At 69.9% G+C, this 115343-nt stretch carries 94 protein-coding genes, 1 tRNA gene and 1 pseudogene (1 of these 96 running past the window's edge); 43 read left to right on the forward strand and 53 right to left on the reverse strand.

The window, feature by feature from the left end:
• Positions 1-27: the 5' end (the start) of a proteasome ATPase gene (gene arc, locus P3G67_RS07155; protein WP_269855027.1), read on the reverse strand. Its footprint begins 1740 nt before the window's first position; the window shows 27 of its 1767 coding nt (coding positions 1-27); its start codon is at positions 25-27; its stop codon lies off the left edge, out of view.
• A 240-nt stretch (positions 28-267) separates the two neighbouring features.
• Between arc and P3G67_RS07160 the strand changes: the two genes are divergently transcribed.
• Complete coding sequence (locus tag P3G67_RS07160; RefSeq protein WP_269855028.1) at positions 268-558, forward strand: ferredoxin; 291 nt, start codon at positions 268-270, stop codon at positions 556-558.
• A 26-nt stretch (positions 559-584) separates the two neighbouring features.
• Here the strand turns inward: P3G67_RS07160 and P3G67_RS07165 are convergent, their stop codons facing one another.
• From P3G67_RS07165 to P3G67_RS07175, 3 genes are all read right to left on the reverse strand, one after another.
• Complete coding sequence (locus tag P3G67_RS07165) at positions 585-1133, reverse strand: hypothetical protein (protein WP_276092684.1); 549 nt, start codon at positions 1131-1133, stop codon at positions 585-587.
• A 201-nt stretch (positions 1134-1334) separates the two neighbouring features.
• Positions 1335-2246: a tRNA (adenine-N1)-methyltransferase gene (locus tag P3G67_RS07170; RefSeq protein WP_269855030.1), complete on the reverse strand. Its 912-nt coding sequence runs from the start codon at positions 2244-2246 to the stop codon at positions 1335-1337.
• A gap of 30 nt (positions 2247-2276) precedes the next feature.
• On the reverse strand, positions 2277-3506 hold the full coding sequence (locus P3G67_RS07175; RefSeq protein ID WP_276092685.1) for a site-2 protease family protein: 1230 nt from the start codon (positions 3504-3506) through the stop codon (positions 2277-2279).
• Between the two features lie 131 nt (positions 3507-3637).
• Between P3G67_RS07175 and P3G67_RS07180 the strand changes: the two genes are divergently transcribed.
• Positions 3638-4528, forward strand: coding sequence for a RecB family exonuclease (locus P3G67_RS07180; protein WP_269855032.1), 891 nt, complete (start codon positions 3638-3640; stop codon positions 4526-4528).
• Positions 4529-4563: 35 nt separating this feature from the next.
• Positions 4564-5235: a response regulator gene (locus P3G67_RS07185; RefSeq protein ID WP_269855033.1), complete on the forward strand. Its 672-nt coding sequence runs from the start codon at positions 4564-4566 to the stop codon at positions 5233-5235.
• Positions 5236-5295: 60 nt separating this feature from the next.
• Here P3G67_RS07185 and P3G67_RS07190 read toward each other — a convergent pair whose 3' ends face one another.
• The 8 genes from P3G67_RS07190 to metH form a co-directional block, all read right to left on the reverse strand.
• Positions 5296-6894: an ABC transporter substrate-binding protein gene (locus P3G67_RS07190; RefSeq protein ID WP_276092686.1), complete on the reverse strand. Its 1599-nt coding sequence runs from the start codon at positions 6892-6894 to the stop codon at positions 5296-5298.
• Positions 6895-6993: 99 nt separating this feature from the next.
• Positions 6994-8352, reverse strand: a complete 1359-nt coding sequence (locus P3G67_RS07195; RefSeq protein WP_269855035.1) for an oligopeptide/dipeptide ABC transporter ATP-binding protein — start codon at positions 8350-8352, stop codon at positions 6994-6996.
• Positions 8336-9430 carry an ABC transporter ATP-binding protein gene (locus P3G67_RS07200; RefSeq protein ID WP_276092687.1) on the reverse strand — a complete coding sequence of 365 codons (1095 nt, stop codon included), beginning with the start codon at positions 9428-9430 and terminating at the stop codon, positions 8336-8338. Before P3G67_RS07200 ends, P3G67_RS07195 begins: the two co-directional genes overlap by 17 nt.
• Positions 9427-10803, reverse strand: coding sequence for an ABC transporter permease (locus P3G67_RS07205; protein WP_276092688.1), 1377 nt, complete (start codon positions 10801-10803; stop codon positions 9427-9429). Before P3G67_RS07205 ends, P3G67_RS07200 begins: the two co-directional genes overlap by 4 nt.
• Positions 10803-11834, reverse strand: coding sequence for an ABC transporter permease (locus P3G67_RS07210; RefSeq protein ID WP_276092689.1), 1032 nt, complete (start codon positions 11832-11834; stop codon positions 10803-10805). Before P3G67_RS07210 ends, P3G67_RS07205 begins: the two co-directional genes overlap by 1 nt.
• 75 nt (positions 11835-11909) lie before the next feature.
• Entirely contained in the window at positions 11910-13457 is a 1548-nt protein-coding gene (locus P3G67_RS07215) for an ABC transporter substrate-binding protein (protein ID WP_276092690.1), read from the reverse strand.
• A 388-nt stretch (positions 13458-13845) separates the two neighbouring features.
• Complete coding sequence (locus P3G67_RS07220) at positions 13846-14547, reverse strand: HAD family hydrolase (protein ID WP_276092691.1); 702 nt, start codon at positions 14545-14547, stop codon at positions 13846-13848.
• A gap of 413 nt (positions 14548-14960) precedes the next feature.
• The gene (gene metH / locus P3G67_RS07225) at positions 14961-18464 is read right to left on the reverse strand and encodes a methionine synthase (protein ID WP_276092692.1); all 3504 of its coding nucleotides are present in this window, start codon (positions 18462-18464) and stop codon (positions 14961-14963) included.
• Between the two features lie 271 nt (positions 18465-18735).
• Here metH and P3G67_RS07230 point away from each other — a divergent pair, with 271 nt between their 5' ends.
• The 6 genes from P3G67_RS07230 (at position 18736) to P3G67_RS07255 (ending at position 25516) form a co-directional block, all read left to right on the forward strand.
• Entirely contained in the window at positions 18736-19500 is a 765-nt protein-coding gene (locus tag P3G67_RS07230; RefSeq protein WP_269855042.1) for an IclR family transcriptional regulator, read from the forward strand.
• A gap of 188 nt (positions 19501-19688) precedes the next feature.
• The gene (locus tag P3G67_RS07235) at positions 19689-20480 is read left to right on the forward strand and encodes an MIP/aquaporin family protein (protein WP_276092693.1); all 792 of its coding nucleotides are present in this window, start codon (positions 19689-19691) and stop codon (positions 20478-20480) included.
• A 72-nt stretch (positions 20481-20552) separates the two neighbouring features.
• Positions 20553-22076, forward strand: coding sequence for a glycerol kinase GlpK (gene glpK, locus P3G67_RS07240; RefSeq protein ID WP_269855044.1), 1524 nt, complete (start codon positions 20553-20555; stop codon positions 22074-22076).
• 5 nt (positions 22077-22081) lie between these two features.
• Entirely contained in the window at positions 22082-23689 is a 1608-nt protein-coding gene (locus P3G67_RS07245; RefSeq protein ID WP_276092694.1) for a glycerol-3-phosphate dehydrogenase/oxidase, read from the forward strand.
• Positions 23690-23796: 107 nt separating this feature from the next.
• The gene (locus P3G67_RS07250; protein WP_313879702.1) at positions 23797-24804 is read left to right on the forward strand and encodes a PLP-dependent cysteine synthase family protein; all 1008 of its coding nucleotides are present in this window, start codon (positions 23797-23799) and stop codon (positions 24802-24804) included.
• A gap of 40 nt (positions 24805-24844) precedes the next feature.
• Complete coding sequence (locus tag P3G67_RS07255; RefSeq protein ID WP_276092695.1) at positions 24845-25516, forward strand: FadR/GntR family transcriptional regulator; 672 nt, start codon at positions 24845-24847, stop codon at positions 25514-25516.
• A gap of 9 nt (positions 25517-25525) precedes the next feature.
• Here the strand turns inward: P3G67_RS07255 and P3G67_RS07260 are convergent, their stop codons facing one another.
• The 7 genes from P3G67_RS07260 to P3G67_RS07290 all read right to left on the reverse strand — a co-directional run bounded on the left by P3G67_RS07260 (position 25526) and on the right by P3G67_RS07290 (position 33228).
• Complete coding sequence (locus P3G67_RS07260) at positions 25526-26377, reverse strand: amidohydrolase family protein (RefSeq protein WP_276092696.1); 852 nt, start codon at positions 26375-26377, stop codon at positions 25526-25528.
• A 3-nt stretch (positions 26378-26380) separates the two neighbouring features.
• Positions 26381-27379, reverse strand: a complete 999-nt coding sequence (locus tag P3G67_RS07265) for an aldo/keto reductase (RefSeq protein WP_276092697.1) — start codon at positions 27377-27379, stop codon at positions 26381-26383.
• A 12-nt stretch (positions 27380-27391) separates the two neighbouring features.
• Positions 27392-28432 carry an ABC transporter permease gene (locus tag P3G67_RS07270; protein WP_269855049.1) on the reverse strand — a complete coding sequence of 347 codons (1041 nt, stop codon included), beginning with the start codon at positions 28430-28432 and terminating at the stop codon, positions 27392-27394.
• Positions 28429-29949 carry a sugar ABC transporter ATP-binding protein gene (locus tag P3G67_RS07275; RefSeq protein WP_276092698.1) on the reverse strand — a complete coding sequence of 507 codons (1521 nt, stop codon included), beginning with the start codon at positions 29947-29949 and terminating at the stop codon, positions 28429-28431. The genes P3G67_RS07270 and P3G67_RS07275 overlap by 4 nt, the downstream gene beginning before the upstream one ends.
• Positions 29949-30986, reverse strand: a complete 1038-nt coding sequence (locus tag P3G67_RS07280; protein WP_276092699.1) for a sugar ABC transporter substrate-binding protein — start codon at positions 30984-30986, stop codon at positions 29949-29951. The genes P3G67_RS07275 and P3G67_RS07280 overlap by 1 nt, the downstream gene beginning before the upstream one ends.
• Before the next feature lie 137 nt (positions 30987-31123).
• Positions 31124-31903 (reverse strand): SDR family NAD(P)-dependent oxidoreductase, encoded by a 780-nt coding sequence (locus P3G67_RS07285; protein ID WP_276092700.1) that lies wholly within the window; start codon positions 31901-31903, stop codon positions 31124-31126.
• A complete protein-coding gene (locus P3G67_RS07290) occupies positions 31903-33228 on the reverse strand; it encodes an enolase C-terminal domain-like protein (protein ID WP_276092701.1) in 1326 nt (441 codons plus the stop codon). Before P3G67_RS07290 ends, P3G67_RS07285 begins: the two co-directional genes overlap by 1 nt.
• 339 nt (positions 33229-33567) lie before the next feature.
• Here P3G67_RS07290 and P3G67_RS07295 point away from each other — a divergent pair, with 339 nt between their 5' ends.
• A complete protein-coding gene (locus tag P3G67_RS07295) occupies positions 33568-34548 on the forward strand; it encodes a PAC2 family protein (RefSeq protein WP_276092702.1) in 981 nt (326 codons plus the stop codon).
• A gap of 126 nt (positions 34549-34674) precedes the next feature.
• Here P3G67_RS07295 and mshC read toward each other — a convergent pair whose 3' ends face one another.
• The 4 genes from mshC to P3G67_RS07315 all read right to left on the reverse strand — a co-directional run bounded on the left by mshC (position 34675) and on the right by P3G67_RS07315 (position 38247).
• The gene (mshC, locus tag P3G67_RS07300) at positions 34675-35904 is read right to left on the reverse strand and encodes a cysteine--1-D-myo-inosityl 2-amino-2-deoxy-alpha-D-glucopyranoside ligase (RefSeq protein WP_276092703.1); all 1230 of its coding nucleotides are present in this window, start codon (positions 35902-35904) and stop codon (positions 34675-34677) included.
• A 142-nt stretch (positions 35905-36046) separates the two neighbouring features.
• Entirely contained in the window at positions 36047-36883 is an 837-nt protein-coding gene (locus P3G67_RS07305; RefSeq protein ID WP_276092704.1) for an SCO1664 family protein, read from the reverse strand.
• A complete protein-coding gene (locus tag P3G67_RS07310; protein WP_269855057.1) occupies positions 36847-37446 on the reverse strand; it encodes a DUF3090 domain-containing protein in 600 nt (199 codons plus the stop codon). Before P3G67_RS07310 ends, P3G67_RS07305 begins: the two co-directional genes overlap by 37 nt.
• Positions 37447-37545: 99 nt before the next feature.
• Entirely contained in the window at positions 37546-38247 is a 702-nt protein-coding gene (locus tag P3G67_RS07315) for a histidine phosphatase family protein (protein WP_269855058.1), read from the reverse strand.
• 513 nt (positions 38248-38760) lie between these two features.
• Between P3G67_RS07315 and P3G67_RS07320 the strand changes: the two genes are divergently transcribed.
• On the forward strand, positions 38761-39366 hold the full coding sequence (locus P3G67_RS07320) for a hypothetical protein (RefSeq protein ID WP_276092705.1): 606 nt from the start codon (positions 38761-38763) through the stop codon (positions 39364-39366).
• 98 nt (positions 39367-39464) lie between these two features.
• On the opposite strand, the gene P3G67_RS07325 is transcribed toward P3G67_RS07320, so the two are convergent.
• Positions 39465-40514 carry an LLM class F420-dependent oxidoreductase gene (locus P3G67_RS07325; RefSeq protein WP_269855162.1) on the reverse strand — a complete coding sequence of 350 codons (1050 nt, stop codon included), beginning with the start codon at positions 40512-40514 and terminating at the stop codon, positions 39465-39467.
• Between the two features lie 258 nt (positions 40515-40772).
• On the opposite strand from P3G67_RS07325, the gene P3G67_RS07330 reads away from it, so the two are divergent.
• The gene (locus P3G67_RS07330) at positions 40773-41753 is read left to right on the forward strand and encodes an aldo/keto reductase (protein WP_269855060.1); all 981 of its coding nucleotides are present in this window, start codon (positions 40773-40775) and stop codon (positions 41751-41753) included.
• Positions 41701-43725: a helix-hairpin-helix domain-containing protein gene (locus P3G67_RS07335; protein ID WP_391858212.1), complete on the forward strand. Its 2025-nt coding sequence runs from the start codon at positions 41701-41703 to the stop codon at positions 43723-43725. The genes P3G67_RS07330 and P3G67_RS07335 overlap by 53 nt, the downstream gene beginning before the upstream one ends.
• A 20-nt stretch (positions 43726-43745) precedes the next feature.
• Here the strand turns inward: P3G67_RS07335 and P3G67_RS07340 are convergent, their stop codons facing one another.
• Positions 43746-44348 (reverse strand): hypothetical protein, encoded by a 603-nt coding sequence (locus P3G67_RS07340; RefSeq protein ID WP_276092707.1) that lies wholly within the window; start codon positions 44346-44348, stop codon positions 43746-43748.
• Between the two features lie 47 nt (positions 44349-44395).
• On the opposite strand from P3G67_RS07340, the gene P3G67_RS07345 reads away from it, so the two are divergent.
• Complete coding sequence (locus P3G67_RS07345; protein WP_276092708.1) at positions 44396-44584, forward strand: DUF5703 family protein; 189 nt, start codon at positions 44396-44398, stop codon at positions 44582-44584.
• A 102-nt stretch (positions 44585-44686) separates the two neighbouring features.
• Here P3G67_RS07345 and P3G67_RS07350 read toward each other — a convergent pair whose 3' ends face one another.
• From P3G67_RS07350 to P3G67_RS07360, 3 genes are all read right to left on the reverse strand, one after another.
• Positions 44687-45544 (reverse strand): chaplin, encoded by an 858-nt coding sequence (locus tag P3G67_RS07350; RefSeq protein ID WP_276092709.1) that lies wholly within the window; start codon positions 45542-45544, stop codon positions 44687-44689.
• A 181-nt stretch (positions 45545-45725) separates the two neighbouring features.
• Complete coding sequence (gene chpH, locus P3G67_RS07355) at positions 45726-45959, reverse strand: chaplin ChpH (RefSeq protein WP_276092710.1); 234 nt, start codon at positions 45957-45959, stop codon at positions 45726-45728.
• A gap of 149 nt (positions 45960-46108) precedes the next feature.
• A complete protein-coding gene (locus P3G67_RS07360; protein WP_276092711.1) occupies positions 46109-47434 on the reverse strand; it encodes a M20/M25/M40 family metallo-hydrolase in 1326 nt (441 codons plus the stop codon).
• 208 nt (positions 47435-47642) lie between these two features.
• On the opposite strand from P3G67_RS07360, the gene P3G67_RS07365 reads away from it, so the two are divergent.
• Positions 47643-47730, forward strand: a tRNA-Leu gene (locus P3G67_RS07365).
• An 83-nt stretch (positions 47731-47813) separates the two neighbouring features.
• Here the strand turns inward: P3G67_RS07365 and P3G67_RS07370 are convergent.
• Positions 47814-48353 (reverse strand): hypothetical protein, encoded by a 540-nt coding sequence (locus P3G67_RS07370; protein ID WP_276092712.1) that lies wholly within the window; start codon positions 48351-48353, stop codon positions 47814-47816.
• A 122-nt stretch (positions 48354-48475) separates the two neighbouring features.
• On the opposite strand from P3G67_RS07370, the gene P3G67_RS07375 reads away from it, so the two are divergent.
• Positions 48476-49369 carry an IS3 family transposase gene (locus tag P3G67_RS07375; RefSeq protein WP_276092713.1) on the forward strand — a complete coding sequence of 298 codons (894 nt, stop codon included), beginning with the start codon at positions 48476-48478 and terminating at the stop codon, positions 49367-49369.
• Between the two features lie 324 nt (positions 49370-49693).
• Here the strand turns inward: P3G67_RS07375 and P3G67_RS07380 are convergent, their stop codons facing one another.
• The 4 genes from P3G67_RS07380 to P3G67_RS07395 form a co-directional block, all read right to left on the reverse strand.
• The gene (locus P3G67_RS07380; protein ID WP_276092714.1) at positions 49694-51052 is read right to left on the reverse strand and encodes a condensation domain-containing protein; all 1359 of its coding nucleotides are present in this window, start codon (positions 51050-51052) and stop codon (positions 49694-49696) included.
• Between the two features lie 19 nt (positions 51053-51071).
• Entirely contained in the window at positions 51072-51809 is a 738-nt protein-coding gene (locus tag P3G67_RS07385; RefSeq protein ID WP_276092715.1) for a response regulator, read from the reverse strand.
• Between the two features lie 2153 nt (positions 51810-53962).
• Complete coding sequence (locus P3G67_RS07390) at positions 53963-55789, reverse strand: non-ribosomal peptide synthetase (protein WP_276092716.1); 1827 nt, start codon at positions 55787-55789, stop codon at positions 53963-53965.
• A 1-nt stretch (position 55790) separates the two neighbouring features.
• A complete protein-coding gene (locus tag P3G67_RS07395) occupies positions 55791-56513 on the reverse strand; it encodes a thioesterase II family protein (protein ID WP_276092717.1) in 723 nt (240 codons plus the stop codon).
• A gap of 334 nt (positions 56514-56847) precedes the next feature.
• Between P3G67_RS07395 and P3G67_RS07400 the strand changes: the two genes are divergently transcribed.
• The 7 genes from P3G67_RS07400 (at position 56848) to P3G67_RS07430 (ending at position 68837) form a co-directional block, all read left to right on the forward strand.
• A complete protein-coding gene (locus P3G67_RS07400) occupies positions 56848-58884 on the forward strand; it encodes an AMP-binding protein (RefSeq protein WP_276092718.1) in 2037 nt (678 codons plus the stop codon).
• A gap of 3 nt (positions 58885-58887) precedes the next feature.
• Complete coding sequence (locus P3G67_RS07405) at positions 58888-64788, forward strand: type I polyketide synthase (protein WP_276092719.1); 5901 nt, start codon at positions 58888-58890, stop codon at positions 64786-64788.
• Positions 64789-66588: a non-ribosomal peptide synthetase gene (locus P3G67_RS07410; protein ID WP_276092720.1), complete on the forward strand. Its 1800-nt coding sequence runs from the start codon at positions 64789-64791 to the stop codon at positions 66586-66588.
• A complete protein-coding gene (locus P3G67_RS07415; RefSeq protein ID WP_276092721.1) occupies positions 66585-66806 on the forward strand; it encodes an MbtH family protein in 222 nt (73 codons plus the stop codon). The genes P3G67_RS07410 and P3G67_RS07415 overlap by 4 nt, the downstream gene beginning before the upstream one ends.
• Positions 66806-67789 (forward strand): beta-ketoacyl-ACP synthase III, encoded by a 984-nt coding sequence (locus P3G67_RS07420; protein ID WP_276092722.1) that lies wholly within the window; start codon positions 66806-66808, stop codon positions 67787-67789. Before P3G67_RS07415 ends, P3G67_RS07420 begins: the two co-directional genes overlap by 1 nt.
• 15 nt (positions 67790-67804) lie before the next feature.
• A complete protein-coding gene (locus P3G67_RS07425) occupies positions 67805-68041 on the forward strand; it encodes an acyl carrier protein (protein ID WP_276092723.1) in 237 nt (78 codons plus the stop codon).
• 586 nt (positions 68042-68627) lie between these two features.
• On the forward strand, positions 68628-68837 hold the full coding sequence (locus P3G67_RS07430; RefSeq protein ID WP_276092724.1) for a hypothetical protein: 210 nt from the start codon (positions 68628-68630) through the stop codon (positions 68835-68837).
• A 15-nt stretch (positions 68838-68852) separates the two neighbouring features.
• Here P3G67_RS07430 and P3G67_RS07435 read toward each other — a convergent pair whose 3' ends face one another.
• A complete protein-coding gene (locus P3G67_RS07435; protein ID WP_276092725.1) occupies positions 68853-70136 on the reverse strand; it encodes an IS256 family transposase in 1284 nt (427 codons plus the stop codon).
• A 32-nt stretch (positions 70137-70168) separates the two neighbouring features.
• Between P3G67_RS07435 and P3G67_RS07440 the strand changes: the two genes are divergently transcribed.
• Complete coding sequence (locus P3G67_RS07440) at positions 70169-71278, forward strand: MFS transporter (protein ID WP_276092726.1); 1110 nt, start codon at positions 70169-70171, stop codon at positions 71276-71278.
• Between the two features lie 121 nt (positions 71279-71399).
• On the opposite strand, the gene P3G67_RS07445 is transcribed toward P3G67_RS07440, so the two are convergent.
• On the reverse strand, positions 71400-72368 hold the full coding sequence (locus tag P3G67_RS07445; RefSeq protein ID WP_276092727.1) for a LysR family transcriptional regulator: 969 nt from the start codon (positions 72366-72368) through the stop codon (positions 71400-71402).
• 109 nt (positions 72369-72477) lie between these two features.
• Between P3G67_RS07445 and P3G67_RS07450 the strand changes: the two genes are divergently transcribed.
• Positions 72478-72672: a hypothetical protein gene (locus tag P3G67_RS07450; protein WP_276092728.1), complete on the forward strand. Its 195-nt coding sequence runs from the start codon at positions 72478-72480 to the stop codon at positions 72670-72672.
• A gap of 227 nt (positions 72673-72899) precedes the next feature.
• Here P3G67_RS07450 and P3G67_RS07455 read toward each other — a convergent pair whose 3' ends face one another.
• Both P3G67_RS07455 and P3G67_RS07460 read right to left on the reverse strand, forming a co-directional pair.
• Positions 72900-73691: a hypothetical protein gene (locus P3G67_RS07455; RefSeq protein ID WP_276092729.1), complete on the reverse strand. Its 792-nt coding sequence runs from the start codon at positions 73689-73691 to the stop codon at positions 72900-72902.
• 127 nt (positions 73692-73818) lie between these two features.
• Complete coding sequence (locus P3G67_RS07460; protein WP_276092730.1) at positions 73819-74895, reverse strand: asparaginase; 1077 nt, start codon at positions 74893-74895, stop codon at positions 73819-73821.
• 213 nt (positions 74896-75108) lie between these two features.
• Here P3G67_RS07460 and P3G67_RS07465 point away from each other — a divergent pair, with 213 nt between their 5' ends.
• Together P3G67_RS07465 and P3G67_RS07470 are read left to right on the forward strand one after the other, a co-directional pair.
• Entirely contained in the window at positions 75109-76551 is a 1443-nt protein-coding gene (locus tag P3G67_RS07465; RefSeq protein WP_276092818.1) for a family 2B encapsulin nanocompartment shell protein, read from the forward strand.
• Between the two features lie 48 nt (positions 76552-76599).
• On the forward strand, positions 76600-77640 hold the full coding sequence (locus P3G67_RS07470; RefSeq protein WP_391858213.1) for a family 2 encapsulin nanocompartment cargo protein polyprenyl transferase: 1041 nt from the start codon (positions 76600-76602) through the stop codon (positions 77638-77640).
• Positions 77641-77643: 3 nt separating this feature from the next.
• Here P3G67_RS07470 and P3G67_RS07475 read toward each other — a convergent pair whose 3' ends face one another.
• A complete protein-coding gene (locus tag P3G67_RS07475; RefSeq protein WP_276092731.1) occupies positions 77644-78090 on the reverse strand; it encodes a nitroreductase family deazaflavin-dependent oxidoreductase in 447 nt (148 codons plus the stop codon).
• Positions 78091-78307: 217 nt separating this feature from the next.
• Here P3G67_RS07475 and P3G67_RS07480 point away from each other — a divergent pair, with 217 nt between their 5' ends.
• Positions 78308-79540 carry a phosphodiester glycosidase family protein gene (locus P3G67_RS07480; protein WP_276092732.1) on the forward strand — a complete coding sequence of 411 codons (1233 nt, stop codon included), beginning with the start codon at positions 78308-78310 and terminating at the stop codon, positions 79538-79540.
• Here the strand turns inward: P3G67_RS07480 and P3G67_RS07485 are convergent.
• The 3 genes from P3G67_RS07485 to P3G67_RS07495 form a co-directional block, all read right to left on the reverse strand.
• The gene (locus P3G67_RS07485) at positions 79487-80434 is read right to left on the reverse strand and encodes a carbohydrate kinase family protein (RefSeq protein WP_276092733.1); all 948 of its coding nucleotides are present in this window, start codon (positions 80432-80434) and stop codon (positions 79487-79489) included. The genes P3G67_RS07480 and P3G67_RS07485 overlap by 54 nt on opposite strands.
• Positions 80431-81345 (reverse strand): pseudouridine-5'-phosphate glycosidase, encoded by a 915-nt coding sequence (locus tag P3G67_RS07490; protein ID WP_276092734.1) that lies wholly within the window; start codon positions 81343-81345, stop codon positions 80431-80433. The genes P3G67_RS07485 and P3G67_RS07490 overlap by 4 nt, the downstream gene beginning before the upstream one ends.
• A gap of 88 nt (positions 81346-81433) precedes the next feature.
• Entirely contained in the window at positions 81434-83041 is a 1608-nt protein-coding gene (locus tag P3G67_RS07495) for an ABC-F family ATP-binding cassette domain-containing protein (RefSeq protein ID WP_276092735.1), read from the reverse strand.
• A 331-nt stretch (positions 83042-83372) separates the two neighbouring features.
• Here P3G67_RS07495 and P3G67_RS07500 point away from each other — a divergent pair, with 331 nt between their 5' ends.
• Positions 83373-84035 carry a nitroreductase family protein gene (locus P3G67_RS07500; RefSeq protein ID WP_269855074.1) on the forward strand — a complete coding sequence of 221 codons (663 nt, stop codon included), beginning with the start codon at positions 83373-83375 and terminating at the stop codon, positions 84033-84035.
• Positions 84036-84051: 16 nt separating this feature from the next.
• On the opposite strand, the gene P3G67_RS07505 is transcribed toward P3G67_RS07500, so the two are convergent.
• Together P3G67_RS07505 and P3G67_RS07510 are read right to left on the reverse strand one after the other, a co-directional pair.
• A complete protein-coding gene (locus P3G67_RS07505) occupies positions 84052-84444 on the reverse strand; it encodes a recombinase family protein (RefSeq protein ID WP_276092736.1) in 393 nt (130 codons plus the stop codon).
• A gap of 107 nt (positions 84445-84551) precedes the next feature.
• On the reverse strand, positions 84552-85739 hold the full coding sequence (locus P3G67_RS07510; protein WP_276092737.1) for a helix-turn-helix domain-containing protein: 1188 nt from the start codon (positions 85737-85739) through the stop codon (positions 84552-84554).
• Between the two features lie 236 nt (positions 85740-85975).
• Here P3G67_RS07510 and P3G67_RS07515 point away from each other — a divergent pair, with 236 nt between their 5' ends.
• From P3G67_RS07515 to P3G67_RS07525, 3 genes are all read left to right on the forward strand, one after another.
• Positions 85976-87010: a fatty acid desaturase family protein gene (locus P3G67_RS07515; protein WP_276092738.1), complete on the forward strand. Its 1035-nt coding sequence runs from the start codon at positions 85976-85978 to the stop codon at positions 87008-87010.
• A gap of 88 nt (positions 87011-87098) precedes the next feature.
• Positions 87099-88673 (forward strand): acetolactate synthase large subunit, encoded by a 1575-nt coding sequence (locus P3G67_RS07520; protein WP_276092739.1) that lies wholly within the window; start codon positions 87099-87101, stop codon positions 88671-88673.
• Positions 88674-88754: 81 nt separating this feature from the next.
• On the forward strand, positions 88755-89459 hold the full coding sequence (locus P3G67_RS07525) for a MerR family transcriptional regulator (protein WP_276092740.1): 705 nt from the start codon (positions 88755-88757) through the stop codon (positions 89457-89459).
• Positions 89460-89645: 186 nt separating this feature from the next.
• Here the strand turns inward: P3G67_RS07525 and P3G67_RS07530 are convergent, their stop codons facing one another.
• From P3G67_RS07530 to P3G67_RS07550, 5 genes are all read right to left on the reverse strand, one after another.
• A complete protein-coding gene (locus tag P3G67_RS07530; RefSeq protein ID WP_276092741.1) occupies positions 89646-91817 on the reverse strand; it encodes a 3-hydroxyacyl-CoA dehydrogenase NAD-binding domain-containing protein in 2172 nt (723 codons plus the stop codon).
• A gap of 71 nt (positions 91818-91888) precedes the next feature.
• A complete protein-coding gene (locus P3G67_RS07535; protein ID WP_269855081.1) occupies positions 91889-93103 on the reverse strand; it encodes an acetyl-CoA C-acetyltransferase in 1215 nt (404 codons plus the stop codon).
• A gap of 42 nt (positions 93104-93145) precedes the next feature.
• Entirely contained in the window at positions 93146-94288 is a 1143-nt protein-coding gene (locus tag P3G67_RS07540) for an acyl-CoA dehydrogenase family protein (protein WP_276092742.1), read from the reverse strand.
• Between the two features lie 72 nt (positions 94289-94360).
• Positions 94361-95488 carry a CaiB/BaiF CoA transferase family protein gene (locus tag P3G67_RS07545; RefSeq protein WP_276092743.1) on the reverse strand — a complete coding sequence of 376 codons (1128 nt, stop codon included), beginning with the start codon at positions 95486-95488 and terminating at the stop codon, positions 94361-94363.
• Between the two features lie 284 nt (positions 95489-95772).
• A complete protein-coding gene (locus tag P3G67_RS07550) occupies positions 95773-98181 on the reverse strand; it encodes a Tex family protein (protein WP_391858214.1) in 2409 nt (802 codons plus the stop codon).
• A 181-nt stretch (positions 98182-98362) separates the two neighbouring features.
• Here P3G67_RS07550 and P3G67_RS07555 point away from each other — a divergent pair, with 181 nt between their 5' ends.
• Positions 98363-98863 carry a VOC family protein gene (locus P3G67_RS07555; RefSeq protein WP_269855085.1) on the forward strand — a complete coding sequence of 167 codons (501 nt, stop codon included), beginning with the start codon at positions 98363-98365 and terminating at the stop codon, positions 98861-98863.
• Positions 98864-98875: 12 nt separating this feature from the next.
• Here P3G67_RS07555 and P3G67_RS07560 read toward each other — a convergent pair whose 3' ends face one another.
• The 3 genes from P3G67_RS07560 to P3G67_RS07570 form a co-directional block, all read right to left on the reverse strand.
• Entirely contained in the window at positions 98876-99532 is a 657-nt protein-coding gene (locus P3G67_RS07560) for an NAD(P)-dependent oxidoreductase (protein ID WP_276092744.1), read from the reverse strand.
• A 97-nt stretch (positions 99533-99629) separates the two neighbouring features.
• Positions 99630-100640, reverse strand: a complete 1011-nt coding sequence (locus P3G67_RS07565) for an isopenicillin N synthase family dioxygenase (protein ID WP_276092745.1) — start codon at positions 100638-100640, stop codon at positions 99630-99632.
• Positions 100641-100989: 349 nt separating this feature from the next.
• On the reverse strand, positions 100990-102975 hold the full coding sequence (locus P3G67_RS07570) for a Xaa-Pro dipeptidyl-peptidase (RefSeq protein ID WP_391858217.1): 1986 nt from the start codon (positions 102973-102975) through the stop codon (positions 100990-100992).
• A 112-nt stretch (positions 102976-103087) separates the two neighbouring features.
• Between P3G67_RS07570 and P3G67_RS07575 the strand changes: the two genes are divergently transcribed.
• Together P3G67_RS07575 and P3G67_RS07580 are read left to right on the forward strand one after the other, a co-directional pair.
• Positions 103088-103840 (forward strand): polysaccharide deacetylase family protein, encoded by a 753-nt coding sequence (locus P3G67_RS07575; RefSeq protein ID WP_276092746.1) that lies wholly within the window; start codon positions 103088-103090, stop codon positions 103838-103840.
• Positions 103840-105030, forward strand: coding sequence for a YncE family protein (locus P3G67_RS07580; RefSeq protein WP_276092747.1), 1191 nt, complete (start codon positions 103840-103842; stop codon positions 105028-105030). Before P3G67_RS07575 ends, P3G67_RS07580 begins: the two co-directional genes overlap by 1 nt.
• A 72-nt stretch (positions 105031-105102) precedes the next feature.
• Here the strand turns inward: P3G67_RS07580 and P3G67_RS07585 are convergent, their stop codons facing one another.
• Positions 105103-105393, reverse strand: coding sequence for a hypothetical protein (locus P3G67_RS07585; RefSeq protein WP_269855090.1), 291 nt, complete (start codon positions 105391-105393; stop codon positions 105103-105105).
• A 288-nt stretch (positions 105394-105681) separates the two neighbouring features.
• On the opposite strand from P3G67_RS07585, the gene P3G67_RS07590 reads away from it, so the two are divergent.
• Complete coding sequence (locus tag P3G67_RS07590; RefSeq protein ID WP_276092748.1) at positions 105682-106125, forward strand: hypothetical protein; 444 nt, start codon at positions 105682-105684, stop codon at positions 106123-106125.
• 152 nt (positions 106126-106277) lie between these two features.
• Positions 106278-107453, forward strand: a complete 1176-nt coding sequence (locus P3G67_RS07595; RefSeq protein WP_276092749.1) for a sensor histidine kinase — start codon at positions 106278-106280, stop codon at positions 107451-107453.
• A gap of 120 nt (positions 107454-107573) precedes the next feature.
• Here P3G67_RS07595 and P3G67_RS07600 read toward each other — a convergent pair whose 3' ends face one another.
• Positions 107574-108626, reverse strand: a complete 1053-nt coding sequence (locus P3G67_RS07600) for a LacI family DNA-binding transcriptional regulator (protein ID WP_276092750.1) — start codon at positions 108624-108626, stop codon at positions 107574-107576.
• Between the two features lie 190 nt (positions 108627-108816).
• Between P3G67_RS07600 and P3G67_RS07605 the strand changes: the two genes are divergently transcribed.
• The 6 genes and pseudogenes from P3G67_RS07605 to P3G67_RS35990 form a co-directional block, all read left to right on the forward strand.
• The gene (locus tag P3G67_RS07605; RefSeq protein ID WP_276092751.1) at positions 108817-110124 is read left to right on the forward strand and encodes an ABC transporter substrate-binding protein; all 1308 of its coding nucleotides are present in this window, start codon (positions 108817-108819) and stop codon (positions 110122-110124) included.
• Between the two features lie 10 nt (positions 110125-110134).
• A complete protein-coding gene (locus tag P3G67_RS07610; RefSeq protein ID WP_276092752.1) occupies positions 110135-111025 on the forward strand; it encodes a carbohydrate ABC transporter permease in 891 nt (296 codons plus the stop codon).
• On the forward strand, positions 111022-111852 hold the full coding sequence (locus tag P3G67_RS07615; protein WP_276092753.1) for a carbohydrate ABC transporter permease: 831 nt from the start codon (positions 111022-111024) through the stop codon (positions 111850-111852). Before P3G67_RS07610 ends, P3G67_RS07615 begins: the two co-directional genes overlap by 4 nt.
• Positions 111853-111893: 41 nt before the next feature.
• Positions 111894-113156, forward strand: coding sequence for a glycoside hydrolase 5 family protein (locus P3G67_RS07620; RefSeq protein WP_276092754.1), 1263 nt, complete (start codon positions 111894-111896; stop codon positions 113154-113156).
• Entirely contained in the window at positions 113153-115201 is a 2049-nt protein-coding gene (locus P3G67_RS07625; RefSeq protein WP_276092755.1) for an endo-beta-N-acetylglucosaminidase, read from the forward strand. The genes P3G67_RS07620 and P3G67_RS07625 overlap by 4 nt, the downstream gene beginning before the upstream one ends.
• Positions 115186-115326, forward strand: a pseudogene (locus tag P3G67_RS35990) (glycoside hydrolase family 38 C-terminal domain-containing protein); the annotation flags it as partial. The gene P3G67_RS07625 and the pseudogene P3G67_RS35990, both read left to right, overlap by 16 nt.
• Positions 115327-115343 lie beyond the last annotated feature (17 nt).

A 115343-nucleotide genomic window follows, 5' to 3' on the forward strand; every position in this document is an offset into this window, starting at 1 on the left:
GTTGATGTCGTCGTCGTGGGCTGCCACGGTCCTCACCTCCTCCAGGGGGAGCTGGACGCTTTCAGACCCTACCTGGGCCGGTGGGGGTTGAAACCCCTAGATCACAAACCCGGTCGGGGTGTGTCCGATCTTCACCCTTGCGCACGTCCCCACGCCAGGGAGATACCCACCCAACAACATCGGAAAGCGACCGGTTGTATCGTCGTTTCGGTCAACAGCCGCCAGGGGCTGTTACTTCCCGATGGACGAACGGCAGGCGAGGTACCCGTGAGCGACGCAGTCGGCGAGGCGCTGGAAGTCTGGATCGACCAGGACCTGTGCACCGGCGACGGGATCTGCGCGCAGTACGCGCCCGAGGTCTTCGAGCTCGACATCGACGGCCTGGCCTACGTGAAGGGCGACGACGACGAGTTGCGCACCGAGGCCGGCGCCACCGCCCCGGTACCGCTGCCGCTGCTGAACGACGTGGTGGACTCGGTAAAGGAGTGCCCCGGCGAGTGCATCCACGTACGCCGGGTCTCCGACGGCGCCGAGGTGTACGGCCCGGGCGCGGAGTAACGGTTCGACGGGCGGGGGGTGACGGCTCAGACACTCCCCGCATGCGGCCCGGGCACCGCGTTGAACCGGCCGTCGCGCCAGTCCCAGTCGAACTGCCGCCGCAGGTCCGGGCAGCAGCGCGGCACCGTGTCCGACGAGTAGCCGAGCAGGGTCGCGCTGACGGTACGACCGGTCACCGCGAGGTCCTGCACGCTGAGTTTGCGCGCCGGGTCCACCAGCGTGGCCACCACCCTCGGCGGCACGCCGGGGGACGTACCGGCGGAGAGCACGTAGACGCCGCTGGGCGGGGTTCCGAAGTCGGTGTGACAGCGCACCACCGCGACGGTGTCCGGGCGCCCGTCGCCCTCGATGTCGCCGGACGCCCTGGCGACCACGTCCACCGGGCCGCCACCGCAGTTGACCGGATAGTGCGCGGCGGCCGCGTCGGGACCGCTCCCGGCGTCCGTCGCCGAGGCGCCCGCCGGCCGGGTCAGGGTGGCGATCCCGATGACGGCGGCGACGGCCACACCGGTGGCGAGCCAGTGTGCCGGGTGGGTACGCGTGTGTGGGAGGTCCTGGCCTGCCGAAGGCTGCACGCGGCTGTCTCCTGGGGCTTGAGCCGAGCGGCTTGATCGTTTGGCGGTGCCCAGCATCGTGCCACACGTCACACGGCACCGGAACACCGGGTACCGGGTTCCTTACGGGTCCCGTTCCGGGAACGAAACGGCGCCGCCGCCGGTTCCCGTCTGATGCGGAACTCGGCGGCGGCGCCCGGGAGTTGGGGTGGCGCGGCGTTGCTACGCGGGCGGCGGCGAGCCCGCGCTGCCGCTGCCGGGGCCGGCGTAGTCCTCGCCGTACGCGCCCTTGGCGGGGCGGCGGCGGCGCATCGGCGGCTCCACGCCGTCGGCGAGGCGACGGGCGGTCAGCAGGAAGCCGGTGTGGCCGATCATCCGGTGGTCCGGGCGGACCGCGAGGCCCTCGATGTGCCAGGTGCGGACCATCGTCTCCCACGCGGTCGGCTCGTTGAACGTGCCGTGCTCGCGGATCGCCTCCACGGTACGGGCGAGCTGCGTGGTGGTGGCGACGTACGCGCAGAGCATGCCGCCGGGGACCAGCGCCTTGGAGACCGCCTCCAGGCACTCCCAGGGCGCGAGCATGTCCAGGATGACGCGGTCGACGTCGGTGTCCGAAAGGTTGTCCTGGAGGTCGCCGACGGTGAGCTGCCAGGCGGGGTGCTCCTCGCCGAAGTAGCGGCGGACGTTCTCCGCGGCGATCTCCGCGAAGTCGGCCCGGCGCTCGTAGCTGTGCAGCATGCCCTGGTCACCGACGGCGCGCAGCAGGAAGCAGCTGAGCGAGCCGGAACCGACGCCCGCCTCGACGACACGCGCGCCGGGGAAGATGTCGGCCATCGACAGGATCTGCCCCGCGTCCTTGGGGTAGACCACGGCGGCGCCGCGGGGCATGGACAGGACATAGTCGGGGAGCAGGGGTCGCAGCGCGAGATACGCGATGTTCCCCGTGGTACGCACAACAGTGCCCTCGGGAGCGCCGATCAGCTCGTCGTGCGGGAAGGAACCCTTGTGGGTGTGGAAGCTCTTCCCGGCTTCGAGCGTGAAGGTGTGGTGGCGTCCCTTGGGGTCGGTGAGCTGAACCTGGTCCCCGACCTGGAAGGGCCCGCGACGGCGGGCGGCACCGGTCGGTTCGGACATGTGACCAGGGTATCCGAGGTCTGAGGGGGTCTATGCCCGGGAGGGCTGCGCCATGGCCGCGACGAAGGCCCGCTCCACGTCCGCGGTGGACAGCACGCCGTAGATCTCGCCGGTGGGTTCCACGACCAGGTACTCGGTGGCGGGGGTGGCGCGCAGCGTCTCCAGCAGGTCCTCGCCGTCCAGTTCGGCGGAGACCCGCATTCCGGGCCGGAGTTCCTGAGTCAGCCCACTCACCGCGACCCAGGGGCGGCGGTGCTCCGGGACGCCGACGATGGCGGCCTCCCTGACCAGTCCGGTGGCCTCCCCCATGGCGTCCACGACCACCAGGGCGCGGGCACCCGCCTCGTGTGCCCGGCGCAGCGCCTCGGACAGCGGGGTCTGGGCGGTCACCGGCACCGCCCGGCGGGTCAGCGAGCGGGCCCGCAGCTCGGGCAGCCGCTCGCGCAGCCGGGCCATCCGCAGGCTGTTTCCGGCGCCGGTCCAGATGATGGCCGCCAGGATCGCGGCGAGCAGGGCGTCGGTGAGCGAGTCGGCGCCGGTCTTGGACTCGCTGACCCCGCCCGCGTAGCTGAGCAGCGGCAGCCCGACCAGGACCGCGACGGCGAGCGCCCGGCCGGTCCACGCGGCGGCCACGGTGCCGGTCATCGGCTTGCCGCTGATCTTCCACACCACCGCCCGAAGCATCCGGCCGCCGTCGAGCGGAAGGCCGGGCAGCAGGTTGAAGACGGCCACGATGAGGTTGCTGACCATCAGCCCGGCGAGCAGCACGCCGGGCACCGTGTCCGGCTCGACGCCGCGCATGCCGAGGTAGAACAGCCCGGCCAGCACCAGAGAAAGCAGCGGCCCGACGAAGGCCAGCACGAACTCGCGACCCGGGGTGTCGGAGTCCTTCTCGATCTCGGAGACCCCGCCGAAGAACTGCAACTGGATGCGGCGCACCGGCAGCTTGAAGCGCAGCGCGGCGACCGTGTGCGCCAACTCGTGTACCAGCACCGAGGCGTAGAAGGCGACCGCGAAGAACAGCGACACCAGATAGCGGAGGGCGCCGAGTTCCGGCAGCACCCGGTCGAGTTGGCCGCCGAACACCCAGGTGATCAGGGCGGCGACCAGGAACCAACTGGGCGCCACATAGACCGGGACGCCGAACGGGCGGCCCATCAGGATCCCGCCGCCGGTCTCCCGTGGCCGTTTGCCGTTGCCCCGGCCACCCCCGGGAGCCGCTCCCCCGGTGCCGGACTGCGGCTGCCCGCTCGTGTTCATGCGTCCCCTCGATCCCGGATCCTCCTGGCCCTGACCGATGATGACCGATCATGCGGTGCGGAGGCATGTGCCGTCGATGGTAACGACGAGTGGCGGACGGTTGTCAGTGGCAACCCGTAGGGTCGTATGCCATGACCAGCACCCCCGAGTCGGGCTCGGCCGCGCCGTGCGCCACGCCCGCGCCCCCTTCGTCGCTCTCGCCCTCGCGGGCGGCGGACTTCATGCAGTGCCCGCTGCGGTACCGGTTCCGGGTGATCGACAAGCTGCCGGAGAAGCCCAGCGAGGCCGCCACTCGGGGCACGGTGGTGCACGCGGTGCTGGAGCGCCTCTTCGACGCGCCCACGGCGGAGCGCACCGCGGTGCGGGCGCGGGCGATGGTGCCGGTGGAGTGGGAGCGGCTGCTGGCGGCGAAGCCGGAGCTGGCGGAGCTGTTCGCCGACGAGGAGGCGGAGCCGGGTACCGAGCGGTTGGCGCGTTGGCTGGAAAGCGCCGAGCGGCTGGTGGACCGGTGGTTCTCGCTTGAGGACCCGACGCGGCTGGAGCCCGCGGAGCGCGAGTTGTACGTGGAGACCGCGCTGGAGTCCGGGTTGGTGCTGCGCGGCTATGTGGACCGGCTGGACGTGGCGCCCAGCGGCGACCTGCGGGTGGTGGACTACAAGACCGGCAAGGCGCCCCGGCCGGAGTACGCGGCGGACGCGCTGTTCCAGATGAAGTTCTACGCGCTGGTGCTGTGGCGGCTGCGCGGTGTGGTGCCGCGCCGGCTGCAACTGGTCTATCTGGGCAGCGGCGATGTGGTGACCTGTGATCCGACGGCGGACGAGTTGCGGGTGGTGGAGCGCAAGCTGCTCGCGCTGTGGGACGCCATCCAGCGCGCCACCGAGTCCGGGGACTGGCGGCCACGGCCGAGCAGGCTGTGCGACTGGTGCGACCACCAGCCGGTGTGTCCGGCGTTCGGTGGCACTCCCCCGGTCTATCCGCTGCCCACCATGCGACGGCCACCCGGCGCGGGCGAACCGTCGTAGGGAAGAATAGGGGCGGCCTACCGATAGGAGATCACGTGGCAATCCGCGTCCTGCTGGTCGACGACCAGCCGCTGCTGCGCACCGGATTCCGGATGATTCTGGAGGCGGAGCAGGACCTGGCCGTGGTCGGAGAGGCCGGTGACGGTCTGCAGGCGCTGGACCAGGTGCGTGCGCTCCAGCCCGACGTGGTCCTGATGGACATCCGGATGCCGCGGATGGACGGCGTCGAGGCGACCAGGCAGATCACCGGGCCCGGCCGGGACGGTCCGGCCAAGGTGCTGGTGCTGACCACCTTCGACCTGGACGAGTACGTGGTCGAGGCGCTGCGCGCCGGCGCCAGCGGCTTCCTGCTCAAGGACGCCCCGGCGGACGAGCTGGTGCAGGCGATCCGGGTGGTGGCGGCCGGTGAGGCGATGCTGGCGCCGAGCATCACCCGGCGACTGCTGGACAAGTACGCCGGGCATCTGCCGTCCGGTGAGGAACCGGTGCCTCCGGCGCTGAACACACTCACCGAGCGTGAGGTCGAGGTGCTGAAGCTGGTGGCCCGCGGGCTGTCCAACGCGGAGATCGCGGCGGAACTGTTCGTGAGTGAGACCACGGTCAAGACCCATGTCGGCCATGTGCTCACCAAGTTGGGGCTGCGCGACCGCGTGCAGGCGGCGGTGTACGCCTACGAGAGCGGTCTGGTGCGACCGGGCGCCCAGTGAGCCGGTGAAGCCGAAAGGGGCCGGGGCGGCGTTCGCCCCGGCCCCTTCACGCTGTGCGGGTCAGCCCTTGACGCCCTTGCCCAGCTCCCAGTACTGGAGCTCGGAGGAGGCGTTCATCGCCCACTCGGTGCCGGTGATCTGGGACTGCGCGGCCAGGTACTGCTTGCCCTGCCACAGCGGCAGGAACGGCACGTCCTTGGCGATGTCGTCCTGGATCTCCTGGAAGGCGTTCACCGCCGTGCTGCGCTCGGCGACGGTGCGGGTCTGCGGCAGCAACTGCGACTCGATGGCGTCGTTGTGGTACGGGCTGCCGAGGAAGTTGTCCTTGCCGAAGAACGGGCCGATGTAGCTGTCCGGGTCCGGGAAGTCGGGGAACCAGCCCATGCCGTAGACCTGGTACTGGCCCTTGCGCTCGGCGGGCCGGAAGGCCGACCACGGCACGCCCTGGAGCGTCACCTTGAACAGGCCGCTCGACTCCAGCTGGTTCTTCAGCTCGGTGAACTCCTTGGTGGTGGACTCACCGTAGTGGTCCGTGGTGTAGCTCAGGGTCAGCGGGACCGGGGTGCTGATGCCCGCCTTCTCCAGGGTGCTGCGGGCGGCCGAAACGTTCGGATTGTTGTAGATGTTGAAGAACGAGTTGGTGTGTCCGGTGATGCCCTGCGGAACCATCGAGTACAGCGGCTGCGAGGTACGCGCGTACACATCCCGCACCAGGGCGGAGCGGTCGACGATCTGGGCGACCGCCTTGCGCACGGCGGGGTTCTTCACCGTCGCGTCGTTGGTGTTGAACACCAGGTAGCGGATTTCGGTGCCGGGCGCCTCGACCAGGTTGATGTTCTGCGAGGTGCCGTTGCTCAGCCCGGAGATCTCGTCCGGCGTCATGGAGCGGTTCATCACGTCGATGTGACCGGCCTTGAGCGCGGCCTCCATGTCGCTCGAACTCTTGAAGAACTTCAGCTCTATCTTGCTGTTGTTGAGCTTGGCGTTGCCCTTGTAGTGCGGGTTCTTCTGGAACACCGCCTCGTTGCTGGAGTCGAACGAGGCCAGCGTGTACGGGCCGGAGCCGAGCACCGAGGTGCCCGAGTAGACCTTGTTGGCCGGGTAGATCTTGCTGTCCACGATCGAGGCGGCCGGGGTGGCCAGCTTGAACGGGAAGGTGGCGTCCGGGGTCTTGAGGTGGAACACCACCGTCGAGTCGGTCGGTGTCTCCACCTTGTCGACGTTGTCCAGCAGCCCGGAGGGGCCGTTGGGGTCGCGGATCGCCAGCATGCGGTCCACGGAGAACTTCACGTCGGCGGCGGTCAGCGGGTCTCCGTTGGAGAACTGCAGCCCGGTGTGCATGGTGCACCGGTAGGTCTCGCTGAGCTGGTCGGTGAAGCCGCATCGCTCGGCGGCCTCGGGTACCGGGTCGGTGCCGGTGCGGGGGTAGCTCAGCAGCGTCTGGAAGGTGTTGCGCAGCACCGTCCACGCGGCGACGTCGTACGCGGCCGCCGGGTCGAGCGGAGCCGGGGCGTCCTTGGTCGCCTCGATCCGGTCGGTAGTGCCCACGACGATGGCATCGCCGCCGCCTCCACTGCTGCCGCTGGATCCACCGCACGCGGCGAGGGCGGGCGCGATCAGACCCACCACAGCCGGCAGCACCAGTAGCTTGCGATTCATCCTCGTTGGTCTCCCTGTTCGGCGCTGGTAGTTCACAGCTGCGGGTGGCGCTACGCCTGCGCCACCCGCTCCCCCGGATTTCTACGTCATCTTCTGTTGTTACTCGTCACCGGTGCCGTCGTAGAGGTGGCAGGCCACCCGCACCCCGGTCTCCGGCAGCAGCCGCAGCCGCGGATCCCGCGACTGTTCGAACTCCAGCACAACGTGGCCCCCCTCGGCCTGCATGGCCACCACGCCGCTCCAGAACGGCTCGCGCGGCTGCGCGGCGGAACCCTCTTCGCGAAGGTTCCGGAGGTATTCCAGCACCTCTTCCTCGGTGTGCCCACGCCCGGGTGCGACTGTGAGCCGGGGGACGTCCGGTTCGGCGAGCGCGGCGAGGTCGGCGAACAGCGCCTTCTCCTTCGCGTACTCCTCCACGGGCATCTCCAGCCAACGCCGCTCCAGCAGCGCGCGCAGGTCACGCGCCTCCCAGCCGCAGGTCGCCAGCGCCACCGGGCACCGGGGGTGGAAGGAGCAGCCGAGCGGCGGACGGGCCGCGTCGGGGATCTCGCCGCGCGGCAGTTCGCGCGGCACGGCCCGGTTCGGGTCCGGTTCCGGGATCGCGGCCAACAGCGCCTTGGTGTACGGGTGTTTGGGGTCGGCGAAGACCTGTGCGGTGGGCCCGTACTCCACGATCCGGCCCAGGTACATGATCGCGATGTTGTCGCAGAAGAACTTCGCGCTCGCCAGGTCGTGGGTGACGTAGACGTACGTGAGGTCCAGGTCGCGCTTGAGGTCCAGCATCAGTTGCAGGATCTTGGCGCGCACGCTCATGTCGAGCATCGAGATCGGCTCGTCGGCGACGAGCAGTTCGGGCTCGGCGATGATCGCCCTGGCCAGCACGGCGCGCTGCTTCTGGCCGCCGGACAGGTCCGAGGGGTACTTGGTGAGATACCGCTCGGGCGGCGTCAAACCCACCCGGTCCAGGGCATCGACCACCTTCGCCTCATACTCCGCCTCGTCCTGGACGAGGTTGTGGATGAGCAGCGGGTGGCCGACCGCGGTACGGATGTCCATGGCCGGGTTGAGCGAGGCGTGCGGGTCCTGGAAGACCATCTGCAGCTTGCGCCGCAGCGGCCGCAGTTGACGCTCGCTGTACTGGGCGATGTCCTCGCCGCGGTACCGGATGGCGCCCGCGGTCGGCGAGTTGAGGCCGAGCAGGGTGCGCCCCAGGGTGGTCTTGCCGGAGCCGGACTCGCCGACCAGGCCGAGCACCTCGCCCTTGCGCAGGGTGAGGTTGATCCCGTCGACCGCCTTGACCGCTCCGGCACCGCGGCCGGTCACCCGGCTGAGGAAGCTGCCGCGCAGACCGAAGTGGACCTCGAGGTCCTCGATCTCGACGAGCGTCCCGGCCTCGGCGGACTCCTCGGCCGGCTTGTCCAGGGCTACGGCGGCGTCCGTGTCAGGCTTCGTCGGCAACGCTGATCTCCTTCACCGCGGCGAGCGGCTCGCGCCCGTCCGTTCCCAACTCGTCGGCCAGCGAGGGGTCCACCTCGATCGCCTGGTGCCAGCAGGTGCTGCGCACACCGGACCGCAACTGCGCCTCGGGCGGCTCCGCGGTCGCGCATCCCCGCATCGCCACCGGGCACCGCTGGTGGAACCGGCAACCCTCGGGGGGGTTGCCGAGGTCCGGCGGACTGCCCGGAATGTAGTGCAACCCGGTGGTGGACAGCGAGATGGTGGAGCGGAGCAGCTCCTTGGTGTAGGGGTGCTGCGGGTTGGCGAACACTTCGCGGGAATCGCCCTGTTCGACGATGTGCCCCGCGTACATCACCGCGACCCGGTCGCACGCCTCCGCGACAATACCTAGATTGTGCGTGATGAGAACCAAGGCGGTGTCAAAGTTCTTGCGGAGGTCCGCGAGAATTTTGATGATCTGCGCTTCAACCAGGACGTCGAGCGCGGTCGTCGGCTCGTCGGCCACCACGAAAGCGGGTCGCAGCACCAGGGCCAGGGCGATCATGATGCGCTGGCGCATACCGCCGGAGAACTCGTGCGGGTAGTTCTCGTAACGGCTGGGCGGAATGCCCATTCCGCGCAGCGCCTCCAGCGAGCGCTCCCGGATCTCCTGCTTGGACAGGCTCTTTTCGTGGGTGCGCAGGGTCTCCTCGAACTGTTCCGAGATCTTCATCAGCGGATTGAGCCGGGTCATCGGCTCCTGGAAGATCAGCCCCAGTTCGGGGCCACGCCGCTTCTGCAGTTCCCTGGGCGTGAGTTCGACGAGGTTCGTACCGCGCAGCAGTACTTCGCCGTCGACGGCGGAACCGGGCGGCGTCAGTCCGAGCACACCTCGGCCGAGGGTCGACTTGCCGCAGCCGGACTCGCCGACCAGACCGAGGGTCTCTCCCGGCCGTACGTCGAAGCTGACGCCGTCGACAGCGCGGACCGGGCCGCGCTCGGTCCCGTACCAGACGCGCATGTCGCGCACGGACAGCACGGGTTCGCGGGCTTCGCCCGCGGCGGGCGCGGGCTGGGCGGCCGCATCTGTGGTGGTCATCGACCCTCCTTCGGGGTCTCGGCGGACTCGCCGTCCGACGCGGGGTCGGCGTCCGGCACGGATTCGGTGTCGCTCTTGGCCTCGGCGTCGTCGCTCTTGGCCTCAGCGTCCGGCTCGGCCTCGGACTTCGCCTCCGCGCCGGGCTCGGCTTCGGTGTCCGCTTCGGCCTCCGGCTCCGGCTCGGCCTCGGCGGTCGGCCCGGACTCCCGCTTGGCCTCGGCGTCCGGCTCGGGCTGGGCCTGCGGCTCCGGCTTCGCGGCAGGCTCGGGCTGGGCCTGCGGGGCCTCCTCGGCGGTAGCCGCCTTCGCCGCGGGCTCGGTCTCGACAGCCGCCTCCTGCGTCTTGGCGGCCGGTGCCCCGGCCGTGACGACGCGGCGGGTTCCGGTGCGGGCAGGGAGGATCACCCTGGTGATACGACGCTTGCGCAGTGAGGAGTTGAGGGTGTCGTTGAGGCCCTCGCCGACCAGCGTGAAGCCGAGGATCGCCAGGATCATGGCGATGCCCGGGAACAGCGCGGTCCACCACATGCCCGCGTTGACGTCGTCGATGGCGCGTTGCAGGTCATAACCCCACTCGGCGGCCTCGGTGGGCTGGATGCCCAGGCCGAGGAAGCCCAGCCCGGCCAGCGTGGAGATGGCGTCGGCGGCGTTCATGGTGGTGATGACCGGCACGGACTGCACCACGTTGCCGAACAGGTACTTGCGGATCACCACGGACGGCTTGGCGCCCATCGCCCGCGCCGCCTCCACGTACAGCGCCTCACGGGCGGAGAGCGCCGAGGAGCGCACCACCCGGAAGTACTGCGGGATGTAGACCACGGTGATGGAGAGCGCCGCGGTGACCACACCGCCGCCGACGACGCCGGAGAACACGAATCCGGCGACGATCGCCAGCAGCAGGTACGGGAAGGCGAACAGGGCGTCCATCACCAGTACCAGGATCCGGTCCAGCCAGCCGCCGAAGTAACCGGCCAACAGGCCGAGCAGCACACCGAGGATGAGCGAGAAGACGACGGCGAGCACCATCACCTCAAGCGCGGTGCGCGCGCCGTAGATGGTGCGCGAGAGCACGTCCAGGCTCTGCACGGTCGTGCCGAACAGGTGGGCACCGTCCGGCGCCCCCTGCTTGGGGAACGGCTTCCCGCCTGACTGGTACTGGGCGAATCCGTACGGCGCGATCAGCGGCGCGAACAGCGCCACCAGCACGAACAGTCCGGAGATCACGAACCCGGACCAGAGCATGAACTTGGGGATGCCGTGGGCCTGGGCGACGGGCGCGAAGGTGCGGCGCAGTCCGCGCAGTCGGCCCGGTTTGACGGTGGGCTTGGCCACCTCGTCCGCGTCCGTGGGCGGAAGCAGGGCTGTCTGGGTCATCAGTACCGCACCCTCGGGTCGATCAGTGCGTTCACGAAGTCGATGAGCATGGAGATCACCACGACCACCAGGGCGAAGACGGTGACGATGCCCTGCACCGCCGCGTAGTCCCGCGCGTTGATGTACGTGATCAACGCCTGTCCGATGCCGGGCCAGTTGAAGGTCTTCTCGGTCAGCACGGAACCGCCGAGCAGCATCGCGACCTGGAGGCCGAGCACGGTGACCACGGGCACCAGAGCGTTGCGGAAGGCGTGCCGGGTGACCACCGAGGTCTCCTTGATGCCGCGGGCGCGGGCCGCCTCCACGTAGTCGCCCTGGAGCGTCTGGATCACGTTCACCCGGATCATGCGGATGAAGACACCCACGATGATCAGGCCGAGCGTGACCGACGGCAGTACGAGGTGCTGGGCGATGTCGCCGACCGCGCCCCAGTCACCGGCGATCGCCGCGTCCAGGATCAGGATGTGGGTGGTGGTCGGTACGTTCAGGCCGACCAGCAGCGAGGACTGCCCCGAGGTCGGCAGCAGGTTCAGCCCGTTGGGCCCGAAGGCGAGTTGGGCCAGCAGACCCAGCACGAACGCGGGGGCGGCGTACGTGATGATGGCGAACAGCCGCCCGGTGACGTCGATGCCGCGGTCGCGGAACCGGCCGGCCACCAGCCCGACCGGGACCCCGATGACGGTGGCGACGAGCAGGGCGCCGAAGCTGAGCGAGAGGGTCGCTCCGCCGCGCTGGATGATGACGTCGCGGACGCTGAGGTTGTCGGAGAAGGTGGTGCCGAAGTTCAGGGTGGCGACCGACTTCAGGTACTCCCAGAACTGCTCGTACAACGGCTTGTCGAAGCCCGCCGCGTGCCTGCGGATGGCGAGTTCGGCCGCGGACAGCTTGCCGCCCTGGGACGCCGCGATGGGGTCGCCTGGCGCGACCCGCATCATGACGAAGACCAGAACCAGCAGGATGAAGACCATGGGTACCGCGAGCGCGATCCTGGTGAGGATGTAGCGGCGCAGCGACCCGGACTGCTTGCTCATAGGGGACGTCTTTCTTCACCGGGCGACGGGGCCGACCCGTGGCTGTCGCCATGGGTCGGCCGACGTCACATGCCGCTACTTGCTGAGTTCGTAGAAGCGGAACATCGACGGGTCGAGGGCCTTGTCGGTCCCCTTGACGCCGGTGCGGACGATCGCGGTCTGCTTGCCCTGCCAGACCGGAATGATCGGCGCGTCCTCCGCCTCGGTCTTCTGGATGTCAGCGAGGGCCTGGTTGCGGGCGTTCGGGTCGGTCGAGCTCTCTTCCTTGGCCAGGTCGTCCTGGATCTGGGAGTTCTGGTAACCGGTGCCCAGGAACGGCTGCTTGGTCAGGAACGGCGCCAGGTCGTCATCGGGGTCGGGGAAGTCCGGGTACCAACCCATCATGTACGAGGCGTAGTTGTCGGCCTTCTCGTCCTTCTGGTACTGCGTCCACTCGGTGGTCTGGACGTTCACCTTGAACAGGCCGCTGGCTTCGAGCTGCCGCTTGATGGTCGTGGCCTCGTCGGCGGAGGCGGGACCGTAGTGGCTCGGGGTGTAGAAGTACTGGATCGTGACCGGGGTGCTGATGCCGGCGTCCTTCAGCAGCTTGGCGGCCTTGTCCTTGTCGGGCGCGCCGTACTTGTCCTTGAAGGCCGGGATCTGGCCCTGGAGGCCGTTGCCCACCATCGAGTACAGCGGCTCCACGGTGCCGTTGTACGCGCTCTTGGCGATCTCCTCGCGGTCGATGAGCTGGGCGATCGCCTGCCGAACGGGCTTTTGGTCCGCAGGCTTCACCTTGGCGTCGAAGACGATGTAGCGCTTCTCCGTGCCGGAGCCCTGCACGACCTGGACGCCGCTGGCGCCCTGCATCGACTTGACGTCGGTGGGCGAGAAGGTGCGGAACGCGACGTCGACGTCGCCGGCCTGGATGGCCTGCTTCAGCGGCGAGGAGTCGGAGAAGTACTGGATGACGAACTGCTGGTTCTGCAGCTTGTCCGGACCCTTGTAGTCCTTGTTCGCCACGAACTCGGCCGACTGCTTGGCGGAGTACTTCGCCAGCGTGTACGGGCCGGATCCGACCACCTTGGAGCCGTCGAGGAGCTTGTCCTTGGGGTAGACCTTGCTGTCCACGATCAGTCCGGCGTCGGTGGCCAGGACCATCGGGAAGGTGGCGTCCGGGTTCTTCAGATGGAAGATGACCTGGTCGTCGCCCTTGGTCTCGGTGTGGTCCAGGTTGGCCAGCAGACTTGACGGCCCGTTGGGTGCGGCGATGCCGACCATCCGGTCGAAGGAGAACTTCACGTCATTGGCGGTGAGCTTGTCACCGTTGGAGAAGACAAGCCCCGCCTGGAGTGTGCAGGAGTAGGTCTTCGGGTCGGTGAAGCCGCAGGACTTCGCGGCGTCAGGCTCCGGCTTGTTTCCGCCGGTTGGGAGGTGCATCACCTTCTGGAAGACGCTGTCGAGAACCTCCCAGGAGCCGTAGTCATACGCGCCCGCGGGATCGAGGGACGACACCGTTTCGGTGGTGCCGACCACGATCGCTTTGCTACCGGACGCTGATCCCTTGTCGCCTCCGCATGCGGATACACCGATGGCCAGGAAGGCAACGGTGGTGGCAGCGACGACACGCTTCGTACGTGACATCTCGTGAATCCCCTTGCTCAAACGCCGATCGGTTGATTCGGCATTGACCAGCAAGGACCCTAGTGGGAACGCTCGACTCCGCTAAGGCACAGTGCAGTTGAGGCGATATCACGCACTGATAACGGCATGCCGCGTCCCGATATCCGAACACTGGAGCGATCTACTCTCCGTGTGACCAATCAGGACACAAGGGCAGCGGGCGAGAGGGCGGGATCAGACGGCGCGCCGACTGTCGACTGGGCGGGAATGTGATAAGTATCACGGAACCAACGGGCCGGACAGGCACGGAATTTCGGCCACCACATTCGTCACGGAAAACAGTCGGCCGACCGCCCACAGTTTCCGCCGCGCGCCCCGCCGAATTACCAGGCGCGCGGAAGTTGCACGGTCAGTGCGCGGCCGTGACCAGAGAGCGCAGAAAAGCGAGGTCCACCTCTTCGAGCGACCCCACGATGGTGCGGCCGGGGCCCGGCGCGATCGGCACCAGCGACGGTACGGCGACCACTCGGCAGCCCGCCGCCTCACCGGAGGCGACACCGGTGGCGGTGTCCTCCACGACCACGCATCGGGCGGGGTCCGCACCCAGCCCGGCGGCGGCCAGCAGGTACGGATCGGGGTGCGGCTTGGTGTGTTCGACCTCGTCACCGGCGACCGACAGGGCGAAGTTCTCCGGGCCCAGGGAACGCAGCACGGTGTCGATGATGTGCCGGTGCGAGGCGGAGACCAGCGCGGTGGGCACCTCGTGGGCGGCTAGTTCGGTCAGCAGCCGCCGGGCACCGGGCATCAACGGCACGCCGTGGCTTATGAGTTCGGCGAACCGCTTGTTGATCAGTACGGACAGTTCGGAGAGCGTCAGCTGGACTCCGGTCACGTCGATCAGATGATTGACGCTGCGGGTCATCGGGCCGCCGATGACGATCTGGCGGTGCTCCTCCTCCAGGATGTGCCCGAGTTCGGCGAAGACCTCGGACTCCGCCTTCCACCAGAATCCCTCGGTGTCCACCAGGGTGCCGTCCATGTCGAGGAGCACCGCCTGGAGGGCGGAGCCCTCGGCGCGGGCCGTCGTGACGGCGGGGATGCTGCTGGTCATCCGGGTCGCACCTCCGTACGGGGAACAAGAGGCCGGTCGCCTTCGCGACCGGCCTCCACCGGACCGTCCATTCTACGACGCTCGCGGATCAAGCGCGCATCTCGCCGATGGCGATCCGTAAAACCCCAGGTGAGGAGCCGGGGCCCCGGCCGGTTCACCCCGCCGTCCCCGCCGTCGTGGTCACTCAGCGCCACGGCGGCAGGACATTGCGCCACCCGGCGCCGGGACGTCGGCCGGTCCCCGCCGCGACAGCGAGCACCCCCACGGCGCGGTCCGGCAGTGCCACACCCGCCGCAGCCCCGGGGCAGGGCACCGCGGAAGGCCCGGGGACCGGGGGCGGCCCGCCAGATGATCCCGGGGGCAGGGACGCGTGGGGCCGGGGGCCGCGCCCCCGGCCCCCTCCCCCCGCGCGCTCAGCGCGCGTTGAAGTACTTGGCCTCCGGATGATGGATCACGATCGCGTCCGTGGACTGTTCCGGATGGAGCTGGAACTCCTCCGAGAGCCGCACGCCGATCCGTTCCGGTTCGAGGAGTTCCGCGATCTTCGCCCGGTCCTCCAGGTCGGGGCAGGCCCCGTAGCCCAGGGAGAAGCGCGCCCCGCGGTACTTCAGGGCGAACATGTCCTCCACGTCGGCCGGGTCCTCCCCGGCGAACCCCAGCTCCGCCCGCACCCGGGCGTGCCAGTACTCGGCGAGCGCCTCCGCGAGCTGCACGGACAGCCCGTGCAGCTCCAGGTAGTCACGGTAGGAGTCGGTGGCGAACAGTTCGTTGGCCGCGTCGGAGACCCTGCTGCCGACGGTCACCACCTGCAGGCCCACGACGTCCGTCTCCCCGGACTCCCGCGACCGGAAGAAGTCCGCCAGGCACAGCCTGCGGCCCCGGCGCTGCCGCGGGAAGGTGAACCGCGTCCGCTCGCTGCCGTCCTCGTGCAGGATGATCAGGTCGTCGCCCTTGGAGACGCAAGGGAAGTATCCGTAGGTGACCGCGGCCTCCAGCAGCCCGTCGGTCTGCAACCGGTCCAGCAGGCCGCGCAGCCGCGGACGGCCCTCGGTCTCCACCAGCTCCTCGTAGCTGGGGCCACCGGCCCGGGACTGCTTGAGGCCCCACTGGCCCTTGAACAGCGCGCCCTCGTCCAGCCACGACGCGTAGTCCTTGAGCGCGATGCCCTTGACCACGCGGCTGCCCCAGAACGGCGGGGTGGGCACCGGGTTGTCGGTGGCCACGTCGGAGCGGATCTGACCGTAGTTGGCCTCGGGCTCGTCGATCTCGACGGTCCGCTGCGCAACCCGGCGCGGCTTCAGCTCCGGCAGCGTCGCCCCGGGCACCCCGCGCTTGACCGCGATCAGCGCGTCCATCAGCCGTAGTCCTTCGAACGCGTCGCGGGCGTACCGGACTTCGCCCTCGTAGATCTCGTGCAGGTCCTGTTCCACGTAGGCCCGGGTGAGCGCGGCGCCGCCGAGGATGACCGGGTAACTGGCCGCCAGGCCGCGCTGGTTGAGCTCCTGGAGGTTCTCCTTCATGATCACCGTGGACTTCACCAGCAGTCCCGACATGCCGATGACATCCGCCCGGTGCTCCTCGGCCGCCTCCAGGATCGCCGAAACCGGCTGCTTGATACCGAGGTTGACCACGGTGTAGCCGTTGTTGGACAGGATGATGTCGACCAGGTTCTTGCCGATGTCGTGCACATCGCCGCGCACCGTGGCGAGCACGATGGTGCCCTTGCCCTCGTCGTCGGTCTTCTCCATGTGCGGTTCGAGGTACGCGACCGCCGCCTTCATCACCTCGGCGGACTGGAGCACGAAGGGCAGCTGCATCTGGCCCGAGCCGAAGAGTTCGCCGACCACCTTCATGCCTGCCAGCAGCGTCTCGTTGACGATCTCCAGCGCGGGACGTGCCCCCAGCGCCTCGTCCAGATCGGCCTCAAGGCCGTTGCGCTCGCCGTCGATGATGCGCCGCTGCAGCCGCTCCTCCAGCGGCAGCGCCGCCAGTTCCTCGGCGCGGCCCGCCTTGACCGACTTGGTGTCGACGCCCTCGAACAGCTCCAGGAACCGCTGCAGCGGGTCGTACCCCTCACGCCGCCGGTCGTAGACCAGGTCGAGGGCGACCTCTCGCTGCTCCTCGGGGATCCGCGCGACCGGCAGGATCTTGGCGGCGTGCACGATGGCCGAGTCGAGCCCGGCTTCGACGCACTCGTTGAGGAAGACCGAGTTGAGCACCATCCGGGCGGGCGGGTTGAGGCCGAAGGAGACGTTCGACAGTCCCAGCGTGGTCTGGACCTCGGGGTGGCGCCGCTTGAGTTCGCGGATCGCCTCGATGGTCGCCACCGCGTCCTTGCGGGACTCCTCCTGGCCGGTGGCGATGGTGAAGGTCAGGCAGTCCACGATGATGTCGCACTCGCGCACCCCCCAGTTGCCGGTCAGATCGGCGATCAGCCGCTCGGCGACCGCCACCTTGTGCTCGGCGGTACGGGCCTGGCCCTGCTCGTCGATGGTGAGGGCGATCAGCGCGGCGCCGTGCTCCACCGCCAGCTTGGTGACCTTCTGGAACCGGGACTCGGGCCCGTCGCCGTCCTCGTAGTTGACGGAGTTGATCACCGCGCGCCCGCCGAGCAGCTCCAACCCGGCCTGGATGACGGCCGGTTCGGTGGAGTCGAGGACGATCGGCAGGGTGGAGGCGGTCGCCAGGCGGCCCGCGATCTCCCTCATGTCGGCGACGCCGTCCCGGCCCACGTAGTCGACGCACAGGTCCAACAGGTGCGCACCCTCGCGGATCTGCTCGCGCGCCATCTCCACACAGTCGTCCCAGCGGGCGTCCAGCATGGCCTCGCGGAACTTCTTGGAGCCGTTGGCGTTGGTGCGCTCGCCGATCGCCAGGTACGAGGTGTCCTGCCGGAACGGCACGCTCTGGTAGAGGGAGGCGGCGCCCGGCTCGGGACGCGGGCGGCGCCCGGTGATCTCCTGGCCGCGAACCCGCTCCACGAGCTGGCGCAGGTGCTCGGGTGTGGTGCCGCAGCAGCCGCCGACCAGCGACAGGCCGTACTCGCGGACGAACACCTCCTGGGCGTCGGCGAGTTCCTCGGGCGTCAGCGGGTAGTGCGCACCGTCCTTGCCGAGCACCGGAAGGCCCGCGTTGGGCATCGCGGAGACACCCACCCGGGCATACCGCGACAGATAGCGCAGGTGCTCGCTCATCTCGGCGGGCCCGGTGGCGCAGTTGAGCCCGATCATGTCGATGCCCAGCGGCTCCAGGGCGGTGAGCGCGGCGCCGATCTCGGAGCCGAGCAGCATGGTGCCGGTGGTCTCCACGGTGACCTGGCACAGCAGCGGCAGGTCGACGGCCGCGGCGCGCAGTGCCCGGCGGGCGCCGATGATCGACGCCTTGGTCTGCAGCAGGTCCTGGGTGGTCTCCACCAGGATGGCGTCCGCCCCGCCCGCGATCAGTCCCTCGACCTCGGTCTGGTAGGCGTCGCGCAGCGCGGTGTACGGGGCGTGTCCCAGGGTCGGCAGCTTGGTGCCGGGTCCGACGGAGCCGAGCACCCAGCGTGGGCGGTCGGGGGTGGCGAAGCCGTCGGCGACCTCGCGGGCCAACCGGGCACCGGCCTCGGACAGTTCGTGGATGCGGTGGGCGATGTCGTACTCGCCGAGCGCGGCGAGGTTGGCGCCGAAGGTGTTGGTCTCGACGCAGTCGACGCCCGCGGAGAAGTACGCCTCGTGCACCGAGCGGACGATGTCCGGGCGAGTGACGTTGAGTACCTCGTTGCACCCTTCGAGGCCCTCGAAGTCGTCCAGTGACGGGTCCTGGGCCTGGAGCATGGTCCCCATCGCGCCGTCGGCCACCACGACACGGGTGGCGAGCGCCCTGCGCAGGGCGTCGGCTCGGGACTGCTGGGCGGTCTGCTGGGACGGCGAGGCCATGGACATGCTCCCTGGGATGCGACGGCTGTCGGCTTTGCGTGCCCTGTACAGGGGCACGCACCCGGCCAGGGTAACCGTCGTCGGCTTGGGTTTCGCCAGGCGTTTCAAGGGGTGGACCGACTCAATCAAGCCACCTCGCCCGTGGATCGGCCACCGCACCGCACCGCCGAGGGATTCGGGCTACTACGATGGGTGGTCGGCATCGCCCAATGGTGTTCAGCATTGCCGACCCTGTGCTGACGCCCGGCAGAACGCAGACGGAGGTTGCCCGATGGCAGGAAGCATCCAGTCGGTTGAGCGCGCGGCTGCGGTCCTGCGCCTGCTCGCGGGAGGCGAGCGCCGACTGGGCCTGACCGATGTGGCCTCCGCCCTTGGCCTGGCCAAGGGCACCACGCACGGCATCCTGCGCACCCTCCAGCAGGAGGGGTTCGTCGAGCAGGACGACGCGTCGGGCAAGTACCAGCTGGGCGCGGAGCTGCTGCGGCTCGGCAACAGCTATCTGGACGTGCACGAACTCCGGGCCAGGGCGCTGGTGTGGACCGACGACCTGGCGCGGGCCAGCGGGGAGAGCGTCTACCTCGGCGTGCTGCACCAGCAGGGCGTGCTGATCGTGCACCACGTCTTCCGCCCGGACGACAGCCGCCAGGTGCTGGAGGTCGGCGCCATGCACCCGCTGCACAGCACGGCGCTGGGCAAGGTGCTGACCGCGTTCGACCCGGTCGCCCACCGGGAGGCCCTGGAGCTGGAGCGGGAGCGCTTCACGCCCCGCACGGTGACGGCGGCCGACGAGTTGGAGGGGGTGCTGGACCTCACCCGGGCCCGGGGGTGGGCCGCCGACCTGGAGGAGACGTGGGACGGCGTGGCGTCCGTGGCGGCCCCGGTGCACGACCGGCGGCGGATGCCGGTGGGCGCGGTGGGCATCACCGGCGCGGTGGAGCGGGTGTGCGAGGACGGGGAGATAAGGGCCCGTCTGGTGGCGGCGGTCCGGGACTGCGCGCGCGCCGTGTCGCGCGATCTGGGAGGCGGACGCTTTTAGGATCTGACCGCTTTCCCGGCACGAAGGACCAACCGGACCTTCGGCGCTTTTGGAGTCCTGGGTCACTCCTAGGTTACGAACCCTTGACGCGTTTCCTACGGAGGATAAAACTGCCGTTCGGCGGTCGACAATGTCGAACACCGGACGGGACCCGGTCCGCCACTTTGGACGAAGACAAAGGAGTCGCGATGTCCAGCGGCCACATCTTCATCGGCGAGACCATTGGCACCGCCGTTCTCATCCTGCTTGGCGGTGGCGTCTGCGCCGCCGTCACGCTCAAGAAGTCGAAAGCCAAGGACGCGGGCTGGCTCGCGATCACCTTCGGCTGGGGCTTCGCCGTACTGGCGGGCGCCTACATAGCCAACGGCTACTCCGGCGGACAGCTCAACCCGGCCGTCACGATAGGCATAGCCATCAAGACCGGCGACTGGAGCAAGGTGCCGGTGTACCTCGGCGGCCAGCTGCTCGGCGCGATGATCGGCGCGTTCCTGGTCTGGGTGACCTACCTCGGCCAGTTCACCGCCCACCTCACCGACCCCGAGGTGATCGCCGGACACGACGTCGACCCGGCCGGCCCGGTCACCAGGGACGGCGCCCGCAACCCCGGCGGCCCGGTGCTCGGCGTCTTCTCCACCGGCCCGGAGATCCGCAACCCGGTGCAGAACCTGCTCACCGAGATCATCGCCACCACTGTGCTGGTGCTGTTCATCCTCACCCAGGGCATGACCAACGGACTGGCCCTCAACGGCCTGGGCATCCTGCTCACCTCGCTCCTCGTCGTCGGCATCGGCCTGTCGCTCGGCGGCCCCACCGGCTACGCGATCAACCCGGTACGCGACCTCGGCCCGCGCATCGTCCACAGCCTGCTGCCGCTCCCCAACAAGGGCGGCTCGGACTGGGGCTACGCGTGGATCCCGGTGGCCGGACCGATCATCGGCGCCGTCCTCGCCGGCGGCATCTACCACCTCGCTTTCGCGTAGGCCGTCCGCTAAGCCATTCGTATGAACCAGCCGCGCACCGCCGCCGAGACCTCAGACCCCAGGAGCACCCACGTGACCGACAACCACACCGCCGGGCCGTTCATCGCCGCGATCGACCAGGGCACCACCTCCAGCCGCTGCATCGTCTTCGACCGGGACGGCCGGATCGTCTCCGTCGACCAGAAGGAGCACGAGCAGATCTTCCCCAAGCCGGGCTGGGTCGAGCACGACGCCGCCGAGATCTGGACCAACGTCCAGGAGGTCGTGGCGGGCGCGCTGTCCAAGGCCGGGATCACCAAGGAAGACGTCAAGGCGCTTGGTATCACCAACCAGCGCGAGACCACCGTGCTGTGGGACAAGAACACCGGTGAGCCGGTGCACAACGCCCTGGTCTGGCAGGACACCCGAACCGACGCCCTGTGCAAGGAACTCGGCCGCAACGTCGGCCAGGACCGGTTCCGCCGGGAGACCGGTCTTCCGCTGGCGAGCTACTTCGCCGGCCCGAAGATCCGCTGGGTGCTCGACAACGTCGAGGGCCTGCGGGAGCGCGCGGAGGCGGGCGAGATCCTCTTCGGCACCATGGACAGCTGGGTGATCTGGAACCTCACCGGTGGCCCCAACGGCGGTGTGCATGTCACCGACGTCACCAACGCGTCCCGCACCCTGCTGATGAACCTCCAGACCCTGGACTGGGACCAGCGGATCCTGACCTCCATGGAGATCCCGGCCGCCGTGCTGCCGCAGATCCGCTCCTCCGCCGAGGTCTACGGCCACGCCAAGGGCGCTCTGGAAGGCGTCCCGGTCGCCTCCGCGCTCGGCGACCAGCAGGCCGCGCTGTTCGGCCAGACCTGCTTCTCCAAGGGTGAGGCCAAGTCCACCTACGGCACCGGCACCTTCCTGCTGCTCAACACCGGTGAGACCCCGGTCAACTCGTACAACGGCCTGCTGACGACGGTCGGTTACCGCATCGGCGACCAGGCGCCGGTCTACGCGCTGGAGGGTTCCATCGCGGTCACCGGCTCCCTGGTGCAGTGGATGCGCGACCAGATGGGCCTGATCAAGAGCGCCGCGGAGATCGAGACGCTGGCCAGCTCGGTGGAGGACAACGGCGGCGCGTACTTCGTCCCCGCCTTCTCCGGACTGTTCGCGCCGTACTGGCGCTCCGACGCACGCGGTGTCATCGCGGGCCTGACCCGCTACGTCACCAAGGCGCACATCGCCCGCGCGGTGCTGGAGGCCACCGCCTGGCAGACCCGCGAGATCGTCGACGCGATGAACAAGGACTCCGGCGTCGAGCTGACCGCCCTCAAGGTCGACGGCGGTATGACCTCCAACAACCTGCTGATGCAGACCATCGCCGACGTGCTGGACGCCCCCGTCGTCCGCCCGATGGTCGCCGAGACCACCTGCCTCGGCGCCGCCTACGCGGCCGGGCTGGCGGTCGGCTTCTGGCGGGACACCGATGAGCTGCGCGCCAACTGGCGCCGCGCGGCCGAATGGACCCCCCGTATGGACGCGGCCACCCGTGACCGCGAGTACAAGAGCTGGCTCAAGGCCGTCGAGCGGACCATGGGCTGGATCGAAGAGGAGCACTGAGACACATGAGCACCCTGCAGAGCGTCCCCACCCTCGGGACGCATCCGGCCAACGGCCGCAACCCCAGCCGCAGCGAGACCCGGGACCTGCTAAGCCACGCCACGTACGACCTACTGGTCATCGGCGGCGGGATCCTCGGCACCTCAGTGGCCTGGCACGCGGCCCAGGCCGGGCTGCGGGTCGCCATGGTGGACGCCGGCGACTTCGCCGGCGCCACCTCCTCCGCGTCCTCCAAGCTGGTCCACGGCGGTCTGCGCTACCTGCAGACCGGCGCGGTCAAGCTGGTCGCGGAGAACCACCACGAGCGCCGGGTGCTGGCCAAGGACGTGGCCCCGCACCTGGTCAACCCGCTCACCTTCTACCTGCCGGTCTACAAGGGCGGACCGGTCGGCGCGGCGAAGCTGGGCGCGGGTGTGTTCGCCTACTCGGCGCTGTCCGCCTTCGGCGACGGCGTCGGCAAGGTCATATCGCCGGCCAAGGCGCAGGCCGCCAACCCGGCGCTGCGCACCGACAACCTCAAGGCCGTGGCGGTCTACTACGACCACCAGATGAACGACTCGCGGGTGGCCGTCATGACGGTCCGCGCGGCAGCGGAGTCCGGCGCCGTGGTGCTCAACCACGCCGAGGTGACCGGTCTGCGCTTCGCCCAGGGCAGGGTGTCCGGCGCCGAGCTGAAGGACCGGCTGGACGGCACCGAGTTCGGCGTCAACGCCCGGGTGGTGCTCAACGCCACCGGCCCCTGGGTGGACCACCTGCGGGCCATGGAGGACAAGGGCGCCGCCCCGTCCATCCGGCTGTCCAAGGGCGCGCACATCGTGTTGAAGCGCAACTCGCCGTGGCGGGCGGCGATGGCCACCCCGATCGACAAGTACCGCATCACCTTCGCTCTCCCGTGGGAGGACCAGCTGCTGCTGGGCACCACCGACGAGGCGTACGAGGGTGACCCGGCGGAGGTGAGGGCCACCGAGTCCGACATCCACCAGATCCTGGACGAGGCCGCGTTCTCCATCCGCGACGCCGACCTGGACCGCTCGCTGATGACCTACGCCTTCGCGGGCCTGCGGGTGCTGCCCGGTGGTCCTGGGGACGTGTCGCAGGCCAAGCGCGAGACGGTGGTCACCGAGGGCAAGGGCGGCATGCTGTCCGTCGCGGGCGGCAAGTGGACCACCTACCGGCACATCGGCCGCACGGTGATGGACAAGCTCGCCAAGCTGCCGGGCAGCCCGCTCACCGAGGACATGCAGCCGGTGGGCGACCTGGTGCGCCGGGTGCCGCTGCCGGGTGTGGCCAACCCGAACGCGGTGGCGCACCGACTGCTGGTCGACCGGGAGCCCGGCACCCGCCTGGACCCGCTGACGGCACGCCACCTCGCCACGCACTACGGCGCGTTGTCGTTCGACATCGCCCGACTGGCCAACGAGGACCCGTCGTTGGCCGAGCGGATCCACCCGGACGGCCCGGAGATCTGGGCGCAGGTGGTGTACGCCCGCGACAACGAGTGGGCTGAGACGGTGGACGACGTGCTCCGTCGCCGCACCACCTTGACCATCCGCGGCCTGGACACCGACGAGGTGCGGGCCAAGGTGGAGGAGCTGCTGGCGAAGCGCGGCTGACGCGTTTCACCGCGAGGGCCCGGGAGCTTGCTCCCGGGCCCTCGCTTGTTCCGGCTGGAGGTCCGGGGGGCACCCCCGGAAGTGACACAGTCCGGCAGACTGCTGCGATGGACGTCTACGAATCACTTGTCGACGTGGTCGGCAACACCCCGCTGGTACGGCTGAACCGGATCGCCTCGGGCCTCGCCGCCCCCGTCTACGCGAAGTTGGAGTACGTCAACCCGGGCGGCAGCGTCAAGGACCGCATCGCGCTGGCCATGGTGCGGGCCGCGGAGGACGCCGGACAGCTGCGGCCGGGCGGCACCATCGTGGAGGCCACCTCGGGCAACACCGGGGTGGGGCTGGCCATGGTGGCGGCGCAGCGCGGCTACCGCTGTGTGTTCACCCTGCCGGAGAAGAGCAGCGCCGAGAAGGTGGCGGTGCTGCGCGCCTACGGTGCCGAGGTGGTGGTCTGCCCCGGCGACGTGCCCCGTGAGCACCCCGACCACCCGAGGTCGGCGGCGGAGCGGATCGCGCGCACGACTCCCGGCGCATGGCTGGCCGACCAGTACAACAACCCCGCCAATCCCCGCGCGCACCGCGGCAGTACCGGCCCGGAGCTGTGGCGGCAGACCGACGGGCGGATCACGCACCTGGTGGCGGGCGTGGGCACCGGCGGCACGATCAGCGGCACCGGCGGCTACCTCAAGGAGGTCAGCGGCGGGCGGGTACGGGTGATCGGCGCCGACCCGGAGGCCTCCGTCTACTCCGGCGGGCCCGGCACCGCGTACGCGGTGGAGAGCATCGGCCTGTTCCGTCACCCGGAGACGGTTGACGACTCCTGGCCGGAGTCGTTCGACACCGATGTGGTGGACCGGTTCGAGCGGATCGGCGACCGTGAGTCGCTGCTGACCGCTCGCCGACTGGCCCGCGAGGAGGGGCTGTTGGTGGGCGGTTCGGCCGGTACCGCGGTGGCCGCCGCGCTCCGGGTCGCCGCCGGGCTCGGCTCCGAGGACCTGGTGGTCGTGGTGCTGCCTGACTCCGGCCGCAACTACCTGAGCAAGGTGTACGACGACGAGTGGCTGCGGGAGCAGATCGGTGACACCCCGGCTACCGCCACCGTGGGCGGGGCATAATAAGCCGATACATCGGAGGTCTGGGACGAGGAGGTCGCTGATGGCGGTCACCGACGAGGCGATCGAGAAGATCAAGGAAATGATCGTCTCCGGCGCACTGCGACCCGGCGACCGGCTGCCGAAGGAGAGCGAACTCGCGGCGGAGCTGGGACTGTCCCGCAACTCGCTGCGCGAGGCGGTGCGCGCCCTGTCACTGATCCGGATCCTGGACGTCCGGCAGGGCGACGGCACCTATGTGACCAGCCTCGACCCCCAACTGCTGTTGGAGGCGCTGAGTTTCGTGGTGGACTTCCACCGCGACGACACGGTACTGGAGTTCCTCGCGGTGCGCCGGATCCTGGAGCCCGCCGCGACCGCCCTGGCGACCCCGCGGATCAGCGCGGCCCGACTCGACGCCCTTGAGGAGCAGTTGGACGCGCTGGGGGCGCGGCCCTCGGTGGAGCAGTTGGTCGCCTGCGATCTGGAGTTCCACCGCGGCATCGTGCAGTCATCGGGCAACTCGGTGCTGTGCTCGCTGCTGGACGGCCTGTCCGGACCGACCACCCGGGCCCGGGTGTGGCGCGGTCTGACCCAGGAGGACGCCGTGGAGCGCACCCTGCGCGAGCACCGCGCGATCCTCGGCGCACTGCGCGCCCGGGACGCGGAGGCGGCACGTTCCTGGGCGACGGTGCACATCGCGAGCGTGGAGCAGTGGCTGCGCGCGACGCTGTGACCGCGGGCGTCAGTCCGGACGGTTGAGGCCGTAGACCCGGGCCGCGGTACCGCCGAGCACCGCCGCCCGCTCTGTGGGGCCCAGATCGGCGACGCACCGCTCGGCGAGCGCGAGCACCTGGCCGTAGCCGGCGGCCAAGGTGCACACCGGCCAGTCGGAGCCGTACATCACCCGCCCGGGGCCGAAGGCGTCCAGGACGTGCCGGGCGTACGGAAGGATCCGCTCCGGCGTCCAGGACCGCCAGTCGGCCTCGGTGACCAGGCCGGACAGCTTGCAGACGACGTTCGGCGCGGCGGCCAGCTCGGTGATCAGACCGGCCCACGGCTGCCACTCGCCGCGCGCCACGGGTGGTTTGGCCGCGTGGTCGAGGACGAAGACCAACTCCGGAAGCTCCCGTACGGTGTTGACGGCGGCGGGCAGTTCGCGCGGGGTGACCAGCAGGTCGTAGACCAGGCCCGCCTCCGCGACCCCTGCCAGGCCGTGCCGTACGTCGGCGCGGCACAGCCAGCGCGGATCGGGCTCGTCCTGCACCTGGTGCCGGATCCCGGCCAACCGGTCGCCACCGGTTGCGGCGGACAACCGGGCGAGTCGGTCGCCGAGTCGGGAGTCGGTGAGGTCGGCCCAGCCCACGACCGCGGCGATCCGGTCCGACTCCCCCGCCAGCGCCAGCAGTTCCTCCGTCTCCGCCGAGGAGGAGCAGGCCTGCACCACAACGGTGGCCTGGATGTCGTGGGCGTCCAACTCCGGTGCCAGGTGGTGGAGATGGTAGCTGCGGCGGATCGGGTCGGCCCACGGCCCGTCCATCCAGGGCTGCTCACGCCGGGACAGGTCCCACAGGTGGTGGTGTGCGTCGACGCGCATCGGTCACCCTTCGGTCGGCAGCGGAACGCTCTCGCCCAGCAGTCCCCGGTCCACCAGGTCGTACCACAGCGCGTCGGGGATGTGCCGGCCGAACAGGGCGGCGTTGTTCCGCACTTCGGCGGCACCGGCCGCGCCCACGACAGCCGCCGCCACGGCCGGGTGCCCGAACGGGAAGCGCAGCGCCGCCGCCCGTAGCGGCACGCCGTGCCGCGCGCACGCGTCGCGTAGCGCCAGCGCCCTGGCGACGAGGTGCGGCGGTGCCTCCCGGTAGTCGAACGGCGCCCCCGGCCCGGGGTCGGCGAGCAGGCCGGAGTTGTAGACCCCGCCGACCACGACCGAGGTGCCCCGCCGTAGGCACACCGGCAGCAGGTCGGCCAGCGCGGACTGGTCCAGCAGCGTCCAGCGCCCCGCGCAGAGCACCACGTCGACGTCGAGGTCGGCGACGAACCGGGCCAGCGGACCGCTGTGGTTCATCCCGAAGCCGATCGCGCCCACCGTCCCGTCCGCGCGCAACTCGGCCAGGGTGGGGAAGGCCGTCTCATGCACCTCCCGTTCCCTGCCCTCCACATCGTGCAGGTAGACGATGTCGACGGCGTCCGTGCCGAGGCGCGCCAGGGACGCCTCCAGGGTGGCCAGGACGCCGTCGCGGGTCAGGTCCCACTCGCGGGCGCGCGGCGGGGTGTCGACGAACCCCTGGCCGTCCACCGCCTCCCCGGGCGCCAGGGGGCGCAGCCTGCGGCCGACCTTGGTGGACAGCAGGTACGTGCCGCGGTCCCGTCCGGCCAGCACCCGGCCGAGCCGCTCCTCGGCCAGGCCCAGCCCGTAGTGCGGCGCGGTGTCCAGGTAGTGGCATCCGGCGTCCAGCGCCGCGTCGACCACCGTCCGCGCGTCGTGCTCGGTGACCGCGCGGTAGAGGTTGCCGAGCGGGGCGGTGCCCAGGCCGAGCGGCGGAACGTGGACGTCCGAACCGCCCAGCTTTCTGAGGCCGGTGGGGTGCGGCACGCCGGACCCCACTCAATCCTGCCGCTCGCCGCTGGCGAAGCGGGAGATGACCAGGGCGACGATGATGATCGCGCCGTTGAGGAACTGGTTCCACAGCGGTGGCACTCCGCCCAACGTCATCACGTTGACCACCAGTTGCAGGGTGAGCACACCGGTGAGCGCGCCGAACAGGGTGCCGCGGCCGCCGCTCAGGCTGATGCCGCCGATCACCGCCGCGGCGAACACCTGGAAGATCCAGCCGTTGCCCTGGGTGGCGGAGACGGATCCGTAGTGCCCGGTGTACAGCACACCGGCGAAGGCCGCGAGCACACTGCCCAGGCACAGTACGGTCCAGGTGACCCGGTCCACCCGGATGCCCGCCGCCCGTGCGGCCTCCGGGTTGCCGCCGATCGCGTACAGCGCCCTGCCGTGCCGCAACCAGGCCAGCGCGCAGCCGCCCAGCGCGTACAGCGCCAGGCAGATCCACACCGCGGCGGGCACCCCGAGCCAGGCGGCCGCTCCGAGGTAGGAGAAGGAGCCGGGGACGGTGACGATCGACTGCCCCTGGGAGATGCCTACCTGCAGTCCGCGCAGCATGGTGAGCATGCCGAGGGTGGCGATGAACCCGTTGACCCGGAGTTTGAGGATGAGGAAGCCGTTGACGGCGCCGATGGCGAGCCCGACCAGCAGGCAGAGCGGCACCGAGGTCCAACCGGGCAGCAGTCCGAGGCCGTTGAAGCGCCCGCCGTGCGCGGGCAGCACCAGCCACATGGCGATGACCGGCGCGACCCCGATGGTCGACTCCAGTGACAGGTCCATCCGCCCGCTGATCAGGATGAGCGCCTCGGCCAGCACCAGCAGGCTCAGTTCGGTGGACTGCTGGACGACGCCGACCAGGTTGTCCGTGGTCAGGAAAGCGGGCGAGACGATGAACCCGATGACGCAGAGCACCAGGACCACCGGCAGCAGTGAAAGGTCCCGCAGCCGGGCCAGGTCGGGCCGGGAACCACGGCTCATGGCACGGTCCCGGCCCGGTGGGGCGTCGGCGGCCAGTGGTCGGGTGGTGTCGGTCATTGCCCGCCTCCCTGTCGCTCGGTGACGCCTTCCATGGCCGCGACCAGTGCCTGGTCGGTCCAGCCGCGGTCGAACTCGGCGACCACGCGCCCGTGGAACAGGGCCAGCACCCGGTCGCACACCCGTAGGTCGTCCAGTTCGTCGGAGACGATGACCGCCGCCCGACCCGCCCCCGCCACCTCCCGCACCACTGCGAGCAGCGCCTCCTTGGACCTGACGTCCACGCCCGCCGTCGGCCGGATCGCCACCAGGCAGCGCGGCTCCCTGGCCAGGGCGCGGGCGATGACGACCTTCTGCTGGTTGCCGCCGGACAGCCCGCTGACCGGCTGGTCGGGACCCGCCGTCTTGATGTCCAGTGCGGCGATCGCGCGGCTGGCGAACGCCCGGGTGCGGGACGGCAGTACGGTCCCCCAGGGGCCGAGTTGGTCGGCCACGGTGAGGGTGGCGTTCTCGGCGACGCTGCGGTTGAGCACCAGGCCCTGCCGGTGCCGGTCCTCGGGTACGTAACCGATCCCGGCGGCCAGCGCGTGCGGCACGCTGCCCGGGCGTACGGTGCGCCCGCACACCGTGATCCGTCCGGCGGTGGGCCTGCGCAGGCCCACCAGGGTCTCGCCGAGCGCGCTGCCGCCGCTGGCGGTGGCCCCCGCGACGCCCAGCACCTCGCCGCGCCGCACGGCCAGGTCCAGCGGCTCGAACTGACCGTCCAGGCAGAGCCGTTCGGCCCGTAGGACGGTCTGCCCGGCGGCCGGGGCCGCGGTCGCCGGAGCGTGCCAGGAGGTGCGGTGCGCCGGGGTCTCGCCGGTCATGGCGGCCACCAGCTCCCGTTGGGCGAGGTCCGCGACGGGGGCGGTGAGCACATGGCGGGCGTCGCGGTAGACGGTGACGGTGGTGCACAGCTCGTACACCTCCTGGAGGTGGTGCGAGATGAACAGGAACGCGACGCCCTGCTGTCGCAGTTCCCGCAGCCGGGCGAAGAGGCGCTGGATGCCGTCCGCGTCCAGTTGGGCGGTGGGCTCGTCCAGGATGATCAGCCGGGCGCCGAAGGACAGCGCGCGGGCGATCTCCACGAACTGCCGCTGCTCCACGCTCAGTTCCCCGGCACGCCGGGCCGGGTCCACCTCGACGCCGTACTCGGCGAGCAGCGCGCGGGCCCTGGAGCGCAGCCTGCCCCAGCGGATCAGGGCGCCGCGCTGGTCGAAGCGGTTCAGGAACAGGTTCTCGGCGACGGTGAGGTCGGGAACGACCATGGATTTCTGGTAGACGCAGGCCACTTCGGCCTGCCAGGCCGCGCGGTCCCCGGGCACGGGGGCGGGCAGGCCGCGGAAGGCGACGGTGCCCGCGTCCGGGCGGTGCAGTCCGGTCAGTATCGACACCAGGGTGGACTTGCCCGCTCCGTTGCGTCCCACCAGCGCGTGCGACTCGCCGGGGCGTACGGTCAGTTCGACGCCGTCGAGCGCCACAGTGGAGCCGAAGCGCTTGACGATGCCCTGTGCGTGGACGGCGGGGGGTGCGTCCATCACGGCTGCCTGCGCAGTTGGTTGGCCCACAGCTTCGGGTCGTCCACGTTGGCCTTGGTGACCAGGGGCGCGGGCAACTGGTCCTCCAGGCCGTTGGGTATGGCGACGATGGTCGACCCGTGGTCGGTGGCGCCCGGGTGGAAGCTCTTTCCGGCGAGCGCGGCCTTGGCGTAGTAGAGCGCGTACTCGGCGTACAGGTCGGCGGGTTGGGCGATGGTCGCGTCGATCTTTCCGGCACGGATGGCGTCGAACTCCTGTGGGATGCCGTCGTTGGAGACGATCGCGATGTGGCCCGCGGTGCCGACCGGTTTGAGCAGGCCCTTCTGCTGGAGCAGCGCCAGGGTCGGCTGGAGGAAGACGCCGCCCGCCTGCATGTAGATGCCGTTGATGTCGGGGTGTTGGGCCAGGACGCTCTGGAGCTTGGCGGAGGCCACATCACCCTGCCAGTTGGTGGGCAGCGCGAAGACCTGGGTCCGGGGGTACCTGGTCTTCATGCAGTCGCCGAACGCCTGGGAGCGGTCCCGGCCGTTGACGGAACTGAGGTCGCCCTCGAACTCCACGACCCTGCCCCGCCCGCCCAGCCGCTGCCCGAGGTACTCGCACGCCTTGGTGCCGTAGGCGCGGTTGTCGGCCCGCACCACCATGTAGACCTTGCCCTTGTCGGGCCGGGTGTCCACGCTGACCACCGGGATCTTCCTGGCGGCCAGTTCGCCGAGTGTGGAGGCGACCGCTCCGGTGTCCTGTGGGGCGATGACCACGGCCTTGGCGCCCTGGTCGATGAAGGCGTGCACATCGGCGACGAGTTTGCCGATGTCGTTCTGCGAGTTGGAGACCGGAAGGGCGGAGACGACACCGCTCTTGACGCCCTGGTTCACGTACTGCGCGTACGAGTTCCAGAAGTCGCTGTCGGCACGCGGTAGATCGATGCCGACCTTGCCGGAGGCGCCCGCGGCGGTGCTACCGCGGTTGCAGCCCGCCAGCGCGACGACGGCCAGTAGGGCGGCACACGCCGCCGCGGCGGTTGAATGAAGTCTCATGGGGACCTGCCTTTCGCTGTGCGCGCCGAGGTGCGTTGGTGGCGGTGCCCGCGGCCGGCGGCCGCTGATCGACACCGTGGCACCGCCGGACCGCGTGGGTTGTGGTCGCTCGCCGCGACCCGGCGGAGGCCGGACCGCTACCGCGTGAGCGGCCGCGGTCTGACCCCTTGCATGCCGCCGTCGACGGCCAACGCGGTCCCCGTCACCGCTGACGCGCCAGGACCGGCCAAGTAGGCGACGGCGTAGGCCACTTCGTCCGCCGTGACCAGCCGTCCCATCGGCTGGCGTGCCTCCAGCGCGGCCCGCTCCGCCGCCGGGTCGGCGGCCTGGTCGAGCAGGCGACCCACCCAGGGGGTGTCAGCGGTACCGGGGTTGACGCAGTTGACCCGTATCCCCTCGCGCACATGGTCGGCGGCCATCGCCAGGGTGAGCGAGTACACCGCCCCCTTGCTGGCGCTGTACAGGGCGCGTTGCGGCAGGCCCGCGGTGGCGGCGATGGAGCAGGTGTTGGTGATGGACGCGGCGCCGGGCCGCTCGTGCGCGGCGCGCCGCAGATGCGGCAGGGCGGCGCGGGCGGTCCGCACCATTCCGAGGACGTTGACGTCGAGCACCCGGTGCCATTCTTCGTCCGGGTTGTCCTCCACGGTCCCGACGCTGCCGATTCCGGCGTTGTTGACCAGGATGTGCAGGGCGCCGAGTTCGCCGGCCGCCTCGGCCACGGCGGCGCGCACCGCCTCGTCGGAACTGACGTCGGCCTTCAGCGGCAGGCATCCGGTGGGGGCGCCGGACGGGTCCCGGTCCAGCACGGCGACCCGGGCACCGCGTGCGGTGAGCAGGGCGGCGGTGGCGGCGCCGATACCGGAGGCGCCGCCGGTGACCAGGGCGGCGAGCCCGGTGAAGTCATCTGGGTGCGGCATCAGTTGGCCTCCTTCGCGGTGGCGGACCGGGCCCGCCAGACGGGTCCGTCGGGGTAGCGGTGGGCGGCCAGCGACTCTGGGCGCATCCGGGCCGAGAAGCCGGGCGCGGTGGGCGCGCGGTAGCGGCCGCCCTCGATGACCACGGGGTCGGTGAAGTGCTCGTGGAGGTGGTCGACGTATTCGATGACCCGGCCGTCAAGGCTGCCGGAGACCGCCGCGTAGTCGAACATCGCCAGGTGCTGGACGAGTTCGCACAGTCCGACGCCGCCCGCGTGCGGGCAGACCGGGACGCCGAACCTGGCGGCGAGCAGCAGGATCGCGATGTTCTCGTTCACCCCGGCGACCCGGGCGGCGTCGATCTGCACGAAGTCGACCGCCCCGGCCTGGAGGAGCTGTTTGAAGACCACGCGGTTGGCCACGTGTTCGCCGGTGGCGACCTTGACCGGCTGACCGGCGCGTACGGCGGCGTGCGCCAGGATGTCGTCGGGGCTGGTGGGTTCCTCGATCCAGTACGGGTCGTACGGTGCCAGCGCGCTCATCCAGCCGAGGGCGTCGGAGACGTCCCATCTCTGGTTGGCGTCCACCGCGATGCGGATGCCGGGGCCGACCGCCTCCCGGGCCAGCCGCATCCTTCGTACGTCGTCGGCCAGGTCGGCGCCTATTTTGAGCTTGATCTGGCCGAAACCGTCGGCCACCGCCTGCTGGGCCAGTTTGACCAGCTTCTCGTCGGAGTAGCCCAGCCAGCCGGGCGAGGTGGTGTACGCGGGGTAGCCGCTCGCCTTCAACTCCGCGACGCGCGCGGCCCTTCCGGGCATCGCGGCGCGCAGGATGTCCAGCGCCTGCTCGCGGTCGAGGGCGTCGGTGACGTACCGGAAGTCCACCAGGTCGACGATCTGCTCCGGCGGCATGGCGGCGAGGAACTCCCAGACCGGCAGGCCCGCCCGTTTGGCGGCCAGGTCCCAGACGGCGTTGGTGAGCGCACCGGCCGCCATGTGCGTGACGCCCTTGTCCGGCCCCAGCCAGCGAAGTTGGGAGTCGCGCGTCAACCGCCGGTGGAATCCGCCCAGATCGCCGACGACGCTGTCCACCGCGCGGCCTTCGACGTGGGGGCGCAGGGCTCGGATGGCGGCGGCTGCCACCTCGTTGCCGCGTCCGATGGTGAAGCAGAAGCCGTGGCCCTCCAGACCGTCCGGCGCGTCGGTGCGCAGCACCACGTACGCGGCGGAGTAGTCGGGGTCGGGATGCATGGCGTCCGAGCCGTCCAGCCGTTCCGAGGTGGGAAACCTGATGTCGTGGACCGCGACCTCGGTGATGGTCGGACTCATACATCCCCCAGAAAGACATCGGATCTTTCCTTGGCCCTCCGATGTATAGCGCTACGGCTTCTCTCGGGTCCATAGGTGTGCAGCAAATTCAACGAGAAGACGCAGGGTGACACCTCGGATGTCTTGCGGTGGCGGGACTACGCCTCCATCGGCAGTCGGTGGAGGCGGGGAGACCGGTCCGGGTTGGCTCACTAGTGCCTAGGGCTGCGGACCCAGGCGGCGAAAGCCGTAGGCTGGTGGCGCAAGAAAGACCAGACACACGTGCCCCGGTCCCCGGGGCGCCGCAGGACAGCAAAGCCGCGGTGGCGCACAGCCGCCGGGGCCGGAAGGAGGCGCTGGGTGATCGAGCTCGCGGGGGTACCCGAGCTGATCGACCCGGTCATGGTGGCCGCGTTCGAAGGCTGGAACGACGCCGGAGACGCCGCGTCCGCCGCGGTCGCGCACCTGGACCGGGAGTGGAAGGGCGAGGTGTTCGCGGCCCTCGACGCCGAGGACTACTACGACTTCCAGGTCAACCGGCCGACCGTATGGCTGGACGGCGGCACCCGGAAGATCACATGGCCCACCACGCGGCTGTCCGTGGTCCGTGTCCAGGGCCCCACACCACGCGACCTGGTCCTGGTCCGGGGCATCGAGCCCAGCATGCGCTGGCGCTCCTTCTGCAACGAACTCATGGGGTTCGCCCACGAGTTGGGCGTGGAGATGGTGGTGATCCTGGGCGCGCTGCTCGGCGACACCCCCCACACCCGCCCGGTACCCGTCACCGGCGTCACCTCCGACCCGGACCTGGCCCGCACGCTGAACCTTGAGGAGTCCCGGTACGAAGGCCCGACGGGCATCGTGGGCATCCTCCAGGAGGCCTGCACCCACGCGGGCATCCCCACGGTGAGCCTGTGGGCGGCGGTGCCGCACTACGTGTCCCAGCCGCCGAACCCGAAGGCGACCCTGGCGCTGCTCAACCGCCTGGAAGACCTGATCGACCTGCGCATCCCGCCGGGCGAGCTACCCGAGGACGCCCGCGCCTGGCAGCTCGGCGTCGACCAGTTGGCCGCCGAGGACAGCGAGGTCGCCGAGTACGTGCAGACGTTGGAGGAGGCCCGGGACACCGCCGAACTCCCCGAGGCCTCGGGCGAGGCGATCGCCCGGGAGTTCGAGCGCTACCTTCGCCGCCGGGACGGCCAGCCCGGCTCGCACGCCACCGAGAGCGGGGAGACCGGTCCGTTCCTACGCGGCCCGCAGCTCGCCCGGGACGATGAGCGGGCGGACCAGGAGGACGGCGACCCGGAGCCCCCCGAAGGCCCGGAGGAATCCGGCCAGTAGCCCGTGCGTGATGTGTGAGGGGCGCCCACCAGTGGTGGGCGCCCCTCACACATGAGTAGAACCGGGTGCCCCGGACCGGGGCACCCGGTTGCCGATACGTTTCTTCCGTTCTCTGTCCGGGCCGCCCTACAGCGCGACGCCGAGCAGCGCGTCCACCGCCCGGGAGACCAGTCCCGGCGCGCTGGTGTCCGTACCGCCCTCGGCCTCCTGCGCCGCCGCCCAACGGTCCACGGCGGCCAGCGCGGCGGGTGCGTTCAGGTCGTCGGCGAGCGCCTCGCGGATCTCCTCGACCAGCGCGTCGGCGGACGGCCCGTCAGGACGGGACACGGCCGCACGCCACCGGTCGAGCCGTGCCTCGGCCCCCGCCAGCACCTCGCCGGTCCACTCCCAGTCGGCGCGGTAGTGGTGCGCCAGCAGGGCGAGCCGTATGGCGGCCGGGTCGACGCCGTCCGTGCGGAGCTTGGAGACGAAGACCAGGTTGCCCTTGGACTTGGACATCTTCTCGCCGTGCAGGGCGACCATCCCGGCGTGCACGTACGCCTTGGCGAACGGGAACTCACCGGTCAGCACCTGGGCGTGCGAGGCGCCCATCTCGTGGTGCGGGAAGGCGAGGTCGGAGCCGCCGCCCTGTACGTCGAAGCCCATACCGAGGTGGTCCAGCGCGATGGCCACGCACTCGATGTGCCAGCCGGGTCGGCCGGGCCCCAGCGAGCCTCCGTCCCAGCTCGGCTCACCGTCGCGAGCGGCCATCCACAGCATCGGGTCCAGCGGGTTCTTCTTGCCCGGCCGGTCCGGGTCACCGCCGCGCTCCGCGGACAGTCGGCGCATGACGGCCGCGTCCAGCCCGGAGACCTTGCCGAAGTCCGGGTCGGACTCGACGGAGAAGTAGACGTCGCCGTCGAGTTCATACGCCGCGCCCGCGTCCCGCAGCCGCTCAACCAGCGGCACGATCCCGGGAATGGCCTCCACCGCGCCGATGTAGTGCCGCGGCGGCAGCAGCCGCAGGGCCGTCATGTCCTCGCGGAACAGAGCGGTTTCGCGCTCGGCGAGCTCGGTCCAGTCGATCCCGGTCTCGGCGGCCCGCACCAGCAGCGGGTCGTCGACATCGGTGACGTTCTGTACGTAGTGGACCTGCCGCTTCGTGTCGAGCCACACGCGCTGCACGAGGTCGAACGCGGTGTAGGTGGCCGCGTGCCCCATGTGGGTGGCGTCATAGGGGGTGATGCCGCATACGTAGATGCGGGCTACGGGACCGGGGTCCAGGGTTACCAGACCGCCCGTCGCGGTGTCGTGGAGGCGGAGTTCGCGTCCCCTGCCGGGCAGGGCGGGAACCTCCGAAGCGGGCCAGGCATGCATGCCTTGAGCCTAACCGGATGCGCGTTCCGGATACGACCCGGGACCAGCAGGGATGGCCGGATTCACGGTCTTGTGTTCTGCGGCCTGATGTGATCCACGGCCACACCCTCACGGCCGAAGGGCCCGAAAAGCGGCGAGGACGTCAGACCGGCGGCCAGGGAATCGCGGGCCAGCGCCCGCTCGGCTCCGGATGGCGGCCGGTGGTCAGCAGCGTTTCCACCCGGGCGCGCAGCGCCGCCAGCTCGGCGTCGGTGAGCAGAGGGGACAGCCGCTCGCCCAGGTCGTCGCCAAGGGCCTCGGAGAGCCTCTGAAGCGCCGTACGGGCGTCCTCGGTGAGTGGCTCGCCCGCCCAGCCCCACAGCAGGGTGCGCAGCTTGTCGTCGGTGTGGAACGAGACGCCGTGGTCGATGCCGTACAGGTGGCCGTCCGCGGTGGGCAGCAGATGGCCGCCCTTTCGGTCGGCGTTGTTGATCACGGAGTCGAGCACGGCGAGCCGCCGCAACCGCTCGTCGTCGGCGTGCACCAGCAGCGCGGTGCGCCCCTCGCCCACCTCGGCGAAGGCCACCGCCCTCCAGCCGTCGCCGGGCTCGTCGTCCTCGACCAGCGCCAGTAGCTCGGCGCCGGGGTCAGCCTCGATCCACAGCTGGCACATTCCCTCGCCGTACGGGCCGTCGCGCAGCACGGTGGGCGGCACCAGGTCCCAGCCGGTGGCATCGGAGACCAGGTAGGCGGCCACCTCACGGGCGGCCAGCGTGCCGTCGGGGAAGTCCCACAGCGGCCGCTCACCGGCTATCGGCTTGTAGACGCAGTTGGCCTTGCCGCCGTCGTACTGCACGGTGCAGTACAGCACCGCGTTGGAGGCCTCCCGCACCTGTCCTCGGACGGTCAGCTCGCCCTTGGCCAGCAGCTCCACGCCGCCGGCACCCTGCGGGCGAGCGGACCTCAGCCCGCCCGGCGGTACCCGTTCTGGCGCGGGCATACGTGTCCTTCCGGATCGAGGGGCAGGCTGCACAGCGGGCACGGCGGACGGCCCGCGGAGACCACGTCCAGGGCCCGTTTGGCGAACGACCTGGCCTGCGCCCCGGTCAGTCTCACCCGGAGCATCGGCGGGCCGTTCTCCTCATCCTGGAGCAGCATCTCCTCCGCCGCCTCCAGGTCCTCGGAGGACAGCTCGGAGTCGGCGTCGATCTCCACCAGCGCCTGGGCCTCAAGGATCATTCGCTCGGCGGTGGTGTCCCAGGCCAGCGCCATGGTGCCGACCCGGAACTCCTCCTCCACGGGAGTGTCGAGCGGCGCGGTGTCGTTCAGCTCGGCCGGTGCCACCGCCGGTACCGCGGCGCTGCCGCCGCTTCGCCGTACGACCTCGTCCAGCAGCTCGTCGATGCGCTCGGCCAGCGCTTCCACCTGTGTCTTCTCCAGCGCCACAGTGGTGGTGCGGCCGGCCGCGGTCGCCTGGAGGAAGAAGGTGCGCTGACCCGGCTGCCCGACCGTACCGGCCACGAACCGGTCCGGCTGCTCGTAGAAGAACACCTGACGGGGCACGTCCCGCTCCGTTTGCTCGGCTGTCTGTTTACTTGCTCGCTTCACGTACCAGCACGTGATCGAGCGGAATCCGCGGCACCACCCTACTGCGGAAGCCGATCACGGTGCGCCGGTGGCTCCGCCGACCACCGCGTCGTCACCACCTGCGAACGGTGCCGCCGGGCGGGGCAACAGCCCGGCGAACTCCCCTGTGTCTCCGAGGCGCAGCAGATACGGGCGCACCGGCGTGTACCGGATGGCCGTGATGGAGCAGGGCTCCACCGACAGCCGTTGGAAGAGGTCGAGGTGTATTCCCAGCGCGTCCGCGGCGATCGACTTGATGATGTCGCCGTGCGAACAGACCAGGTACATCGCGTCCGGGCCGTGGCGCTCCTCGATCCTGGCGTTCCACTCCCGCACCGCGTCGACGGCGCGAGCCTGCATGGCGCGCACCGACTCCCCCTCGTCGCCCGGGAAGACGGCGGCCGACGGATGCTGCTGGACGGTCTGCCACAGCGGCTCGTCCGCCAGCTCGGCGAGCTTGCGGCCGGTCCAGTCGCCGTACCGGCACTCGCCGATCCGGTCGTCGGTGTGGCTGGGCAGCTCCGGCCGGGCGTCCAGCAGTGGGCGCACGGTCTCGCGGCAGCGCTGGAGCGGACTGGTGACCACGGCGGTGATCGGCAGCTCGGCGAGCCGCCCGGCGAGCGCCGCCGCCTGGGCGCCGCCACGCTCGTCCAGGCCCACACCGGGGCTCCATCCGGCGAGAACTCCGTCGGCGTTGGCGGTGGACCGGCCGTGCCGGACCAGGATCACGATGGGCATGGTTCCGAGCGTACGGCCACGGTCCGACAACGCAGAAGCGCCGAGCGCGATCTTCCGGTCCCCGTGTGGTGGCCGGACGGGCAGCGGAAGCGCTGGTTCGTTGGCTCTGGAGGGTGACTCGCGGACACGGTGACATGCCGCCCGAAATCCGGGTGAATCGCGGGGGGTTGGCCGCCGCGGGCCGCCTCTTGGCCGCGGTGCCGGTCCGCAGCGGCCCACCTCCCTGGCCCAGCCCACGTGCTGTATCGGTTCTCCACCCATCACAGCTGGGTCGTACGGCGTAACCCTTCGTCCCGCGGTGCGTTGTGTTCGGTGACGGCCGTGGCGGGGAAGACGCCCGAGCCCCCACCACGGCCGCAGAAACGTCACCACACCGCGTCCGCCCGTCCACCGCGCACCACCGTCCGGTCCGGTACCGCCTCCCCCGCACACGCCCCAACGCCGTCAGTGGGGCTGGGTAAGGTGCGATGGGATCGGTGGTACGCCAGGGGACGGGATCGCGAAGCAGTGAACATGTTCAGCAAGGCCGCCAGACGCCACCCGACGACCGCGCGGCCGGGGCCGGCCGGCTCCGACTGGTCCCCGTACGATCGCCTCGACGACGCCGCCCGCGCCTACTTCCTGCACGCCGACATCGCGTTGGAGGCGATCGGGGGCGTGCTGGGCCGCCGCCGGGTGCGCGGCTTCACCCTGGAGCGGGTGGTCGACCTGACGGAGTCCGGTGCCTCGGTCTGGCAGGAGGCGGCGGTCTGCGACGGTCGGCGGCTGATCCTGTGGCACAGCGAGGAGTTGACGGACACGGCCGCCCCGGGCGGCACCGTGCTGGACTCCTCGATCCAGGTGCTGCCACTGGACGCCATCGGCCACGTGGGGATGCGCACCCTGGTCGGCCGCGACGAGCGGGGGCAGCGGGTGGACCGCGGGGTCTATCTGGTGCTGGCCACGGCGACGCCGCACGAACTCAGCGCGGTGCAGACCGATCCGGACTCCCCGGTGGCCTCGGCGCGGGTCCGCCCCGAGGCGTTCCGATTCAGCAAGTCCCTTGAGGACGGCGGGCCGGGGCAGATAGCGCGACTGATCGAGTTCGGCAGGCTGTTGGGACGGCTGGTGCCGGGCTGACGCCGCGGGGGTCCTGTTGGGCCGCTGGGCGGCTCCTGTTCAGGCTTCGGCTGGCTCGGCGGCGCCGTAGGACCGCCGAGCCAACCGATGGTCGCGGATCAGGCCAGTCCGGCGCGCTCGACGGCCTCAACTCCGGCACGCAGCGCGGAAACCCGCTCGTCCAGGGTGAACCCGGCGGGCGAGAGGGTCAGCGTGGTCACGCCCGCCTCGGCGTACGCCCGCATCCGGTCGGCGATCCGGTCGACCTGGCCGAGCAGACAGGTCTTGTCGATGAGGTCGTGCGGCACCGCCGCGGCGGCGCCCGCCTTGTCGCCGGACAGGTACTTGTCCTGGATCTCGGCGGCTTCCTTCTCGTAACCCATGCGCTGGGCAAGGCGGTTGTAGAAGTTCTGCTTCCGGCTGCCCATGCCGCCCACGTACAGCGCGGTGTAGGGACGGAACTGGTCGGCCAGCGCCTGGATGTCGTCCCCGATCGCGATCGGCAGCGTCGGGCAGACGTCGAAGCCCTCCAGCGTCTTGCCCACCCGCTCACGACCGGCGCGCAGCGAGGACAGCGCGGTCTCCTCCAGGTGCTCGGCGGCGGGGAAGATCAGCAGCGCGCCGTCGGCGATCTCGCCGGTCTGTTCAAGGTTCTTCGGGCCGATCGCCGCGATGTACAGCGGGATGTACTCACGCACCGGGTGCACCGTGAGCTTCAGAGGCTTGCCCGGGCCGTCGGGGAGCGGCAGCGTCCAGTGCTCGCCCTGGTGGGAGAGGCGCTCGCGGGACATCGCCTTGCGGACGATCTCCACGTACTCACGGGTGCGGGCCAGCGGCTTGTCGAACTTGACGCCGTACCAGCCCTCCGAGACCTGCGGTCCGGAGACGCCGAGGCCGAGCCGGAACCGGCCGCCGGACAGCGAGTCCAGGGTCGCCGCGGTCATCGCGGTCATGGCCGGGGTGCGCGCCGGGATCTGGAAGATCGCCGACCCGACGTCGATGCGCTCGGTCTGCGCCGCGACCCAGGACAGCACGGTCGCCGCGTCCGAGCCGTACGCCTCGGCGGCCCAGCACACCGAGTAGCCCAGCCGGTCCGCCTCGCGCGCCACGGCGAGGTTGTCCGCGTCCATTCCGGCGCCCCAGTACCCGAGGTTGATCCCGAGCCGCATTCCGCTCGCCATACCGCTCCCCTTACTGATCAGTAACGTCGTCCTCTCCGGGACTGTAGCGCGGACCGCGCCGATCGGCGCCTGTCGGATGTGCCACACCGCCACGCGACCGGCCGGCGAGCGTCCACGTTCCCCGTGCCCGGTCAGCCCGGCCGACACGCCACCTAGAGGCGCTCCCCGGCCCCCGGGCCGAAACGGCGAACCGTACACCCCGCCCCGGGCAACACCGCGCCGCGAACCTCAGTAGTCTCACCCGGCATGGAGCAAAGGCATCTCGGCCGTACCGGGCTGCGCGTCTCGCGACTCGGGCTCGGCACCTTGACCTGGGGGCGTGACGTCGAGGAACGGGAGGCCGCCGACCAGTTGAAGACTTTCTGGGAGGCTGGCGGCACCCTGGTCGACACCGCGGATGTCTACGCCGACGGGGGCTCGGAGTACCTGCTGGGCCGACTGCTGGAGAACCTGGTACCACGCGACGACCTGGTGATCGCCACCAAGGCGGGCAGCGTCCCGGACCCCGACCGGCGGTTCGACTGCTCGCGCGGGCACCTGCTCTCCGCCCTGGACGCCTCGCTGCACCGACTCGGCACCGACCACGTCGACCTGTGGCAGGTGCACGCCTTCGACCCGGCGACGCCGCTGGACGAGACGCTCCAGGCCCTCGACATCGCGGTCGCCTCCGGCCGCGCCCGGTACGCGGGGGTGTCCAACTTCTGCGGCTGGCAACTGGCCAAGGCCGCCACCTGGCAGTCGGGCGCCGTCGGCCGCACCCGGCTGGCCGGGGTGCAGATGGAGTACTCGCTGCTGCAGCGCGGTGTCGAACGCGAGGTGCTGCCCGCCGCGTTGGACCTCGGCGTCGGCCTGCTCCCCTCCTCTCCGCTCGGCCGCGGCGTCCTCACCGGCAAGTACCGGAACGGCACACCGGCGGACTCGCGCGGCGGCTCGGAGCACATGGCTGCGTTCGTCGCGCCGTACCTGGACGAGACCGCGCGCCGGATCGTGGACGCGGTGGTCACGGCCGCCGACGGTCTGGCGGTCAGCCCGTTGCATGCCGCCCTCGCCTGGGTACGGGACCGTCCCGGAGTGGCCGCCCCGATCCTCGGTGCCCGTACCGCGCAGCAGCTCAGCCAGGCGTTGTCAGTGGAGGCCCTTACGCTTCCGGATGAGATCAACCAGGCGTTGGACGATGTCTCGGCGCCGGTGCATCGCTATCCCGACCACGACTGGAGCACGCTGTGACCTACAGGCGTCGCCCCAGCCGAGCAGCGAACGGAGCAAGGCAGTGAGCACGGACCGTACCCCGGCCGAGGACGCGAACCCCGCGGCCCACCCGACCGGGCAGCCCTCGGAGGAGCTGGCCCGCCTCGCCGAGGCGGTACGGGCGATAGAGCGCGGCGACCACACGGCACCCCGAACCGAGCGACCGGCACCGCCCGAGCGTCCCGCCGCTGAGGCTGCGCCCGCGGCCGCCCAGCCGTCCGCGTCCGCCGCCGTGCGCCCGGTCGCGCTGTCCGGCGAACCGGTAGAGGCGGCCCGCCAGGTGCTGGCCCGTGGCAGCGCACCGCAAGCCCTCGCGGAACCGGCCGTGGACCGGCTCGGCGAGCGGGCCGGAGAGCTGCTGGCCGAGGACCCATGGCTGGTGCTGTCACTGCCCGGCGTGCGGGTCGACCAGGCCGACGGCTTCGCCCGGACGCTGCTGGGCGCCTCCTGCCGTCCTGATGACGAGCGGCGCGGCCGGGCGGTGGTCGGCTGGCTGCTGGAGCGGGCCGCGGAGGCCGGGCACACGGCACTCGAGTGGTCGGTGCTGACCGCGGCGCTCCAGAAGCAGTCGGTCTCCGACCCGGACGGAACGCTGCGCAAGGCCGTGGAGGACGGCCAGTTGATGGTCTTCCACGACGAGCAGGAGGGCGCGGCGCCCGATGACGAGGCACCGGTCACCTTGCTACTGGGACTTGACCGCTACGCGCTCGCGGAAGAGAGCCTCGCGGACGGTCTGGTAAGACTGTTGAACACCTTTGAGACGGCCGCGACCCCCTGGGAGCCATCCGAGACCGAGTCGCCCTCCCCATCGGCGACGCAACTGATCCTCGCCGTCGCCGGAAGCGGCCTGACCGCGCACACCGGCGGCGAGGCCGCCCGCGCCGAACCCGCCGCCCTGGTGACGGCGGCCCGTGCCGCCGGCCTGCGGGCCTATGCGGCGGCGCACACCGAGAACGGCAGGCGACGGCTGGCCGAACTGCTAGGCGCCGACGGCGGGCAGGCCGCGGTCACCGTGGATGGGCTGCTGTCCGGCGGCGAAGGGCCGGGGCGCCGCGCGGACGGCACGCTGGAGCTGGATCTGCTCGCCGTGCTGGACGCACCGCAGTTGGACGTGGAGCGAGCGGCCTCGCTGGTCGAATCGGTGCCGGACGGCGCCCGGTTGGTGCTCAGCGGGGATCCGGGCGTGCTGTGGTCGGCGGGTCCCGGTCGGGTGTTCGCCGATCTGCTTGCGGCGAAGGTGTGCCCGCAGGTCGCGTCCAGGACGCCGGATCCCGGGCCGATCGGGGAACTGGTCTCCGGTATCGGCATCGGGGAGTTGGCGCAGGTGGAGGCGCCGGAGCGGGAAGTGGTCATCGTCCCGGTGCGGGACGCCGGTGAGGCGGTGCACCGCACCGTGCAGCTCGTCGCCGACTCGGTTCCGCGCGCCCTCGGCGTACCGGCCGGGCAGACGCAGGTGATCACCCCGGGCCACGGCGGGGCGGCGGGCACCCGCGCGCTGAACGCCGCGCTCAAGGAGCGCCTCAACCCTGGCCCCGGCCGCTACGCGGGCTTCGACCCCGGCGACCGGGTGGTGTACGTCCCCGGCCCCGGACGCGCACTGCCCGGCACCGTGGTCTCGGCCGACCCGGACGGGCTGCGGCTGGACTGCGAGGGCGGCCCCGTGGTCGTACCGCGTGAGCAGGTGGCGTCGGCGGTGCGACACGGCTGGGCGGTGACGGCACACCAGGCGGTCGGGGCGCGCTGGCCCGCGGCGGTCGTGGTGCTGCCGGGGGACGCGGCGGCCACGCTGACCCGACAGTGGGTGTACTCGGCGTTCAGCCGCGCCGAGCGCCATCTGTCAGTGGTACAGGGCATCGACGAGGCGCTGCCCCGGGTGGTCGCCGAGGTGCCTGCGAAGGACCGTACGACCCGGTTGCGCACGGTCCTTCGCGAGCAGACGGCCGAGGGGTGAGCGCGGGGCCGCCGTCAGCGCTACGGGTCCAGTGACTCCAACTCGTCGTCGAACACGGCGCTGACGTCGAACCGGCAGACGATCATCTCCGGGTCGGCCTGGTCGAAGGGGGCTGCCAGCCACTCCCCCGGTTCGGCGGGTTCCACCGCCGTGACCCAGAGGGTGGAGTCACCTTCCTCCAGTCCGAACTCCTTGTGCCTGGAGGCGATTTCGTCCGGTTCGTACTCACCGAACAACGCGCCGAGCCCGGCGTTGACCCCGCTGCCGCCCCCGGTGACGGCGTCCGCCACCCGCCCCGCCTGGGCGATCAGGCGCTGCGGGTCGGCGACCGTGTAGTCACGCCGGATCAGCACGCTGACAGCGCTCGGCTCGTCGGGGCCCGCGTACGCGGGCAGGGTGTCCCCGGCCGGGACCTCGAACGGGGTCACCTCGTCGTGGACGTCGTAGAGCAGCTCGTCGTAGGTCTCGGCTGCCGCGGCCAGGGAGTCGAAGGCGGCGAGGACGGCCGGATCATCCTCGCCCGCGCGGTTCTCGATCGCGGCCAGATGGCGGTCGATGGCTGCTTTGACCGCCTCGGCGGCGGCGCGTACCTCGGCAACGGTGGGCTGCGCGGCATCAGACATAGTGCAGACGCTATCCGTACAGGGCGGTTGCCCGCACAATAGATTCGATGCCGGAATACGAATTTCAAGACGTGTACGTGCCCAGGGGTGTCTCCCGTAACGCCACCCGGCGCCTGTTGACCGACCACGCGGAGTACGGGCACTGGGAGTTGGACCGGTTGCGGCTCTATCCGGACGGCAGTCGCAGGGTGCGGTTGCGCCGCCGGATCATTCGCCAGGTCCGCGCCAGCTGGTGACCACGAGACACCGCCGACAGCCGGACGGGGTGGCCGCACCGTGCGTGGTGCGGCCACCCCGTCCGGATCAAGACGGTGCCCGAGGCAACAGCGCGATAAGGCTCAGCGCCTGGCCAACCGGCCCCGGCGGTAGAGCACGTACCCACCGATCAGCAGCCCGGCACTGGCGGCGCCGATCGTGCCGAGCTGGTCCGCACCGGTGTGCGCCAGGGTGGGGGCCGCCGCCGTTGAGAGCGGCTGCGAGTGCGCCAGCACCTGGTGCGCGGGCTGGGCCGACACGTGGTTCACGTGGTGCACGGGCGCCTGCGGCTGGTGAGGCTTGGCCGGCGGGGCGACGGACTGCGGCGGCGGGGTGTACGCCTGACCACTCTCCGCCGGGCCGCCGTTCTCGCAGGAGTTGCCGAACACCGGGTTCAGCACCCCGACCACGTCGATGCTGTTACCGCAGACGTTCACCGGTACGCCGACCGGCACCTGCACCACGTTGCCGGAGCCGACACCGGGCGAGCCCTTGGCCACGCCATGCGCCTGGGCGCCGCTGCCCTCGTGGTGGCCCTGGTACCTGCCGTGGTCGTCGCCGTGATTGTCTTGCCCGACGTGCCGGTGGTCGCCCTGCCAGTTGCCGCCATGGCCCTGGTCACCCTGACCGTGGTCGTGGTGCCCCTGGTCGCCCTGGCCCTGACCGGTGTGGCCGTACCCGTCCTCGTGGCGCTCCGAGCCGTTCGCACAGCTGTTGCCGAAAGTGGGGTTGAGCGCCCCGACCACGTTGACGGTGTTACCGCAGGCGTTGACTGGCACGCTGACCGGCACCTGGACGTTGTTGCCCGACACGACACCGGGCGACCCCACGGCAGCGCCGCTGGCCCCCGTGCCCGCAAAGGCATAGCTGCCGCCGGTGACGGCCAGGACACCGCCTGTCGCGACGGCGGTAATCAGGCCCTTCTTCGCGACCTGTCTCATGGATTCCCTGCCTTCTGGTGTACCTGAATACCCGCGGGCCCAGGCCCGCGATGAGGGAACGGGCGGATGAGTTCGGTTGAGATTTTCCGACCATTCCCGGACTATCACCGACGGCCCTGGAGCAAAAGGGAGGTGCCCCAGGGCCGAGCGGGACCAGACCGTTACCGGGTCCGACTCAACGTCACTTGTTGACGCAGGTGTTGCCGAAAGAGGGGTTGAGCAGCCCGACAACATTGATCGTGTTGCCGCAGACGTTCACCGGAACCGAGACCGGAACCTGGACGACGTTGCCGGAGACAACACCGGGAGAGCCGATCGCGGCACCCTGCGCACCAGAGTCAGCAACGGCCAGGCCCGCGCCTGCGAGCACCAGACCGCCTGTGGCGGCCGCGGTGGCGACAACCTTCTTGAGCATTTATTCCTCCTCGTTGAAACAGTGCGGTCCCAGCCGCGGACCGCACTGATCTAACGAGGTTCATAAGGCAGGGCAACGAGCCCCTGTTTCCATTCACCCTTTCCGACTACTTCCGCACAGGCAGTCGAATAAAGGTCGCAGGGATGCGTTCAGGACTGGTCCAGGAACCGGTCCAAGACGCGCACACCGAACTTCAGCCCGTCCACCGGAACGCGCTCGTCCACACCATGGAACATTCCGGCGAAGTCAAGCTCCGGCGGCAGTCGCAACGGCGCGAACCCGAAGCAGCGAATGCCCAGGTCGTCGAACGACTTCGCGTCCGTACCGCCGGACAGGCAGTACGGAACGGCGCGCGCGATCGGGTCCTCGGCGCGCAGCGCGGACTGCATCGCGTCCACCAGCGCCCCGTCGAAGCTGGTCTCCAACGCCTTGTCGGCGTGCACGTCCTCGCGCTTGACCTTCGGCCCAAGGATCCGGTCCAGGTCTGCCAGGAACTCCTCCTCAAGGCCGGGCAGGAAGCGCCCGTCGACATGCGCGGTGGCCTGCCCCGGAATGACGTTGACCTTGTACCCGGCACCGAGCATGGTCGGCGCGGCGGTGTTGCGCAGCGTGGCGCCGATCAGCTTGGCGATGCCGCCGAGCCTGGCGAGCGTGGTCTCCATGTCCTCGGGATCGAGCGGAATGCCGAGCGCGTCGGACAGCTCGTCCAGGAAGGACCGTACGGTCTTGGTCACCCGGATCGGGAACTTGTGCCGCCCCAACCGGCCGACCGCTTCGCACAGTTCGGTCACCGCGTTGTCGTCGTTGGTCATCGAGCCGTGGCCCGCGGTGCCCTCGACCGTGAGCCGCATCCAGTGCATGCCCTTCTGGGCCGTTTCGACCAGGTACAGCCGCAGGTTCTCGTTGACGGTGAAGGAGAAGCCGCCGACCTCGCCGATGCCCTCGGTCACGCCCTCGAACAGTTCGGGGTGGTTGCGCACCAGGTGCTTCGCCCCGTAGACGCCGCCGGCCTCCTCGTCCGCGAGGAAGGCGAGCACCACGTCGCGCGGCGGCTTGCGCCCGCTGCGCAGCCGGTCCCGCACGACGGCGAGCGTCATCGCGTCCATGTCCTTCATGTCGACCGCACCGCGCCCCCAGACGCAGCCGTCGGCGATCTCACCGGAGAACGGGTGGTACGTCCAGTCGTCGGCGTTGGCCGGTACGACATCGGTGTGCCCGTGGATCAGCAGGGCCGGCCGGGACGGGTCCTCCCCTTCGATCCGGGCCACCGTGGACGCCCGCCCCTTGTGCGACTCGAAGATCTGCGGTTCAAGCCCGACCTCGGCGAGCTTCTCCGCGACGTACTCGGCGGCGGCGCGCTCACCGGGACCGGAGTGGTCGCCGTAGTTGCTGGTGTCGATCCGGATCAGGTCGCGGCACAGATCGACAACCTCGTCCTCACCAGTGATCGTCCGTGCCGGATTCGACTCGCTCACGCTGCCTCCTTGTTCGCCGATGCACCCACGCGGGGTCCCCGCCATCCTCTCTCGCCGCACCACCACACCCCAAGGTCCCCGGCCACCGTCACATGCCCGTCACACAGGGCATCCCCACCAGGGCCCCGCCTAGTCGAGGGCCTGCGGACGTGATCGAGAGTGGCCAGATGTTTGCTATGGTTAACCCCGTCGCCGAGGCGACAACCCGGTCCGGGTGGCGGAATGGCAGACGCGCTAGCTTGAGGTGCTAGTGCCCTTTATCGGGCGTGGGGGTTCAAGTCCCCCCTCGGACACCAGATCGAATAGCCCCTCACCAGGGGCTTTCGTCATTTCTAGGCTGTGGCGTGACCAACCACGTGACCAACAGCCCAGCCGATCCCTAGACCAGGGTCGACAGACCTACTCGGCTGGCGTTGCTCGCAGCCAGCTTCTTCGCACCCTCAGCACGGCGCTTGCCGTACCGCTCCATCGTGCAGCCCGGCGAGTGGTGCCGTACGTTCGCCGAGACCTCCACAGGGTTCTCTCCGGCATCCAGGGCGTTGGTCACCCAGGAGTGACGCCAGTCATGGATACGGAAGCCCTCCGGGCAGGCCCAGCCTGGCCCGAAGGGTCCTCCACCGTGCGGAGACCTTCTCAGGGTCCTGCGGGCCCCTGCTCGGTCCGCCTTGAACAGCTTGAAGCCATCCCTGGCGAACACAAGATCATGGTCATCCCAGCCGCGCCCAAGGCGCTCGATCTCTGCCTCTTGCCGCTCCTTCTGTCGCTTGAGAACGTTCATCAGGGATTGATCAACGTAGATGATCGCGTTGTCGTCTCCATCCTTGGTCAGCTTCCGTAGTCGGAAGCTGTTGCCTTCCTCGACTACGACCCAGCCGAGTTCGATGGCGCAGTCGTCCCAGTGGATGAGTGACCACTTCATGCCCAGTGCCTCACTGCGGCGGACGCCAGTTACGGCCGTTGTCGTCCACAGAGGCGCGTCCCGCAGATGGAACGTGATGTCCTCAAGCGATCAGTGGTCCTGTGGGTCAAGGAGGCGACGAAGTGACAGTTGCGGACTTCATCGCCGACCAGAGGACCAGCCACCGAGTACCGCACGCCGTCTCCTGCCGGGCTCTTGAGGTCTCGCAGTCCTGGTTCTACAAGTGGCTGGGGCGCCCGCCGACCCGGCGTGATGAGCGTCGTGCCGATCTCGCCCTGGCAGTGAAAGAGGTATTCGACGCCTCGGGCCGCACTTACGGCTCCCCACGGGTCCACATCGAGCTGCGCGAACATGGTTGGCGAGTCTCGAAGAACACGATCGCCAAGATCATGGCCGAGCTCGGCCTGGCCGGCCGCGTCAAGACGCGGAGGCGGTCGCTGACCCGGCAGGGCAAACGGCCCGTCGCCCCGGACCTGGTCCAGCGGAAGTTCACCGCTCCGGCACCGGATGTCGGTTGGTGCGGGGACATGACCGAGATCACCACCGATGAGGGCAAGTTCTACCTCGCCACCGTCATCGACCTGCACTCGCGCCGTCTGCTCGGCTACGCGATGGACGCCCACCACGACACCGAACTCGTCGTCGGCGCCTTGAACATGGCCGCCGTGACCCGCGGTGGTGACGTGGCCGGCGTCATATTCCACACCGACCGCGGCAGCGAATATACGTCCAAGATCTTCGGCGACGCCTGCGACCGGCTGGGCGTGGTGCAGTCCATGGGCCGCGTCGGGTCGGCTCTGGACAACGCGATCGCCGAGGCCACGAACTCGACGCTGAAGGTCGAGTACATCCACCGCCACCGCTTCCACACCCGGGCCGAGGCCCGCATCAAAATCGCGACCTGGATCACCGACTGGTACAACCCACGCCGCAGGCACTCGGCATGCGACTGGCTGTCACCCATCGACTACGAGAACCGACACCACATCAGAGAACAGCAGCCCCAAGCTGCTTAACAAAACCCTCCACGCACAGAGGGGATAGACAGCTCGTCCGGCCACCCGGACGGGCGTGGGAGCAGCGGCCGCGGCGGCCTCCGCCTCGGCCTGGCAACGGCATCCCGTCCGGGGCGACGTCGGCCATCCCGGGCCGACGTCTCCGGCGGCGGCTTCAGCGTGCATCGCCGAGCCGGTGCGCCAGCCGGGCGGTGTCGGCGAATAGTAAGGCACGCTCCCGTCCTGAGGCGTCGGGAACCCCGAGTTCACTCCGCCAGACTGGATGAACCGGGACCGAATACCCATAGTTGCCTGATGTCAACTACCAAGCTCCACAGACCCAATCTAATCGTCTCCGGAGAGAAGTTGCGCGTCGTCGAGCACGATGAACGGGTCTCGCACGACCGCACGGATGATCGCTTGGAACTCCTCGATCAACGCGCGCATCGTGTCTTCCTCGAACAGCTCCGGCGAGTAGACCAGCAGTCCGTCGAGCTTGCCCGGCCCGGTGACGGCGATCTTCATCTCCAGGTCGAACCTGACCGTCATGTCGGGAATCAGGTACGCGGAGGTGCGCAGCCCGGCGAATGCCGGCATGTCATCGTCGGTGACGCCGAGGAAGGCCCCCATGTGGGAGTTGGTGTTCTGGAGCTCGAAGAGGATCCCGATGTCCGCGGGCCTCTCCCCGGGGTTTTCCGTCCGCAGGCGGCCAAGCGCGTCGCTCAGAGTCGCTTCCTGGTTGGCGAACGCGCCCAGCACCGCGGTGCGGACATCACCCAGCAGGTCGACGAAACGGGGTTTGCCCGGTAGCCGTGACCGAATGGCGAGCAGGTTCACCAGGTTGATGATCAAGCGCTCACGTTCGGCCGTGGTGCGCCCCGAGACGGGAGTGCCCACCGTGATGTCCTCGCGCCCGGTGCGGCGGCGGAGCAAGGCGTGGAAGACCGCGACGACAGTCATGAAGCCAGTGGCCCCGTGCGTGCGTCCGACCTCCATCAGCCGCGCCCGGAGCGGGGCCGGTACGGAGAAGAACAGCGGGGCGCCCGATCCAGTCGGCACGGCTGGCCGTGGTCGGTCGAGGGGAAGTTCGCACGGCAGTGCGCCGGCGAGTCGGTCAGACCAGTAAGCGATCTGCTTCTCCATGTGCCCACTGCCGATGACTGACTGTTCCGCGGCGGCGAGTTCGGCGTAGCCATATTCAAGCGGCGGCAGCAATCGGTCAGGGTCGCTCCCGTGGCATGCGGCCAGGTAGCCGATCTCCAGTTCTCGGAAGAACTGTGCCACCGACCAGTCATCGAAGACGACGTGATGACCGACGACCAGCAGGACGTGATCATCCTCCGTCATCCTGACCAGTGCGATCCGAAGGACCTCGCTGGCCAGATCGAACCGCCGCCGCGAGAACTCGACCGAAAACTCCGCCAGCCGGGCCTCCGCCGCGTCGATGCCGGTCAGGTCAACTCGTTCGACAGCGAACGAGTCCAACCCCTGTATTGCGCAGGACAACTGCCCGTCATCGCCCAGACGCAACGAACAACGGAGCGACTCATGTCGGGAGACGATTCCACGGATCGCTTTGAGCATGGCCTGCTCGTCGAGGTATCCCAGGATTCGTAGTCCAGTTGGAACGTGATACACACTCTCCGCAGCCATTTCCTCGGCGATCCAGAGGCGCTGCTGCCCCTGGATGGGAGTCGTCCACACTGGCGACATAGTGCTGCTCCTATCCGATTTCTTGACGTGGCCGACCAGGTTTTCGATGTGCCCGAAAACTGGAATCGACCGAACGAACGGGAGAGGCAAGGCCAAGACGGAACGCGACAAGCGCGACCTCCACCCGGTTGCGCACCCCGAGCTTGCCGATGATCTTGGATACGCACGCCTTCACCGTGCTCTCCGAGACAGCGAGCAGTTGCGCGATCTCCCGGTTGAACAGCCCCTTGGCGATACCCTTGAAGACCTGGAGTTCCCGGTCGTTGAGCATGCTCAGCTCATTGGGCAGGTTGCTGGGATCGTAGCCTGGTAACAGGGTGAACCTGGTGAACACCCGGCTGGTCACCGACCCGGCGAGGAAGGCGTCGCCGGAGGCCACCGATCGCAGCGCCGTCGACCAGGACCACGCCGGAGAGTTCTTGAGGATGTAGCCGCGCGCGCCCGCGCGCACCGCTCGCAGCAGCAACTCGTCGCTATGCGCCTCGGTGATGATGATCACGCCAGCCAGCGAGGCCGGCGACCGTTCGAGCAGTTTCCGGCAGAAGTCCAGGCCACCGAATGGCGGCAATGCCGAGTCCACCACCACCACCTGGGGCTGCTGACTGCTTATGATGTCGAGTGCTTCGGGGCCGTTATCGGCGTCACCGACAACCGTCACTTCCTGCTCCCTGCCGAGCACCACCCTGATTCCGGCGCGAGCGAACTCCTGATGGTCGACGACGACCACTCTGATGCGCTGGCCGGTCACGGCCGACTAAACAACTGAGGCTCGGCCGGCACGACCGATCGCCGTCGCAGGCCACCGTCACCAACCGACCGGCAGGCGCAACAGGATCGGTCACGGCACCGGATGGATAACGTAGAAACTCCCCACAGCGCAGCATCTGCCACTACATTGAAGGCACTGTTGGCCGAATAGAGCCTCTGCGCGGACCGGATTCCTTCCCGGGCGCCCGACAGTTGCATGGGTTCTTCTTCATGGACTGGCATGGAATCAACCTTCAGCACGGAACGGGACGTGGCACGCACACACGAGGAAACGTCGAGGCGCACACTCGGAGTTTGAGGGAAGGAAAGGTCGACGTGGAGTAAACGGGCCCAAACATGGGATGAGTTGGGTGTCACCAGCTCGTCTAACGCAGCCTGATCCCAAGGACCACTACCCTGCCGACGATGAACCCGACACCCGACAGCACATCAACTTGCCCATTACTTCGGCGCGTTGGCAGCACGCTGGCTCGGGAGTCGACTAGCGAAGTCCACCGGAAGGTCGCGTCCGTACGGCATGCAGCCCCCTTCACTGACACGGGAAGGCTCAGGGCCTGTGATTCGCCGCTGGGGCAGCAGATCCCAGACACCAGCAGCCTGTCGGCAGAAGAGAGCAGCATCTCAGTGCTGGCGGAAGCGGTACCGGGCACGGTACAGGCGGGAGCGGGCCGTGCCGACTGGGAACTGCAGGGTGTGTGCGATTTCCTCCTCCCACAGACCCAGCCCCTGAGGCAGAGCACCTGTTGGTGAGGGTGGGACAGTCGGTGCAGGATGTCATCGATGTGGACTACGTCCAGCGGATTGGCGTTCTGGGTGGCCTCGTGAAGGGCGTCCGCGCCAGAGGCCGTCGAGAGTCGAGCGGCACGGACCGCCTCCCGGACAGCGATGGTGCGCACTCAGCCGTAGAACGCCCTGGTGTCGCGCAGGTCGCGCACGCAGCGATAGACGGCGAACAATGCCCCCTGTGCGGCGTCGGGTCCGTGCCGCTTGGCGGTCGGCATGCAGATCCGGAGGCATAGGGCGCGATGTGGTCCAGCAGGTCGTTGAGCGCCTGCCGGTCGTCGGACTGCGTCCGCGCGAGCAGGGTCGCTGCGGTCGCGGTCGGGTTCATGTGGACCGTTGTCAAGACGTCGCGCACCCGGTCGGCCCACCCTCCCGGAGCACGAACACGGCGTCGTTGCGCTGCGCGGTGGGCTCGGCCCCCGCCAGCATACGCCAGCTAGGGCCACCGGCCACGCCTATCCGTTCGCGCTCGTAGTTGCTCGAAATGGTTTCCTCCACGGTAGTTGGCAGCCTGATTTTTCGCGTTGCCGAGAGATGGCTGCGAAACTCTCTGCCACTCGTGATCCTTCCCGCAACGCCGACTTCCGCTACAGCACTATCGACAAAATGGCAGCAGGCTGCATGGTTGCGGGCACCTCGATCGCGACGTGGCATAGCTGCGTGATCGGCCACCGAGTGGTCGTCGAGAGATTCATATCGGCTCCGTTGCTCTGGATCCGCCCGCGCCGACGCCGGGCGCGCTCCCGACGCTAGTCGGAGTTCAGGGGACAATACAAATGATTCCCATCAATGCTTTCCATCAATGCCCCTGATGGTCAAGCCTCCGCCCGCCTGGTCGGCGATCTGATCCCGCAGCCAGCTCTGTGCCCCCTCGGCGTCTTGGTGGGCCAGTGGCTCGTGCACCCAGCGACACGAACGGCGTCACGATCGCCAGGAACGGCACGATGAGGACACAACGTTCTCAGCCGGTCGAGTTCGATGACCTGTGCCGCGTCCGGCGCCGTTTCGCGTTCGGGGAGCCGGGCCGTCGTCGAGACGAGCCCGCAGGAATGTCGGCTCGCGGTCGGGGATTTGGATGGGGGGCGCTGGGATGGCGGAATCCGCAGAGCGACGCGATCCGAGCGACCGTGAAGTCGGTGTCCCGCAGCAGGAGTAGGAATCCACGTCGAAACCGGCATAGGGCTCGAGATCAAGATGAGTGGAATCGAACACCATGCGGCCGAGGCTAATGGAGGAACCAGGGCCAGCCGGGCGGAGCGGATCAGGTCCTCGGCCGCCTGGGCGGTCGGTCTGGTCGACCAGCCTGCGGCACACCGGCCGCGCGGTCAGCCACCAGGCGTTCGTAATACCCTAGTTGTTGGGCAAACGCACCGTTGCCTGTTGAATCAGCATATCGACCCGCGCGGCCAACTGGTGCAGTTGCGGGCACTCGTAGAAGGAGTTCAGCGGGACGTCAACGCCGAAGCTGGCCATCACGGCGTCTCGGACCCGAGGAACCGTCAGGGAATCGCCGCCGAGCGCGAAGAAGTCCGCGTCCTGACCCTGCGGCTGGACGTCGAGGACCTGGGACCAGATGAGGGCCAGCTGCCTCTCCGTTGCACTGTCCACGGTGGCATCGACCCGGCCGGGTCCCATGGCATCGAACACCACGGCGGGCAGCCGCTTCCGGTCGATCTTTCCGGACGTCGTCAGTGGCATCTCGTCGAGCACGACGAAACGCGCCGGCACCATGTTCCGCGGCAGCCGTTGGGCGAGGGTCGCCTTGAGCTGCTCCGGCGACACCGAGGCACCGGCGCTGAGTTGGACGTAGGCCACCAGCTGGGATCGTCCCTCGTCGACTTCCCTCTCAACGACCCCGGCGTGCACGATGCCCGCCACGTCCAGCAGGGCGGCCTCGATCTCGCCCAGCTCCACCCGCACGCCGCGAATCTTGATCTGGTGGTCCATCCGCCGGTGGAATACCAGCTCGCCATTGGCCGTCCTGCGGGCCAGATCGCCCGTCCGGTAGATCCGGAACCCGGGTTCGCCGTGCGGGTCGGGGAAGAAGGCCGAGGCGGTCGCCTCGGGATCGTTGAGGTAGCCAGGTGCCAGGAACTGACTGCGCACCCACACCTCGCCCAGCTCGCCGTCGGCCACCTCGTCGCCGTCGGCGGTGCGCAACACGACCTCCCGTCCCGGCAGGGCATGGCCGACCGGCACCGCCGGCGACTGCTCGTCGTCCGGGGTGACCAGGTGGAAGGTGGCCAGGATGTTCTCGGTCTGGCCGTACATGTTGTAGATGTCGGCCCGCGGGAAGATGGCGCGCATCTTCGTAACCAGTGCCGGCCGCAGTTCCTCGCCGGAGACCGTGAGCACCCGCATGTGCTCGAGCGCACCCGCACCGGTGCTGTCCACGGCGTCGGCGAGCGCGCGGTAGAGGCTGGGCGCGGTCACCAGGTGGGTCAGCTCATGGCGGCGGATCCACTCCGCGACCGCGCGCACGTCCGACTTGACCTCAGACGGTGGCATCACAAGGGCTGCTCCGCTGCGGACCACGGAGAAGATCTCCACGCAGGCCGCGTCGTAGGTGAACTGCGCCCACTGGAACTGCCTCGCGCCCTGCGAGAGACCGACCTGGTCGGCGTACCACTCGGTGAGCTGGTCGATGTTGCTCCGCGTCAGGACGATCCCCTTGGGAGTCCCTGTCGAGCCGGAGGTGTAGACCACCGTCGCGGTGTCCGCCGGCAGCGTCGCCGCAACGCGGTCGCGGCTGATGCGCTCGATGTAGGCCTCCGAGGAGTCACCGATCCGCAACAGGCCCAGGTTCAGCTCGGCCAGATCGGCGACCAGCCGCTTGCCCTCCTGACTGCTGTCGGTCAACAGGTACCTGGCTCCGCAGTCGCGGACCACCTTTCGGTTCCTCGTGGCCGGCTGGCTGCTGTCCAGCCACACGAAGGCGGCGCCGACCTCCAACGTGGCGAAGATCGCGGCGACCGCGTCTGGTCCGTGCTCGATGCTGATCACCACGGCGTCGTTGGGACGCAGGCCGACGCAGAACAGCACGTCCGAGTACTGGGTGACGCGGCGGCGCAGGTCGCCGTAGGTGCACACGCCATCGGCCGAGATGATCGCCGTGCGCTCGTCGTCCTCGCGGATCCCACGCAGTGGAGCCAGTAGCTTGGTGGTGTTCGAATGCACGCTATCGCCCTTCAGTCTGACGGACCGGATGGTTGTTCCGGCACCGCGCCATGTCCGATCGAAGGAGTTCGGTGACGGTGTCGCTCAGGCCGGCGGCGTGCGCCGAAGCGATCAAGTGCGGCGCCGGCAGTTCGTCCATGGTGAAGACCGAATCCGTGTACTGCTGCCACTGCGCCATTTCCGCCGCGCCGATCGTGCTGTCCCTGGTACCCACGATCGCGTGCACCGGGCAGCTGAGCGTGGGCCGCTCGGCATCCGGCAACTGGCGCAACAGCTCGATGTCGGCCCAGACAGCGTCGAGCACGACGTCGCGGAGTTCGGCGCACTCAAGGATCTCCTGCGCGCCGTCGTTGGTGCGAAGCAGCAGATCGGGCACCTGCTCGCGGGAGATCGCGGGAAACGGCCTGAGCAGGTGCGGTGGGGAGGCGGACAGCACCACCAGTGCCAGTGCGGGTCGGTCGGATTCGAGTTGCCTCGCGACCTCGGCCGCGAGCAGACCACCGAAACTCTGTCCCAGCAACGCCATCGGCACATCTGGATCGGCGGCTGACCGGAGCGCGTCCGCTATCTGGGCAACCAGTTCCGGCAGGCCAGTCAGGGCTGGCTCGCGGTAGCGGACGAACCGGCCGGGCAGTTGGGTCGCCCACAACTCCGTGTCCGGCGGAAGTGCGGTGCTCAGAGCGGAGAATGACGCCGCCGAACCGCCCGCGTGCGCGAAACACACCAGCCGGAGCCGCGGCGCCCGCCTCGGATGAGGTGTCCAGAACCACGAACTTCTCGCGTCGGGGTGCATGAGCAAGCACATCTCCCGGAATTGGTTGACCACCGTCCATCGGACCCGATGACAACGGGAAACTGGCGTCAAATTACGGTCGGTACACGTTGCGGTCAAGCGAACTGGAAGATCGTGCTGTCGACGGTTGTAATTTCGTCTATTCGAGCGGACACGAAAGTCCGACCCCTGTTGGCCGTTGGACGCGCACTGTTGACGAGCAGCGACCTGTGTTCATAGCTTGATTTCGCTTGGGTGCCTGCCGAGTGAGGAGAGTTTCCCCCGTATGAACGACACGGATGAATCCGAGATATCTGCGGGAACGCTGGTCGAAGTCCTGAGAAGGCGTTCGGCAGATTCTCCGGACGACCAGTTCTACGCATTCCTTTCCGGCGATGTGGAGGTCGCGGAGCAGGCGAGCTACGCGGAACTCGACCGATCGGCCCGTGCGCGCGCCGCGATGCTCCAGCAACGCGGTCTTGCCGGGAGCAACGTCGTGCTTGCCCACCCGTACGGTCTTGAGTTTGTCAACGCCTTCGCCGGATGCCTGTACGCGGGCGTTGCCGCCGCACCCGTGAAGACGCCGCGAGGCCAACGCGACCTCGACCGGCTCCGCCGCGTCGCCGACGCGGCCGGGACGCGGATCGTGCTGACCACCGGGCAGGAACTCCGGGAACTCCGCACACGGTTCACCGACGCCCCCGAGTTGCGGGACCTGGTCCTGATCGAAACGGACGGCATCGCGGATGCGCTGGCCGACCAATGGACCCCGCCGGACATCGACCGGGAGCACACCGCGATGCTCCAGTTCACTTCCGGTTCAACCGGGCGGCCAAAAGGCGTGATGGTCTCCCATCGCAACTTCATCACAGAGGCCGAACTCATCGGCCAGGCCTGGCCCATGCACGACGACGGAGTGGTGGTCTCCTGGGTCCCGTTCCACCACGACCTCGGTCTGGTGTACAGCATCGTCACCCCGTGGGTCCTCGGTGTTCCGGCGTATCTGATGTCACCGGCGTTGTTCGTGAGGCGTCCTCGGCGGCTGTTGGAAGCCATTTCCCGGTTCAGGGCCACGCACATCTGCGGTCCCAACTTCAGTTTCGAACTGTGCCTGCGCGACGCGGCGACCGACCTGGACCAGCTGGACCTGTCCAGCCTGCGGGTGGCGCTCAACGGTGCCGAACTGGTGCGCGAGCACACCGTGCGGCGTTTTACCGAGAAGTTCAAGGCCGCCGGGTTCGATCCGAGGGCGATGTGCGCGGCCTATGGACTCGCCGAGTCAACCCTGGTGGTCTGCGGCTCGCGGGGCGACGAACACCCCAAGGTCCGGTGGCTGTCCGCGTCGGCGCTGCACAACGGCGCCGTCACCGCGGCCGCTGAGGACGATCCCGCTGCCGTGCCGATCGTGAGCTGCGGGCCGCCGATGCCGGGCGTCGCCATCCGCATCGTCGATCCGGTCACCACGCGCGAGCTGGCTGACGAGGAGATCGGCGAGTTGTGGGTGCAGGATCCATGCGTCGCGAAGGGCTACTGGAACCGGCCGGACGCGACCCGGGAGACCTTCCAAGGGCGCATCGCCGGACAGGAGAGCGACGGCGAGTTCCTGCGCACCGGCGACTTGGCGTTCCGGCACGACGGGGAACTGTACATCGCCGGTCGGTTGAAAGACCTGATCATCGTGGATGGGCAGAACTACCACCCGGAGGACATCGAGTCCATCGTCGAGGATTGCGATCCCACGCTGGCCACCGTGTCGTGCGCCGCCTTCGCCGTCGAGCGGGGGGGCGCGGAGCAGGCGGCGGTGCTCGTCGAGATCACCGCGCGCACACTGGCCGAGACGACGGCCGACAAGTTCGCCGAACGCGTCCGGGAGGTGGTCTGGGACAGATGCCAACTGCCGGTCGCCGAGGTGGCGGTGGTCCGCAGGGGAACACTGGCCAAGACCTCAAGCGGCAAGATCCAGCGTTCTGAAAACCGTCGTCTGCTGGAAACCGGTGGCTTCGACGGACAGATCCTGGCTCGTCTGCGCGCCGAACTGAGCCAGCCGGTGCGCGGCACACGTGATGCGCCGCCAGCCACTCCTGCGAGTCTGGTCCGCCCGATGGTACGGCTGACGCTGGCCCGGATTGTCGGCATCCCCGCAGAACAGATCGCCGACGACCAACCGTTCGCGCACTACGGGCTCACCTCCAGTGGCGCGCAGCAACTCGCCGTCGCGGTCGAGGCGGTCGTTGGCCGGTCGATCGACGTCACCCTGGTGCTCAACCACCCCACCGTCGAGGAGTTCACCGAGGCGCTGGGCCGTTCTGAAGAGGCGGTGTAGGGAATGGCCCCGAAGGCAACTGCCCGCGATGACCGCGACATCGCGATCATTGGCATGGCCTGTCGTTTCCCCGGCGCGGTGAAAACTGCCGAGGACCTCCTGCGGCTTTCGCTCGATGGTGTCGACGCGGTCACCGAGGTGCCGGACTCCCGGCGGCTCGGCGATCTCTACTCGCCCGACCCGACCGAGCCGGGCCGGATCAGCACCCGCTGGCTCGGCTGCGTCGACGGGATCGACCAGTTCGACGCGGAGTTCTTCGGCATCACGGCGCGGGAAGCCGAACAGATGGATCCGCAACAGCGGATTCTGCTGGAGACGGCGTACGAGGCGTTGGAGCTGGCCGGAGTGCCGCCGACGAGCCGCCAACTGGCCACCGGCGGGGTGTTCGTTGGTGTCAGCGGCAGCGACTACGGCCGACTGCTCGGCCAGCAGCTGACCGAACTCGGTGGGCATTTCGTCACCGGGCATGCCAGTTCCATCGTGGCCAACAGGCTGTCGTACCTGCTGGACATGGGCGGCCCAAGCATGGCCGTGGACACCGCCTGTTCGTCCTCCCTGGTGGCCGTGCACCTCGCGGTGCGTGCGCTGCGCGAGGGGGACTGCTCGCTGGCCCTGGCCGCTGGCGTGAACCTGATACTCGCGGCCGACAACTGGGTGTCCGTGTCCAAGGCCGGCATGATGTCCCCGACCGGGCGCTGCCGTTCCTTCGGTGCCGGGGCCGACGGCTTCGTTCGCGCGGATGGCTGCGGCGTGCTGGTGCTCAAGACGTTGGCCCAGGCCCAGCGGGACGGCGACGAGATCCACGCGGTGATCCGGGGCAGCGCAGTCAACCAGGACGGAGCCAGCAACGGGCTGACCGCGCCCAACGGCCCAGCTCAGGAGGCGGTCATCCGTGCCGCGTTGTCCGATGCCGGGGTGCGGCCCGAACAGGTCGGCTACGTGGAAGCGCACGGGTCCGGCACGCCCCTTGGGGATCCGATCGAGTTCGGCGCGCTCGCCGCGACGTACGGGAAGGTGCCCGCGGGAAGCCCTTCTTGTTACGTGGGTTCGGTGAAATCCAATATCGGGCACACCGAGTCGGCGGCGGGAATGGCCGGCATCATCCGGCTCGTGGCCTCCCTGCGAGCGGGGTCCGTCCCGGGTTCCCTGCACACCGAGGAACTCAACCCTCGACTGTCGGCGAACAGGACGCGGCTCGCGGTCGCCCAACGGAACATGCGCTGGCCCGACGGACCCGATCGTCGGATGGGTGCGGTCAGCTCGTTCGGGTTCGGCGGCACCAACGCGCATGTGGTTGTCCAGCAGGCGGAACCGGTGTCACACCGACCGTCGACGCCCGCGCCGGCGACACTGGTGCTGCCGCTGTCGGCCAAGGGCAGGCAGCCACTGCGGGAGTTGGCAGGGCGGTATCTGTCCCTGCTGTCCGAGGATGACGGCGCGGCAGCAGAGGACCTTTGCTACAGCGCCTCCGCGCGGCGCGCCCACCACCCGGTGCGCATCGCGCTCAGCGGACGGGACCGCGCCGAGTTGCGTCAGTCAGTGGAATCGTTCCTGGCCGACGGAGGGACGCCCGACACAGTGGAGGGACCGGTCTGGCGCGACACCGTCTTCGTCTTCCCAGGACTGGGGCGGCAGACGACCGGGCTCAGTGCGGCGCTCCTCTCGGAGCCAACCCTGGTCGAGCACGTTCACCGCTGTTCCGACGCGTTCGCCCCGCTGTTGGGCGTTTCCCTGTTCGAGTTGCTGAGCCAGGGCGGCCCCGAGGTCAATGAGGTGGCGCTGACTCGAGCGGACATCGGGCAGGCTCTGCACTTCGCTGTGCAGAGCGGGCTGGCCGGACTGTGGTCGTCGTTCGGCCTGCGGCCGGCGGCCGTGATAGGGCACAGCGCGGGGGAGGCGGCCGCTGCGTACGTTTCCGGCATGCTGGACTTCCACGCTGCGGTGGCGTTGGTGGTCGCCCGGGGGTCGGTCATGCAGCACGCCGCCGCCGATCGTCGCATGGTGGCGGTTGCCGCTGCACCGCAGGAGATCGGCGACCTGCTCACGCGCTGCCCGAAGGACGTCGTGCTGGCGGTGGACAACGGGCCGAGCAATGTCACGCTGTCCGGCCCGACCGAGTCGATCGAGCAACTGGCCGCCCAGCTCGAGGCCGACGGCTACCGAGCGCGACTGCTGTCGATACGATTCGGCTCCCACCACCCCGATCTCGCACCTGTTGGCGAGGAACTCGCGCGCCGTGGCGTCGGCACCGCGACCGGTCCCGGGTCCATCCCGCTGTTCTCCTCGATCACCGGCGCTCTGCTCGACCGCGCGCAGATGGACCCCGGGCACTGGGGCCGGGGCGTGGTCAACTCGGTACAGTTCCGGTCCGCCGTGCAGCAGGCCGCCACCGCGGGATTCACCAGCTTCCTCGAGATCAGTCCACAACAGTCACTGCTCGGCCCGGTACACACCAGCGCGGCCGCCGTCGGCGTGCGGGCGAGCGTGCTGCACGCGCTCGGTGAGGAAGGTGACGGCACGGCGAGCGCGCGGGCCGTGCTGCCCGAGTTGTACGTGCGCCGCGCCGCTCTCGACTGGCAGACGGTGTACCAGGGCGGACGTTTCCTGCCCAGCACTCCGACCTATCCCTGGCAGCGCGTACGCCACTGGGCACTGGACGGCCGGACTCCCACCGGCATCGAACCACCGCAGGAATCAGTGAGGAGGGGCAAGATGCCAGCATCACAGGAACAGGCCCTGGCCGAGGTGGCCAACGAAGTGGCCACGATCCTGAAGTACCCCAGGGAACAGATCACGCAGCAGTCCTTCTTCCTCGAACTGGGCGCGGACAGCATCCTGCTGCTCCAACTGGTCAACACGTTGAACAAGCGCCATGGCACGTCGTTCAAGGCGACCGACCTGTTCGAGAGGTACCAGTCCGTCGGTGATCTCGCCGCCGCGCTCGCGGAGTCCGGTGCCTTCTCCGAGGAAGCCGCCAGTAAGCCCGAAGCCCCAGCCGCACCGGTTCAGCAGGTGACCGCACTGACCGCGTCCACCGGCCTCGACGCGGTGGTTCGCAACCAACTCGTGATCATGCAGCAACAACTGGCCCTGCTCGGCGGCTCGCCGGCCGTCCAGGTCCAGGACGCCGCGCCCGCCAAGGAGCCGGCACCGCAGCGCACCGCACCCGCAACCCCCAACTCCACCGCACCCGCAACCTCCAGGTCCACCGCACCCGCAGCCCCCAGGTCGACCACCCCGGCCACGGCCGGCACACGGCTCAGCGACCGGCAGAAGTCCTATGTGGACTCCCTGGTGCGGCGCATGGAGGAACGCAGCCCGCAGTCGAAGAAGCTCGCCGGCCTGCACCGCAACCGAATGGTGGAAAGCCGCCCATGGGGGAACTTCCGGCCCGAGCTGAAGGAACTCAACTTCCCCATCGTCATAGACCGGGGCAGGGGAGCGCACTTCTGGGACCCCGACGGCAGCGAGTACATCGACTACTGCGTCGGCTTCGGCGTGCACATCTTCGGCCACAACCCGCAGTTCATCCAGGACGCGGTCGCCGAGCAACTGCCGCGCTCGTTCACACTGGGACCGCAGGTGGAACTCACCTACCGGGTCGCCGAGACGTTCTGCCGGATCACCGGGCACGACCGGGTCTCCTTCTGCAACACCGGATCGGAAGCGGTGATGGGCGCGGTGCGCCTTGCCCGGCTCGGGACCGGCCGGCGGAAGGTGGCCTACTTCGAGAAGTCCTACCACGGCATCACCGACGGGATGCTCGGACGGCGTGGTGAGGAACTCGGCAGCGTGAGCTCGATGGTGGACGGCGTGTCGCCCGGTGCACTGCACGACGTGGTCATCCTGCCGTACAACGACCAGGCCGCGCTGGACTACATCGCCGCCAACAGCCACGAGATCGCCGCGGTCGTCTGCGAACCGATCCAGGCGCGCAACCCGGTTGGGCAGCCAGCCGAGTTCCTGCGCAAGTTGCGGCGCCTGACCCAGGATACCGGCACGGTGCTGATCTTCGACGAGATGATCACCGGGTTCCGCATGCACATCCGCGGCGCACAGGGGCTGTTCGGGATCATGCCGGACCTGGCGACCTACGGCAAGGTGCTCGGCGGGGGCCTTCCGGTGGCGGCGATCGCCGGCAAGCAGGCCCTGATGGACGGGCTCGACGGTGGCAGCTGGGGCTACGGCGACCAGAGCGCTCCGACCGCGGAGACCACGTTCTTCGGAGGCACGTTCCAGAAGCACCCGCTGGCGATGGCGGCGGCCAACGCCACCCTGGACTACCTGGAAGAACACGAGGACACCGTCTACACCGAGCTGAACGACAGGACCGCGCGGGTGGTCGGTGCGCTGTCCGACCTGTTCGTCCAGCACGATGTGCCGTACTCGCTGGCATCCATCGGCTCACTGTGGCGGTTCCAGTACCGCGGGATGTCCAACCTGTACCACCCGCTGCCGTTGGAGATGCTCTACCACAGCCTGCTGGCGGACGGCATCTACATGTGGGAGGGCAGGACGTTCTTCATGTCCGCCGCCCACACCGACAGCGACGCCGAGCGCCTGATCGATGCGGTGGACCGCGGTCTGCACGACTTGCGGGAGGCGGAGTTCCTGGACGGCGCCGCCACCGTACCCCCGGTTCGGACGGCTGACCGCTGGCCGATGTCCGCCCAGCAACGAGAGGTGTGGCAGATCAGCCAGCGGCTCGAGCCGAAATCGGTGGTCTATAACGAGACCGCGGTGCTGGAGCTCACCGGCGAGCTGGACCTGCCGGCACTGGATGCCGCGTTGGCCGCGGTACGGCAACGGCACCCGGCACTGCGCGCGGTCTGCTCCTCCGACGGACGCGACCTGGTCGTGGTCGGCGGCGCCGAAAGCACGACACCTGTGCACACGGTGTCCCCGGGAGGCAGTCCGCAGGCCGTGATCGACGAGTTCTCCAACACACCGTTCGATCTCGCAGCGGGGCCGCTGTTCCGTCCCACTGTGCTTCGGCATTCAGACACCCACCACCACCTGCTGGTCTCAGCCCACCACGTGGTGTTCGACGGCACCTCCATGGTCGCCGTGCTCAACGACCTCGCCGACGGCTACACGCGCGCCACACGGGGCCTGGCCCCGGTGACGATGCGGGGTGGACGGACACAGCCCGCATCCACGGAACTGGCGGCGGGTGAACGAAAGGCGGCGCTCGACTACTGGCAGCAGCGTCTGGACACACCTCCCGCACTGGCGTGGGCTGACCCGGACCGCCCGGCGAGCGCTCCGGCGACCCGGCAGGCGTTCCACTTCGACTCCGGCCTGTGGGCGGCGTTGGTGAACCGGTGCGCGCAACTGCGCTGCACACCGTTCATGGCGGTCTTCAGCGCGTTCACCGCGGCGCTGCACGAGGTGACCGGACACGATGACCTGGTGGTCAGCACCCCGGTCGACCAGTGCCGGGGCGAGGCGGAACAGGGACTGGTCGGACACTTCGTCAGCTACGTCCCGGTGCGCAGCCGACTCACCGACACCGGCTTCCCCGCGCACCGCAAGCGGTTCAGCCAACTGCTCGGCGAGGACTTGGCCAACGGGACCTTGCCGCTGGAAAGCATCCTTGGTGCACTCGCCGACCGGGCGCAGCTCGATGACCCCTGGCTCGCCCGCCAGCAGTTCACTTCCGTGGTGTTCAACCTCAACCGCCCGATGCCATCGCCGAAGATGGGCGACCTGGACGTCCAGGTGAGCCTGCCGTCCACCGTGGAAGCGATGTTCGACCTGCTCTTCGACGTCGTCCCGATGGAGGACAAGGTGTTCGTGGAGATCGTGCACCGCGACCGGATACCCGCGGAGGACGTCGCGCTGCTCTGGACGCGTTGGCTCGAACTGGTACGTGAGACCGCACATGCCAACGGAGAGTCCTGAATGGCCCCGCAACGCAACGAGTCCATCGCCGACCTGCTGCGGTCGGCGTTGGAACGGAATCCCGACGCGGTGGCGGTTCGCACGCTGGACCGGCAGCTCACCTACCGTGAGCTGCTCGGCAAGGCCGGTGCGGTCGCCAAGCGACTGGACGCGGTGGAGGTACCGGTCGACGAACCCGTTGGCCTGCTGCTGCGGCGCACGCCCGAACTGATCGCGGCACTGCTCGGCGTACTGCTGTCCGGCCGGACCTACCTGCCGTTGGACGCCGGCCACCCCGCGGACCGAATCGCCTTCCTGCTGGCGGATTCGGGCGCGCGGCGAGTGCTGGTCGACCAGGACTGCGCCGGTTCAGTGCCACCAGGGCCGTGGACGCTGATTGACACCGATGCGTGCATGGCCAACCACCGCGAGGGCGAACTGCCCTTCCGCGCAACGGTTCCGGGGGCGACCGCGCTGGTCATCTACACCTCGGGCACCACCGGCGCGCCGAAGGGGTGCTGGATCACCCACCGGAGCCTGGACAACTTCGTGGGTTGGACCGTCCACCACTGTCCCCGTGAGACATTCGAGTGCAGCGTCGCAGCAACGTCGCTCTGCTTCGACTTCTCCGTCGCCGAGATCCTGCCGGCACTGACCGTCGGCGGTTCGGTGCTGGTGTTGAACAATCACGTGGAGGTGGCGGACCTGCCGGCGCACGTGCGGCCGACGCAGATCAACGGGGTGCCCAGCGTGCTGAGCGACGTGATGCGCGACCGGCCGCTGCCGAGCAGCGTGCAGCTGGTCACCCTGGGCGGCGAAGCCGTGCCGCCCAGCCTGGTCGCCAGGCTGCTCGACAGCGGCGTTCCCCTGGTGCGCAACGTGTACGGACCGACCGAGACAACCGTGGTCGCCACATCGACCTACCTCACCCGCGCTGACACCGATCGGACTGTCTCGCTCGGGGACCCCGTTTCCGGGGTTGAGATCTACCTGGTCGACGACGCCTTCCAACAGGTTCCCGATGGGGCTGTCGGTGAACTGGTGATCGGCGGCATCGGCGTCAGCAACGGCTATCCCCGGCTGCCGGCCCTGACCGCCAGCAGGTTCGTCGCCGACCCCTTCTCCGGAAACCCCGGCCGTCGTGTGTACCGAAGCGGGGACCACGCGCGGCGCACCGAAGACGGCCGGCTGGAGTTCGTTGGAAGGCGTGACCACCAGGTCAAGATCCGCGGCGTGCGGATCGAGCTCAGCGAGATCGAGCAGGTGCTGATGAGCCATCGGCTGGTGTCGGCAGCCGCGGTGAGCGTCGCCGGTACCGAACCGGCGCAGTATCTGCTGGCCTACATATGGCCCGCCGACCACGGAACCCCGCCGACTGTCGCCGAACTGAGCGCGCACGTCGGCGCCAAGCTGCCAAGCGCGTTGCGGCCGGCCCACTACGCGTTGCTCGACGAGCTTCCCCTCACCACGAACGGGAAGATCGACCGCTCACGGCTGCCACGCGAACCGCAGTTGCTCGCCGACCGCGACCACAGGTCACCCGAAGTCGCGAACGAAGAGGTTGGGCTGCTGGAAGGGCGGCTGGCCGAGATCTGGGCGAGCACGTTGAAAGTCCAAACGGTGCGGCGCGACGACAACATCTACGCCCTGGGCGGCAACTCCATGGCACTGATCAGGATCAGGAAGTCGATCGGCGCTGAGTTGGGGATGGACGTACCGATGCAGGTCCTCCTCGGCTGCCCGACCGTGGCCGAGCTCGCCGCTGAGCTGCTCGACGAGTTTCCTGCTGACCCGGACATGACGCGCGGGAAGGTGCGATGAGAATGAACTGTTTCGACGATCCGAACGGCCAGTTCCTGGTGCTGGTAAACGACGAGAGGCAGCACTCGCTGTGGCCGAGCTTCAATGACGTGCCCGCCGGTTGGCAGGTGGTCCAGGGCCCGGACACACGAGCCGACTGCATGGCCTACATCGAGGAGAACTGGACCGACCTGCGGCCCAAGAGCCTCATAGGGTCGGCATCGCAACGGGGTGACTGATGATCACCTCAGACCAGACAGCTGTGCTCGCCGGGCTCGGTACCTGCCTTCCCGTGGGGGAAGAGGACAACGCGGCACTGTCCGAGCGCCTGGACACCAGCGATTCCTGGATACGCGAGAGGACAGGCATCGCCGCACGGCGGATTGCCGGCCCCGACGTGTCGATGCGCGACTTGGCCGTCGCGGCGGGCGAGAACGCTCTCAAGGCGGCCGGTCTCGCCGAGGTCGACGCGGTGGTGGTGGCGACGTCGACCCCTGATCGTCCTCTACCCGCTGCGGGACCACAGGTTGCCAGCAGCCTCGGGCTTGGTTCTGTGCCCGCGTTCGACGTGTCCGCCGCGTGCTCCGGCTTCATCTACGCGTTGGCGGTGTCGGCCGGCCTGATCGGGACCGGCCTTGCCGGCGACATCCTCATGGTGGCCTCGGAGAAGTACTCAAGGGCCGTCGACCCGGCGGACCGTGCCACGAGGGTGCTGTTCGGCGACGGTGCCGGGGCGGCTGTGCTGAGAAGCGGCCGGCGCGACGAGCGGGGGGCGGTGCTCGCCGTGGATTGGGGGAGCGACGGAACTGGCCGCGACCTGATCCATTGGCCCGGGGGGCAGGGCGGTTACCTCTCGATGGCCGGCAAACGGGTCTACCTCAAAGCGATCGAGCACATGACGAGCTCGACACTGCGGGTGCTCGACCAGTGCGGCTGGGCGATCAGCGAAGTTGACACCTTCGTCCCGCACCAGGCCAACATGCGGATCATCCGGGCTGTGGCGCAGCAGCTCTCGCTGCCCGAAGACAGGGCGGTGTGCGCGTTGGAGCGGACCGGGAACACCGCGGGGGCGTCGATTCCGCTCGCACTGGCGCACGGGCAGGCGAACGGGACGATCAGAGCCGGTGATCGCATGGTGCTCACGGCCTTCGGCGCCGGGCTCGCCTGGGCATCGGCGGCACTGGTGTGGCCGGAGATCAACACGGTTGAATCAGAACTGTAGGAGGAGAACACCATCATGATGTACGACTACCTGCGCAACCTGCTCGAAGAGACTTTCCGGGTCAGCGGCGAGATCGCGCCGGACAAGAGCTTCGAGGACCTCGACCTCGACTCGCTGACCACAGCCGAGATCTGTGCCGCCCTGGAGGATGACCTCAAGGTGACCATCGACGACGCGGAAGTGAACCAGCAGATCACCTTGGGTGAGTTGGCCGATCTGTTGCAGCACAAGGGCGCTGTCCTCTCCCGATGACCCTTGCGGGTGCCGAAAACTCCATGCACAGCTGTGACATGGGTGTTTTCGTGAGAGGCTGACGATCGCCAGGTGGACGTGTCTGGGTGTCGGACGCTCCCCCACGAATTGGGTTCATGCAGCGCCAGACCGACAGTTCCCGTGACGCCCCTACGGTGCGTGTGCCGATCATTCATCCACCCGGGTGTAAGCGGTTTGGTTCCCCGGCCCCCGGCCGCCCTTCCTCCACCCAGTTGTCTCCACTGCGCAGGGCATCGACACCATCATGATCTTCGTGCTGCTGTGCCTTGCGTACCTCGCCGTGCCCTAGTGGAGATCCTGGCGCTGCTACACCAGTTGCTGGTCTGCGGCGCCAGGTCGGCGAGTCCACGTTCACCGACAACGACCGCGCTGTCCTCGCCGGCATTGGTCGAGCCTGCTGGTGCTGCCCGCCGCGTGCATCGGCAGCGCTACCTCATCTACGTAAGGAAACGATTCGTCGTCCGCATGCAACACGTCCAGGACATCGTGCAGAGGGCAGGACCACACAGCCCGGCTCGGTCTTCCTGAACAACGGCCACCGCAGCCCTGAGAAAGAGGCGCAGGCATGACCGTCCGAACGCAAGCAACGGTCGGCACCTCTTCGGTGTCGAGCTCCGGCTTCATGCGTTTCTGGTTCGGCCAGACACTCTCCCAGTTCGGCACGCGCATCGGCGCACTGGGTATGCCGGTCATCGCTGTTGACGTCCTGCATGCCAGCAACACGCAGGTTGGCATCCTGGGGGCCGTATCCGGGTGTGTCCAGCCAGTGGTGTAACTCGGTTGTCGGGTTCTAGCGGCGGGCGGCCGAGAGTCGTCCGTCGAAGGTGATGTCGAATGCCTGCAGCGCTGGCTTCCATCGGATCGCCCAGCGCCGCCGTCCTGTCCCGGTCGGGTCCAGGCTCATCACCGCCAGATACACGCACTTCAGCGCGGCCTGCTCTGTCGGAAAGTGCCCACGGGCACGCACAGCCTTGCGGATGCGGGCGTTGATCGACTCGATGGCATTGGTGGTGCACACGATCCGGCGGATCTCCACGTCGAACCGCAGGAACGGCACGAACTCCGACCAGGACGACTCCCACAACCGCACGATCGCCGGGTATTTCTTCCCCCACGCCTCGGCGAACTCCACGAACCGCTCCAGCGCGACCTCTTCGGTCGGCGCGGTGTAGACCGGCTTCAGCCCACGCGCGATCTTCTCCCAGTCCTGCCGCCCGCAGTACTTGAACGAGTTGCGCAACAGGTGAACGACACAGGTTTGCACGATCGTCGCAGGCCAGACCGCATTGACCGCGTCCGGCAACCCCGTCAACCCGTCGCAGACCAGCATCAGCACGTCCGCGGCGCCGCGGTTCTTGATCTCGGTCAGCACCTGGAGCCAATATTTCGCGCCCTCGCCCCCGTCGCCGACCCACAGGCCGAGGATGTCGCGGTGGCCCTCGGCGGTGACCGCCACGGCCATGTAGACGGGCCGGTTAGCGACCTGGCCCTCCCTGATCTTCACGTTCACACAGTCGATGAAGACGACCGGGTAAACCGCGTCGAGCGGCCGGTTTTGCCATTCCGTCATCCCCGCGACCACGCTGTCGGTGATGGTGGAGATGGTCTGCTTGGAGACGTTCGCCCCGTAGACCTCGGCCAGGTGGGCGGAGATCTCGCCGTGGGTCAGACCCTTCGCGGACAGGGACAGCACCATCTCATCGACACCGGCAAGGCGCTTCTGACGCTTCTTGACCATCATCGGTTCGAAGGTGCCGGCCCGGTCCCGGGGCACCTCGATCTCGACGGTGCCGATCTCGGTGGTCACAGTCTTGCCTCGGTGGCCGTTGCGGTAGTTCTCCCTCCGCCCGTCCTCGGCCCGCTCGCCGTTCTCGTGGCCCAGGTGGTCGGTGATCTCGCCCTCCAAGGCGGACTCCAGCAGCTTCTTGGTCAGTTGCTGCAGCAGACCGCCCTCGCCAGCCAGCTTCATCCCGCCGTCCTTCGCACGGGCCATCAGCTGCTGGATCAGGGCGTCGTCCAGGACCTCGTCCACGGGCACCTCTTGGGCCTTGGTGTCACTCACCACGTCAGTCATCAACTGTCGCTTCCAGCTCGGGAGTTACACCAGTGACCGTACAGTCCCCCGTATCCACCGTGAGTTTCCTGCTGGTCGGCCTTCCCGCCGGTGCCTGGGTCGATCGATGGCTCAAGCGCCCGACGATGATGCTGGCGGCCCTCATACGCTCACTGGTCGTCCTCGCAATCCCGTGGTTGTGGTTCGCCGGTAAGCTCGAGATCTGGCACCTGTACGCGGTTGCCACGCTCGTCGGTCTGGTGACGGTTTTCTTCGATGTGGCCTACCAGTCGTATGTGCCCATTCTGGTATCTGACGGTGACGTCGGGAGAGCCAACGCCCGGCTGGAAGCTACCTCGCAGCTCGCGACCACCGGCGGACCGGCACTGAGTGGACTGTTCATGCGGGTGGTAAGCGCTCCCGTCCTCATGCTCGGGGACGCGCTTTCCTACTTCGTCAGCTTCGGCTGTCTGGCATTGACCAAGGACTCGGAGGTCCAGCAGCGGCTGGAAGCGGGGCCTCGGCGGGCCCTGGCCGCAGAGATCGGCGAAGGTCTCCGCTTTGTGCGTGACCAGCCGGTCATCAGACGGCTCGTCGTGGCGATGGGGTTCTCGAACCTCTTCGTGTGCATGGTCTCGACGCTGATGCCCATCTTGGTACTGCGCACCATGGGCCTCGACGCCTTCATGCTCGGGGTGGTGATGACCTGCGGATCGATCGGCGGCGTGCTGGGGGCCAGTCTGGCTCCGATGCTGCGGCGCCGTCTGTCCGACGGGACCGTGATCGCGGGCGGTCTAGTCGCAGCGGCGGTGTTCGTCATGGTCAATCCAGTTGCCGGCTTGATTTCACGTGATCACAGAAATCTGGGCACGGTGCTGCTGACGATTGCCGAGTTCTGCATGACGGCGGCAGCGCTGGTCTACAACGTTACGCAGGTCAGTCTTCGCCAGAGCTTGTGCCCCAAGCATCTCCTCGGCAGGATGAACGCCTCCATCAGATTTGTCGTATGGGGCAGCATCCCTATCTCCGCCTTGCTGGCAGGCTGGTTGTCCTCGCTGATGGGCGTGGTACCCACGCTGTGGGTCGGGGGTATTGGATCCCTGCTTACCGCGCTGCCCGTACTCGGCATAGGACGACTCATTCCGGTGGACCAGCATGCGTAAGCAGGTGAGCATCCCCCCGTACCGTGGAGGCCCTGACTGACGAAAAAGTCGGGAGTCGTGGCGGAAGTGGTCGGAAGTTCGACGCGGACTTCCGTGAGGCGCTGTGCGGATCGGCTTTTCGTCAATACCGCTGATGGTCAAGCTCCGCCGCGTGGTCGGCGATCCGATCCCGCAGCGAGCTGTGCGCACGATCGGCGGTGTGCCGAGGGTGCCAGAACAAGGCCTCGCTGACCGGCCGGAGCGGCACCGGGGGCTCAAGCACTTTCAGGCGCGCCCAGGCGGCGACTAGGCGGGCCAGTCGCTCGGGTACCAGCGACACGAACGGCGTGCCGATCACCAGGTGCGGCATGGTGACGAAGCTCTGCGTGCTGGCCTTGACCGACGGAGAGATTCCCAGCGCCTCCAGCTGCGCCTCGGCTAACGAGGACAACGGCCCACCGCTGTAGGCCACGTAAGGCAGCCGGGCGAACTCCTCGGCGGTGACCGCCGACCTCACGTTGTGATTGTCCGCGTCGGCGATCAGCACGTACCGGTCGTTGAACAGGTACCGCTGTGGGAACGCGAACCCGAATCCAGCCAACTCCGCAGGCAGGACGAGCAGATCCGTCTGTCCCATCCGCAACTGCTCGGCGTGGTCCGCCTTCACCGGCACGACGTTCACACGCTGCGACGGCGCCTCCCGCGCCAGCCGCGCCACCAACGGCCGCAGCAGGACAAGCGTCACGTAGTCGCTGGCCATGATGGTGAACCGCTGGCGATCGGCCTTCGAGTCGAACCCTCGATGCTGGCCGAAGACCGCCTCGTTTGCCGCCACCGCGTCACGTACCAGCGGCCCGAGGGAGACCGCTGTCGGCGTCAGCACCAGCACCTTGCCCTCCCGCACCAGCAGCGGATCGTCGAAGTACCTACGTAACCGCCCCAACGCAGCGCTCATCGCCGGCTGCCCCAGTGACAACCGCTTTGCCGCGCGGGTCACATTGCGCTCGCTGAGCAACGCGTCCAGCGCCACCAGCAGATTCAGGTCCACGCCCTTGAGGTCCACCGCAAACCAGCCCTTTCCGAAACCAGCAACAGCATCAATTTCATGCATCAACAACAATCGCTTTGAAAACTGTAATGGCTGTCATACGGTCTCAACCGTTCCACAAACTACTTGTTCCTGAGGAAGTCGGGCCTGCTGACGGTGTGACGTTTCGGGGATGGCTGGCCTGGGCTGCCTGTGGGCCGGGAAAGTTAACCTGGGTGATCCCGGGCCGGAAGCGGTGGCGATGTTGCGTGTCGCGGGAGTGCCGGGCACGTGGTGGGAGGTGCTGCCGGAGCGCATGATCAGAACGTCGCCGGCAAACGAGGCGAAGCTGCCGGATCTGTCCGCCCCGCAAGTGATCCGACAGTGACTTGCCAGCCGCGGCGCTCACCACCGGTTCGAACGGGATCCCCAGTGCCCGCTCGCGAAGCCGGACTCTACCGCCAGGCCGAGCAGACCCTGTACGGCCCGGAGCGACCCGCGCAACGTAGGCGTGTACATATGGGTCGAGACGCCCCTCGGACACAGACGAAAACCCCAGTTAACCTGGGGTTTTCTGCTTTTCCGCGGCTCAGTGCCGGTCCGTCGGCCAGCCCCCTACTCCGCCTTCCGGCCGCGGACCAGCGGCTCCACATCGTCGTCGGGGTCGGCCGCGGGGGGCCGGAGGATGTCCGGGGGCGCCGCGTCCTGGATCCTGTTGTAGCGGAACGGGCGGTAGCGGTGGGCGGAGAGGTAGCCGCGCGTGTAGAAGCGGGCGTCCTCCCGGGCGGTGGTGCCGGAGTGGGCCTCCTCAAGGATCCTGGCCGTGGTGTGGTTGCCATCGGTCCAGCCCTTGAACAGCACGACATGGGTGGAGATGTTGTCCAGCATGTCACCGGGCTGGAGGTCGTCCAGGGAGTTCAGCTCGGTGGCGAAGTTCGGCAGTGTGCCGGTGGTCTCGCCGTAGTTGTTGGCCGGACTGGACGGCAGGTTCCAGGCCATGGAGACGAAACCGGAGCAGTCCTGGCGGTACGTGCCGTTGCTGTCGCTGTTGTACGCGTTGCGGTTGTAGGGCACGCCCTCGGCGATCCAGCTGTGGGCCCGCGCCATGACGGCGCCGCGGGTGATGGGCTGACCGGTCCGGGCCCCCAGCGACCGGGAGTCGAGCCGCTTGGACAGCACCACGGACCGGGCGCCCGTCGCGAGCTGGACCGCGGAGGCGGTGGTCGGGTTCGCGACGGTCGGCCTGAAACGGGTGCTGTGCGGCTTGGCCGGCACCTTGGCCACGGCCGCGGGCTTCGCCACGGCCGCGTGCGTGGCGGCATGGCCGGCGGGGCCGCTCAGAGCCACGTCGGCGCTGGCGGCGACGGTGACGGACAGCACGAGGAGCTTGCAGGCACTAGGACACACGAACACTGTTACTATCCCGAAAAAGGGATGAACCGTGGTAAATAACCATGAGTGGCGTGGCGTACCACCCATCCCTCCGATCGTTTGGTCCTGACGGGTGGCCAGGACAGGTTCGAGCCCGGGCCGTTCAGCCGCGGCGGCCGACAGCCTCGAACGCGGCGGTGATCTCGGGGAGTTGGCACCGGGTCGCGAGCAGCCGGTGCAGCAGCAGTCGCGCCTTGTACGGGGTGAGGTCGCCGCCGCGGATCAGCCCGCGGGACAGCAGGTCCCGCTCCGAGCCGGGGAAGCCGTAGGTGGCGGCGAGCACCGGCCCCGCTCCGGTACGGGAGGTGAGCACCACGGGGATGCGTGCCGCCAGCCGCTCCAGCGGCGCCACCGCAGCCTCCGGCACGTGGCCGACGCCGAATCCGGCGACGACCAGGCCGTGGCACCGGTCCGCGGCACCGTCCAGCAGCAACTCCAGCGCCAGGCCGTCGTCGCCGAGTGTGACGGTGTGCAGCAGGACCCGTACGCCATCGCGCACCACGTCGCCGGTGAGTCGTGCCGAGGTGCGGTAGGGCAGGCCGTGGTGCGACCATACCCGCCCTTCGGCCACCAGTCCGAGGGGGCCGGATCCGGGTGAGGTGAACGCGGCGGGGCTGGTGCTGTGGGCCTTGGTGACGGTGCGCGCGGCGTGGATCTCGTCGCCGAGCACGACCACGCATCCGGCGCCGCGCAGCCGCGCGGAGGAGGCGGCGACCACGGCCGCGTACAGATTGGCCGGACCGTCGGGGCCGGGCTGCGTCGGGTTGCGCAGCGCTCCGGTGACGACGACGGGGATGTCGGACCGGTGCAGCAGGTCGAGGTAGAAGGCGGTCTCCTCGATGGTGTCGGTGCCCTGGACCACCACCACACCGTCGGCGCCGTCCGCCGACTCCGCCTCGATGGCGGTGTGCAGGCCGTCCAGGTCGGCCAGTGACAGTGAGGCGCCGGGCAGGTTGCGGATGTCGCGCACGCGCAGGGACACCCCGAGCGCGGTCAGGCCCGGTACGGTGTCCAGGAGTTGGCGCGCGGAGAGTGCGGGACGCACGGCTCCCGTCGAGGGGTCGGCGGTCATCGCGATGGTGCCGCCGAGGGTGAGCACGGCGACCCTCGGGTCACGCCGGTCCGCCGGTTCCGCGGCCACGTCGATCGCCTCGTTTCCGTTCCCGTCCGTCGCGTTCACAACGCGTTGTTCCCACCACTCGAACCCTCTCACGCCACCTCCGCAACGGTCCCGCGGAGTGTGCCGTGTGGCTCCGTTGGGCAGGGAGCCATGGGGACGCATCACGAATCGCGCAACTGTACCGTCGTTTCACCTGAACGTGTGATGACAATCCTCGCTACTGGCCGTCACCATTGTTTTGCAGGCCACACGGGTTCAGGGGAGGGACTTTCGATGTCGGTCGATGCTGGTATTGGCGTGGAATCAGGTGGGGAATCCGGCGACGCCTCTTCCTCAAATGGCCCGGCTCGGTTGAGCCTTGGCACCGCGGCGGCACGGAACTTGGCGACTACCACCAAGTCCGCACCGCAAATGCAGGGCATTACCTCACGGTGGCTGCTGCGCGTTCTTCCGTGGGTCCAGGTTTCCGGTGGCACGTATCGGGTGAACCGACGGCTGACCTACACGGTGGGCGACGGGCGGGTGACGTTCGTCCAAAGCGGGTCCGAGGTCCGGGTGATCCCGGAAGAACTCGGCGAGTTGCCGGTGCTGCGCGGTTACGACGACATCGATGTGCTCAACGCGCTGGCGGACCGTTTTGTGCAGCACGAGTTCACCGCCGGGCAGGTCATCTCGGAGGCGGGGGCACCCGCCGACCATGTCTACCTGGTAGTGCACGGCAAGGTGAACAAGATCGGCACCGGCAAGTACGGCGAGCAGGCCGTGCTGGGCGTGCTGGCGGACGGCGACCACTTCGGCAACCAGATGCTGACGCAGGACGACAGCAGCTGGGAGTTCACCGCGAAGGCCGTGACACCGGTGACCCTGCTGGGCCTGCCGAGGCAGGCGTTCCAGGCGATCGCCGAGCAGTCGGATTCGCTAAGGGAGCAGATCCAGCGGTTCCTGAGCGGCACGCAACTGGCGAAGAACAAGCACGGCGAGGCGGCCATCCACCTGGCCTCCGGACATGACGGCGAGCCCGACCTGCCCGGCACCTTCGTGGACTACGAACTCTCGCCCCGCGAGTACGAGTTGAGCGTCGCCCAGACGGTGCTCCGGGTACACAGCAGGGTCGCCGATCTCTACAACCACCCGATGAACCAGGTCGAGCACCAGTTGCGGCTCACCATCGAAGCGCTCCGCGAACGCCAGGAGCACGAGCTCATCAACAACCGTGATTTCGGGCTGCTGTACAACGCCGACTACAGCCAGCGGATCCACACGCATTCCGGCCCACCCACCCCGGACGACCTCGACGAACTCATCAGTCGGCGCCGCAACTCCCAGTTCCTGCTGGCGCATCCGCAGACCATCGCCGCGTTCGGACGGGAATGCAACCGGCTGGGCATCTATCCGGGCACCATCGATTTCCACGGTAATGCGGTGCCGTCATGGCGCGGACTACCGCTGCTGCCCTGCAACAAGATTCCCATCAACGACGGCCACACCAGCTCCATCATCGTGCTGCGCGTCGGCGAGGACAATCAGGGCGTGGTCGGGCTGCACCAGATCGGCCTGCCCGACGAATACGAGCCGGGGCTGTCCGTACGCTTCATGGGCATCAACGAAAAAGCCATCATCTCCTACCTGGTGAGCGCCTACTACTCGGCCGCGATCCTGGTGCCGGACGCCATCGGCATCCTGGAGAACGTGGAGGTCGCCCGCGCTCGGAACTGAGGGGTCCTGCGTCCCAGCGGTCACTGACGAAATCGAGGTGTGGCAACCATGGGAATGTCAACGCTCGATCGAGAGGGCCATGAGGCCGCGGAGATCCTGTCCCGTACCCGGCTCACCGTGGATCCCGCGTTGCGTACGGCGGTTGAGTCACTGCCCGAGTCGATGCGCCGCGTCGCCGGGTACCACTTCGGCTGGCTGAACGCCGATGGCTCCCCCGCCTACGCAGACGCGGGAAAGGCGATTCGGCCCGCGCTGGTACTGGCCGCCGCGCATGCGCTCGGTGGCCAACCCGGCCCGACGGCATCGGCCGCCGCGGCCGTGGAGTTGGTGCACAACTTCACACTGCTGCACGACGATGTGATCGACCGCGACCCAACCCGCCGCCACCGCCCGTCTGCCTGGGCGGTGTTCGGCACCGAGGACGCCATCCTCGCGGGCGACGCCCTGCAGGCCCTGGCCCTGCGGCTGTTGGCCGAGGACACCCATCCGGCCGCCGGTAGAGCTGCCACCCGGCTGTCCGAGTGCGTGATCGAGCTGTGCGACGGCCAGCACGCGGACTGCGAGTTCGAGCGGCGCACGGATGTCTCACTCGACGAGTGCCTGGCCATGGCCGAGGCGAAGACCGGAGCACTGCTGGGCTGCGCCTGTGCGCTGGGCGCGCTGTACGCCGGGGCCGACGACGCGACAGCGGACGCGCTGGACGCGTTCGGCCGCCAGGTGGGATTGGCGTTCCAGCTGATCGATGACCTGATCGGCATCTGGGGGGACGCGGAGGTCACCGGCAAGCCGGTCGGGGCGGATCTGGCGGCCCGTAAGAAGTCACTTCCGGTGGTGGCGGCGCTGCGTTCGGGGACGTTGGCCGGGGCCGAGCTGGACCGGATCTACGCTCGCGATGACGCACTGTCCACCGACGACCTGTGCCGGGCGGCGGAGGCCATCGAGCGGGCAGGGGGCCGTGACTGGGCCCAGGCACAGGCCTGCGACCGGATGGCGGGAGCGATCGACCATCTGTCGGGAGTCGTCCCCGACGGCGTCGCCGCCGGGGACCTCCTGGCGCTGGCCGAGCTGGTGACCCGCAGGAACCACTAGGGCTCAGGCCGTGGTGCGGCGCAGCCGTACCACGGGGATGTCCCGGCTGGTCTTGCGCTGGTACTCCTCGTACGGGGCGAACACCTCCACCAGATGCGGCCAGACCCGCGCCTTCTCCTGCGGGGACAGGGTTTCGGCGTGGGCCGCGAACCGTTCGGTGCCGACGCGCAGATGGACGTCGGGGTTGTTCTCCAGGCTCAGGTACCACAGGGGGTGGTCGTCGGCGCCGCCCTTGGAGGCCACGATCAGATAGTCCTCGCCGTCCCGCCCGTAGATCAGCACGGTGCGGCGCCAGTCCCCGCTGCGCCGCCCTCGGTAGTCGAGCAAGAGGCAGGGCGAACCGTGTATCTCGGTGCCCTGGGTGCCGCCGGAACTCTCGTACAGCTCGGCCTGCTGGGCGACCCAGTCGGTGGGGCTGGGCTTGGTGCTGGCGGGGTCGTACTCCGTCATGTCGTCGCCTCCGTCGTCGGTGGTTGAGGGATGTTCGACTGCTGACCTCCCAACAGCCCTCAACGGTAGGACGTCGGTGCGGAATTCCTCGAACAGACAGTGTCCGTATCCCACGTGTTGTCCGAGAGCGTGGTGACATGCCATGAGTCAGCAAATCATTCAATCACCAGCACAATCATCCCAGGAAGTGACAGCAGAGCCGACCTCAGGGGGCATCATGAATCCGCGACCGCGAAGACTGCGTATGGCCTTGGCGGTGCTCGCCGCATGCGGGGCGCTGTTGGCGGAGTCCGCGGCGGGCACCGCGCAGGCCGCACCGGCGGTGAGTCTGCGGGCCGGTGCGCAGACCGCGATCGCCCCAGGAGTGCGGTACCAGGAGTTCTCGGTGCACGCCTCGCACGGCACGGTGTACGGGCATCTGCTCATCGCTGACCTGAGCAACCGTCATGTCTCGGTGGACCTGCTGACGCCCGGTGTGGTGGCGGCCCGGGAGCCGGTCTCCCGGATGGCCGACGCGCGGGGCGCGGTGGCCGGGGTCAACGGGGACTTCTTCGACATCAGCGAGGCGCAGCACCCCGGCGTGGTCGCGACCGGCGCGGCGGTCGGCCCAGCGGTCGAGGGCGGGGTGCCGGTCAAGGCGGCGGTGCCGAACGGTCAGCGCTTCGGTCCTCCGTTGCCGCCGGGCACCTCGACCCGGGATGTGATCGCGGTGGGCGACGACGGGGTGGCGCGGCTGGCCCAACTGTCGTTCACCGGTTCGGCGTCCACCGCTGGTGGGACGATTCCCCTGCGCGGGTTCAACCAGTACGCCCTGCCGGTGGGCGGGGTCGGCGTCTACACTTCGCGCTGGGGAAGCGTGTCCCGGGAGCGCGCGGTGTGCGGCACCGATCGGCTGCGGGCTGCGGGATGCAGCCGGGACACCTATGAGGTGACGGTGCGCGGCGGCCGGGTGACCGCGGTGGCCGGCAGGCCCGGTGCCGGGGCGGTGCCGCGCGACGGCTTCGCGCTGGTGGGCCGGGACGGTGGGGCGCGGGCGCTGCGGCGGCTGCGGCCTGGTGCCCGGGTGCGGTTGAGTGACGGGCTGTCGGGCGCGGCTGGGCTGCGGTTCGCGGTGGGCGGCTTTCCGGTGCTGCGCGGGGGTAGCCCACTGTCCGGTCTGGACAGGGCGGTCGCCGCGACCCGCACGGCGGCCGGATTCGGGTCGGGCGGCCGCCGGTTGTATCTGCTGGCGCTGGACGGCGACGCGGAGCGAGATGCCGGGTTGACCATCGCGGAGTTGGCGAGTTTGATGCGGCAGCTCGGCGCCGAGTCGGCGGTGGACCTGGACGGCGGCGGTTCCTCCACGCTGGTCGCCCGCTCCCCGGGCAGCCACCGGGTGACGGTGCGCAACCATCCGTCAGGTGGGTCCGAGCGTCCGGTGCCGGAGGGCATCGGACTCTTCTCCCGCTAGCCGACCGGGCGGACGCGCTCCCACCGTGGCCACGGCCCGTGCGCCGGTACGGCATCCGGCGGCAGCCGCCTCGGCCGGGTTCGCGCCGTGCAGCAGTGCCGCCAGGAAGCCACCGGTGAAGGCGTCGCCCGCGCCGGTGGTGTCCACGGGGGTGCTCGGTACCGGGGGGATGCGGAGGGTGGGCGCGCCGCGTCGTACGACCAGCGCGCCCTGGGCGCCGAGGGTCACCACCACCGTATGGTGGTCCTCGGTCAACTCCCTTGCCGCGTCGGCCGGTTCACGTCGGCCGGTGAGCAGTCGGGCCTCGGCCGCGTTGGGCAGCAGCAGATCGGCGCCGCGTATGGTGTCGCGCAGCACGGCCACTCCGGTGCGGGCCATGAAGCCGGTGGAGGCGGGATCCACGCTGACCGTCGCGCCCCGCTGCCGCGCCCGGGTGATGGCGAGCGCGGCCAGCCGCCGACCGGGCTCGGTGAACAGCGGGTAGCCGGAGAGGTGGAGGTGCCGGACACCGTCGAGGAGTCGGTCGTCCCAGTCGTCCGGGCCGAGGTGGACGGCGGCTCCGCTGTCGGTGACCAGGGTGCGCTCGGCGCGGCTGTCCACCAGTGCGATCACCACCGCGGTGGGTCGCTGGTGGTCGGTGCGCAGCACCGGCCGCACTCCCTCGGCGAGCAGCGCGTCGCGGTGCCATGCGGCGTCCGCTGCGCCCACCCGGGCCAGCAGCCGGACGTCGGTGCCGCAACGCGCCGCCCAGGCCGCCGCGTTGGCTCCGGCGCCGCCCGGCCGCACCGCGATCCGGGCGGGGGTGTCGGTGTCCGGGGCGAGCGCTCCGGTGTGCCGGGCCACGATGTCGGTGACCGCCTCGCCGATGACCAGCAGTGCCCGGTCGCCGGTCATTCGGCACGTGCCCAGGCGCCCGCGACCGCGGCGGCCAGCCGTACGTTTCCGCGCACCGCGGCAAGGTTGGCCTCCAGGGAGGCGCCGCCGGTGTGCCGTACCAGGTGGTCCAGCAGATACGGGGTGATGGCCTGGCCGGTGACGCTCTCGATGGCCGCGGCGTGCAGCGCCTCGGCGAGCACCCGGTCGTGCAGTTCGGGGTCGAGTTGCCGGTCCTCGGGTACCGGGTTGGCGACGATCAGGGCGGAGTCGGGGCCGCCGAGCGCGTCCTGGGCGTGCATCACGGCGGCGACATCGGCCGGTTCGCGCACCGTCCAGTCCACGGGCTCGCCGGAACTGTGCAGATAGAAGCCGGGGAAGGCGGCGGTGCGGTAGCCGACCACGGCCACGCCCAGGGTTTCGAGGCGTTGCAGGGTGGCGGGGATGTCGAGGATGGACTTCACGCCCGCGCACACCATGGTGATGCGGGTGCGTGCGAGCAGCCGCAGGTCGGCCGACTCGTCCTGGGTGCTGGTCCAGTCGCGGTGTACGCCGCCGAGTCCGCCGGTGGCGAAGATCCGCAGGCCGGCTCGGGCGGCGAGGAACGCGGTGGCGGAGACGGTGGTCGCGCCGCTGGCCCCGGTGGCGATGGCGGGTGCCAGGTCGCGGTGGCCCAGCTTGCGCATCGAGGGGTCGCCCGCGACCCGCTCCAACTGGGCCGCGTCCAGGCCGACATGGGGTACGCCGTCGAGTACCGCGATGGTCGCCGGGACCGCCCCGCCCTCCCGTACCAGTGCCTCCAGCTCGGTCGCGACCCGCAGGTTGCGAGGCCGGGGCAGGCCATGGGCGATGATCGTCGATTCCAGGGCGACCACCGGGGCCGCGCGCCGCACGGCGTCGCGGACCTCGGCGGACAGCTTGATGACGGGCATGTGCGGCCTCCTGCGCTCGACTTCCCCATGTCTGGCACGCGGTCGGCCGCCGCAAACCCACCGCATTGATCAAACCCGTCCCGGGCGATCACATCGGATCGATTTCGGTCAGTTCACCGTCCATCCTCAGCCAACGGGTGGCCCCGATACCGCGTAGGAACGGCACGTCATGACTGGCGATGATCAACGCGCCCTGGTAGGACTCCAGCGCCCTGGTCAGTTGGCGGACGCTGGCCAGGTCCAGGTTGTTGGTCGGCTCGTCCAGCATCAGCAGCTGCGGCGCGGGCTCGGCGAGCATCAGCGCCGCGAGCGTCGCCCGGAACCTTTCGCCGCCGGACAGTGTGCCGACCGGCTGGTCGGCGCGGGCTCCGCGGAACAGGAACCGGGCCAGCCGGGCCCGGATCACGTTGTTCTCCGCGGTGGGCGCGAACCGGGCGACGTTCTCCGCGACGGTGAGCGCGTCGTCCAGCACGTCGAGCCGCTGCGGCAGGAAGCGCACCGGGACGTGCGCCACCGACTCGCCCGCCACCGGCGTAAGGTGCCCGGCGATGGTGCGCAACAAGGTGGACTTGCCGGACCCGTTGCCGCCCACCAGTGCCACCCGTTCCGGGCCGCGCAGTTCCAGGTGGGCCAGCGCGCCGTGCACCAGCTCGGCCTCGCGCAGGGTCAGTACGTCGCGGCCGGGCGGCACCGCGGTGTGCGGCAGGTCGACGCGGATCTCGTCGTCGTCGCGCACCGCCGATACCGCGTCGTCCAGGCGGGCCTTGGCCTCGGCCACCTTCTCGGTCTGCATGGTGCGGTACTTGCCCGCGGAGACCTGGGCCTCGCGCTTGCGCGCGTTCATCACGATGCGCGGTTCGCGCTTGTTGTCGTACTGCTTCTGCCCGAAGCGGACCCGTCGGGCCAACTTCACCTGGGTTTCCTCCAGTTCGCGCCGCTGCCTGCGCAGATCGGCCTCGGCGGCCCGGACCATGCGCTCGGCCGCCTCCTGTTCCACGGCGAGTGCCGTCTGGTAGGCGGTGAAGTTGCCGCCGTACCAGCGCACTTCGCCGCCGCGCAGCTCGGCGATCTGGTCGACCCGCTCCAGCAGCTCCCGGTCGTGGCTGACCACGACCAGCACGCCGCGCCAGGCGGCGACGGCGTCGTAGAGCCGTTGCCGGGCGGCCAGGTCCAGGTTGTTGGTCGGCTCGTCCAGCAGCAGGACGTCGGGGCGGCGCAGGAGCAGTGCCGCGAGCCGCAGCAGCACCGACTCGCCGCCGGACACCTCGCCGACCGTACGGTCGAGGCCGATCCGGCCGAGCCCCAACTGGTCGAGGGTGGCGCGGGCGCGCTCCTCGACGTCCCAGTCGTCGCCGACCGTGGTGAAGTGGTGTTCGCTGACGTCACCCCGCTCGATGGCGTGCAGGGCGGCCCGTACCCGGTGGATGCCGAGTGCCTCGTCCACCCGGACGGTGGTGTCGAGGGTGAGGCTCTGCGGCAGGTAGCCCACCTCGCCGGTGACCCGCAAGGTGCCGTGTGTGGGCGTCAGTTCGCTCGCGAGGAGCCGCAGCAGGGTGGACTTTCCGGAGCCGTTGAGGCCGATCAGGCCGGTGCGGCCGGGGCCGATGGCGATCTGGAAGCCGTCGAACACGGTCGTTCCGTCGGGCCAGGAGAATCCGAGGTCCGCGGTGGTGATGGAGGGGGACGCTATAGACATATGTGGTCTCCGGTTGCTCAGTGGATCTGGGATCGGGCAACACGTGGAGACACCGCGGCAAGTGGCAACGCTCAAGCGGCAGATGGAACGAGGGCGCCCCGGCATGCGGAAGGCGGCTCATGGCTGAGGTCGCACACGGCTTCGCGTGGTGTTCGCGGTCGCGGTGTCTGCTGGGACCTCAGTAGAGCAACGGCCTTCTCCGATCGACGACAACAGGGCCGACAACAACCGTAGGCAGGGGTGCGCCGGATGGCAATCGGATTTTCCGGCGCCGCCCAGATGGCCGTGCGCGGCCTTCCGTGGTGGCGGGTGGTGTGGTGTGCTGGCGACCATGGTTGACGAATGCGCTCACCGCACGGTGCCGCTGCGCCCGATGGCCGTCCCCGGCGACGAGGCGGAAGCGCGTAGCAGGGCGTTCCACGAGGTGATGGCACGCCGCCGCACGGTGCGTGACTTCTCCCCCCGACCGGTCCCCGACGGGGTGGTGGAGTGGGCCGTGCGCACCGCTGCCACCGCCCCCAGTGGCGCCAACGTGCAGCCGTGGCGCTTCGTGGTGCTCACCGACCCGGAGCGCAAGCGGCGGCTGCGTGAGGCGGCCGAGGCCGAGGAGCGGGAGTTCTACTCCCGGCGGGCCTCGCAGGAGTGGCTTGCGGCCCTGGAGCCGCTGGGCACCGACTGGCGCAAGCCGTTCCTTGAGCAGGCCCCCGTGGTCGTCGTGGTGTTCGAGGTGCACAAGGGACCGGAATCGCCGCGCCCGTACTACACCAAGGAGTCGGTGGGCATCGCGGTCGGCCTGCTGCTGGCCTCGCTGCACCAGGCGGGGCTCGCGACGCTCACCCACACCCCGAGCCCGATGCGGTTCCTCAACGAGGTGTGCGACCGGCCGCCGGAGGAGCGCGCCTCGTATGTGATCCCGGTCGGCTACCCGGCCGAGGGCGCGCGGGTGCCGGACATCCACCGCAAGGACCTCGATCAGGTTCTGGTCCGGCTCTGAGCGGCGCGGGTGGCAGTCACGGCGTGATGCGTCCCGTGTGCGAGCTCCGGCCGTCCGGGGCGCGTGTCTCGCCGCGGCAGGTCTCCACCCAGCCACCGAGCGAGAGGACGCGCCGCGTCAACTCCCCACGCACTGCCAGGTCGTAAGCGAACCGCTCCCAGTCGAACACGAGGCAGACGCGGCGCTTGTCGGTCCCTGCCGCGCGCATGGTGTTGCACAGGTGATCGAGCGCCGGGCGGCGGTTGAGGGACTGCGCGTCCTCACCCCGGTCAACGAACCCTCCGCCGTAACCCCAGCCCTGCTTCTGCACGTACGCCGCGCAGGCTTTCAGGCGTACGTCGAGGGTGATGATGTTCTTGGTGACGTGGCGGTCGTAGATGAACGCGAGGGTTGGCTGAGTGGCTGTCATGGTCGGCTCCGAACGGCACATCGACGGTGGGTAACCGACCGTAGGTCCCCGGTGACGGGGGCTCAATGGCACTTTTCCAGCGGCCTGCCGCGAAGTGCCACGCAGTGCTATATCGGCAGGCCGACCGTGTCCGCCAACTCTCGTATCTCGCCCGTCAACGTTCGCCGCCTGGTGACGATGCGCTCCACGATGTCCCGTGCGTACCGCTGGTGCGCCAGCCACTGGGGTGCAGCTTGGCGGACCGCGTTCAGCACCTCTACCGCCTCGGCGTACTGGCGTTGCCGGACACGGGCGTTCGCCACGTCAAGCCGGTGCCGGTTCAGGTTGTTCGATGATGGCCGCAATCCCTGCGTTGGGATGCTGGCCGCGAGTCTGAGCACTTGGTCGGGTCGATCTGCGATCATCGCCGTCTCTGCCTGCTTCAACGCCACCGTAACGGGGCCGAAGGTGCGCAGGAAATCACCGGCGGGTGTCCACTCCTGACCGGTGGCGACCGCCGCCGACTTGGCGAGCCTGAGCGTATCGTCGGCTTCACCTGGACGGTTGTCGCGGATCGACGCGGCCGAGGCGCGTAGCAGGAGCCAACCCCACGCGCTGAGGTCCTCCGGCGTGGCCCGCGACATTCGCGGCTCCACCTCGTCCGCCCACTGGATTGCCAACTCCCTTGCGTCCGCGACACTGCCGCGGCGCAGTAGCAGCCAGCACTGGGTGCTGACCGTCGCAGCGGCGTCAAGCCGGTCGGCGGCGTCGTCCATGGCTCGCTCCATCACGGCCTCGGCGGCGTCGAACTGCCGTGTCTGGGTGAGCAGCCACCCGGTCAACTGCAAGAGTCTGCCGCGCACCCGGCGTGCGGCCGAGGAAACCTCGACGAGGGCATCGGCATCGCGCAACAGGGCGGGCAGAATGGTGCTCAACTCGGCGAACTGGTCGGAGGCGAACAGCGGTACAGCTGCCTTGATGGCATCACGTACCCCGTCGAGGGTGGGGGGCTCGTCCGGCCCGGACGGTGCCGGGGTGAGGAGCGCTTCACGCACTGCCGCCCAGCGATCAACGGTCTGGGGATCGGCACCCTCTTCATGACGGTCGGCGATGAGCCGGGACGTGGGGACGCGTAGGGCGACGGCAAGCCGCCGTGCGGTCTCCAGACGGGTGTCGGGCCGCTCGCCTTGTTCCAGCTTCCGGACGAGCGACAGAGAGACACCGGACGCGGACGCGAGACCCTGCTGGGTGAGCCCTCGTCGCTTGCGAATTTCCCGCAGCCGCCCCCCGATGTGAGACGAGGTCTCCTCAGTCATGCTGGTCTCCGTTCTGGCGACAACGGAACCGTACCCCCAGTCGGCACCCGTGGAACGGTCGTTGGCCCATGCTTCTGCCGGTGCGGGCGCTACCTCTGGCGGTGTACGGGGGTTGTCCCCCGGGTCGGTGGCGGTGGACTCCCCCGGTCAGCCCGGGTGGTGACTCCATGGTTCGGGCGGCGGCGGGTTCCTAGGTTCTAGGGGTCAGCTTCCCGCCCCGTCACCAGGAGTTCCGCATGCCGCCGACCAGCACGCTCGCCGCGCCGCCCCGCACCAAGGGAAGTGAGTTCGCGCCGTTGCTGCGGCTGGCCAAGGAACGCGGTCTACTGGGCCGACGGGCCGGATACTACATACGGACGATCACGTTCAACGCTCTGGCCCTAGCGGTCACTTGGGCGGGCGTGCTGGTGCTGGGCGGCTCCTGGTGGGTGCTGCTGCTCGCCGTCCCGTTGGCGGTGCTGTGCGGCCGTACCGCCTTCATCGGGCATGACGCGGGCCATCAGCAGATCGCCCGGCGCCGCGGGGTGAACCGGGTGCTGGGGCTGGTGCACGGCGACCTGCTGCTGGGGATGGGCTACGGCTGGTGGAACGACAAGCACAACCGGCACCACGCCAACCCCAACCACGTGGGCAAGGACCCCGATGTGGAGGTCGGCGCGCTGGTGTGGAGCCGGGCGCAGGCGGTCCAGCGGGAGGGCTTCGCCCGCTTCCTGGCGAAGCATCAGGCCCGGCTGTTCTTCCCGATGCTGCTGCTGGAGGGCTTCGCGCTGAAGGTGGCCACCGTGCAGGACCTCAGGCGACGGCCTCCGCGAGACCGGGCCGTCGAGGCCGTACTGCTCGCGGCACACCTCGCCGGGTACGTGGCGCTGCTGCTCACCGCGATGCCGGTGGGAACCGCGGTGGTCTTCGCCGTGCTGCACCACGCCCTGTTCGGACTGCACCTGGGATGCTCGTTCGCGCCGAACCACAAGGGGATGGCGATGCCGGAGGACGACGGGCAGCGCTGGGGTCATCTGCGCCGCCAGGTGCTGACCTCGCGTGACGTCCGCGGCGGCCGCGCCACGGACTGGTTCCTCGGCGGGCTCAACTACCAGATCGAACACCATCTGTTCCCCAGCATGCCGCGCCCGCACCTGCGGCTGGTGCAGCCGCTGGTGCGCGAGCACTGCCAGCGGCTCGGCGTCCCGTACGCGGAGGCCGGGCTCATGGAGTCGTACGCACAGGCGCTGCGCCATATGCACGCCGTCGGTGCTCCTTTGCGCGGCGCGTGAACGGGTGGCTCCTCGCGTCGCCGCCCACGCGGCCCCCGGCCAGCCGCTAGCGTCGGGAACAGGAACGCCCTGCCGCAGGAGGACCGGGATGAACGGTGCGCAGTCCCTGATCAGCAGCCTCGCCGACGCCGGTGTGGAGGTCTGCTTCGGGAACCCCGGTACGTCCGAGATGCACCTGGTGGCGGCGTTGGACGAGGTTCCCGCGCCGCGTGCGGTGCTGTGCCTGTTCGAGGGCGTGGCCACGGGGGCGGCGGACGGGTACGGGCGGATGGCGGACCGGCCCGCGGCCACCCTGCTGCACCTCGGTCCAGGTCTGGGCAACGGTCTGGCCAATCTGCACAACGCCCGCCGCGCCTGCACCCCGCTGGTGAACGTGGTGGGCGACCACGCCACGTACCACAAGCGGCTGGATCCGCCGCTGGAGTCGGACATCGACGCGGTGGCGGCGACGGTGTCCGGCTGGTTGCGCCGGGCGGGCGCGGCGGACGATCTGGCCGCCGACGCGGCGGACGCGGTCGCCGCGGCACTGACCCCGCCGGGCCGGATCGCCACCCTGATCCTGCCCGCGGATCTGGCGTGGACCGATGTGTCGTGGAGCGCTGCCCCGGCAACCGGTGGTCCCGGCACGGTCGATGTGGTCAGGCCGATCCCGGTGGCGGACGAGGTGGTGGCGCGCACCGCCGGCGTCCTGCGGTCCGGTGAACCGGGGGCGCTGCTGATCGGGGGCGCGGCCACCCGGGGCGAGGGGCTGCGGGCAGCGGGCCGGATCGCGGCGGCGACCGGCGCCAGGCTGCTGTGCGAGACGTTCCCGGCCCGGCTGGAGCGCGGGGCCGGGGTGCCCGTGGCGGAGCGGCTGGCCTATCGGGCGGAGGCGGTCGCCGGTCAACTGGCGGGCGTACGACACCTGGTGCTGGCCGGCGCGGTCTCACCGGTGTCGTTCTTCGCGTATCCCGGAGCGGCGGGCGATCTGGTCCCGGAGGACTGCCAGGTGCACGTCCTGGCGCACGGCCAGGAGGACCTGACCGGGGCGCTGACCGCGCTGGCGGACGCCACGGCGAAGGGCGCCGCCGCCCAACTGGCCGCGCCCGAGCGGCCGTCGCCGCCGGGCGGCGCGCTGACCGCCGAGACCATGGCGTACGTGGTCGGCGCGCTGCTGCCGGAGCGGGCGATCGTGGTGGACGAGGCCAACACCTCGGGCCCCTGGCTACCAGGCGCCACCGCGGGCGCTCCGCCGCACGACTGGCTGACGCTGACCGGTGGGGCGATCGGCCAGGGGCTGCCGGTGGCCACCGGTGCGGCGGTGGCCTGCCCGGACCGGCCGGTGCTCTGCCTGGAGTCGGACGGCAGCGCCATGTACACCATCTCGGCCCTGTGGACCCAGGCGCACGAGGGCCTCGATGTGACGACGGTCGTACTGAACAACAGCGGGTACGCGATCCTGAACATGGAGCTGCGGCGGGCGGCCGCCGCCGAGCCCGGGCCGAAGGCCCGCGAACTGCTGGACCTGTCCCGGCCCGGGCTGGACTTCGTGAGCATCGCGCGGGGCATGGGCGTTCCGGCCGAACGCTCCGTCACCGCCGAGGAGTTCACGAGGGCGCTGGGCCGCGCGCTCGCCGAACCGGGACCGCATCTGGTCGAGGCCGTGGTGCCACCGCTGGTGTGAGCGGTTTCGCAACCTCGCTGAGACAGCAATACTGTCTCACCAGACCGCCGCGGTCGCCGACCAGAAAGCGAGGGCCAGTCGATGACTCCGCCGCCGAGCCTCACCGTGGACGAGTTGGCCGCGCGGGCCGGGGTGACGGTGCGGACCGTCCGCTTCTACGGCACCAAGGGCCTGCTGCCGCCTCCGGTGCTCGGCCCGCGCCGGGTGGGGCACTACGGTCCCGAGCACCTGGCCCGGCTGGCGCTGATCGAGGAGTTGCAGCACCAGGGGCTGACGCTGGCCGCCATCGAACGGTATCTGGAGCAGCTCCCGGCCGACATCACCGCACACGACCTCGCCATCCACCGCGCGCTCGTCGCCTCCTGGCTGCCGGAGGACGCGCAGGAGGCGACCCGTGAGGAGTTGGAACGGCGGGCGGGCCGGGCGCTCAGCGAGCAGGACGTGGACCGGCTGGCGGCGATGAACGTACTGCGGCGCGGTGACGACCCGAACGTGTTCGAGGTGGACCCGGGCATCCTGCACCTGGGCGTACGGCTGCTGGACGTGCCCGTGGCGCTGGAGACGATCCTGGCGGCGCGCGAGGTCATGCTCCAGCACTCCCGCGCGGCGGCACGGGAGTTGAGCCGGATGTTCCGGGACGAGATGTGGGAGGAAGGCAGCCTGCGCGAGGTGAAGTCGCTCTCGGCGCATATGCAACCGCTGGTCGTGCAGGCACTGGTCACGGCGTTCCAGCGGTCCCTGCGCGAGGAGCTGCGGGCGCTGTACGCGCAGCGGTCCGGTGAGTGATGCCTGCCGCGAGGGCGGGACCGGGCAGGCATCCGGAAACGGTCGGCGGCTCATGGGCAGCGCTGGCGGCCTGGACCGCCGTCCCGGTGATCGTCGCCGTGGTCGTCGTACGGCGACGGGGACGTGCGAAGTCCCGTTACACCGGGCAGTGTTGAGGGCGAGCCCCCAACACCGTCCGGCGCCACGCTACGCGTTCGTGAAGACCTCGCCGCGTTCTGCCTTGTCCAGCAGCAGCCGCGGCGGAGCGAAGCGTTCGCCGTACGCGGCCCGCAACTCGCGGGCCCGGGCCACGAATCCGGGGAGTCCGCCCTCGTAGCCGTTGATGTACTGGAGTACACCGCCCGTCCACGCGGGGAAGCCGATGCCGAGCAGGGAGCCGACATTGGCGTCGGCGACCGAGGTCAGGACGTTCTCCTCAAGGCAGCGCACCGAGTCCAGTGCCTCGGAGAACAGCATCCGTTCCTTGATGTCCTCGAACGGAACCGCCACCTCCGGCTTGCCGAAGTGCTCGCGCAGCCCCGGCCACAGCCCGGCACGCTGGCCGTTGTCGTACTCGTAGAAGCCCGCTCCCCCGCTGCGGCCGGGTCGGCCGAACTCGTCCACCATGCGGTCGATGACCGCCTCCGCGGGATGCGGCTGGTAGCTGCCGCCGGCCTCCTCGACCGCCCGGCGGGACTCGTCGCGGATCTTGCGCGGCAGGGTGAGCGTCAACTCGTCCATCAGCGACAGCACCTTGGCCGGGTAACCGGCCTGCGCCGCCGCCTGCTCCACCGAGGAGGGGTCGACGCCCTCGCCGATCATCGCCACACCCTCGTTGATGAACTGCCCGATGACCCGGGAGGTGAAGAAGCCGCGCGAGTCGTTGACCACGATCGGGGTCTTGCGGATCTGCCGGACCAGGTCGAAGGCGCGGGCCAGCGCCTCGTCACCGGTCCGCTCGCCCTTGATGATCTCCACCAGCGGCATCTTGTCGACCGGCGAGAAGAAGTGCAGTCCGACGAAGTCCTGGGGCCGGGCGACTCCCTCGGCGAGCATGGTGATCGGCAGGGTGGAGGTGTTGGAGCACAGCAGCGCGTCGGGTGCGACGACCTCCTGGATCTCCTGGAAGACCTTGTGCTTGACCGCCGGGTCCTCGAAGACCGCCTCGATCACCGCGTCGCAGCCCGCCGCGTCCGCGGCGTCGCCGGTCGGGGTGATCCGGGCCAGCACCTCGTCACGCTGCTCGGGGGTCGTCCGGCCCTTGGCCACCGCCTTGTCCAGCAGCCCGACCGAGTACGACCTTCCGCGCTCGGCGGCCTCCAGCGAGACGTCCTTGAGCACCACGTCGATGCCGGAGCGCGCACAGGCGTAGGCGATGCCCGCGCCCATCATTCCAGCGCCGAGCACCACGACCTTGCGGACGGTGTGCGGTGCGATGCCGTCCGGGCGGGACGCACCGGAGTTGACCGTCTGCATGTCGAAGAAGAAGCCCTGGATCATGTTCTTGGAGATCCGGCCGCAGGCCAACTCGGTGAAGTAGCGGGCCTCGATGACCTGCGCGGTCTCGAAGTCCACCTGGGCGCCCTCGACCGCGGCGGCCAGGATGTTGCGCGGTGCGGGGTAGGGGGCGCCACCGAGCTGCTTCTTGAGGTTGGCGGGGAAAGCCGGGAGGTTGGCGGCGAACTTCGGGTTGGCGGGCGTGCCGCCGGGGATCCGGTAGCCGTCGGCGTCCCAGGGCTGCCGGGCCTCGGGGTTGGCGTCGACGAAGGCACGGGCGCGGGCCAGCAGGTCCTCGCGGCTGTCGGCGACCTCGTGGATCAGCCCGGCCGCCAGGGCGCGCCGCGGGGTGTACTGGGTGCCCTGCACCAGCACCTTCAGCAGGGCGTCGGCGACGCCCAGCAGCCGTACCGTGCGGACCACGCCACCCGCCCCGGGCAGCAGGCCGAGGGTGACCTCGGGCAACCCGATCTTCGTGCCGGGCGCGTCCAGCACCACCCGGTGGTGGCAGGCCAGCGCGATCTCGTAACCGCCGCCCAGGGCCGCGCCGTTGACCGCCGCGACCACCGGCCTGCCGAGCGTCTCCAGTCGGCGCAGCAGCCGCTTGACGCGCATGCCCCCCGCGAAGACGTCCGCCGCCCGGTCGGGGGTGGCGCGGATCAGGTCGCGTAGGTCGCCTCCGGCGAAGAAGGTCTTCTTGGCGGAGGTGACGATGACGCCGCGCAGCTGCTCGCGTTCGGCCTCCAGGCGTGCCACGACGGCTTCGAGCGAGTCGGCGAAGGCGTCGTTCATGGTGTTGGCGGACTGGGCGGGGTCGTCCAGCACGAGGGTGACGACGCCGTCGGCGTCCTGTTCCCACCGGATGGTGGTGCGCGTGGTCATTCCTGGGGCTCCAAGTTTCGGGGTCCAGGGGCAGCACCCCTGGTGAAGGGAATCAGCAACGGCGAACGTGTTCAGAGGCGTTCGACGACGGTGGCGATGCCCATGCCGCCGCCCACGCAGAGGGTGGCCAGGCCGTAGCGCTGGTCGCGCCGCTCCAACTCGTCGATGAGGGTGCCCAGGATCATCGCGCCGGTGGCGCCCAGCGGGTGGCCCATGGCGATGGCACCGCCGTTGACGTTGATCCGGTCCAGGTCGATCTCCATGTCCCGGGCGAAGCGCAACACCACGGCGGCGAACGCCTCGTTGATCTCGACGAGGTCGATGTCGCCGGTGCCAAGGCCCGCCTTGGCGAGCGCCTTGCGGGCGGCGGGGGCCGGGCCGGTGAGCATGATGGTCGGGTCGGCGCCGCAGACCGCGGCGGAGACGATGCGGGCGCGCGGGGTGAGCCCGTGGCGCTCGCCGACCTCGCGGTTGCCGATGGCGACCAGGGCGGCGCCGTCCACGATGCCGGAGGAGTTGCCCGCGTGGTGGACGTGGTCGATCTTCTCGACCCAGTGGTACTTCTGCAGCGCCACGGCGTCGAAGCCGCCGGCCTCGCCGATGGCGGCGAACGACGGCTTGAGCCCGGCGAGGCTCTCCACCGTGGTGCCGGGGCGGATGTGCTCGTCGCGGTCGAGCACCACCAGGCCGTTGCGGTCGCGCACCGGGACCACGGACCGGTCGAAGTACCCGGACTTCCATGCCTCGGTGGCGCGTGCCTGTGACTCCGCGGCGAAGGCGTCCACATCCGCGCGGCCGAAGCCCTCGATGGTGGCGATCAGGTCGGCGCCGATGCCCTGGGGCACGAAGCCGGTTTCGAAGCTGGTCATCGGGTCCATGGCCCAGGCGCCGCCGTCGGACCCCATCGGCACCCGCGACATCGACTCCACGCCGCCCGCCAGGACCAGGTCCTCCCAGCCCGAACGCACCTTGGCGGCGGCCATGTTGACCGCTTCCAGACCCGAGGCGCAGAAGCGGTTCTCCTGCACGCCCGCGACGGTGTCCGGCAGGCCCGCGGCAATGGCGGCGATCTTGGCTATGTCGGAGCCCTGGTCACCGAGCGGGCTGACCACGCCCAGCACGACGTCGTCGATGGCGGCCGGGTCCAGGGCGGGGAAGCGGCGGCGCAGTTCATGGATCAGCCCGACGACCAGGTCGACCGGCTTGGTGCCGTGCAGCGCGCCGTTGGCCTTGCCGCGACCGCGCGGGGTGCGGATCGCGTCATACACGTACGCTTCGGTACTCAACGTTCTTCTTCTCCGTGGTTGATGGGACGTCGGAAGGTCTTCTCAGGACAGCAGCGCGCGGCCGATGATCTCCTTCATGATCTCGGTGGTGCCGCCGTAGATCGTCTGGATGCGGCCGTCGGTGAAGGCCCTGGCGACCGGGTACTCGGTCATGTAGCCGTAGCCGCCGTGCAGTTGCAGACAGCGGTCGGCGACCCGCTTCTGCAGTTCGGTGGCCCACCACTTGGCCATCGAGGCGTGCACCGCGTCCAGTCCGCCGCGGTTGTGCTCGGTGACGCAGCGGTCCACGAAGGTCCGGGTGACCGCGCACTCGGTGGCCATCTCGGCGATCTCGAAGCGGACGTGCTGGAGTTTGGCCAGCGGTCGGCCGAACGCCTCGCGCTCCTTGACGTAGGTACGGGTCAGTTCCAGCAGGTGCTCGGCCGCGGCGATGGCGGCGACCGCGATGGCCAGCCGCTCCTGCGGCAGATTGGCCATCAGGTGGCCGAAGGCGCCGTTCTCGGTGCCCAGCAGGTTCTCCTTGGGCACAGGTACGTCGGAGAAGAACAACTCGGCGGTGTCCTGGGCCTTCTGGCCGATCTTGTCGAGGTTGCGGCCCCGTTCGAAACCGGGCGTGCCGCGCTCCACGACCAGCAGGCTCAGTCCCCTGGCGCCGCCCTCCGGTGTGGTTCTGGCCACCACGACGACCAGGTCGGCCAGGATTCCGTTGGAGATGAAGGTCTTGGTGCCGTTCAGCAGCCAGTGGTCGCCCTGGTCGGTGGCGGTGGTTCGGATCCCCTGGAGGTCGGAGCCGGCGCCCGGTTCGGTCATGGCGATGGCGCCGATGCTCTCGCCGCCGCAGAACCCGGGCAGCCAGCGGCGCTTCTGCTCCTCGCTGCCGAGCGAGGTGAGGTACGGGCCGACGATGTCGTTGTGCAGGCCGATGGCGAGCCCGGAGGCACCGGCCCTGGTGAACTCCTCCGCGAGCACGACCGCGTAGCGGAAGTCGTCGGTGCCGCCGCCTCCGTACTCCTCGGGTACGGCGAGGCCCAGCAGCCCCTGCCGTCCCGCGGCCAGCCAGGCGTCCCGGTCGACCACGCCCGCCCGCTCCCAGCGGGCGTGGTGCGGTAGCACCTCCTTGGCCAGGAAGGTGCGCACCGTCTCACGGAACGCCTCATGTTCCGCGGTGAACAGGTCCCGCCGCATGCTGCTGGCTCCCTCTTGTCGTGTTCGCTGGCCGGAGGCGGGGGCACCCGGTGCGTGCCACCACAGGTTCGCTCAACCCCCGTTGAGCGCCGGCAGGTTCCAGTCACGGGCCACTTCCCCCGTGTGGGCCCCCGGCACCGCGGGCGGACGGCGCAACCCGCCCGGGGTGGCCGAGAACCGTGGCGCGGGCGCGGGCTGGGTGCGTCCCTCGGCGTCCGCGGTGAAGGTGCCGCGGGCCGCCAGATGCGGATGGCGGGCCGCCTCGCGCAGCGAGAGCACCGGTGCCACACAGGCGTCCCGCCCCTCGAAGACCTCGGTCCACTCCTGCCGGGTACGGGACCTGAAACACTCGGCGACGCGCTCTCGCAACTCCCCCCAGCGGGACGGGTCGTCGCGGTCCGGTGCGTCCTCGCCGAGTTCCAACAGCGCGGCGAACTCCGTGTAGAACGGCCGCTCCAGGGCGCCGACGGCCATGTGGCCGCCGTCAGATGTCTGGTAGACGCCGTAGTAAGGGCAGCCGCCGTCCAGCAGGTTGACACCGCGCCGGTCCTGCCACGCGCCCGCGCCGAGCATCCCCCAGATCATCGCGCCCAGATGCGCGGTGCCGTCCACGATGGCGGCGTCCACCACCTGTCCGGCGCCGGTAGACCGGGCGTGGTGCAGGGCGGCGAGTACTCCGACGACGAGGTAGAGGGAGCCGCCCGCGTAGTCGCCGAGGAGGTTGGCGGGTACGGAGGGTGGGCCCTCGGCGGGGCCGATCATGCCGAGGGTCCCGACGGTGGCGATGTAGCCGATGTCGTGTCCGGCGCTGTGGGCGAGCGGTCCTTGCTGGCCCCAGCCGGTCATCCGCCCGTAGACCAGGCGGGGGTTCGCGGCCAGGCACTCGTCGGGTCCCACGCCCAACCGCTCGGCGACGCCCGGCCGGTAGCCCTCGATCAGGATGTCGGCACGCCGCGCCAGCTCGACCACGAGTCCTGGTCCGGCCTCGGACTTGAGGTCCACGACGACGGAGCGCTTGTTGCGGTTGGTGACGTCGTGCGCGGGGTCGATGCCCAGCGGCGCGCCGCCCGGCCGGTCGACGCGGACCACATCGGCGCCGAGGTCCGCCAGCAGCATCGCGGCGAACGGTCCCGGGCCGATGCCGGCCAACTCCACGGCCCTGACTCCCGCCAGCGGACCGGGACTTCTCGGCTCGTCCATGGACCGGCTCCCCTGCCACGACAGCCATCACTTTGACAGTACAGGTGTAACATCAGGGATGTTAGAAGTCCGCGGCACGCGGGGCAAGGGCCACCCCGGCCGGTGGCGGCGAATTCTTCGGGGGCTTCACCGCGCGTTCCGGGTCGGGGCTTCGCCGCCCGGCCCCAGGCCCTTCGGTCCCGAACTTCCCCGCCCGTCATGCCCTTTGCGCCCCAAAGCCAAAAGGGCCGGGACGCTCGGCGATCCCTGGAAACCGCCTCTCGCGTCCCGGCCCTTCTCGTGGGCTACCGGCGGCCGCGGCCCGGGCCGCCGTCGCCGCTCACCAGGCCTGCCCGGCGCAGCGCGTCGGCCAGCGCGCCACCGCCCCCGGAGTCCCTTGCCTGGCCGCGGTTCTGCCTCGGCGGCGCGTTCCGCTTCGCACCGCCCCTGCCACCGCCGCGCTGCTCGACCTTGCCACCGCCGCGCTGCTCGCGCTCGCCGCGCGGCGCGCCCGCCTCGTCGTCCAGCCGCAGCGTGAGGCCGACGCGCTTGCGCGGGATGTCCACGTCGAGGACCTTCACCCGCACCACGTCGCCGGGCTTGACCACATCGCGGGGATCCTTGACGAACGACTTGGACATCGCGGACACATGGACCAGACCGTCCTGGTGGACGCCGATGTCCACGAACGCGCCGAAGGCCGCGACGTTGGTGACCACGCCCTCCAGCAGCATTCCGGGCACCAGGTCCTTCAGCTCCTCGACGCCCTCCTTGTAGGTGGCGGTCCTGAAGGCGGGACGCGGGTCGCGGCCCGGCTTCTCCAACTCGCCGAGGATGTCGGTGACGGTGGGCACGCCGAACGTCTCGTCCGCGAAGTCCTGCGGCTTCAGGCCGCGCAGCTTCTTGCTGTCACCGATCAGCGCCTTGATGTCGCCGCCCGCCGCGGAGACGATGCGGCGCACCACCGGGTACGCCTCCGGGTGCACGGCGGAGGCGTCCAGCGGGTCGTCGCCGTCGGTGATCCGCAGGAAGCCCGCGCACTGCTCGAACGCCTTCGGTCCGAGCCTGGCCACGTCCTTGAGGTCCTTGCGGGTGCGGAACGGGCCGTTGTCGTCACGGTGTTGGACGATGTTGTCGGCGAGCGTCGCCGTGATGCCGGAGACCCGGCGCAGCAGCGGTGCGGAGGCGGTGTTGAGGTCCACGCCGACGCCGTTGACGCAGTCCTCGACCACCGCGTCCAGCGAGCGGGACAACTTGGCCTCGGCCAGGTCGTGCTGGTACTGGCCGACGCCGATCGACTTGGGGTCGATCTTGACCAGTTCGGCGAGCGGGTCCTGTAGCCGTCGGGCGATGGAGACCGCGCCGCGCAACGACACGTCCAGGTCCGGGAGTTCCTGGGAGGCGTAGGCGGAGGCGGAGTAGACCGACGCGCCCGCCTCGGAGACCACGACCTTGGTGAGGTTCAGCTCTGGGTGCGCCTTGATCAGGTCGGCGGCGAGCTTGTCGGTCTCCCGGGAGGCGGTGCCGTTGCCGATGGCGATCAGGTCCACCTTGTGGGCGGCGCACAGCCTGGCGAGGGTGGCCAGCGACTCGTCCCAGCGGCGCTGCGGTACGTGCGGGTAGATCGTCTCGGTGGCGACGACCTTGCCGGTCGGGTCGGTGACGGCCACCTTCACGCCGGTGCGGAAGCCGGGGTCGAGGCCCATGGTGGCGCGCGCCCCGGCGGGTGCGGCGAGCAGCAGGTCGCGCAGGTTGGCGGCGAAGACCCGGACCGCCTCGTCCTCGGCGGCGGTGCGCAGCCGGGTGCGCAGGTCGATGCCCAGGTGGACCAGGATCCGGGTGCGCCAGGCCCAGCGGACCGTCTCCAGCAGCCACGCGTCGGCCGGACGGCCGCGGTCGGCGATCTGGAACCGGGCGGCGATGGCTCGCTCGAAGGTGGACGGGCCGTCCTGCGGCTCCTCGGGCTCCAGGGTGAGGTCGAGCACCTCTTCCTTCTCACCGCGGAACATCGCGAGGATGCGGTGCGAGGGCAGTTTCTCGAAGGGCTCGGCGAAGTCGAAGTAGTCGGCGAACTTGGCGCCCGCTTCCTCTTTGCCCTCCCGTACGCGGGAGCTGAGCCGTCCCCGCGACCACATGCGCTCGCGCAGGTCGCCGATGAGGTCGGCGTCCTCGCCGAAACGCTCCACCAGGATCGAGCGGGCGCCGTCCAGTGCGGCGGCGGCGTCCGCGACGGTGTCGTTGACGAACTCCTCGGCCGCGGACCGGGGTTCGACGGTGGGATCGGCGAGCAGCCGGTCGGCGAGCGGTTCCAGACCCGCCTCGCGGGCGATCTGCGCCTTGGTGCGCCGCTTGGGCTTGTAGGGCAGGTAGATGTCCTCAAGCCGGGCCTTGGAGTCGGCGGCGAGGATCTGCGCCCGCAGCGCGTCGTCCAACTTGCCCTGCGCCTCGATGGATTCCAGGATCGCGGCGCGGCGGTCCTCCAACTCCCGCAGGTAGCGCAGCCGCTCCTCCAGGGTGCGCAGTTGCGCGTCGTCGAGGGCGCCGGTGGCCTCCTTGCGGTAGCGCGCGATGAACGGCACGGTCGCCCCGCCGTCCAACAGGTCGACCGCCGCCTTGACCTGCCCTTCGCGCACCCCCAGCTCCTGGGCGATCACGCGTCCGATGGACTCGGTGGCGCCTGTAGCACCGGTGGACCCGATAGACGTTGTCGTCACTATCCGTTCCGCTTCCTCTGCCTCGCTGAGCTTTGCTCTGCATTGTGCCGGTGCGGTGGCGGGCTTGTCGCGCAGGGGCCGGGTGCGCGCCGCCCCCAACCTTCTTGAACTTTCAAGCTTCGGGGGCGTACGGTGGAGGTGACGGCCCCACCCGGCCGTTTCCTCACCCCAGGAGCACGCCATGCCCGTACGACGTCTGAACCACGCGGTGCTCTACGTCCGCGACACCGCCGACGCGGTGGAGTTCTACACGAATGTGCTCGGTTTCAAGGTCGACACCGAGATACCCGACCGGGCTGCCTTCCTCAGCGCGCAGGACACCCTCAACGACCACGACCTCGGACTGTTCGCCGTCGGCGCGCACGCCCCCGGCCCGGAGCAGGGCCGGGTCGGCCTGTACCACCTCGCCTGGGAGGTCGGCACGCTCGGTGAACTCGCCGAGATCGCGGACCGGTTGACCGAGCGCGACGCCCTGGTCGGTGCCACGGACCACCTGGTGTCCAAGTCGCTGTACGCCAAGGACCCGGACGGCAACGAGTTCGAGGTGATGTGGCGGGTGCCGCGCGAGGACTGGCCGGGCGCCGAGGAGCCGCACCGGCTGCGCCCGCTCGACCTGCGCGCGGCCCTGGAGCGCTGGGGTCCGGACCGGTTGACCGGCGCGGCGGCGGGCTCCGCCACCTGATCCGGTGGCCGGTCAGTAGCCGACCGCGAACCGCTCGCCGATGTGCCGCGGGTTCTCGATCTCGTCGACCACCGCGATCGCGAAGTCCTCGACGGAGATGCGGCTTTCACCCTGGTCGTCGACGACCAGGTCCTCCGACGCGGTGCGGTAGGAGCCGGTGCGCTCACCGGGTTCGATCGTCGCCGCGGGGCTGATGCTGGTCCACCGCACGTCCTTCACGGTGCGGTAGAAGTCCAGCGCCTCGCCGTGCGCGTGCATGATCTGCAGCAGGAACGCGGGCAGTCCCGGCGCGTCCCACACGCGTGTACCGTCCGCCCTGCGCAGCGATCCGGCGCCGCCGACCGTGATCAGTCGCGGCGCCTGCGGGCCGAGCGTGCGCAGGCCGCCGATCAGCGACTCGGCGGCCGGCCTGATGGTGGCGATGTGCCCGGGACCGTTGCCACTGCCCCCTCCGACCGCGCTCACCACCGCGTCCTTGCCCTGGGCGGCGGCGGCCACCGTCGTCGGGTCGAGCACATCGCCCTTGGTGACCGACAGCCGGGTGTGCTCGGTGGTGAGTTTGGCCGGGTCACGCACCACCGCGGTGACCTCGTGCCCGCGGCTGAGCGCCTCGCGCAGTATGCGGCCACCGAGGGTGCCGGTGGCTCCGAACAGGGCGATGGTCGACATCTCGGTTCTCCTCCGCTGTCCCGCCGCTGCGCGGGCGCTGTCCGCGTTCGGTCCGGTTCCCAAGGTCCCCCACTTCCGGGCCGCGTGCGAACCGGGGTTACGCCGTCGTGGGGGCGGCCAGGGCGGCGTGGTGGCGGCGGGCCACACCGGGGTGCGCGCGCAGCCAGCCCTTCAGCTCGTTGCGGCCGTACTCGGCGAACAGCGGATTGGCCGGGTCCTGGGTGGTGCCCGGTGCCCGCTCGGCGTGCGGGAACGGCAGCGGTTCGATGCGGGCGTCCAGCCGCGGGTTGTAGAAGAACGGCACGGAGAATCGTTCCTGCGCGGCGGCCGGGCTGACCACCCGGTGGTTGGTGGCCTTCAGATAGCCGTTGGTGGCCACCTCCAGCAGCTCGCCGAGGTTCACCACGAACGCGCCGGGCAGCGGCGGTACGTCGTGGAAGACTCCGTCCTCCCGCTCGACCTGGAGGCCGCCGATGTCGTCCTGGAGCAGCAGGGTGAGGAACCCGTAGTCCTTGTGCGCGCCCACACCCTGGTCGGCGCCGTCGGGCGCGCGGCCCGGGTAGCGGACGATCTTCAGATGCAGATGGGGGTGGTCGGCGAAGGCGTCGTCGTAGAAGTCTGCGGGGGCGCCGATGGCGGCGAGCAACTCCCTCAGCAGCCGGCCCGCGACCGCGCTCAGCCGGTCGATCCAGGCCAGGGCGGTATCGCGCAGTTCGGGCAGGGCGGCGGGCCACTGGTTCGGGCCCTCCAGCCACCAGTAGGCGGGCTCGCGGGGGCCGGGGACGCGCGCGGCGCGTTCGGCGCCGATGTCGAGCTGGTCGCGCCAGTCGGGGCTGCCGCCGGTGCGCTCGTCGCCGATGCGGGTGTAGCCGCGAAAGTGCGGGGAGTTGAGGTTGGAGATGGCGAACCGCTCGCTCTCCGGCAGCGCGAAGAACGCCCGTACCACGGAGTTGAGCGCGGCGGTCTCGGCGGACGTGATGCCGTGGCCGACGAGTTGGAAGAAGCCGACGTCGTGCGCGGCCGAGTGGAGTTCGGCGTGCAGTCGGGCACGCGCGGCGGGGCCGCCGGAGGCGGCGGACAGGTCGATGACCGGAAGCTGATGCGACATGGGTGTGGTCCGCAGGGTGAGGTCCGGACACGCCCCGGCGGTGGCCGGGCACGCCGCGAGCGGGCCGGGGTACGGCGGGATCGCGGAGCCGGAGAGGCGACTGGAGTGGGGAAGCCGTGGGATCAGCCGCTGCGGCGACAGGACATGCTCGTGACGCGGACGAAGTCCACGTGGCGACGGCGTACGAGCGCGAGCATGCGGGCAGCATACCTCGCTGATCCGGGGGCCGGGTCACGGTGGTTCGGACCGCCGGACGCCGCCGCGGCGCAGGGTTGCCACCGCCGCGACGGCGAGTACCCCGCGGCGGAGCCCGGCGGTGCCGAACCGGTCCGCTCCCCGGCGAAGTGGACTACGGCAGTCGCGACATCCGGGGCGCTCCCCGGACCCCGGACAGGGTCCGCCCCACCGGATGCGTCACCGGGCCGGGGCCGACCGCCCGTATCAGCGCCGGATAGCCGCCGACCAGCGGAAGGTCGGCCGAGGAGTGCGCCAGATCGACGCTGACGGTCGGAGTGGTGTCGGGCGCGACGATGAGCCCGTTGTCGGTACCGGCGACGATCAGGGCCAGCCGGTGCCCGGCCGGGACGACGTGGTCGCTGGCGGCCAGCCGCAGTGTGATGGTGTACGGCTGGCCCGGGGTGAGCGGCACGCCGTGCAGCGACGGGGCGTAGTGGCCGAGGTCGGCCCAACCGCGGCTGAACACCGTGTAGTTGACGTTGGTGGTGTCCGCGGCGGTGTCGTGGAAGCAGGCACTGTCACCGGAAGTGCTCTCGCCCCAGCACGACTTGGTATTCAGGGTGGTGATGCCCTCACCGTCGCCGCCGTAGTTGCGGATGGTGGCGGGCCCCAGGTCGACCAGTACGGCGGACAGATGGGCGCTGGTGGTGGAGGAGGTCGCGGTGAGCGTCACCGTACCGCTGCCGGACAGCCGCAGGTCCCGCTTGAGCACCCCGGTGGTGAAGGCGACCTTGTCGCTGTTGGCCTGGTCGACCTGCGCCGACCAGTCGGTCTCGCTCTGCGACGGGTCGTCGGTGTACGTCTCGGTGCTGCCCGCCGCGGGGGGCGCGACTCCGAGCGTGCCCAGTCCGTTGCCGCTGCCCGGGTCCAGCCGGACCTCGGTGGCCGCGGTGCCGGGGGCGGGCCAGACGGCGTCGGTGGTCCAGTGGTCGGGGGTGCGCTCGATGTCGGCCATGGGGGCGCGGTCGATGCCGTTGTCGACGCCCATCAGGTAGTGGTCGAACCACTGGTGCAGGGTGTCCACCCAGGCCGAGCGGCGGTAGTCGAACGGATCGACATGGCCCGTCTGGGAGAGCCAGATCTTGCGCTGTACGCCGTGCGCGGCGAGCGCGTCCCACCACTGGCCGAAGTTCTTGGTGCGGACGTTGAGGTCCTCCATGCCGTGCACCAGGAAGACGCTGGCCTTGACCTTGGCGGCGTCCGCCGCGTAGTCGCGCTGCTGCCAGGCGCTCGTCCAGTCGCCGTCGCGCGGGGCGCCGTCGCGCAGCCGCTGCTGCTCGGCGGAGCAGTTGGCCTGCGCGTTCCGGCTCTCCACGTCACCGGCGAGGGCGTCGGGGCCACCGTCGTAGAGGGCGGCGCCCTGCGCGAAGTAGTAGTCGTACCAGGAGCTGATGGCGCTGATCGGCACCACGGTCTTCAGGCCCGCGACACCGGTGGCCGCCACCCCGTTGGCGATGGTGCCGTCCCAGCTCTTGCCGATCATGCCGACCGAGCCGTTGGCCCAGCTCGCCGTGGTGGCCTGGCCTCCGGTGCGCGAGCTGTAGCCCTTCGCGCGGCCGTTGAGCCAGTCGATGACCGCCTTGGCGGAGGTGATGTCGGACGGTCCGCCGACGTCCACACAGCCGTCGGAGCGGTTGGTGCCCGCGAGGTCGACCAGGACGACGGCATAGCCGCGTGGTACGAAGTAGTTGTCGTAGTAGAGCGGGAACTGGACCGGCTTCCCGTTCTTGTCGTAGGTCTTGACCTGGTTCTCGTTGCCGCGCCCGCAGCAGGAGTAGTACGGGCTGGCGTCCATGATGACCGGGACCTTCTGCCCGGCCGCCGCCGGTTCACGGGGCCGGATGATGTCGGCGGCCACCCGGTCGCGCTTGCCGTTGCCCTCGCCGTCCAGGCCGGTGTCGACCCAGACGGACTCCCGGATGGCGTTGGCGTACGAGTAGACGGGTTGCGTCGGTCCGGTTCTGGGTCGGCCGTGCGCCATGGCCGGCGCGGTGAACGCGGCGACCAGGGCGGTGACGACGACCGCCACGACCGCTATGGATGGGATGCGGAATCTCCGCGCAAGTGACAGCACGGGCCGCACGGTACCGCCTGTCATTGCCATGACAAACAGCCTTTGCGAAAACTTATTCGGAAGATGCCGGACCTGCCCCCGAAAGGCGGTATTGAGCGGTGCCCGGAAGGCGAAGCCTGTACACAATGTTTCAGTGATGTCCATTGATCGCCGCAGCGTTCTGGCCGCGGCCGCCGCCGCGCTGACCGCCGGATGCGCGGGCGGCCGGCCGCCCGCCTCATCGCCCCGGGCGGCGGCCCCGTCCAGCGCCGCCCCGGCACGCACCCCCGGCGCGCCGCTGCCCGCCGGGCTGCCGGACCAGATCAGCCACGGCCCGCGGGACCGCCAGATGGTGGCGCTCACCTTCCACGGCCAGGGTGAACCCCGGCTCGTCGAGGGGCTGTTGGGCGAGGTGGAGCGGGCCGGGGCACGGATCACCGTGCTGGCGGTGGGCAGTTGGCTGGACGCCTATCCGCGAATGGCCCGCCGGGTACTGGACGGCGGCCACGAACTCGGCAACCACACCCAGAACCACCGCGGCATCTCGGCCATGCCCGCGGACCGGGCATCGGCCGAGATCACCCAGTGCGCCGAGCGGCTGCGCAGGTTGACCGGTGACATCGGCCGCTGGTTCCGGCCCTCACAGGCCCAGTACGCCACGCCGCTGGTCCAGCGATTGGCCCGCGCCGCCGGGTACCGCCATGTCCTGTCGTACGACGTGGACTCCCTTGACTACACCGACCCCGGCGCCGAGGCGGTGCGCCGTACCGTACTCGCCCAGGCGCGGCCCGGGTCGGTGGTGAGCTTGCACTTCGGGCACGCGGGCACGGTCGAAGCGCTGCCCGCTCTCCTCGACGGCCTCAAGCAGCGCGGTCTGCGCGCGGTGACCACCTCGGAGTTGCTGACCTGATGCGTGCCATACCCCGTACCCCGCTGCACACGGCGCTGCTGGCCGTCGTGTGCGTACTCGTCGCCGTCGGCTGCTCGTCTCTGAGCAGCCGCCACAACACCCCGTCCCGCCCGAGGAGTTCGACCTCGCCGGGGGCGGGCACCATGGGCGTGGCGTTCGACGGACTGCCGGGCATGCCGCCCCCACTCGATCCGCACGACCTCTACGCGGCCGACCGGCCGGGCGCGCTCTCCGCCGCCGTGCGGAACTTCCCGAACCTCGTATACGTGCCGAACACGATATCCAACACGGTGTCGATCATAGATCCGGCGACCGACAAGGTGATCCGGACGATACGGGTGGGCCGCCAGCCGCAGCACGTCGTCCCGTCCTGGGACCTCAAGACGCTGTGGGTCAACAACGACCTGGGCAACTCGCTCACCCCGATCGACCCGGCGACCGGCAAGGTGGGCAAGCCGGTCGACGTGCACGACCCGTACAACCTCTACTTCACGCCGGACGGCAGGCACGCGGTGGTGATGGCCTCCCAGGACCGGCAACTGGTCTTCCGGGACGCCCACACCATGGCCGTCGACAAGGCGGTGCCGGTCTCCTGCGGCGGGGTCAACCACGCCGACTTCTCGCCGGACGGCAAGTACTTCATCGTCTCGTGTGAGTTCTCCGGTGAACTCCTGAAGGTCGACACCGCCGCGATGAAGGTGGTGGGCCAGCAACGTCTGGCGTACCAGGGCTCGATGCCGCAGGACGTGAAGCTCTCGCCGGACGGAAGGACCTTCTACATAGCGGACATGTCCGCGGACGGGGTGTGGGTGCTCAACGGCGACACCTTCGCCGCGCCCACCCTGCTGAAGACCGGCAGGGGCGCGCACGGCACCTACGTCAGCCGGGACTCCAGGTACCTCTACGTCTCCAACCGGGGTGAAGGCTCCATCTCCGTACTGGAGTTCGCCACCGGCAAGCTGGTGAACAAGTGGTGGCTGCCCGGCGGCGGCAGCCCCGACATGGGCGGCGTCTCCACGGACGGCAACATCCTGTGGCTGTCCGGGCGTTACAACTCCGAGGTGTACAAGATCGACACCCGCTCCGGGAAGCTGATCGACCGGATCCCGGTCGGCGCCGGCCCGCACGGCCTGTGTGTGTATCCGCAGCCCGGCCGGTACTCGCTCGGCCACACCGGGATCTTCCGCTGAGGGATGACACAGGAAGCCGCGCGGTGCCCGCTGGCGCCGCGCGGCTCGGGTGTACCCGTATCCGACCGGGTGTCATCGCTTGAAGTGCATGTCGCGGTGCGTGTCCATCCGCTCGTGGCGCATCACACCGGTGTGGTACGAGGTGTGACGACGCAGGTGCGTGTGACGGTAGTGGCTGTGGTGGCGGTGGTGACGCGAAAGCCTGGCCTCGTGCCCCTTGGTGAGGTGCTTTCCGTGGTGGTGCTGGGCGCTGCCGACCGAGGGAGCGGCGGAGGCGCCGCCCGCCGCGAGCAGCAGAGCGGCGGCGCCGCCAACCAGTACCCAGGCGCCGCGAACGGCCGACGACGTCGTAAGGGACTTCATGGTGTGTTGCCTCCAAGAGCGTTGAGAACGGGCCCCGACAACGAGCTGTGACACATCGGGCTCGGGCTCTGCCCAACGACCCAGGTAGCAAAGGGTATGGAGACGGTTACCGAATTTTGCCATTTATTGGGGAATTCCGGTCATCTGTGTCAGATGCTGCTAGATGCCGCCTTACACCCGGCAGCAGGAGGGACCTTCGTCCCGGTTGGCGATCGGACGAACTGGGAGAATCGACCAGAGCGGCCATCTCGGGCCGCCGCCCGCCAGGATCGTACGAAGGAGAGCCGGATGACCGCCCGCCCGCCGCGCCGCAGGCCGTGGCACGCGCCGACCCGCGGCTGGCCCGCCCGGCTCCGGGCGCGCCGCGCCGCGTGGCTGGCGCTCGCCGTGGTGCCCGCGTTCGGCCTGCTGCCGGTGGCCTGCTGGCTGGGGATGCACGGGCCGGTCGGGCTGGCGTGCAAGGTGGGCGTGGTCTGCCTGCTGTATCTGGCGGGCGTGGCGCTCCACGCGCGGACGCTGAGCGGGCAACGGGGACGCATGGCGTCGGCCGGGTTCCACGGTGCGGCGTATGTGGGCGCCACGCTGCTGGAGCCGTGGCTGGCCATTCCGTTCGGCCTGTACCTGGCCCGGGCGATGGTGCTGCCGACCCGGGCGCTGTCGCTCCGGGCGGTCGGCGGGATCGAGGCGACGGGGGCGGCGGTGCTGGGGGCGACGCTGCTGCTGGCGGTGTAGTGGCCCGGGCCTGCCCGGGAAATAGTTGAACGGTCTCATACTTTCGGCCAACGCCAAGTGGCCGGACAGCCGAGGCGCGCGGGCTGATCCACTTCCTACCGTGAGGTGGTCGCAGGAGTCGTCCCCCCACCGCACCACGAGGCGATCGGTAGATGAGGCAGATGTCGTCCCCCCGGGTGTCCCCCCGGATCATCCAGCGTTGGCTGCACTGGCCGATCATGGTCCGCAGTGCCATGGCGGGCACGCTGCTGGCGGTCCTGCTGTGGGAGGAGGGGGGACTGCTCAGCGGCCACCCCTCGGGCGCGCACCTCGCGGTGTGGATCGCCGGGGTACTGGTGAGCCTGTGCCTGTTGCCGTGGGGTCCGCTGGCGGTGCGGGCGGGGGTCGCGGCCGGGGTCTCCTGGACCGCGACCGTGGTGCTGCTGTGGTACGGCAGCCATGTGGTGGTCTGGGGGCTGACCGAGACACTGGTGCTGCTCGTGCTGCTCGTGCAGGTGCTGCGCCGGGTTCCGGTACGGGCCGCGGTCCTGGTGGGGGCGGCGCTGGCGGCAGGGGCGGTGGCGGCGCCGGTGCGCGACGCGCAGTCGAACAACGTGGCCGCCATCTCGTACGCGGTCATCGTGGCCGGGGCCGCCGCACTCGGGCTGTACCTACGCGCGTGGGACGTGGAGCTGGAGCGGTCGCAGACCGCGGCGCGGAACGCGGAACGGCTCGAACTGGCCGGGGAACTCCACGACTTCGTGGCACACAACGTCACCGCGATCACGGTGCTGGCTCGTGCCAGCGAGCAACTCGCCGTCGACAACCCGTCGATCGCGGCATCGCTGCGGGGCATCGAACTCGCGGGAGGAGAGGCGATGACCTCGTCCCGTCGGATGCTGAAGGTGCTGCGGGCCGAGCGCCCGCAACGCCAGCCGCTGGCCGATCTGGAGAAGATCGAGGACCTGGCGCACGCGTTCCGGCTGCCCTCGGCCGAGCCCGGCGCGGTGCGGCCCGCGGTGAGCCTCGCCGTCGACCCGCGGTTCCACTCGGGGCTCGCCCCGGACCTGGCCACCACGGTGCACCGGATCGTACAGGAGGCGCTGGCCAACGTGGCCAAGCACAGCCCGCGGGCCACCAGCGTACGGATCGCGCTGCGCTGCGACGGGGGGCGGTTGCACGTTTCCGTCCGCAACGACGGTCACCGCCCGCGCAGGGCGGCCGAGGACACCGGTGGCCTCGGCCTGGTCAGCCTCTCCGAACGGGCCGACGCGATCGGGGGCTCGCTCATCGCGGGACCGCTGCCCGACGGAGGCTGGGAGGTCCTGGCAGTGCTTCCGGCGGAATGAGGCAGGGCCCGGGGTGCGATGGGGCCTTGCCCCGAAAAGGCTGGAGCGCCGCATCGGTGGGCCACCACGGCGGTGGGGTCCGGCGGTGCCGAAACCACCGCGACCCGGACCCACCGCCCGCTAGCGCGCGTCCCGCACCGTGCTGCCCCGCGGCGTCAACCGCGGCCGCTCGTCCAGGACGTGGACCGCGGGCCCACCGTCGAGCAGGGCGAGCAGCGCCGTGGCCGCGCGGCGGCCGAACGCGCTGGTGTCCCGGACCAGGGCGGTCAGCCCTGGATGCGTACTGCGGCACAGTACGGAGTCGTCCCACGCCACGATCGCCAGATCGCCCGGTACCGCGAGCCCTCGCTCGGCGGCGACCGCCAGACCGGCCACCGCCATCACGTCGTTGTCGTAGACGATCGCGGTCGGCGGCCGCTCCCCCGCCAGTACCGCACGGGTCGCCGCCGCGCCCTCGGTGTCCGAGTAGTCGGTGCTCACCGAGCGGACCTCGGTCAGCCCGCGAGCGTTCGCCGCCGCGTGCAGCGAGTGCGTTCGCCGCTGGGTGTGGGCGAGTTCGGGCAGCCCCGCGATGTGCACGATACGGCGGTGCCCGAGCTGGAACAGGTGGTCCACGATGGAGGCCATCGCCCCGGCGTCGTCCGTGCGCAGCTGGGAGATGGCCGGGTACTCCACCGCGCCGTCCGGCGGCGCCGGCTCCAGGCCGCCGATGATGACCGCGGGCAGCCCCAGCGAGTCCAGCAGCCCCGGCCGTGGGTCGTCATGGCGTGGGTCCACCACCAGCAGTCCGTCCACCCGGTGCTCGGCCCACCAGCGCCGGTACACCTCGCACTCCGCCGCCACGTCCTCCACCACCTGGAACAACAGGCCCAACCGCCGTTCCGCCAGCACCTCCTGAACGCCGGAGACCAGCCGCAGGAAGAACGACTCCACCCCGAGGGTACGCGCCGGCCGGGCCAGCACCAGCCCCACGGTGGCCGCGCCCTCCCCGGACAGCGCCCGCGCCGCCGTACTGGGTTGCCAGCCCAGTTGCTCGGCCACCCGCCGCACCCGCTCCCGGGTGGCCGGTGAGACCCCGGGCCGGTCGTTGAGCGCGAACGAGACGGCGCTCTCGGAGACACCGGCCCGGCGCGCTATGTCCTTCATCGTGGGTCGGCGGGCGGGTCGGCGCATGGTCAGGCCTCTCAGGATCGTTGAACGCTGCGCACCGCGACCGGCCGATCAGTCCGCCCGTAGGGCTAAAGCGCTTGAGCAACTCCATGCTAAAGCGCATTAGTTCATGACGGAAGTATTGACTGCGCCCGCTCGCCGGGTGCACCTTCGTGACCGCCACTCCCGGCCCGACCGAAGGAGTTCACCGGCTATGCCCATATCCCGTGGAACCCTGCCCCGTAAGGCGGTTGGCGCCGCCGTGCCAGTGGTCCTTGCCGCCCTCACGCTCACCGCCTGCGGGGGAGGCGGTGGCGGCGGAACAAGCGCGGACGGGAAGATCGCGGGCGACATCAGCTTCCAGACCTGGAATCTGCGGGCCAACTACAAGGACTACTTCAACGGCCTCATCGCGCAGTTCGAGAAGGAGTACCCGGACGTACGGGTGAAGTGGGTCGACCAGCCCGCCGACCACTACGCGGACAAACTCAGCGCCGACGCGGCGGGCGGCACCATGCCGGACGTCGTCAACGTCTCCCCCGACCTGGCCTATCCGCTGGCGAGGGCGGGGGTGTTGACGAACCTGGACAAGGAACCGGCGAGCGCCAAGTACAGGGGCGAGTACACCCCGGAAGCCTGGCAGGCCAACGAGATGCCGGGGCTGAACGGCGGTTACGCCTTCCCCTGGTACCTCAACACCGGGCCGCTGTTCTACAACAAGGCGTTGTTCGCGCAGGCCGGTCTCGACCCCGACAGACCCCCGAAGACCTATGACGAGTTGTTCGCCGACGCCGACGCGATGGCCAGGCACTCCGGCGGGAAGGTCGCCACCCTCGCCGCCACCCCGGCCATCGAGGACTTCGGACGCTACGGCGTGCGCCTGATGAACGCGGACGCCTCCGAGTTCACCTACAACGAGCCCAAGGGCGTGGAACTGCTCACCAGATACAAGCAGCTCTACGCCAGCGGAGGGCTCGACTCGCAGGCGCTCACCAACGGCCCGGAGGAGTCCGGCCAGAAGTTCCTGGAGCAGAAGGTCGCGATGAATCCCGGCAGCGCGCACGACCTGAGCAATTTCAAGGAGAACGCGCCCACCCTCTACAAGAACCTCGGAATCACCGACGCGCCCGACAACACCGGCCACCCGAACATGTACGTAATGGGCCTGGGAATAAGCAGCACCAGTCGGCACAAGGCCGCCGCCATCGCGTTCGCCCATTTCGTCACCGACAAGCGGAACCAGGAGTCCTTCGCCCACAAGGTGGCGATATTCCCGTCGACCAAGGGCTCGTTGGACGAGCCGTACTGGACGAGGGACGACGGCACCGACGAGGGCCGGGTGCGGGTGGCGGCCGCGAGGATGCTCAAGGGCGCGGTCAACTACACCCCGGTGGTGATGAGCGACGAGATGAAGACCGTCCTGCAGAACCAGGTGGCCCTCGCGCTGCAGGGCAAGAAGTCGCCGCAGCAGGCGCTGGACGACGCCGTCGCGCAGAGCGACAGACTGCTCAAGCAGAGCTGAGGCGCCCGCCATGCGCCAGTCACGAGGGGCCGCCACCCATTGGGCCGCCAGCCCCTGGCTCTTCCTGCTGCCCGGCCTGGCCGTCATCGCGGTGTTCAACCTGTACCCGTTCCTGGCCACCGTCTGGCAGTCCTTCACCGACGCGCGAACCCTGCTGCCGGGCCACTGGGTCGGGCTGCGCAACTTCCAGGACATGCTGCACGACGACCAGTTCTGGACCGCGCTGCGCAACAGCGCCCTGTACGTGGCGCTCGTGGTGCCCTGCACGGTGCTGCTGCCGCTGCTGCTCGCCCTGCTGGTCCAGCCGCGCGTGCGCTTCGTCGGCTTCTTCCGCGCCGCGTTCTACACCCCGGTGGTGGCCTCGGTCGTGGTGGTGGCGCTGATCTGGAACTGGATGCTCGACGACCGGGGGCTGATCAACGGCATCCTGCACGCCCTCGGCGCCGGGCCGGTCCCGTTCCTGGGCAACGGTTGGCTGCTGCTGTTCAGCGCCATGGCGCTGACGGTGTGGAAGGGCCTCGGCTACTACATGATCATTTATCTCGCGGCGCTCGCCAACGTGTCCCGTGAACTGCACGAGGCGGCCTCGGTCGACGGCGCCGGAGCGGTGCGCCGCTTCCTCAGCATCACGGTGCCGTCGGTGCGCTCCACCATGGTGCTGGTCGGCGCGCTGTCATCGGTGGCCGCCTTCAAGGTGTTCTCCGAGGTCTTCTTGATGGCCGGTCCCACCGGTGGCCCGGCCGGGCAGGACACCACGCTGGTGATGCTGGTGGAGCGCACCGGCACCGGGCTGTCCGGACGGGTCGGCTACGCCTCGGCGCTCTCCCTGGTGGTGTTCGTCATCACCCTGGCGCTGATGCTGCTGGTGCTGCGCGCCGGTCGAGGGGAGGGCGAGCGGTGAGGACTTCCCGGATCTGGGGCCGCGCCCTGCGCTACGCGGTGCTGCTGGCGGTACTGGTGATCACCGTCGGACCGTTTCTTTGGCAGCTGTCCACATCGCTCAAAGGGCGCACCGAGGACATCTACACCTTTCCGCCGCGGCTGCTGCCACGGCAGCCGACTCTGGGGAACTACAAGGGTGTCGCGGACATCATCCCGGTCTGGAACTACGCGCTCAACTCGCTGACGGTCGCCGTGACGAACGTGGTGACCAATCTGGTCGGCGCCTCGCTCGCCGGATACGCGCTGGCCCGCCTGCGCTTCCGGGGCCGAAGGGCCGCCGCGCTGGCCTTCGTCCTGGCGCTGCTGGTGCCGTTGGAGAGTGTCGTCGTCGCCCAGTTCACGCTGATGCGCCAACTCGACCTGAACAACACGCTGGTAGCGGTGGTGCTCCCCGGCTGTGTCGGCGCGATGAACGTGCTGCTGATGCGCAACGCGTTCGGTCAGCTGCCGTACGAGACCGAGCAGGCGGCGGTCATCGACGGCGCCAACGTCTGGCAGCGGTTCGTCCGGATCGCGCTGCCCTCGGTCAAGGGCACGCTGGCGGTGGTCGCGATCTTCTCCTTCATGGGCTCGTGGGACGACTTCCTGTGGCCGTTGATCGTGCTCTCCGACTCCTCGAAGTTCACGCTCACGGTCGGACTGAACTACCTGCACGGCACGTTCTCCAACAACCAACGGCTGGTCGCGGCCGGGACGATCATCGCCGTGGCACCGCTGATCGTGATGTTCGCCTGCCTCCAGCGGTACTTCTTCCGCGGTGTCGGCGAGGGCGCCGTCAAGGGCTGACCCGCACCGCCACCTGGCCTCGAACCGAGGAGGACCCCGCTATGAGCTCTGTGCGCTTCGGCGTCAACTACACGCCAACGCACGGCTGGTTCCACCACTGGCTGGACTTCGACCTGGACGAGGTCCACGCCGATCTCGACTCCATCGGACGGCTCGGCCTGGACCACATCCGGGTCTTCCCGGTGTGGCCGGTCTTCCAGCCCAACCGCGCGCTGATCAGGCCGCGCGCCGTGGAGCAGTTGGTGCGGCTGGTCGACACGGCGGCGGAACACGGCCTCGACGTCAACGTCGACGGGCTGCAAGGGCATCTGTCCAGCTTCGACTTCGTCCCGTCGTGGACCACCACCTGGCACCGCCGCAACCTGTTCACCGACCCCGCGGTGGCCGAGGGCCAGGCCGAGTACCTGCGCACGCTGGCCGAGGCGCTCGCCGACCGGCCCAACTTCCTCGGCATGACCGTCGGAAACGAGGTCAACCAGTTCTCCGCCGCGCCCCACCCGGACCCCGATCCGGTCACCCATGAGCAGGCTGCCGACTGGCTGCGCCGGATGCTCGACGCCTGCGAGCGGGGCGCGCCGGGCCGCTGCCATCTGCACGCCAGCTACGACGCCGCCTGGTACCACGACGGCCATCCGTTCACCCCCGCCCACTCGGCCCGGCTGGGCGCCATGACCGCCGTGCACTCCTGGGTGTTCAACGGCACCGCGCAGCGGCACGGCGCCACCGGCGCCGCCACCGAGCAGCACGCGGCCTATCTCGTCGAGCTGTCCAAGGCCTGGGCCGACCGCCCGGACCGCCCGGTGTGGCTCCAGGAGGTCGGCGCGCCCGCCCCGCACATCCCGCCCGAGCGCGCCGCCGCCTTCACCGAGGCCACCGTCGCCAACGCGCTGGACTGCCCGGCGGTTTGGGGCGTGACGTGGTGGTGCTCGCACGACGTGGACCGGGCCCTGGCCGACTTCCCGGAGCTGGAGTACGGGCTCGGGCTGCTCACCAACGACCGCGAGGTCAAGCCCGCGGGTCGGGCGATCGCCCGGATCGTACGGGAGCAGCGGGGCCGCGAGCACCAACCGACGCCGCGGCGCACCGCGTTGGTGCTCGACGTGGACGACGCGTACGGCGCGCCCGACCGGTCCGGGTGCGCGCCGGGCGGCGAGTACTTCGAGGCGTGGATGCGGCTGGCCGCACAGGGCCTGCGCCCGGCCGTCGTACTGGCCGAACGGGCCGCGGACGCCGGGCACTTGGCGGACCGCGGCATCACCGAGGTCGTCACCGTATCGCAGACCCTCAAGGGGGCAGGCCGATGAACCGGTATCCGATACCCCGCCGCGCCGTCCTGCTGGCCGGGGCCGCGGCCAGCGCCGCGCTCGCCGTGCCCCGGGCCTCGGCTTCCGCGGCCACCGCGGGCGCCACGCTCCAGCAGCCGTACGCCTCCTACTGGTTCCCCGACTCGCTGCCGTCCGGCACCCCGCAGCCCGGCGTGGTGTGGCGCAGCCTGAAGGAGTGGGATCCGCGCACCGACCCCGATGTGCCGTTCAACACGTCGGCGGTGCCGCTCGCCCCGCGGTTCGCTCCCCCGCCGCCCAACTCCACGGCGCACACCGGCCAGGCCCGGATCAGCGCACTGGCCGCGTTCGACCACACCTCGGGCAATCCCGCACAGGGCTCGCCCACCGCCGACTACTACGCGCTGACCCAGTGGGCCTACCTGGACGAGCTGGTGTTCTGGGGCGGCTCCTCCGGTGAGGGCCTGATCCTGGCCCCCAACGCTCCGGTGATCGACGCCGCGCACCGAAACGGCGTCCCGGTACTGGGCACGGTCTTCCTGCCGCCGGTGGCGTACGGCGGCGATCTGCGCTGGACCCGCGACCTGGTGCGCCGCGACGCCTCGGGGGCGTTCCCGCTGGCCGACCAGATGGCGCTGGTCTGCGCGACGTACGGGTTCGACGGCTGGTTCGTCAACGCGGAGACCGACGGGGGCGATGCGGCGCTCGCCTCCGACATGCGGGACTTCGTCGCCCGGCTGCGGTCCAGGGGCCTTCGGGTGACCTGGTACGACGCGATGACCGACACCGGGCAGGTCAACTGGCAGAACCAACTGGACGCCGCCAACCAGGACTTCTTCACCGCCGCGGACTCGATCTTCCTCAACTTCGACTGGGACCGCGCGGGCCTCGCCTCCTCGGCTCACGTCGCGGAGCGCCTCGGCCGCGAGCGCTACGCGGTGCGGGCCGGGGTGGACGTGGAGTCGAACGGCTGGGACACCCAGGTGGACTGGCAGGCGGTGGTGCCCACGACGGGTCCCGCCGTGCTGTCCTACGGGTTCTACCGGCCGGAGTGGACCTGGACCAGCCTGCCGCAGGACCAGCGCAGCCCCGCCGCCTTCCATGACCGCGACGACCGCTTCTGGTCCGGCCAGCGCCTGGACCCCACGGCACCGGGCGGCACCAGCGGCTGGCGGCCACCCGCCTCGGCCGTCGGCGACCGTTCCACGGTGACCGGGCTGCCGTTCGCCACCAGCTTCAACACCGGCCACGGCCTTGGCTGGTACGAGAACGGCACCCGGCTGTCGGACGCCCCGTGGAACCATCTGGGCCTACAGGACCGGCTGCCCGCCCGCCGCTGGGTGGTCCGCACCACCGCCGCCCGCCCCGCGGTCGGCTTCGACTTCGCCACCGCATGGCGCGGTGGCAGCAGCCTGCTGGTCAGCGGTGCGCTGGGGGCGGCCAGTACGGTGGAGCTCTACTCGGTGCGGCTGCCGGTGTCCAAGGACACCGTGGTCGACCTCGTGCACCGCTCGGACGCCCAATCCGGCGGCGTGGCCGTGGAGTTGGCGGTCGCGCTGGCCGATCCGGCGGCCGGTGCGCCGTATCCGTTCCGGTATCTGCCGGTGGGCACGCTGCGCGCGGGCGGCCAGGGCTGGACCAGCACCACGCTGCGCCTCGGCCGGGTGCTCGGCGCCGGGCACACCGTGCACGCGCTGGACGTCCGGCTCACCGGCCAGGGCGGCGCGGTGCGCTGGCGGCTGGGATCGCTCGCCGTACACGACGCGGCGGCCGGCGCGCCGTCCCGACCGGGGACGCCGCAGATCACCGCCGCGCTGCGGGGCATCGACGGGACGGCCGCGCTACGGCTGGCCTGGGGGCGGTCGGCCGGGCCGGTCCGGCACTACGAGGTGCACCAGGCGCTGCCCGGCGGCGGCCGGAGGTTCCTCGGCGGCACCTGCCAACTCGCCACCTACCTGCCGGAACTGCGCCGGGAGGCGGGAGAGCCGGCGACCCGGATCGAAGTGCGGGCGGTCAGCGAGCTGTTCGACGCCTCCGCACCCGCCAGCACCCAGTTCACCTGGTAACCAGTTGGGACGCCGCCAAGTTCGAGGCCTGCGCGCACCGCTTCGTCCACCTGGCCGAGCCCGGCTGGGGTGTGGCGCTGGTCAACGACTCCACGTACGGCTACGACGTGACCCGCGCCGTACGCCAGGGGCCGGGTCCGCA

The organism is Streptomyces silvisoli, from assembly GCF_029269905.1.
Classification (GTDB): domain Bacteria; phylum Actinomycetota; class Actinomycetes; order Streptomycetales; family Streptomycetaceae; genus Streptantibioticus_A; species Streptantibioticus_A silvisoli_A.

Coding starts and splice junctions, on each gene's coding strand:
- P3G67_RS07530 (WP_276092741.1), bottom strand. CDS start 91,817: ATGACCACGCGCACCACCATCCGGTGGGAACAGGACGCCGACGGCGTC.
- P3G67_RS07290 (WP_276092701.1), bottom strand. CDS start 33,228: ATGAGTCCGACCATCACCGAGGTCGCGGTCCACGACATCAGGTTTCCC.
- P3G67_RS07175 (WP_276092685.1), bottom strand. CDS start 3,506: ATGAACACGAGCGGGCAGCCGCAGTCCGGCACCGGGGGAGCGGCTCCC.
- P3G67_RS07495 (WP_276092735.1), bottom strand. CDS start 83,041: ATGTCTATAGCGTCCCCCTCCATCACCACCGCGGACCTCGGATTCTCC.
- P3G67_RS07215 (WP_276092690.1), bottom strand. CDS start 13,457: ATGTCACGTACGAAGCGTGTCGTCGCTGCCACCACCGTTGCCTTCCTG.
- P3G67_RS07580 (WP_276092747.1), top strand. CDS start 103,840: ATGCGTGCCATACCCCGTACCCCGCTGCACACGGCGCTGCTGGCCGTC.
- P3G67_RS07475 (WP_276092731.1), bottom strand. CDS start 78,090: ATGACGGAGTACGACCCCGCCAGCACCAAGCCCAGCCCCACCGACTGG.
- P3G67_RS07430 (WP_276092724.1), top strand. CDS start 68,628: ATGACCGTCCGAACGCAAGCAACGGTCGGCACCTCTTCGGTGTCGAGC.
- P3G67_RS07270 (WP_269855049.1), bottom strand. CDS start 28,432: ATGACCGACACCACCCGACCACTGGCCGCCGACGCCCCACCGGGCCGG.
- P3G67_RS07250 (WP_313879702.1), top strand. CDS start 23,797: ATGGACGTCTACGAATCACTTGTCGACGTGGTCGGCAACACCCCGCTG.
- P3G67_RS07515 (WP_276092738.1), top strand. CDS start 85,976: ATGCCGCCGACCAGCACGCTCGCCGCGCCGCCCCGCACCAAGGGAAGT.
- chpH (WP_276092710.1), bottom strand. CDS start 45,959: ATGCTCAAGAAGGTTGTCGCCACCGCGGCCGCCACAGGCGGTCTGGTG.
- P3G67_RS07485 (WP_276092733.1), bottom strand. CDS start 80,434: ATGACCGGCGACCGGGCACTGCTGGTCATCGGCGAGGCGGTCACCGAC.
- P3G67_RS07560 (WP_276092744.1), bottom strand. CDS start 99,532: ATGTCGACCATCGCCCTGTTCGGAGCCACCGGCACCCTCGGTGGCCGC.
- P3G67_RS07345 (WP_276092708.1), top strand. CDS start 44,396: ATGCCGGAATACGAATTTCAAGACGTGTACGTGCCCAGGGGTGTCTCC.
- P3G67_RS07280 (WP_276092699.1), bottom strand. CDS start 30,986: ATGAGACTTCATTCAACCGCCGCGGCGGCGTGTGCCGCCCTACTGGCC.
- P3G67_RS07285 (WP_276092700.1), bottom strand. CDS start 31,903: ATGCCGCACCCAGATGACTTCACCGGGCTCGCCGCCCTGGTCACCGGC.
- P3G67_RS07350 (WP_276092709.1), bottom strand. CDS start 45,544: ATGAGACAGGTCGCGAAGAAGGGCCTGATTACCGCCGTCGCGACAGGC.
- P3G67_RS07170 (WP_269855030.1), bottom strand. CDS start 2,246: ATGTCCGAACCGACCGGTGCCGCCCGCCGTCGCGGGCCCTTCCAGGTC.
- P3G67_RS07545 (WP_276092743.1), bottom strand. CDS start 95,488: ATGGACGAGCCGAGAAGTCCCGGTCCGCTGGCGGGAGTCAGGGCCGTG.
- P3G67_RS07420 (WP_276092722.1), top strand. CDS start 66,806: ATGATCACCTCAGACCAGACAGCTGTGCTCGCCGGGCTCGGTACCTGC.
- P3G67_RS07235 (WP_276092693.1), top strand. CDS start 19,689: ATGTCCAGCGGCCACATCTTCATCGGCGAGACCATTGGCACCGCCGTT.
- P3G67_RS07540 (WP_276092742.1), bottom strand. CDS start 94,288: ATGCGGCGGGACCTGTTCACCGCGGAACATGAGGCGTTCCGTGAGACG.
- P3G67_RS07565 (WP_276092745.1), bottom strand. CDS start 100,640: ATGTCGCATCAGCTTCCGGTCATCGACCTGTCCGCCGCCTCCGGCGGC.
- P3G67_RS07275 (WP_276092698.1), bottom strand. CDS start 29,949: ATGGACGCACCCCCCGCCGTCCACGCACAGGGCATCGTCAAGCGCTTC.
- P3G67_RS07570 (WP_391858217.1), bottom strand. CDS start 102,975: ATGACAGGCGGTACCGTGCGGCCCGTGCTGTCACTTGCGCGGAGATTC.
- P3G67_RS07435 (WP_276092725.1), bottom strand. CDS start 70,136: ATGACTGACGTGGTGAGTGACACCAAGGCCCAAGAGGTGCCCGTGGAC.
- P3G67_RS07445 (WP_276092727.1), bottom strand. CDS start 72,368: ATGCATGAAATTGATGCTGTTGCTGGTTTCGGAAAGGGCTGGTTTGCG.
- P3G67_RS07525 (WP_276092740.1), top strand. CDS start 88,755: ATGACTCCGCCGCCGAGCCTCACCGTGGACGAGTTGGCCGCGCGGGCC.
- P3G67_RS07410 (WP_276092720.1), top strand. CDS start 64,789: ATGGCCCCGCAACGCAACGAGTCCATCGCCGACCTGCTGCGGTCGGCG.
- P3G67_RS07555 (WP_269855085.1), top strand. CDS start 98,363: ATGCCCGTACGACGTCTGAACCACGCGGTGCTCTACGTCCGCGACACC.
- mshC (WP_276092703.1), bottom strand. CDS start 35,904: ATGCATGCCTGGCCCGCTTCGGAGGTTCCCGCCCTGCCCGGCAGGGGA.
- P3G67_RS07625 (WP_276092755.1), top strand. CDS start 113,153: ATGAACCGGTATCCGATACCCCGCCGCGCCGTCCTGCTGGCCGGGGCC.
- P3G67_RS07450 (WP_276092728.1), top strand. CDS start 72,478: ATGGCTGGCCTGGGCTGCCTGTGGGCCGGGAAAGTTAACCTGGGTGAT.
- P3G67_RS07480 (WP_276092732.1), top strand. CDS start 78,308: ATGAATCCGCGACCGCGAAGACTGCGTATGGCCTTGGCGGTGCTCGCC.
- P3G67_RS07340 (WP_276092707.1), bottom strand. CDS start 44,348: ATGTCTGATGCCGCGCAGCCCACCGTTGCCGAGGTACGCGCCGCCGCC.
- P3G67_RS07370 (WP_276092712.1), bottom strand. CDS start 48,353: ATGAAGTGGTCACTCATCCACTGGGACGACTGCGCCATCGAACTCGGC.
- P3G67_RS07585 (WP_269855090.1), bottom strand. CDS start 105,393: ATGAAGTCCCTTACGACGTCGTCGGCCGTTCGCGGCGCCTGGGTACTG.
- P3G67_RS07210 (WP_276092689.1), bottom strand. CDS start 11,834: ATGAGCAAGCAGTCCGGGTCGCTGCGCCGCTACATCCTCACCAGGATC.
- P3G67_RS07425 (WP_276092723.1), top strand. CDS start 67,805: ATGATGTACGACTACCTGCGCAACCTGCTCGAAGAGACTTTCCGGGTC.
- P3G67_RS07465 (WP_276092818.1), top strand. CDS start 75,109: ATGTCGGTCGATGCTGGTATTGGCGTGGAATCAGGTGGGGAATCCGGC.
- P3G67_RS07500 (WP_269855074.1), top strand. CDS start 83,373: ATGGTTGACGAATGCGCTCACCGCACGGTGCCGCTGCGCCCGATGGCC.
- P3G67_RS07325 (WP_269855162.1), bottom strand. CDS start 40,514: ATGCGGCTCGGGATCAACCTCGGGTACTGGGGCGCCGGAATGGACGCG.
- P3G67_RS07470 (WP_391858213.1), top strand. CDS start 76,600: ATGGGAATGTCAACGCTCGATCGAGAGGGCCATGAGGCCGCGGAGATC.
- P3G67_RS07605 (WP_276092751.1), top strand. CDS start 108,817: ATGCCCATATCCCGTGGAACCCTGCCCCGTAAGGCGGTTGGCGCCGCC.
- P3G67_RS07610 (WP_276092752.1), top strand. CDS start 110,135: ATGCGCCAGTCACGAGGGGCCGCCACCCATTGGGCCGCCAGCCCCTGG.
- P3G67_RS07220 (WP_276092691.1), bottom strand. CDS start 14,547: ATGACCAGCAGCATCCCCGCCGTCACGACGGCCCGCGCCGAGGGCTCC.
- P3G67_RS07600 (WP_276092750.1), bottom strand. CDS start 108,626: ATGCGCCGACCCGCCCGCCGACCCACGATGAAGGACATAGCGCGCCGG.
- P3G67_RS07405 (WP_276092719.1), top strand. CDS start 58,888: ATGGCCCCGAAGGCAACTGCCCGCGATGACCGCGACATCGCGATCATT.
- P3G67_RS07200 (WP_276092687.1), bottom strand. CDS start 9,430: ATGACCACCACAGATGCGGCCGCCCAGCCCGCGCCCGCCGCGGGCGAA.
- P3G67_RS07260 (WP_276092696.1), bottom strand. CDS start 26,377: ATGCGCGTCGACGCACACCACCACCTGTGGGACCTGTCCCGGCGTGAG.
- P3G67_RS07305 (WP_276092704.1), bottom strand. CDS start 36,883: ATGCCCGCGCCAGAACGGGTACCGCCGGGCGGGCTGAGGTCCGCTCGC.
- P3G67_RS07595 (WP_276092749.1), top strand. CDS start 106,278: ATGAGGCAGATGTCGTCCCCCCGGGTGTCCCCCCGGATCATCCAGCGT.
- P3G67_RS07190 (WP_276092686.1), bottom strand. CDS start 6,894: ATGAATCGCAAGCTACTGGTGCTGCCGGCTGTGGTGGGTCTGATCGCG.
- P3G67_RS07490 (WP_276092734.1), bottom strand. CDS start 81,345: ATGCCCGTCATCAAGCTGTCCGCCGAGGTCCGCGACGCCGTGCGGCGC.
- metH (WP_276092692.1), bottom strand. CDS start 18,464: ATGGCCTCGCCGTCCCAGCAGACCGCCCAGCAGTCCCGAGCCGACGCC.
- P3G67_RS07590 (WP_276092748.1), top strand. CDS start 105,682: ATGACCGCCCGCCCGCCGCGCCGCAGGCCGTGGCACGCGCCGACCCGC.
- P3G67_RS07505 (WP_276092736.1), bottom strand. CDS start 84,444: ATGACAGCCACTCAGCCAACCCTCGCGTTCATCTACGACCGCCACGTC.
- P3G67_RS07315 (WP_269855058.1), bottom strand. CDS start 38,247: ATGCCCATCGTGATCCTGGTCCGGCACGGCCGGTCCACCGCCAACGCC.
- P3G67_RS07230 (WP_269855042.1), top strand. CDS start 18,736: ATGGCAGGAAGCATCCAGTCGGTTGAGCGCGCGGCTGCGGTCCTGCGC.
- P3G67_RS07335 (WP_391858212.1), top strand. CDS start 41,701: ATGTCTCGGCGCCGGTGCATCGCTATCCCGACCACGACTGGAGCACGC.
- P3G67_RS07255 (WP_276092695.1), top strand. CDS start 24,845: ATGGCGGTCACCGACGAGGCGATCGAGAAGATCAAGGAAATGATCGTC.
- P3G67_RS07400 (WP_276092718.1), top strand. CDS start 56,848: ATGAACGACACGGATGAATCCGAGATATCTGCGGGAACGCTGGTCGAA.
- P3G67_RS07575 (WP_276092746.1), top strand. CDS start 103,088: ATGTCCATTGATCGCCGCAGCGTTCTGGCCGCGGCCGCCGCCGCGCTG.
- P3G67_RS07245 (WP_276092694.1), top strand. CDS start 22,082: ATGAGCACCCTGCAGAGCGTCCCCACCCTCGGGACGCATCCGGCCAAC.
- P3G67_RS07330 (WP_269855060.1), top strand. CDS start 40,773: ATGGAGCAAAGGCATCTCGGCCGTACCGGGCTGCGCGTCTCGCGACTC.
- P3G67_RS07320 (WP_276092705.1), top strand. CDS start 38,761: ATGTTCAGCAAGGCCGCCAGACGCCACCCGACGACCGCGCGGCCGGGG.
- P3G67_RS07510 (WP_276092737.1), bottom strand. CDS start 85,739: ATGACTGAGGAGACCTCGTCTCACATCGGGGGGCGGCTGCGGGAAATT.
- P3G67_RS07205 (WP_276092688.1), bottom strand. CDS start 10,803: ATGACCCAGACAGCCCTGCTTCCGCCCACGGACGCGGACGAGGTGGCC.
- P3G67_RS07180 (WP_269855032.1), top strand. CDS start 3,638: ATGACCAGCACCCCCGAGTCGGGCTCGGCCGCGCCGTGCGCCACGCCC.
- P3G67_RS07620 (WP_276092754.1), top strand. CDS start 111,894: ATGAGCTCTGTGCGCTTCGGCGTCAACTACACGCCAACGCACGGCTGG.
- P3G67_RS07520 (WP_276092739.1), top strand. CDS start 87,099: ATGAACGGTGCGCAGTCCCTGATCAGCAGCCTCGCCGACGCCGGTGTG.
- P3G67_RS07415 (WP_276092721.1), top strand. CDS start 66,585: ATGAGAATGAACTGTTTCGACGATCCGAACGGCCAGTTCCTGGTGCTG.